The 96,864-nt window shown below is 66.1% G+C and carries 89 protein-coding genes, 6 tRNA genes, 1 CRISPR repeat array and 1 riboswitch; of the genes, 31 read left to right on the forward strand and 64 right to left on the reverse strand.

All coding sequences use genetic code 11. The features are described from left to right. Positions 1–28: 28 nt before the first annotated feature. Together EAH68_RS08215 and EAH68_RS08220 are read right to left on the reverse strand one after the other, a co-directional pair. Positions 29–1,213 (reverse strand): cystathionine gamma-synthase, encoded by a 1,185-nt coding sequence (locus EAH68_RS08215; protein ID WP_126120846.1) that lies wholly within the window; start codon positions 1,211–1,213, stop codon positions 29–31. A 49-nt stretch (positions 1,214–1,262) separates the two neighbouring features. Continuing rightward, positions 1,263–2,042: an ABC transporter ATP-binding protein gene (locus EAH68_RS08220; RefSeq protein ID WP_126120847.1), complete on the reverse strand. Its 780-nt coding sequence runs from the start codon at positions 2,040–2,042 to the stop codon at positions 1,263–1,265. Between the two features lie 24 nt (positions 2,043–2,066). Between EAH68_RS08220 and EAH68_RS08225 the strand changes: the two genes are divergently transcribed. Continuing rightward, complete coding sequence (locus EAH68_RS08225; RefSeq protein ID WP_126120848.1) at positions 2,067–2,486, forward strand: globin domain-containing protein; 420 nt, start codon at positions 2,067–2,069, stop codon at positions 2,484–2,486. Here the strand turns inward: EAH68_RS08225 and ald are convergent. After that, positions 2,443–3,537: an alanine dehydrogenase gene (gene ald / locus EAH68_RS08230; RefSeq protein WP_126120849.1), complete on the reverse strand. Its 1,095-nt coding sequence runs from the start codon at positions 3,535–3,537 to the stop codon at positions 2,443–2,445. The two genes, EAH68_RS08225 and ald, sit on opposite strands and share 44 nt — an antisense overlap. A 151-nt stretch (positions 3,538–3,688) precedes the next feature. Here ald and chrA point away from each other — a divergent pair, with 151 nt between their 5' ends. Beyond that, positions 3,689–4,882, forward strand: coding sequence for a chromate efflux transporter (gene chrA / locus EAH68_RS08235; RefSeq protein ID WP_241228366.1), 1,194 nt, complete (start codon positions 3,689–3,691; stop codon positions 4,880–4,882). Positions 4,883–5,054: 172 nt separating this feature from the next. Here the strand turns inward: chrA and EAH68_RS08240 are convergent, their stop codons facing one another. From EAH68_RS08240 to arsB, 4 genes are all read right to left on the reverse strand, one after another. Continuing rightward, positions 5,055–5,678 (reverse strand): DUF8185 domain-containing protein, encoded by a 624-nt coding sequence (locus EAH68_RS08240; RefSeq protein ID WP_126120851.1) that lies wholly within the window; start codon positions 5,676–5,678, stop codon positions 5,055–5,057. Continuing rightward, positions 5,675–6,124, reverse strand: coding sequence for an acyl-CoA thioesterase (locus EAH68_RS08245; RefSeq protein ID WP_126120852.1), 450 nt, complete (start codon positions 6,122–6,124; stop codon positions 5,675–5,677). Before EAH68_RS08245 ends, EAH68_RS08240 begins: the two co-directional genes overlap by 4 nt. Positions 6,125–6,261: 137 nt before the next feature. Continuing rightward, a complete protein-coding gene (locus EAH68_RS08250) occupies positions 6,262–6,681 on the reverse strand; it encodes an arsenate-mycothiol transferase ArsC (protein ID WP_126120853.1) in 420 nt (139 codons plus the stop codon). Beyond that, complete coding sequence (arsB, locus tag EAH68_RS08255) at positions 6,678–7,802, reverse strand: ACR3 family arsenite efflux transporter (protein ID WP_164546440.1); 1,125 nt, start codon at positions 7,800–7,802, stop codon at positions 6,678–6,680. Before arsB ends, EAH68_RS08250 begins: the two co-directional genes overlap by 4 nt. Positions 7,803–7,882: 80 nt before the next feature. Here arsB and EAH68_RS08260 point away from each other — a divergent pair, with 80 nt between their 5' ends. Next, positions 7,883–8,230, forward strand: coding sequence for an ArsR/SmtB family transcription factor (locus EAH68_RS08260; protein ID WP_126120855.1), 348 nt, complete (start codon positions 7,883–7,885; stop codon positions 8,228–8,230). Between the two features lie 41 nt (positions 8,231–8,271). After that, complete coding sequence (locus EAH68_RS08265) at positions 8,272–9,261, forward strand: ArsO family NAD(P)H-dependent flavin-containing monooxygenase (protein WP_126120856.1); 990 nt, start codon at positions 8,272–8,274, stop codon at positions 9,259–9,261. A gap of 162 nt (positions 9,262–9,423) precedes the next feature. Here EAH68_RS08265 and EAH68_RS08270 read toward each other — a convergent pair whose 3' ends face one another. Continuing rightward, a complete protein-coding gene (locus EAH68_RS08270; protein ID WP_126120857.1) occupies positions 9,424–10,041 on the reverse strand; it encodes a TetR/AcrR family transcriptional regulator in 618 nt (205 codons plus the stop codon). A gap of 98 nt (positions 10,042–10,139) precedes the next feature. On the opposite strand from EAH68_RS08270, the gene EAH68_RS08275 reads away from it, so the two are divergent. Beyond that, positions 10,140–11,240 (forward strand): YhgE/Pip domain-containing protein, encoded by a 1,101-nt coding sequence (locus tag EAH68_RS08275; RefSeq protein WP_164546441.1) that lies wholly within the window; start codon positions 10,140–10,142, stop codon positions 11,238–11,240. A gap of 58 nt (positions 11,241–11,298) precedes the next feature. Next, complete coding sequence (locus EAH68_RS08280; RefSeq protein WP_277600469.1) at positions 11,299–11,580, forward strand: cytochrome P450; 282 nt, start codon at positions 11,299–11,301, stop codon at positions 11,578–11,580. Between the two features lie 66 nt (positions 11,581–11,646). Here EAH68_RS08280 and ettA read toward each other — a convergent pair whose 3' ends face one another. The 5 genes from ettA to EAH68_RS08305 all read right to left on the reverse strand — a co-directional run bounded on the left by ettA (position 11,647) and on the right by EAH68_RS08305 (position 18,268). Further along, positions 11,647–13,317 carry an energy-dependent translational throttle protein EttA gene (gene ettA, locus EAH68_RS08285; RefSeq protein WP_126120859.1) on the reverse strand — a complete coding sequence of 557 codons (1,671 nt, stop codon included), beginning with the start codon at positions 13,315–13,317 and terminating at the stop codon, positions 11,647–11,649. 74 nt (positions 13,318–13,391) lie between these two features. Further along, positions 13,392–13,931, reverse strand: coding sequence for a single-stranded DNA-binding protein (locus EAH68_RS08290; protein ID WP_164546442.1), 540 nt, complete (start codon positions 13,929–13,931; stop codon positions 13,392–13,394). A gap of 135 nt (positions 13,932–14,066) precedes the next feature. After that, on the reverse strand, positions 14,067–16,163 hold the full coding sequence (locus EAH68_RS08295; protein ID WP_126120861.1) for a bifunctional copper resistance protein CopD/cytochrome c oxidase assembly protein: 2,097 nt from the start codon (positions 16,161–16,163) through the stop codon (positions 14,067–14,069). Between the two features lie 33 nt (positions 16,164–16,196). After that, on the reverse strand, positions 16,197–17,504 hold the full coding sequence (locus EAH68_RS08300; RefSeq protein ID WP_126120862.1) for an MFS transporter: 1,308 nt from the start codon (positions 17,502–17,504) through the stop codon (positions 16,197–16,199). A gap of 2 nt (positions 17,505–17,506) precedes the next feature. After that, positions 17,507–18,268 (reverse strand): SDR family oxidoreductase, encoded by a 762-nt coding sequence (locus EAH68_RS08305; RefSeq protein ID WP_126120863.1) that lies wholly within the window; start codon positions 18,266–18,268, stop codon positions 17,507–17,509. Positions 18,269–18,485: 217 nt separating this feature from the next. Here EAH68_RS08305 and EAH68_RS08310 point away from each other — a divergent pair. Then, positions 18,486–18,559: transfer RNA gene (locus tag EAH68_RS08310), tRNA-Arg, on the forward strand. Positions 18,560–18,775: 216 nt separating this feature from the next. On the opposite strand, the gene EAH68_RS08315 is transcribed toward EAH68_RS08310, so the two are convergent. Genes EAH68_RS08315 through EAH68_RS08325 form a run of 3 tightly spaced genes read right to left on the reverse strand, consistent with a single transcriptional unit; the run spans position 18,776 to position 22,355 of the window. Further along, on the reverse strand, positions 18,776–20,227 hold the full coding sequence (locus EAH68_RS08315) for a 2-hydroxycarboxylate transporter family protein (RefSeq protein WP_126120864.1): 1,452 nt from the start codon (positions 20,225–20,227) through the stop codon (positions 18,776–18,778). Positions 20,228–20,241: 14 nt separating this feature from the next. Continuing rightward, complete coding sequence (locus EAH68_RS08320; RefSeq protein ID WP_126120865.1) at positions 20,242–21,102, reverse strand: hydroxymethylglutaryl-CoA lyase; 861 nt, start codon at positions 21,100–21,102, stop codon at positions 20,242–20,244. 5 nt (positions 21,103–21,107) lie between these two features. After that, complete coding sequence (locus EAH68_RS08325; RefSeq protein ID WP_126120866.1) at positions 21,108–22,355, reverse strand: CaiB/BaiF CoA transferase family protein; 1,248 nt, start codon at positions 22,353–22,355, stop codon at positions 21,108–21,110. 327 nt (positions 22,356–22,682) lie between these two features. Between EAH68_RS08325 and EAH68_RS08330 the strand changes: the two genes are divergently transcribed. After that, on the forward strand, positions 22,683–24,314 hold the full coding sequence (locus EAH68_RS08330; protein WP_126120867.1) for a thiamine pyrophosphate-binding protein: 1,632 nt from the start codon (positions 22,683–22,685) through the stop codon (positions 24,312–24,314). A 101-nt stretch (positions 24,315–24,415) separates the two neighbouring features. Beyond that, positions 24,416–25,054, forward strand: a complete 639-nt coding sequence (locus EAH68_RS08335) for an IclR family transcriptional regulator (RefSeq protein WP_126120868.1) — start codon at positions 24,416–24,418, stop codon at positions 25,052–25,054. 60 nt (positions 25,055–25,114) lie between these two features. Beyond that, positions 25,115–28,315: a CRISPR direct-repeat array (repeat unit 28 nt; unit sequence GGACCATCCCCGCCTGCGCGGGGAGAAC). 44 nt (positions 28,316–28,359) lie between these two features. Here EAH68_RS08335 and cas2e read toward each other — a convergent pair. Genes cas2e through cas3 form a run of 8 tightly spaced genes read right to left on the reverse strand, consistent with a single transcriptional unit; the run spans position 28,360 to position 37,307 of the window. Further along, positions 28,360–28,713: a type I-E CRISPR-associated endoribonuclease Cas2e gene (gene cas2e, locus EAH68_RS08340; protein WP_126120869.1), complete on the reverse strand. Its 354-nt coding sequence runs from the start codon at positions 28,711–28,713 to the stop codon at positions 28,360–28,362. Next, positions 28,710–29,693: a type I-E CRISPR-associated endonuclease Cas1e gene (gene cas1e, locus EAH68_RS08345; protein WP_206436385.1), complete on the reverse strand. Its 984-nt coding sequence runs from the start codon at positions 29,691–29,693 to the stop codon at positions 28,710–28,712. Before cas1e ends, cas2e begins: the two co-directional genes overlap by 4 nt. After that, the gene (gene cas6e / locus EAH68_RS08350) at positions 29,690–30,349 is read right to left on the reverse strand and encodes a type I-E CRISPR-associated protein Cas6/Cse3/CasE (RefSeq protein ID WP_126120871.1); all 660 of its coding nucleotides are present in this window, start codon (positions 30,347–30,349) and stop codon (positions 29,690–29,692) included. Before cas6e ends, cas1e begins: the two co-directional genes overlap by 4 nt. Beyond that, positions 30,350–31,048: a type I-E CRISPR-associated protein Cas5/CasD gene (gene cas5e / locus EAH68_RS08355; RefSeq protein ID WP_126120872.1), complete on the reverse strand. Its 699-nt coding sequence runs from the start codon at positions 31,046–31,048 to the stop codon at positions 30,350–30,352. After that, a complete protein-coding gene (gene cas7e, locus EAH68_RS08360) occupies positions 31,048–32,169 on the reverse strand; it encodes a type I-E CRISPR-associated protein Cas7/Cse4/CasC (RefSeq protein ID WP_126120873.1) in 1,122 nt (373 codons plus the stop codon). The genes cas5e and cas7e overlap by 1 nt, the downstream gene beginning before the upstream one ends. Before the next feature lie 22 nt (positions 32,170–32,191). Then, entirely contained in the window at positions 32,192–32,851 is a 660-nt protein-coding gene (casB, locus tag EAH68_RS08365) for a type I-E CRISPR-associated protein Cse2/CasB (RefSeq protein ID WP_126120874.1), read from the reverse strand. Then, on the reverse strand, positions 32,826–34,505 hold the full coding sequence (gene casA, locus EAH68_RS08370; RefSeq protein WP_126120875.1) for a type I-E CRISPR-associated protein Cse1/CasA: 1,680 nt from the start codon (positions 34,503–34,505) through the stop codon (positions 32,826–32,828). Before casA ends, casB begins: the two co-directional genes overlap by 26 nt. Positions 34,506–34,538: 33 nt before the next feature. Next, positions 34,539–37,307, reverse strand: coding sequence for a CRISPR-associated helicase Cas3' (gene cas3, locus EAH68_RS08375; RefSeq protein ID WP_126120876.1), 2,769 nt, complete (start codon positions 37,305–37,307; stop codon positions 34,539–34,541). Between the two features lie 372 nt (positions 37,308–37,679). On the opposite strand from cas3, the gene cmrA reads away from it, so the two are divergent. The 5 genes from cmrA (at position 37,680) to EAH68_RS08400 (ending at position 40,249) form a co-directional block, all read left to right on the forward strand. Then, the gene (cmrA, locus tag EAH68_RS08380) at positions 37,680–38,483 is read left to right on the forward strand and encodes a mycolate reductase (RefSeq protein WP_126120877.1); all 804 of its coding nucleotides are present in this window, start codon (positions 37,680–37,682) and stop codon (positions 38,481–38,483) included. Positions 38,484–38,486: 3 nt separating this feature from the next. Further along, on the forward strand, positions 38,487–39,125 hold the full coding sequence (gene orn, locus EAH68_RS08385) for an oligoribonuclease (protein ID WP_277600467.1): 639 nt from the start codon (positions 38,487–38,489) through the stop codon (positions 39,123–39,125). Positions 39,126–39,174: 49 nt separating this feature from the next. Continuing rightward, positions 39,175–39,247 (forward strand) — tRNA-His (locus EAH68_RS08390). 114 nt (positions 39,248–39,361) lie between these two features. Further along, positions 39,362–39,733, forward strand: coding sequence for a carboxymuconolactone decarboxylase family protein (locus tag EAH68_RS08395; RefSeq protein ID WP_126120878.1), 372 nt, complete (start codon positions 39,362–39,364; stop codon positions 39,731–39,733). Positions 39,734–39,772: 39 nt separating this feature from the next. Then, positions 39,773–40,249 carry a hypothetical protein gene (locus tag EAH68_RS08400; RefSeq protein ID WP_126120879.1) on the forward strand — a complete coding sequence of 159 codons (477 nt, stop codon included), beginning with the start codon at positions 39,773–39,775 and terminating at the stop codon, positions 40,247–40,249. Positions 40,250–40,258: 9 nt separating this feature from the next. On the opposite strand, the gene EAH68_RS08405 is transcribed toward EAH68_RS08400, so the two are convergent. Both EAH68_RS08405 and EAH68_RS08410 read right to left on the reverse strand, forming a co-directional pair. Next, the gene (locus EAH68_RS08405) at positions 40,259–41,536 is read right to left on the reverse strand and encodes an LLM class flavin-dependent oxidoreductase (RefSeq protein WP_126120880.1); all 1,278 of its coding nucleotides are present in this window, start codon (positions 41,534–41,536) and stop codon (positions 40,259–40,261) included. Positions 41,537–41,540: 4 nt separating this feature from the next. Further along, entirely contained in the window at positions 41,541–42,317 is a 777-nt protein-coding gene (locus EAH68_RS08410) for a 3-oxoacyl-ACP reductase (RefSeq protein ID WP_126120881.1), read from the reverse strand. Between the two features lie 49 nt (positions 42,318–42,366). Beyond that, a riboswitch (TPP riboswitch) is annotated at positions 42,367–42,463 on the reverse strand. A gap of 94 nt (positions 42,464–42,557) precedes the next feature. On the opposite strand from EAH68_RS08410, the gene EAH68_RS08415 reads away from it, so the two are divergent. Beyond that, complete coding sequence (locus tag EAH68_RS08415; protein ID WP_126120934.1) at positions 42,558–43,433, forward strand: SDR family oxidoreductase; 876 nt, start codon at positions 42,558–42,560, stop codon at positions 43,431–43,433. Between the two features lies 1 nt (position 43,434). Here the strand turns inward: EAH68_RS08415 and EAH68_RS08420 are convergent, their stop codons facing one another. Then, positions 43,435–44,394 (reverse strand): MsnO8 family LLM class oxidoreductase, encoded by a 960-nt coding sequence (locus tag EAH68_RS08420; protein ID WP_126120882.1) that lies wholly within the window; start codon positions 44,392–44,394, stop codon positions 43,435–43,437. Between the two features lie 22 nt (positions 44,395–44,416). Next, on the reverse strand, positions 44,417–45,565 hold the full coding sequence (locus EAH68_RS08425) for a L,D-transpeptidase (RefSeq protein WP_241228368.1): 1,149 nt from the start codon (positions 45,563–45,565) through the stop codon (positions 44,417–44,419). 254 nt (positions 45,566–45,819) lie between these two features. Here EAH68_RS08425 and EAH68_RS08430 point away from each other — a divergent pair. After that, positions 45,820–45,892 (forward strand) — tRNA-Lys (locus tag EAH68_RS08430). Positions 45,893–46,003: 111 nt separating this feature from the next. Here the strand turns inward: EAH68_RS08430 and EAH68_RS08435 are convergent. Together EAH68_RS08435 and EAH68_RS08440 are read right to left on the reverse strand one after the other, a co-directional pair. Then, positions 46,004–46,666, reverse strand: a complete 663-nt coding sequence (locus EAH68_RS08435) for a hypothetical protein (RefSeq protein WP_126120884.1) — start codon at positions 46,664–46,666, stop codon at positions 46,004–46,006. Between the two features lie 53 nt (positions 46,667–46,719). Continuing rightward, positions 46,720–47,967, reverse strand: a complete 1,248-nt coding sequence (locus tag EAH68_RS08440) for a glutaminase (RefSeq protein ID WP_126120885.1) — start codon at positions 47,965–47,967, stop codon at positions 46,720–46,722. A gap of 105 nt (positions 47,968–48,072) precedes the next feature. Between EAH68_RS08440 and EAH68_RS08445 the strand changes: the two genes are divergently transcribed. Further along, positions 48,073–48,636 (forward strand): nicotinamidase, encoded by a 564-nt coding sequence (locus EAH68_RS08445; RefSeq protein WP_126120886.1) that lies wholly within the window; start codon positions 48,073–48,075, stop codon positions 48,634–48,636. A 60-nt stretch (positions 48,637–48,696) separates the two neighbouring features. Beyond that, positions 48,697–49,209 carry a SixA phosphatase family protein gene (locus tag EAH68_RS08450; RefSeq protein WP_126120887.1) on the forward strand — a complete coding sequence of 171 codons (513 nt, stop codon included), beginning with the start codon at positions 48,697–48,699 and terminating at the stop codon, positions 49,207–49,209. Positions 49,210–49,279: 70 nt separating this feature from the next. On the opposite strand, the gene EAH68_RS08455 is transcribed toward EAH68_RS08450, so the two are convergent. Further along, positions 49,280–49,558: a DUF3618 domain-containing protein gene (locus tag EAH68_RS08455; RefSeq protein WP_126120888.1), complete on the reverse strand. Its 279-nt coding sequence runs from the start codon at positions 49,556–49,558 to the stop codon at positions 49,280–49,282. A gap of 89 nt (positions 49,559–49,647) precedes the next feature. Here EAH68_RS08455 and bcp point away from each other — a divergent pair, with 89 nt between their 5' ends. The 3 genes from bcp to EAH68_RS14740 are packed head-to-tail and all read left to right on the forward strand — an operon-like array spanning position 49,648 to position 50,977. Beyond that, a complete protein-coding gene (gene bcp / locus EAH68_RS08460; RefSeq protein ID WP_126120889.1) occupies positions 49,648–50,124 on the forward strand; it encodes a thioredoxin-dependent thiol peroxidase in 477 nt (158 codons plus the stop codon). Further along, the gene (locus EAH68_RS08465) at positions 50,124–50,780 is read left to right on the forward strand and encodes a TetR/AcrR family transcriptional regulator (protein ID WP_126120890.1); all 657 of its coding nucleotides are present in this window, start codon (positions 50,124–50,126) and stop codon (positions 50,778–50,780) included. The genes bcp and EAH68_RS08465 overlap by 1 nt, the downstream gene beginning before the upstream one ends. A 23-nt stretch (positions 50,781–50,803) precedes the next feature. Next, a complete protein-coding gene (locus tag EAH68_RS14740) occupies positions 50,804–50,977 on the forward strand; it encodes a hypothetical protein (protein WP_164546444.1) in 174 nt (57 codons plus the stop codon). 1 nt (position 50,978) lies between these two features. On the opposite strand, the gene EAH68_RS08470 is transcribed toward EAH68_RS14740, so the two are convergent. The 6 genes from EAH68_RS08470 to EAH68_RS08495 all read right to left on the reverse strand — a co-directional run bounded on the left by EAH68_RS08470 (position 50,979) and on the right by EAH68_RS08495 (position 63,909). Continuing rightward, positions 50,979–52,316, reverse strand: a complete 1,338-nt coding sequence (locus EAH68_RS08470) for an AI-2E family transporter (protein WP_126120891.1) — start codon at positions 52,314–52,316, stop codon at positions 50,979–50,981. Then, a complete protein-coding gene (locus tag EAH68_RS08475; RefSeq protein WP_126120892.1) occupies positions 52,313–52,537 on the reverse strand; it encodes a ferredoxin in 225 nt (74 codons plus the stop codon). Before EAH68_RS08475 ends, EAH68_RS08470 begins: the two co-directional genes overlap by 4 nt. A 23-nt stretch (positions 52,538–52,560) precedes the next feature. Next, the gene (locus EAH68_RS08480; RefSeq protein ID WP_241228369.1) at positions 52,561–53,634 is read right to left on the reverse strand and encodes a fatty acid desaturase family protein; all 1,074 of its coding nucleotides are present in this window, start codon (positions 53,632–53,634) and stop codon (positions 52,561–52,563) included. 59 nt (positions 53,635–53,693) lie between these two features. Further along, positions 53,694–54,104 carry a holo-ACP synthase AcpS gene (gene acpS / locus EAH68_RS08485; protein WP_126120893.1) on the reverse strand — a complete coding sequence of 137 codons (411 nt, stop codon included), beginning with the start codon at positions 54,102–54,104 and terminating at the stop codon, positions 53,694–53,696. A gap of 88 nt (positions 54,105–54,192) precedes the next feature. Then, a complete protein-coding gene (locus EAH68_RS08490) occupies positions 54,193–63,300 on the reverse strand; it encodes a type I polyketide synthase (protein ID WP_126120894.1) in 9,108 nt (3,035 codons plus the stop codon). A gap of 527 nt (positions 63,301–63,827) precedes the next feature. Further along, positions 63,828–63,909 (reverse strand) — tRNA-Leu (locus tag EAH68_RS08495). Between the two features lie 87 nt (positions 63,910–63,996). Here EAH68_RS08495 and EAH68_RS08500 point away from each other — a divergent pair. Next, positions 63,997–64,431, forward strand: coding sequence for a hypothetical protein (locus tag EAH68_RS08500; RefSeq protein WP_241228370.1), 435 nt, complete (start codon positions 63,997–63,999; stop codon positions 64,429–64,431). Then, complete coding sequence (locus tag EAH68_RS08505; protein WP_126120896.1) at positions 64,428–64,790, forward strand: DUF3817 domain-containing protein; 363 nt, start codon at positions 64,428–64,430, stop codon at positions 64,788–64,790. The genes EAH68_RS08500 and EAH68_RS08505 overlap by 4 nt, the downstream gene beginning before the upstream one ends. A 63-nt stretch (positions 64,791–64,853) precedes the next feature. On the opposite strand, the gene purU is transcribed toward EAH68_RS08505, so the two are convergent. Then, positions 64,854–65,771 (reverse strand): formyltetrahydrofolate deformylase, encoded by a 918-nt coding sequence (gene purU / locus EAH68_RS08510; protein WP_126120897.1) that lies wholly within the window; start codon positions 65,769–65,771, stop codon positions 64,854–64,856. 176 nt (positions 65,772–65,947) lie between these two features. Here purU and EAH68_RS15070 point away from each other — a divergent pair, with 176 nt between their 5' ends. After that, positions 65,948–67,411 (forward strand): HNH endonuclease signature motif containing protein, encoded by a 1,464-nt coding sequence (locus EAH68_RS15070; protein ID WP_126120898.1) that lies wholly within the window; start codon positions 65,948–65,950, stop codon positions 67,409–67,411. On the opposite strand, the gene rdgB is transcribed toward EAH68_RS15070, so the two are convergent. The 9 genes from rdgB to clpS form a co-directional block, all read right to left on the reverse strand. Beyond that, a complete protein-coding gene (gene rdgB / locus EAH68_RS08520; protein WP_126120899.1) occupies positions 67,386–68,000 on the reverse strand; it encodes an RdgB/HAM1 family non-canonical purine NTP pyrophosphatase in 615 nt (204 codons plus the stop codon). The genes EAH68_RS15070 and rdgB overlap by 26 nt on opposite strands. Beyond that, positions 68,000–68,731: a ribonuclease PH gene (gene rph / locus EAH68_RS08525; protein ID WP_126120900.1), complete on the reverse strand. Its 732-nt coding sequence runs from the start codon at positions 68,729–68,731 to the stop codon at positions 68,000–68,002. Before rph ends, rdgB begins: the two co-directional genes overlap by 1 nt. A 24-nt stretch (positions 68,732–68,755) precedes the next feature. Continuing rightward, complete coding sequence (locus EAH68_RS08530; RefSeq protein ID WP_126120901.1) at positions 68,756–69,520, reverse strand: MBL fold metallo-hydrolase; 765 nt, start codon at positions 69,518–69,520, stop codon at positions 68,756–68,758. A gap of 80 nt (positions 69,521–69,600) precedes the next feature. After that, the gene (gene murI / locus EAH68_RS08535) at positions 69,601–70,422 is read right to left on the reverse strand and encodes a glutamate racemase (RefSeq protein ID WP_126120902.1); all 822 of its coding nucleotides are present in this window, start codon (positions 70,420–70,422) and stop codon (positions 69,601–69,603) included. A gap of 1 nt (position 70,423) precedes the next feature. Then, entirely contained in the window at positions 70,424–70,909 is a 486-nt protein-coding gene (locus tag EAH68_RS08540) for a MarR family winged helix-turn-helix transcriptional regulator (RefSeq protein ID WP_126120903.1), read from the reverse strand. 89 nt (positions 70,910–70,998) lie between these two features. Further along, a complete protein-coding gene (locus EAH68_RS08545) occupies positions 70,999–71,697 on the reverse strand; it encodes a rhomboid family intramembrane serine protease (RefSeq protein WP_126120904.1) in 699 nt (232 codons plus the stop codon). Between the two features lie 24 nt (positions 71,698–71,721). After that, the gene (locus EAH68_RS08550) at positions 71,722–72,678 is read right to left on the reverse strand and encodes a P1 family peptidase (RefSeq protein ID WP_241228372.1); all 957 of its coding nucleotides are present in this window, start codon (positions 72,676–72,678) and stop codon (positions 71,722–71,724) included. A 1-nt stretch (position 72,679) separates the two neighbouring features. After that, positions 72,680–73,216: a DUF2017 domain-containing protein gene (locus tag EAH68_RS08555; RefSeq protein ID WP_126120906.1), complete on the reverse strand. Its 537-nt coding sequence runs from the start codon at positions 73,214–73,216 to the stop codon at positions 72,680–72,682. Between the two features lie 14 nt (positions 73,217–73,230). After that, complete coding sequence (gene clpS / locus EAH68_RS08560; protein ID WP_241228382.1) at positions 73,231–73,530, reverse strand: ATP-dependent Clp protease adapter ClpS; 300 nt, start codon at positions 73,528–73,530, stop codon at positions 73,231–73,233. A 261-nt stretch (positions 73,531–73,791) separates the two neighbouring features. Here clpS and EAH68_RS08565 point away from each other — a divergent pair, with 261 nt between their 5' ends. Genes EAH68_RS08565 through EAH68_RS08575 form a run of 3 tightly spaced genes read left to right on the forward strand, consistent with a single transcriptional unit; the run spans position 73,792 to position 77,606 of the window. Then, on the forward strand, positions 73,792–74,262 hold the full coding sequence (locus EAH68_RS08565) for a CAP domain-containing protein (protein ID WP_126120907.1): 471 nt from the start codon (positions 73,792–73,794) through the stop codon (positions 74,260–74,262). Positions 74,263–74,292: 30 nt separating this feature from the next. Further along, positions 74,293–75,630 carry a nicotinate phosphoribosyltransferase gene (locus EAH68_RS08570; RefSeq protein WP_126120908.1) on the forward strand — a complete coding sequence of 446 codons (1,338 nt, stop codon included), beginning with the start codon at positions 74,293–74,295 and terminating at the stop codon, positions 75,628–75,630. Further along, entirely contained in the window at positions 75,630–77,606 is a 1,977-nt protein-coding gene (locus EAH68_RS08575; protein WP_126120909.1) for an ATP-dependent DNA helicase, read from the forward strand. Before EAH68_RS08570 ends, EAH68_RS08575 begins: the two co-directional genes overlap by 1 nt. Position 77,607: 1 nt before the next feature. On the opposite strand, the gene EAH68_RS08580 is transcribed toward EAH68_RS08575, so the two are convergent. The 3 genes from EAH68_RS08580 to ctaD form a co-directional block, all read right to left on the reverse strand. Further along, complete coding sequence (locus EAH68_RS08580; RefSeq protein ID WP_241228373.1) at positions 77,608–78,357, reverse strand: aminoacyl-tRNA hydrolase; 750 nt, start codon at positions 78,355–78,357, stop codon at positions 77,608–77,610. After that, on the reverse strand, positions 78,354–79,679 hold the full coding sequence (serB, locus tag EAH68_RS08585) for a phosphoserine phosphatase SerB (RefSeq protein ID WP_126120910.1): 1,326 nt from the start codon (positions 79,677–79,679) through the stop codon (positions 78,354–78,356). The genes EAH68_RS08580 and serB overlap by 4 nt, the downstream gene beginning before the upstream one ends. 96 nt (positions 79,680–79,775) lie before the next feature. Then, a complete protein-coding gene (gene ctaD, locus EAH68_RS08590; protein ID WP_126120911.1) occupies positions 79,776–81,518 on the reverse strand; it encodes an aa3-type cytochrome oxidase subunit I in 1,743 nt (580 codons plus the stop codon). Between the two features lie 505 nt (positions 81,519–82,023). Here ctaD and EAH68_RS08595 point away from each other — a divergent pair. Continuing rightward, entirely contained in the window at positions 82,024–82,743 is a 720-nt protein-coding gene (locus EAH68_RS08595) for a FadR/GntR family transcriptional regulator (protein WP_126120912.1), read from the forward strand. A 93-nt stretch (positions 82,744–82,836) separates the two neighbouring features. Here EAH68_RS08595 and nrdE read toward each other — a convergent pair whose 3' ends face one another. The 4 genes from nrdE to ykgO all read right to left on the reverse strand — a co-directional run bounded on the left by nrdE (position 82,837) and on the right by ykgO (position 86,414). Continuing rightward, complete coding sequence (gene nrdE / locus EAH68_RS08600; protein ID WP_126120913.1) at positions 82,837–85,020, reverse strand: class 1b ribonucleoside-diphosphate reductase subunit alpha; 2,184 nt, start codon at positions 85,018–85,020, stop codon at positions 82,837–82,839. Positions 85,021–85,064: 44 nt separating this feature from the next. Continuing rightward, entirely contained in the window at positions 85,065–85,511 is a 447-nt protein-coding gene (nrdI, locus tag EAH68_RS08605) for a class Ib ribonucleoside-diphosphate reductase assembly flavoprotein NrdI (RefSeq protein WP_126120938.1), read from the reverse strand. 124 nt (positions 85,512–85,635) lie between these two features. After that, a complete protein-coding gene (nrdH, locus tag EAH68_RS08610; protein ID WP_126120914.1) occupies positions 85,636–85,869 on the reverse strand; it encodes a glutaredoxin-like protein NrdH in 234 nt (77 codons plus the stop codon). A 422-nt stretch (positions 85,870–86,291) separates the two neighbouring features. Continuing rightward, positions 86,292–86,414, reverse strand: coding sequence for a type B 50S ribosomal protein L36 (gene ykgO / locus EAH68_RS08615; protein WP_018341343.1), 123 nt, complete (start codon positions 86,412–86,414; stop codon positions 86,292–86,294). Positions 86,415–86,553: 139 nt separating this feature from the next. Between ykgO and nadE the strand changes: the two genes are divergently transcribed. Beyond that, positions 86,554–87,369 (forward strand): NAD(+) synthase, encoded by an 816-nt coding sequence (gene nadE / locus EAH68_RS08620; protein WP_241228374.1) that lies wholly within the window; start codon positions 86,554–86,556, stop codon positions 87,367–87,369. A 4-nt stretch (positions 87,370–87,373) separates the two neighbouring features. Here the strand turns inward: nadE and EAH68_RS08625 are convergent, their stop codons facing one another. The 7 genes from EAH68_RS08625 to pgm form a co-directional block, all read right to left on the reverse strand. Further along, a complete protein-coding gene (locus EAH68_RS08625; RefSeq protein ID WP_126120916.1) occupies positions 87,374–88,138 on the reverse strand; it encodes a fructosamine kinase family protein in 765 nt (254 codons plus the stop codon). A 1-nt stretch (position 88,139) separates the two neighbouring features. After that, entirely contained in the window at positions 88,140–88,559 is a 420-nt protein-coding gene (locus tag EAH68_RS08630) for a pyridoxamine 5'-phosphate oxidase family protein (protein WP_126120917.1), read from the reverse strand. A 135-nt stretch (positions 88,560–88,694) separates the two neighbouring features. Then, positions 88,695–88,767: transfer RNA gene (locus EAH68_RS08635), tRNA-Ala, on the reverse strand. A gap of 23 nt (positions 88,768–88,790) precedes the next feature. Continuing rightward, positions 88,791–88,863: transfer RNA gene (locus tag EAH68_RS08640), tRNA-Ala, on the reverse strand. Positions 88,864–88,974: 111 nt separating this feature from the next. Next, complete coding sequence (locus EAH68_RS08645; RefSeq protein ID WP_126120918.1) at positions 88,975–89,709, reverse strand: DsbA family protein; 735 nt, start codon at positions 89,707–89,709, stop codon at positions 88,975–88,977. A gap of 40 nt (positions 89,710–89,749) precedes the next feature. Continuing rightward, positions 89,750–90,277, reverse strand: coding sequence for a MauE/DoxX family redox-associated membrane protein (locus tag EAH68_RS08650; RefSeq protein ID WP_277600468.1), 528 nt, complete (start codon positions 90,275–90,277; stop codon positions 89,750–89,752). A gap of 74 nt (positions 90,278–90,351) precedes the next feature. Beyond that, the gene (gene pgm / locus EAH68_RS08655) at positions 90,352–92,016 is read right to left on the reverse strand and encodes a phosphoglucomutase (alpha-D-glucose-1,6-bisphosphate-dependent) (protein WP_126120919.1); all 1,665 of its coding nucleotides are present in this window, start codon (positions 92,014–92,016) and stop codon (positions 90,352–90,354) included. Between the two features lie 130 nt (positions 92,017–92,146). On the opposite strand from pgm, the gene EAH68_RS08660 reads away from it, so the two are divergent. Both EAH68_RS08660 and EAH68_RS08665 read left to right on the forward strand, forming a co-directional pair. After that, the gene (locus EAH68_RS08660) at positions 92,147–92,443 is read left to right on the forward strand and encodes a fluoride efflux transporter family protein (protein ID WP_126120920.1); all 297 of its coding nucleotides are present in this window, start codon (positions 92,147–92,149) and stop codon (positions 92,441–92,443) included. Further along, positions 92,413–92,775 (forward strand): fluoride efflux transporter FluC, encoded by a 363-nt coding sequence (locus tag EAH68_RS08665; protein WP_241228376.1) that lies wholly within the window; start codon positions 92,413–92,415, stop codon positions 92,773–92,775. The genes EAH68_RS08660 and EAH68_RS08665 overlap by 31 nt, the downstream gene beginning before the upstream one ends. Here the strand turns inward: EAH68_RS08665 and EAH68_RS08670 are convergent. The 3 genes from EAH68_RS08670 to EAH68_RS08680 all read right to left on the reverse strand — a co-directional run. Then, entirely contained in the window at positions 92,772–95,318 is a 2,547-nt protein-coding gene (locus EAH68_RS08670) for an ABC transporter permease (RefSeq protein WP_241228377.1), read from the reverse strand. The genes EAH68_RS08665 and EAH68_RS08670 overlap by 4 nt on opposite strands. A 30-nt stretch (positions 95,319–95,348) precedes the next feature. Continuing rightward, positions 95,349–96,140, reverse strand: a complete 792-nt coding sequence (locus tag EAH68_RS08675; protein ID WP_126120922.1) for an ABC transporter ATP-binding protein — start codon at positions 96,138–96,140, stop codon at positions 95,349–95,351. Between the two features lie 172 nt (positions 96,141–96,312). Continuing rightward, on the reverse strand, positions 96,313–96,864 hold a 552-nt coding region (locus tag EAH68_RS08680), incomplete at its 5' end, for a glycerophosphodiester phosphodiesterase (RefSeq protein ID WP_126120923.1).

The following is a 96,864-nucleotide window of genomic DNA, read 5'->3' on the forward strand; positions in this document are numbered from 1 at the left end:
CGGGGGCTGTGCGGCAGGGCAGGAAGAGCTAGGCCTCCACGGCGGAGTCGGCGACCGCAGTGGCGGCGGCGACGGCCTCAAGAGCGACATCGATGTCGGCGAGTAGGTCGTCGAGGTCCTCGATGCCGATGGAGATGCGCACCAGATCGCGCGGGACCTCCAGCTGGGAGCCGGCGGCGGACTGGTGGGTCATGGTCGCCGGGTGCTCGACGAGCGACTCCACACCACCGAGGGACTCGGCCAGGCAGATCAGGCGGGTGTTCAGGCAGAACACGCGGGCAGCCTCCTCGGAATGGAAGCGCACGGAGATCATGCCGCCGAAACGCCTCATCTGACGCTTGGCCACCTCATGGCCCGGATGGGACTTCAGACCCGGGTAGAGGACGGTGGAGACCAGGTCGGAGGCCTCGAGGTGCTCGGCGATGGCCTCGGCATTGTCGCAGTGGCGGTCCATGCGCACGGCCAGGGTCTTGATGCCGCGGGCGGTGAGGTAGGCGTCGAAAGGCGAGGGGATCGGGCCGACGCCGCCCTGGAACCACAGCAGCCTCTCATCGAAGGCCTCATCGTTGGTGACCACGACGCCGCCGACGACGTCCGAGTGGCCGCCGAGGTACTTGGTGGTGGAGTGCAGGACGTGGTCCGCACCCAGGGCCAGAGGCTGCTGCAGGTAGGGGGAGGCGAAGGTGTTGTCCACCACGAGAGCGGCGGAACCCTTGATCTTCGCGATGGCGGCGATATCGGTGATGCTCAGCGCCGGGTTGGTGGGGGTCTCCAGCCAGATCAGCTTCGTGTTGTCCCTGAGTGCGGACTTCACGGCGTTGACGTCGGTGGTGTCGACCACGGTGTACTCCACACCCCACTCACCGAAGGCCTGGTCGATGAGGCGCCAGGTGCCGCCGTAGGCGTCGTGGCCGAGGACGAGGTGGTCGCCCGGGCGCAGGAGGATGCGCAGGACGACGTCGGTGGCGGCCATGCCGGAGGAGAAGGCGCGGCCGTACTGCGCACCCTCCAGGTTGGCGACGGTCTTCTCCAGGGCGTCGATCGTCGGGTTGCCGCAGCGGGTGTACTCGAAGCCGCCGCGCAGCTCGTTGAGGCCGTCCTGCGCGAAGGTGGTCGACGCGTAGATCGGCATGTTGATGGGGCCGTAGAGGCTGTCGGGCTCATATCCGGCGTGAATGGAACGGGAAGAAAAACCATTGAGTCCGTGAGTCATGTCGGCCACTATAGACCAAGCGGTCCATGATGACACCACTGTTTCCGAATTATATGCAGAGCGCGAACCAGCGTCCCGCCACGGTCTCCAGGGAGACCGGCAGCTCGTAGAGTGCGGAGAGGTTCTCCGAGGTCAGCGTGTTTTTCACCGGCCCGGCAGCCAGCACACGGGAGTCCTTCATGAGCAGGACATCGCTTGTCGACGCCGCGATCTCCTCCACATGGTGCGTCACCAGCACCGTGGTCAGCTCCGGACGCAGCCCCCGCAGCTCATCGAGGACACGCAGCAGCAGCTCCCGGCCCGGCAGGTCCAGGCCGGTGGTGGGTTCGTCGAGAAGCAGCAGCTCCGGTTCCGTGATCAACGCCCGCGCGATGAGCGTGCGCGCCCGTTCGCCCTGGCTCAGCTCCATCCAGCGGCGCCCACGTTTATCAGCCAGGCCGGTCAGCTCCAGCAGCTGCTCCAGACGCTCCAGCTCCGCGGCCGTCGGCGTCCAGCGCGGCAGTAGCCCGTTGGAACCGGTGACACCGCTGAGCACCAGCTCCGCCACCGGGTAATCCCCCAGCCGCTGGCGCGGATCCACCCAGCCGATACGGCGGCGCAGCTTCAGCAGCTCCACCCGGCCGAGACGCTCACCGAGGATGTCGACGGTGCCGGTCGTCGGGTACCACCAGCCGCCCGCCAGCTTCAGGGCAGTGGATTTGCCCGCCCCGTTCGGGCCGAGCACCGCCCAGTGGGAACCGGCCGGCACCCGCCAGCTCAGGTTCTCCACCAGCCGGGTGCTGCCGCGGCGGACGGTGACGTCATCGAGGAGAAGAGCATGGTCAGTCATGCGGGCCAGTCTAGGCTGGAAAACATGAGCACCCCGAAGTCCCTCTATGAGGAGGTCGGCGGCGACGCCACGTTCGCCCGGATCTCCGCCGGTTTCTACGAGCAGGTCAGAACCGATGACATCCTCGGCCCCATGTACCCCGACGATGACTGGGAGGGCGCCGAGGCACGGCTGAAATGGTTCCTCGCCCAGTACTGGGGCGGGCCGGCCACCTTCAACGAACAGCGCGGCGCACCGATGCTGCGGCGCCGCCACTTCGAGTTCCACGTGGACCGTGAAGCCGCCATCCGCTGGCTCGAACTGATGAAGGTCTCCCTCGACCAGATCGACGACGAGACCATCCCGCCCGCCTACCGCCACCAGATCTGGGAGCACATGGAACGGGTGGCGGCGATGCTGATCAACCAGCCAGATCCGGGAACGCCAGGCGCACCGGCTCACTGACCAGGCGCCCGACGCGGGTCATCACACCCGGGGCCAGCCCCGGGAAGCGGGAGGTCGCCCCGTCCACCCCGAGTTCCGCGATCGCGCGGACGAACGGTAGGGTCGCCCCCGTCAACGCCCGGGTGGAGGTGTTGGCCACTGCACCCGGCATGTTGGGCACCCCGTAGATCAGCGTGTCGTGGACCTGCAGGACCGGTTCCTCATGGCTGGTCTTGCGGGAGGACTCGATGCAGCCGCCCTGGTCGATGGCCACATCCACCAGCACCGCCCCCTTCTTCATGCGGGCGACCAGCTCGTCCGGCACCAGCGTCGGGGCCTTCGCACCGGCGACGAGGACGGCACCGATGACCAGATCGGCGTCGAGAAGCTCCTCCTCAATCGACATCGGGTCGGAGAGGATGGTGCGGACATTGCCCTGGTAGAGGTCGTCGAAACGCTCCAGCACCCGAGGATCGAGATCCATGACGGTGACCGAGGCACGCGAACCCTGCGCCATGGCCACGGCCGAGGCGCCCACCTGACCGCCGCCGAGCACTACGACCTTCGCCGGCGAGATACCGGGCACACCGGAGAGCAGCACACCGCGACCACCCTTCTGGCTCATCAGGTGGTGCGCCCCCTCCTGGACCGCGAGGCGGCCGGCGACCTGACTCATCGGGGTGAGCAGCGGCAGCCCGCCGCGCGCATCGGTGACTGTCTCATAGGCCAGCGAGGTGATGCCGGAGTCTACCAGCGCCTGCGTGCACTCCCGGGAGGCGGCCAGGTGCAGGTAGGCGAAGAGGACCAGGTCCTCCCGCAGGAACTGGTACTCCTCCGGCAGCGGCTCCTTCACCTTGAGCACCAGCTCCGCCTCGTTCCACACCTCCGCGGCGGTGGCCGCGATACGCGCCCCGCGCTCCGCGTACTCCGCATCGGCGAAGGAGGAACCCTCGCCGGCACCGGTCTCCACGATGACCTCGTGTCCCTCGGTGATCAGGGTGGCGGCACCGGCCGGGCTCAGCGCAACACGCCCCTCGTTGTTCATGATCTCTCTGGGGATACCGATGCGCATGGCGTAACTGTCCTCTCTACGGACCCTGCGGTGTGACCGTGGCTTCTTGATGGCTCCGACCATTGTGCCACGTCAGCCCCGCCGGACAGCAAAGGCTCTCCCGCGTTCTCCCACGCTGCGGCGACGACCGACCGGATCTAACATGTGGGCGGTGAGCACAGCACCGGAACCCCGCCGCCACCTCGGGGAGGTCATCCGCAGCTTCGGACTGCTCGGACTGACCGCCTTCGGCGGGCCCACCGCCCACCTCGGCTACTTCCGCACCGAATTCGTCACCCGGCGCGGTTGGCTGAGCGAACGCAGCTACGCCGACATCGTGGCCCTCGCGCAGTTCCTGCCCGGCCCCGCCTCCTCCCAGGTCGGCCTGGCCCTGGGTTACCACCGCGCCGGCTGGGCCGGGATGTTCGCCGCCTGGCTGCTGTTCACCCTGCCCTCCGCGCTGGTCCTGGCGGGTTTCGGACTGTTCATGGCGGGTGGGGTGGTAGATGCCGGACAGGGGTGGATCGCCGGACTGCTCGCGGCGGCCGTGGCCGTGGTCCTGCACGCCGTCACCGGCATGGCCCGGTCCATGGCGGACACGAGGTTCACCGCCACCGTCGCGGTCCTCGCCGGGCTGGCGGTGCTGGTGCTTCCCGGACCCTTCACACATGTGGCAGTGCTGCTGGCGGCGGGCACGGTGGGCGTGCTGCTGCTCCGCGACGGGCGGGACGACGGCGGTGGCGAGGAGCTCGAGGGGATCCGTCCCGTCCCCGCCCGGGCGGCGGTGGGCAGCATCGTCGGCCTGGTGGTCCTACTGGTGGGACTGTGGGCGGGGGCCGCGCTGCTGGGCGGGGAACTGCTCACCCGCGCGACCGCCTATCTGCAGACCGGCTCGCTCGTCTTCGGCGGCGGGCACGTGGTGCTGCCGCTGCTTGAACAGCAGACCGTGGCCACCGGCTGGGTCAGCCAGTCGCAGTTCCTCGCCGGTTACTCCGCCGCCCAGGCCGTACCCGGCCCGCTGTTCACCTTCGCCGCCTACCTCGGGGCCGTCGACGGTGGGGTGTGGGGTGCGGCGCTGGCGGTCGTGGCGATCTTCCTGCCCTCGGCACTGCTCATGACCGCGGGGCTGCACTTCTGGGGCCGGTGGCGCCACTCCCCCGTCCTGCGGGCCGCCTTCACGGCGGTCAACGCGGCGGTGGTGGGTCTGCTGGGCGCTGCCTTCTGGGATCCGGTGCTGGTACATGGCATCACGGGAACCAGTTCCCTGGTCATCGCCGCCCTGTGCTGGCTCGGTCTGGCGAAGTGGGGCCTGCCGCCCTGGTCGGTGGCGGCTTTCGCGGCGCTGGCCGGGGCGGTGCTGCTCTGAGCCGGGTGGGCGGCGGGATAATACGGGGCGTCGTCACATGTCACATCAACAACTTATTCCGCCGCTGGCGAACTGGGCTTATGCGGCAGACTGAGCTTGTTGACGTGACATGTGACGAAGGTGCGCATTTTCCGACATGACACGTCACCGACTCACCCGACCACGGGGCCGCCTAGAACAACGACAGGCGGGTGGAACGGTAGACGGTGCCGAAGGGGGCATCGAGACGCACCCAGCGCCCCAACACAGAGACCCGCAGGTGACGCGGGATGTCAATGGGGGCGGCGAAACCCGGGATAAGCCCCAGGGAGGTGCAGGCGAAGATCATCCGCATGGTGATCTCAGCGGTACCGGCCTCCTCCTCGACGGTGAGGACGACCTGGTCCAGCAGGCTGGCCGGCGGACCCAGCGGACCGGAGAACTGGCGCGCCAGGGCCTGACCCTTGTCGGCGAGTTCCCGGACCACATCAACGGGGATGTTGCCCACCAGCATGAAACCCTCGGCGGGCGGCAGTGCGCCGGGCCAGTTCGGGTCACGGGCGGGCCCGATGGTCTCGGAGCCGTCGCGGAGGGCGTCGAGAAGCTCCATCGCAGAGACCACCGCTCCGTCACGGGAGGCGGTGCCCTGGATGCGGCGTGAGGCGACAACCTGGAACGGGGTGGTGACGAACACGTCCACCCACTCGCCCAGTTGACGGAACCTCACGGAGGCGGAGGCGTCGAGATCCACCGAGCGGCCGATCAGCGACTGCAGTCCCGGCGCGCCGTCGAGGATCCGCAGCGATTCGGTGATCACTGCGCGGAGTCGCCGGCCTCGAGCTCATCCACGTCGGCGGCACGGGTGAGGATCTTGATCTCCTTCTGTGTGATCGACCGCGGGCGCTCGGTGTTCATGTCGATGGCCACCTGCACGCACTCGACGATGCAGGCGACCCGGCCCTGACGGTCCTTGATCTCCTGGCGGGTGGTGAAGGAGGTGTTGCCGATCTCCACGACCTGCGTCTCGATGAGCAGCTCAGTTGTGTCGGGCAGCACCGGACGCAGGTAATCGACGTCCAGGTGCCGGACGAAAACCGCGAAGTCGTGGCCCCGGGCGGTGAACTCGTCCTCGGCGAACTGCAGACGCGCCTCCTGGGCGACCTCCACGTAGTTCGCGTTCATGATGTGGCCGTAACGGTCAAAATCGGACCATCGGACCGGCACGCTCGTGACGTGCAGGGCGGAGTTCTGGTCGGCGTTCATACGGGGGAGGTTCCTCTTCCGGTATTGCTCTGGGTCTCGCCCGGTCTCGCACGGCGGGCGCGTGTATTCCCATCCAATCTATACCGGATCAGTCCGAAGAGGGGTCCGGGGCGGCGGAGAGTCGGTGGACGGCGTTATCAGCCCTCAAGTTCCGCGATGAGCTGCCGGACGCGGGCGTCGATGTCGTCACGCACCAGGCGCATGCGTTCGGCACCCTCGATGCCGCGCTCCGACGGCTCGTCGGTCACCCAGCGCTCCAGTGTTCCGCGCGCGTCCGCCGGCAGCTCCAGTTCGGCGTCGGCACCGAGGATGATGGTGCGGTCAACCCGGCGCAGCAGCTCGGGGTCAACGCCCTTGGGGGTTCCCCGGGACATGTCGGCGCCGACCTCCGCGATCACCTCGATGGACTGGGCGTTGAGCCTGGTGCCCGGTTTCGTGCCGGCGGAGTGGATCTCCAGGCGACCACCGGCGTGCTGCTCGGCAAGTGCGGCAGCCATCTGGGACTTGCCGCCGTTGCCGACGCAGACGAACAGGACAGACGGGGTGGTGGCGGTCATGATGCGACGGTTTCCTTTTCGGTGGCGGTGAGGGTCTGAATGGAGGCGGTCCTGCCGGCCGGCAGGGTGGGATCATTGGGGAAGAGCTTCGGACCCAACCACAGCATGACGTAGACCAGCCCCACGAGCACGGGGATCTCGATGAGCGGGCCGATGGTGCCGGCCAGCGCCTGGGCCGAGGTCGCCCCGAAGGTGCCGATGGCCACCGCGATGGCCAGCTCGAAGTTGTTGCCTGCGGCGGTGAAGGACACCGACGCTGACTGGGCGTAGCCCATGCCCGAGGCCCTGGAGGCCGCAAGGGAGATGAAGAACATGCCGACGAAGTAGATCAGCAGTGGCACGGCCAGTCGCGCCACGGTCCAGGGCTGGGAGGTGATCTGTTCGCCCTGCAGGGAAAACAGCAGGACGATCGTGTACAGCAGGCCGATCAGGGACAGCGGAGAGATGGCGGGGATGAACTTCGACTCGTACCAGGCCCGGCCCCTGATCTTTTCACCGATGATCCGGGAGAGGACACCGGCCAGCAGGGGGATGCCGAGGAAAACGAGGACGGCGGTGACGATGGCCCAGAAGGAGAAATCGGCGGAAGTGGTCTCCAGGCCCAGCCAGGAGGGCAGGACCTGCAGGTAGAACCAGCCGAGCACACCGAACATGAGCACCTGGAACACGGAGTTGACCGCCACCAGCACGGCGGTGGCCTCCCGGTCACCGCAGGACATGTCGCTCCACACCAGCACCATGGCGATGCAGCGGGCCAGGCCGACGATGATCAGGCCGGTGCGCAGTTCCGGTTCGTCCGGCAGGAAGGTCCAGGCCAGGGCGAACATGAGGGCCGGGCCGACGATCCAGTTGAGGATGAGCGAGACGCTCATCAGGCGCTTGTCCGAGGTGATCTCACGGGTCTTGTCGTAGCGGACCTTGGCCAGCGGCGGATACATCATGACCAGCAGGCCCAGCGCGATCGGCAGCGAGATGCCGCCGACCTCCATGGAGCCGAGGAAGGGGGCCAGCCCGGGGATGCCGCGGCCCAGCAGGAGTCCGAGCGCCATCGCGAGGATGATCCAGACCGGAATATATTTGTCGAGGAAGGAAATACGGGCGGGCCTGACTGGTGCGGTCATCGGCGACCTTTCGAGGTATTGACGTGTATCGATATCCAAACTACTTCCCTTATCGATGGCCGTCAATATATGCTGGCCACATGACGGTCGTCCGAATTCTTCCCCTGTCCGACCTCTCCGAATGCTGTTCCCTGGGCAGCGGCCCGCTCAGCGACGACGAGGCCACGCGCTACGCCGCCCTGTTCAAGGTGCTGGCCGAGCCTGCCCGGCTGCGGATCCTCTCGCAGCTGGCCGCCGGCGGCTGCGGGCCGGTCAGCGTCAACGAACTCACCGAGCGACTCGGACTGAGCCAGCCGACCGTCTCACACCACCTGAAGAAACTGACCGAGGCCGGCCTGCTGCACCGTTTCCGGGAGGGGCGCACGGTGATCCACTCGGTACGCCCTGAGCTGTTCGCCGAGCTGCGAACCGTCCTCCAGATGGACTGACCCTCAGCCCTTGAAACGGAACAGGAGCCAAGGACATTCTCATGAGAAATCCGCACGTCTTCGGAGCGATCATCATCGGGGGCGGACAATCGGGCCTGGCCACCGCCTACTACCTGCGCCGGGCCGGGGTGGACACCCTCATCCTCGACGACCAGGCCGCCCCCGGTGGAGCATGGCGGCATGTCTGGCCGTCCATGACGCTGTTCTCCACCGCCGACTTCTCCAACCTGCCCGGCAGGCCGATGCCCGCCTTCGACGGTTTTCCCCCGGCCCGTCATGTCGTGGACTATCTGGCCGACTACGAGAAACGCTACGACTTCACCATTCACCGCCCCGTCCGCGTCACCCGGGTGGATCATGACGAAGGGCTGTTCACCGTCCACTCCCCCGAGCAGTCCTGGCTGGCCAGAAACGTTGTCGCAGCCACGGGAACCTGGTCGGCGCCCTTCGTCCCGGCGTACCCGGGCGCCTTCACCGGGACGCAGTGGCACTCGGCGAACTACCCCGGCGCCGAGCCCTTCCAGGGGCAGTCAGTGGCTGTGGTCGGGGCAGCGAACTCCGGCGCGCAGATCGCGGCAGAACTCAGCCAGGTCGCCCGAGTCACCTGGTACACCCGGCACGAACCACGCTGGATGCCCGACGACGTCGACGGGCGCGTGCTGTTCCGGCGAAACCGGCAGCGAGCCCTGGCGATCCTGCGCGCTGAAACCGACCCCGGACCCGACTCCCAACTGGGCGATATCGTCATGCTCCCCCACGTCCGCGAGGCCCGGGATTCCGGACGACTGACACCCACCCGCATGTTCGACTCCCTCGATGAGGTGAAGTCCGACCACCTCATCTGGTGCACCGGTTTCCGACCCGCCCTCGGACCGGTCCGGGGGCTTCTCGACGGCCGCGTCCCGGCAATCCCCGGCCTGCACCTGGTCGGCTACGGCGACTGGACCGGCCCGGGATCAGCCACGATCACCGGGGTGGGCCCCTCCGCCAAGCAGGCGGCCCAGGAGATCAGTGCCGCTCTCGGCGCATAAGCCCGGATCCACCGATTGGGCTGCGGTTATTGCGGCGTGTTAAACGACGAGATGCCCCTGCGATCAGGATAAATGGGGCTTAGACAGTTCACTTTCCTACAGCTCCAGGAGCATCCCGCAGGTGCAAGAACAAGCCCTCTGCCAGGCAGAGCAGAACGGCCTTTAACTGCCATTTCCATCGCCTGGCCTGAGCAGAGGCAGGCATATATCGTCAATGATCCGGTCAATCTCGCGGTCTCTCAGCGGCGCCGTATCGGGCCTTCCGGTGAAGAAGAGTTCATTTCGCATCAGGACGATGGGCAGTTCGGCGACATGCTCGGGCAGTGGCCTGCTGCCGATCTCGCCCCGCTCACGCGCAGCGGCCAGAACCACGTGGAGTGCGTCACGGGCCCAGGAAGTCGTGGTCTCGGTGAGCTTCGGGATCTGCTCGGGCGGCAATTCGGCCAGGATGCCCCGCAATGTCTCGATGCCGATGCGGGAGAAGCGCTCGAAGACAGCTCGTGCGAGCAGCCTGAAGTCTTCGCGCAGGTCGCCCGTGCTGGTGGGTTCCGGGTCCGAAGGAGTGGGTCTGATCCAGGCGTCGACCACCATGAGCGCGCGCGATTCGTAGCGGCGGTAGATCACTGGCTTGGATGTCTGCGCGCGCCGGGCGACCCCCTCGAAGGTGAGTGCGGCGTATCCGTGCGCCTCAAGCTCGTCGCGCACGGCCTGACGGATCGCCTCATCCAGTTCCGCGCCACGGCGCCGCGTGGCTTTCGCAGGCGATTCTTGCGATGACAATGGGGCTCCTTGGTCAAGATACGTTGCGTTTCTTGTTCCTCAAGCATACGCTATCGCCATGCACGATACGCAGCGTATCTTATTCAAAGGAGTTTCCCGTGACTGATCCCACTCACCGAGCCGGATGGGGCCGCTGGTTTCGGCCCTTCATCGTCGTTCTGGTCGCCCTTGCAGCCGGGGTGCTGCTGGTCGCTCCGATGGTGACGATGGAACCGCGTGAGCTTCCGATCGCGGTCGTCGATCTCGATGCGGGCTTCGAGACCCCGCAGGGCACGCTCGCGGCCGGGGAACAGGTCGTCGGCACGGTCACTGCGAGCGGTGCCGACGGCATGCTCGCCTGGCAGAGCCTCGACTCCCAGGAGACGCTGGATGAGGCGCTGGAGAACAACGACATCTATGCGGCTCTCGTGGTCCCATCGGATTTCAGCGAGTCTCAGGTGATGGCCCGACAGGGCGCGGGAGAGGTGTCACCGTTGACGTTGATCGTCAATGAGGGCAAGCATCCGATGGTGAGCGCTCAACTGTCCGGCTCGATCGATGAGCTGACCGCCGGCATCGATGTGCCGGTCGAGGTGGAAGCGTACAACGAGATCCCGGCTTCGTTGGGGTTGTCGGCCACGGTGCTGCCGATGCTGTTCATGATCCTCGTCTACCTCGCCAGCTACGTCGGCGGCATCGTGATCCGCTCTACCTTCCCCCTCTACGCCGGCGAGACGGCACAGACTCAAACCCCATCGAAGGGTCGAGGGGCAGCCACCCAGCTCGGACTCGCTGTCCTTACCGCGACGATCGTCGGAACCGTGTCTGCCGGCGTGCTCTCGGCGTTCGCACCGGATCTGGACTTCTCCTTCACCGGCGCAGCTGTGTTCCTCGCTATCGCATCGTTTGCCCTGATGACGCTCGTGATCGGCTCGATCAACTGGCTCGGCATGGCGGGCATGATCGTGCCGGTCGCCGTCCTACTGCTGGGTCTGGGCACGGCGAACCTGCCCTACGAGTTCCTACCGAGCTTCTGGCAGGACTGGGTGTACCCGTGGAACCCGCTGCGCTTCCTCGCTGAAGGCTCTCGTGCATTGATGTTCCAGAGTGCTGGGTGGTGGAACCCCGCCACACTCGGACTGATCGTAACCGGGGTCGTGGGTGTCGCACTCGTGGGAACGTCGGTGCTGAAGCCCGCCAAGAAGGAGGTCAACCGATGACGCCCGATAGCACGCTCGTCCCGATTCCGCAGCCGAGAACCCTGCCTGTGGCGGGAACCTGCTCGAGGTGGATATTCATGGAGGCATTCTCGGGGTGATGGACAAGGTCGCCGAGTACGGCCCGATCTTCCGCTTCCGACTCCCCGGCACCGAGATGGTGATGGTCGCCTCCCAGGAACTCGTACACGAGCTGTACGACGAATCCCGCTTCGACAAGAAGGTGCACGGCGCGCTGCAAGGCGTGCGGGACTTCGCCGGCGACGGCCTGTTCACCGCGACACCGAGGAGCCGAAATCAGATCAGAAACTCGACCCAAAGCTCATCGGTGGATCGAGGATAAGCCGAAGGCCTGCACCCTGTGCAGGGTGCAGGCCTTCGGGAGTTGCGTCGTGCTGACCGATCAGGACTAGCGGGTCAGGCGGCGGTGGGTGACACGCGAAGGACGTGCGGCGTCGGCGCCGAGGCGCTCGACCTTGTTCTTCTCGTAGTCGCCGAAGTTGCCCTCGAACCAGTACCAGCGGCCCTCCTCCACGTTGCCTTCCCAGGCGAGGATGTGGGTACAGGTGCGGTCCAGGAACCAGCGGTCGTGGGAGATGACCACGGCGCAGCCCGGGAATTCGGTGAGCGCGTTCTCCAGGGAACCGAGTGTCTCCACGTCGAGGTCGTTTGTCGGCTCATCGAGCAGGATCAGGTTGCCGCCCTGCTTGAGGGTCAGCGCCAGGTTCAGCCGGTTGCGCTCACCACCCGAGAGCACCTTCGACGGCTTCTGCTGGTCCGCGCCCTTGAAACCGAAGGCGGACAGGTAGGCGCGCGAAGGCATCTCGTTCTGGCCGACGTGGATGTAGTCCAGGCCGTCGGAGACGACCTGCCACACGGTCTGCTCCGGGTCGATGTTCTCGCGGCCCTGGTCCACGTAGGACAGCTTGACGGTGTCGCCGACCTCGACGCTGCCGGCGTCCGGCTGCTCAAGGCCGACAATGGTCTTGAACAGGGTGGTCTTGCCCACGCCGTTCGGACCGATGACGCCGACGATGCCGTTGCGCGGCAGGGTGAAGGAGAGGTCCTTGATCAGGGTGCGGCCGTCGAAGCCCTTCTCCAGGTCCTTGACCTCCACGACCTTGTTGCCCAGGCGCGGCGGGGTCGGGATCTGGATCTCCTCGAAGTCCAGCTTCCTGTACTTCTCGGCCTCGGCGGCCATCTCCTCGTAGCGCTCCAGACGGGCCTTGTTCTTGGCCTGACGTGCCTTCGGGGAGGAGCGCACCCAGGCGAGCTCGTCCTTCAGGCGCTTCTGCAGCTTCTGATCCTTCTTGCCGGAGACCTCGAGGCGTTCGGCCTTCTTCTCCAGGTAGGTGGAGTAGTTGCCCTCGTAGGGGTGCAGCTGGCCGCGGTCGACCTCACAGATCCACTCCGCGACGTGGTCGAGGAAGTAACGGTCGTGGGTGACGGCCAGGACAGCGCCCTTGTAGTCGGCGAGGTGCTTCTCCAGCCACAGGACGGACTCGGCGTCCAGGTGGTTGGTGGGCTCATCGAGCAGCAGCAGGTCCGGCTCGGACAGCAGCAGCTTGGCAAGGGCAACGCGGCGGCGCTCACCACCGGAGAGGTGGGTGACCGGGGAATCCGACGGCGGGCAGCGCAGTGCCTCCATGGCCTGTTCGATCTTGGAGTCGACCTCCCACGCGTCTGCGGCGTCGAGGGCCTCCTGCAGGACGCCCATCTCCTCCATCAGCTCATCGGTGTAGTTGGTCGCCATCTCCTCGGCGATCGCCTCGAAGCGCTGCTTCTTCTCGAAGATCTCGCCGAGACCCTCCTCCACGTTCTCGCGGACGGTCTTCTCCTCGTTCAGCGGCGGCTCCTGCAGCAGGATGCCGACGGTGGCACCCGGCTGGAGGAAGGCCTCGCCGTTGGAGGGCTGGTCAATACCTGCCATGACCTTGAGGACGGAGGACTTGCCGGCACCGTTGGGTCCGACGACGCCGATCTTGGCGCCCGGGTAAAAGGCCATCGTGACGTTGTCAAGGATGACCTTGTCGCCGACGACCCTTCGCACATTCTTCATCGTGTAGATGAACTCGGCCATTTCTCCCCTTGTGTGTGATGCGTTAAAGACACTCCACAGGGTACATGACCGGCGTGTATATACCCGAACGGCCGCTAGAAGGGCGCATCCGGCTGTCCGGCCGCCCCCACCGGCTGCCCCAGGGGTGACTCCGGCAGGTGCGAGACATCGGTGAAGGAGTCGGCGGGCTGTTGTTTGATCTCGAGCTTCTGGTCGTAGATGTCGGCCATGTCCTGCTCGGGAATCTGGATGCCCTCGATGCGGCGTTCGCTGGCGTCCATCTTCCGGGAGGCGGCGATGTAGTAGGTCAGGTCAAGGCCGATGCTGCTGGCCTTGAGGACGAGCTGGGTGCGCGGCTTCTCCTCCCCGGTCACCTGCCATTCGGTGGTGACCAGGTGGCCGGTCGCGATGACCGGCATGCCCTTGTCCAGCGAGACCCTGCAGTGCCGGGCCAGCGAGCCCCAGGCCTCGACGGTGATGTAGGCCGCGTCGCCGTCGATCCACTTGTCGTCCTTGAGTACGCGGCGGTTCACGGCCACCCGCATGCTGACCAGGTCAGATTTGGACGGTTCGAACTGTTTGAGGACGGGTGTCCGGGTCAGGTTGCCGGTGATGGTGGTGGTTGATGTTGCCACGGTAGTTCCCCCTGGTGTCTGTGAATGATGGTGACACCCCGCACCCTGCCACTGCGGTGGGGCGGTGACAACGAGGCGTCGATAAGCCTGTGGACAGACCCCCGCCATCCACAGGCACGGGTGCACCGTGCGGGATCAGGGCTTGCGGGGGAACTCATCCCCGTAGTAGTCAGGGCGCGTGGAACCACCCTCGGCCATGCGGGCGAGCATCTCGTTGTAGACCTCGTACTCGTCGCTCTCCCCTGCCTCGACCTTCTTGTCGTACTCCACCTCGGTGGCGCGGTCATCCCGGCGCCAGCCCAGGAACAGCAGGATGAACACCAGACCCAGCGGGAAGGAACCCGAGGCCCAGCCGATGCCGCCACCGACCTTCTGATCCTCCAGCAGATTCAGCTCCCAGGGCAGACCCAGGCTGGTGTAGAAGTCCTCGCCCATCACCGTGGTCAGCTGCATGAGGTAGATGCCGGCGAAGAGGTGGAAGGGCATGGAACCGACCAGCCACGCCAGGCGGATCGCCGTGGGACGCTGCACCGGCAACGGGTCCGGGCCAACCAGCTCCCAGAAATACAGGTAACCGGAGAGCAGGAAGACCCAGTTCATGGACAGGTGCCCGGCGTGCTCGGAGATCATCAGCTCGTAGAAGGGGATGAAGATGTAGAGCACGTAGAAGAAGAACAGAAACTGGGCGGTGTTCACCGCCGGATGGCTAATGATCTTCAGCAGCGGCGCCTTCGTGATCGCCACGACCCAGTCATGCGCCGAGGGCTGCCCCGGCGCGCCCGGCTCGTAGGCCGCCATGATCAGGGAGAGTGGCCCGCCGAGCACGAGGAAGAGCGGCACCACCATCGACAGGATCATGTGCACGATCATGTGCATCGAGTAGGTGGCCGGCATGTTCATGCCCAGGCCTGAGCTGGTGGTGACGAACAAGGAGACCGTGCCGGTCAGCCACATCGCCGTGCGCAGCCACGGCCAGGTCCCACCCCTGCGGTGGACGCGCCACACGCCGTAGAGGTAGCCGGCGGTCATGAGGATGGCGATGGTGCCGAACATGACGTCAAACCGCCACATGGTGAACACGTTGGTCAGCGTCGGCTTCTCCACCAGGTCATAGCCCATCTGGATGGCCATCTGCGAGAGGTTCGGGTCCCGCGGCGGGGGCGGCGGGGTGCGGCCCATGGTGATGGCCACGCCCGTCACGGCGGCCATGACGACGGCCTCACCGACCGCGAAACGCAGGAAGAGCCGCGGCCGGGTGTTGATCTGCGGGATGGTGATGCTGCGGTGGATCCAGCCGAGGAATCCCAGCACCAGCAGGCCCACGGTCTTGGTCACCAGGATGTAGCCGTAGGTGGTGGTGAACCAGTCGGACCACTCCACGCGGACCGCGGCGTTGACCAGGCCGGAGATGATCATCACCAGGATGGCGAACAGCGCGATCCGTGAATAACGGCGCAGCCCCAGCTCCATGTCCGGGCCCAGGCGGCGGCCGTGCGCGATCAGCGCCATGAGGCCACCGACCCAGAAGACCATGCCCAGCAGGTGCCACAGGTAGGAGTTGGTGCCGTAGTCGTGCGCGCCGCCTGCCGCGGCGTGACCCTCCATGCCCAGCGGCACGACCGTGAGAACAGCGCCGACCAGCAGCAGCGGCTGCGCGATCCACTTCCGGAAGATCAACCCCGCGATGCCGACGACCGCGGCGAAGGCGGCCACCACGGCCCAGGCCTGCGCCGTGGCGACCTGGCCGATGGCCACCGCCCACATGTCCGGGGCGAGGGTGTCCCGGAAGGGCGTGCCCGAGACATCGGAGAGCACCAGCGGGATCATCAGCAGCGCGACGAGCGCGAAGCTCAGCGCCGAGAACGCACCGGTCCGCGCGGCGATGTCCCCGTCGACGGTGAGCGGGGCCTCCACCAGGCGCGAGTTGTCATTGTCCGGCACCTTCGGCGAGATGTAGAAGGCCGAGAACATGAAGGAACCCACCGACAGTGCGGCGAGCATCCAACCCACCGCCCGGAAGAAGGGCAGGCCCCAGGTGGTCACCGGCCCCGGGTCCGGGATGCCCAGCGCGATGAGTGAATCCGTGAGCAGCCCGAAGGAGATCGTCGCGCCCACGAGCCCCGCGACGCCGAGGAAGAGCAGGTAGAGCGGCCAGGTAGGCCGCACCCTGCTCGTCCTGCTTATCGACGCCCTCTTCGTCCCGGCCTGCTCTTCTACCTGCGGTGCTGACATGGCACCTACCCTAATGCCCGGCCGGTTTCCGACCTAGCCGGTGGCGGGAGCCACCGTCCTCACCTCATCCTCGAGGAATTTCTTCCGCGTCATGAGGTAGGCACCACCGAGCATCAGCACTCCGGAAGCGGCGTAGAGGATCATCGCGGCCTCCCAGCCGCCGGTGGCGGAGAACAACCAGCCACCGGCCAGCGGGCCGAGGGTACCGACGAGATAACCCACACCCATGGCGAAACCGGAGATCACGGCGGAACCGGCTTCGGTCCGGGTGCGGCGGTTGAACATCGCGATGGCGAAGGGGAAGGCACCGCCGCCGAGACCCATGATGGTCACCCACAGGGCCGGGATCCCCGGCGCCAGCAGCAGGCCGGTGAAGCCGATCGCGTGCACGACACTGAGTGCCGCCGCCAGGGGGAAGGGCTGCTCCATCTTTGCCGCGATGAGCGGCACGATCAGCGCCATCGGCAGCGTCATGAAGGTGTAGATGCTGAACACACCGGCGGCCGCGCCCAGATCCAGTCCCCGGTCACCGAGGATGGTCGGCATCCACGCCAGCACCGCGTAGGTGTTGAACGATGCGGTGGCGTAGAACAGGGCCGTACCCACCGCCGTCGGGCTGCGCAGCAGGGAGCCGATCCCGAACGAAACGCCCGCCGACTCCTGTGCCCCGGCGGTCTCGCCCTGGGCCGTAGCGGGTGCGGAGTCCTTCCGGAACAGCTGGATGGCCCACGGGATGATCGCCAGGAAGGAGATCAGCGCCCAGGACGCCAGCGACCAGCGCCAGCCGGCGGCATTCGAGATCGGCACCGCCGTGAAGGCGGGCAGGGTGGCGCCGGCCTGCATCAGCAGTGCGAAGGTGGTCAGCATGATCGCCTGCCGGTCGGGGAAGTACTTCTTCACCAGCGGTGCGCCCGCCACGTTGCCGAAGCCCATGCCCAGCAGCGAGACCGCCGACAGGACGATGAACAGGGTGGCATCGGTGGCCATCGCGCGGGCCACGGCACCGATGGTGGCCAACGTCATGCCGACGACCGCGACCAGCTCGGTCGAGGTCCGCCGCGCCAGCATCGGCGCCAGCAGGCCACCCGCACCGAACATGAGCGTGGGCAGCATGCCGATGATGCTGGCACCGGTGACCCCGATGCCGAGCCCCTCCCGGACCACCGGGAGAAGCGGGGAGAGGCCCGTGACGGCATAACGCAGGGAGATACCCAGCAGAATGATGCCGGCGATCAGCAGAATCCGGCCGCGCCACAGGCTCTGGCGCGGGGCTTCCGGGTCGGCGTCCGGGTCAGGTCCGGCCCCGCCGAGGGGCGCCGAACCCGTGGCAGGCTCCGTCATGGCTACACCGCCGCCTTCGAATCACCGTCGATGTTGAGCATCTGACCGGAGATGGAGCGCGCGTGCGGGCCGGCGAGGAACAGCACCAGCTCGGCGATGTCCGCTGCGTCGACGAACTGCTGGACCGCCTGGTTGGCCAGGGCACTCTCCCGCTCCTCCTCCAGGGTGCGGCCGGAGATGTCGGCGCGGCCCTGCAGGACGTTCTCCATGCGCGGGCCGGCCACGGCACCCGGGTGGATGGTGTTGGAGGTGATGCCGAACTCCCCCAACTCCCGGGCCAGGGTCTTGGCGAAACCAACCAGGGCGAATTTCGTGGTGGAGTAACCGATGCGGTTCGGGTAGCCGAAACGCCCCGCCAGCGAGGACATGGTGATGATGGAGGGGGCGTCGGATTCCTTCAGCAGCGGCACCGCCCGCTTGGTGACGTTGAACGTACCCCGCAGGTTCACGTTGATCACCGCGTCGAAATCATCCTCGCCGTATTCGGTGATCGGCTTGGTCGGCCCGGCGATACCGGCGTTGTTGACCAGCACATCCAGACCCCCGAGGTGGCTGCGCACGTCCTCGAGGATCTGGTCCGCCGCCGCTGGGTCGGCGATGTCGCCCACCGTGCCGGTGACGTTCTCCAGCTCGCTGGTCACCTTCTCTACGGCCTCGGCATTGATGTCGGCGACATGTACCTTGGCCCCCTCACGGACGAAGGCCCGGGCGATCTCCAGGCCGATGCCGCCAGCTCCGGCGGTGATGAGAACTCGCTGTGCCATGGTGGTGCTCCTTATTCGTCGCCCCGGACAATCCACCGGGGTCTGGTTGACTGATCGATCGCAACTAAGCGTGGTCCTGACACATCCGGCATCCAGGTGACGCCGGACACAACCCCGATGCTACATACCGCCCCCGGTTCATGGATTTTCACTGATAAGGGCCATTCAGCGAACTTTTCCGCTTCTGTCACGCGGTGCGCTACTATTTAGCGCGCATGCCTCCGTAGCTCAGTGGATTAGAGCAGTCGGCTTCTACCCGATTGGTCGCGGGTTCGAATCCTGCCGGGGGCGCGATGTGACGCCTCCCCGCCGCCCTTATCCAGGCGGCGGGGAGGCGTCTTTTGAGCCGGGGGCAAGAAAAGTGGTGAACTTCGCCAATTCCAAGCGGCGATCCTCTGCGGAGGTCACCGGAAATCCCCGGTCACCCGATAGAAACTCCTCACCCGACAAAAGGAGAAGGACACCCGCGGGAGTCGGTGCGGGTGTCCTTCTCAGCTTGAGGGGCTTCTACAGGAAGCCGGCCAGGACGGAGGTGACGAAGAGGACGAGGACGCCTCCGACACGGTTGGTCAGCGCCGCGAAGGCCATGAGGTGGAGGCGGTTGGCCGCGGTGAGCACGGCGACGTCACCACTGCCACCGGTGTCGGCCATGACCAGGCCCGGGGTGATGGAGGACTCGATGAAGTTCATCTTCACCAGCCAACCGACGATGCCGGAAGAGACGGTGGCGATGATGACGGTGATGACGATCAGGGGTATGAAGGTCGGGTTGGCCAGGGAGTCCAGGACCTCACCGATGTCGATGTAGGTGATGGACACGCCGACCAGCAGGGCCGGGACCAGGTAGGACTGGATGTAGTCACCCCAGGAGGAGGCGGCCTCGGTCAGGTCCTTCGGGAAGAGGTTGGACAGGTTGAGCGCCAATGCGAGGAGGATGACCCAGGCGTAGGCGTGGAGGCCGGGGAACATCTCGCCGAGGACGGTGCCGGCGACGTAGAGGACAGCGGTGATGGCCAGGCCCTTGCCGAGTGCGACGAGGTTGCCGGATTCCTTCTTCTTGGGCATCGACAGGTCGCGGCCCTGCTTCTTCACACGCAGCAGGTCGCCGTAGCCGTTGAAACCGGGGAAGGGCTGCTTCTTCAGCTTGCCCATTGCGTTGTAGGCGCCGGCGATGAGGATGCAGACGATGTTGGCCAGGACCACGGCGGACATGAGGTCACCCATGAAGTCGCCGGACTCGCCGCCGAGGCGGGTGGCGTACATCTCGGACATCGGGACCGCGCCGACGCCCAGGCCACCGGCCATGATCGGGGCGGCGATGAACAGCACGGCCTCGAGACCGCCGAAGCCGGTGACGGTACCGAGGAGGAACAGGCCGCCGAAGGTGGCGGTCAGGGCGCCGATGAGCGGGACGACGAAGCGGGGGCCGGCCTGGATGAGCAGGTCACGGGGCATGCCGATGACACTGCCGACGATGACGGCGATGACGAAGAAGTCCAGGAAACCCTGCGCCGTCATGAAGTTGGTGACGACGTCGATGCCGTTCTGGGGGAAGACCGCGAAGTGGATGAGAATCGCCGGCATGAAGGTGCACAGCATCGTGGGCAGTCCGACCTCGCGGACATACGGGACGAGGTTGCCGATCCAGATGAGCAGGCCGCCGATGATGATGGTGATGGCGAAGCCGCCGAGCATGTTGTCAGGGACCACGCCCATGTTCATGGCTGCGATGACGATCGCGAAGAGGATGCCGAACCACAGGGGCGGGAAGCCTGCGATGCGGCGCCACGGGGGTTCCTTGCTCACGGTGGTGCTGCCGACGGAGCCTTCCGGTGGGGTGAAGGTCTCGACGAGAACCTTGCGGGTCGGGTTGTCCCGATCGCCGATGCGGGGGAATTTGACGTCCTCGGGCCTGACGGGTGCTGGTTCGGTCATGGTGCGGGGGGTGTTCTCGGACATGGGAGGGTCTCCTGTCAGGCGAGTGCGGGGGCGGCAGCCACGAAGTCGGCTGCGTCTGCTGAGAGCTGGGTCAGTGCCGCAACATCAATGCCGGTGTCGACGCCGAGTGCATGCAGATGTTCAACGAGTTCGAGGGTGCTGAGATTTCCGGCCGCCCCAGGGGCGAAGGGGCAGCCGCCGAATCCACCGAGGGCGGAGTCGAAACGGGTAATGCCGAGTTCGAGAGCCGCGGTGACGGTCTCAAGTGCCCGGCCGTGGGCGTTGTGGAGGTGGAGGGACAGCGTCACCCCGGGGAAGGCCGCCTGGACGGCCTGGATGGAGTCGATGACCTGGGCGGGTTCGGCGTTACCCAGGGTGTCGGCCAGGCCGATGGTGGTGATGCCGAGTTCGGTGAAGGGGCGGACCACCTCGACGAGCCTGGCGGCTAGGATCTCGCCCTCGAAGGGGCAGGTGAAGGCCGTGGAGATGCCGCCGATCACGGGGGTGCCCGCCTTCTGGGCCGCCTGGATGGCAGGGGCCTGGTTGGCCAGCATCTCGCGGGTGGTGCCGCCGGCGTTGGCGGAGCTGTGGGCGTCGGAGGCGGAGGCGACGACAGAGATCTCGCTGGCGCCGGCAGCCTCGGCCCGGGTGACGCCGCGGGCATTGAGTGCCAGGGCGATCCAGCTCACCGCATCCACGGGCCGGGCGGCGAAGAGGTCGTCGGCGTCGGCCATCTGGGGCACGCGCTTCGGGTTGACGAAGGAGGCTACCTCGATGCGGGGGACGCCGACCTCCTGGAGACGGCGGGCGATCTCGAGCTTGCGTTCGGTGGGGACGATGACGGACTCGTCCTGGAGACCGTCACGGAGGAAGACGTCGGTGATTTCCACGTACATGCCGGTCATCCCTTCACCAGTGCGTCAGTGGTGGAGTCGGCCAGAGCGCGGGCCGCGTCCTCGTCCAGACCGGCAACGTCACGCAGGACCTCGAGGGTGTGCTCGCCGAGCTCGGGGCCGAGCCAGCGGGTGGAGCCCTCCGCGCCCGGGATCTTGGGGACGACGCCGGGGAAGCGGACCGGGCGCGGCTCCGCGTCGGTCTCGACCTGGACGAGGTGCTCCTCGACCATGCCGCGGGCCTGGTAGTGCTCATCCTCGGCGATGCCGGGGGCGTCGTAGACGGGGCCGGCGGGGACGCCGGCGGCGTCGAGAAGCTTCTGTGCTTCCTTGAGCGGGACTGACCGGGTCCAGGCGGTGATGAGGTCATTGAGTTCCTCCTCCCGGGCCTGGCGGCCTTCCGCGGTGACCAGGGACTCATCCTCGGCGAGGTCTGGGCGACCGATGACGTTCATGAGGCGCTTGAACACGCTGGAGGCGTTACCGCCGATGACGATCTCAAGATCGTCGGAGCAGGGGTAGGCGCCCATGGGGACCACGCCGGGGAGTTTTCCGCCGGAGCGCTGGCGGACCATGCCGTAGGCATCGTATTCCGGCACGAGGGATTCCAGGAGGCTGAATACGCCCTCGTAGAGTCCGACGTCGACGACGCGGGCGTCGCTGTGGCGGCCGCGGGCGCGCTGCAGCATGAGCATGAGTGCGCCGAGTGCGCCGTAGAGTCCGGCAACGGTGTCGGCCATGCTGGCTGCGGCGCGGGCGGCCGGACGGTCAGCCTCGCCGGTGACGTAGCGCAGGCCACCGAAGGACTCGGCGGCGCTGCCGAAACCGGCGCGGTTGCGGTAGGGGCCGGTCTGTCCGTAACCGGAGATGCGGACGAGGACGGCGTCAGAGTTGAGTCCGGCGATGACGTCCGGGCCGATGCCCCACTTCTCGATGGTGCCGGGACGGAAGTTCTCGATGATCACATCGGAGGCGGCGATGAGACGCTTGACAGCGTCGATGCCGGCGCCGGTGCGCAGATCAAGGACGACAGAGCGCTTGTTGCGTCCCACGGTGCGGAAGAGCATGGAGATGTCACCGACGGGGCGTCGCCAGTCACGCAGCTCATCGCCGCCGGGCTTCTCAATTTTGATGACGTCCGCCCCGAAGTCGCCGAAGATGCGGGAGGCGAAGGGGGCTGCGATGTAGTTGCCGAGTTCCAGAACCCGGATTCCGTCGAGCGGCATATTACTGGTGTCCTGCTGATTCTGCGTCATGACTAGTTCCCATTCAGTGGTAGTTCACGTTCTACTGAGTGAGAGCCTAGGCATGTGATCCATTCTGCGCAAGAGCCAACTTGAGTCATGTCTCACACTTTTTGCAAATCCCCAGCACAGTCGAGGTGCAGATGTCAGAAAATTTATCCCACTGAATGAGACCTAATCTCCCACCTATTGAGCAAAGGGGAATGACGGTGCTAACTTGAACGTGTCAGAGGTCACTGGAGATCTCGGTGCCCGAAAAATGGGTACTACACCCTCCGGAGCGCAGCGTCCGGGTCAGACACATATGGACAAGCCACTCATTCATCACTGGAGGATCTGATGTACACCGTCTCCGAGGCCGTCGCCCGCACGCTGGCGTCCAACACTGACACTTTCTTCGGGCTCATGGGCAACGGCAACGCCTGGCTCGTCGACGCGCTCGAACGTCTCGGCACCCCCATGGTCCCCGTCCGCCACGAGGTCGCCGCCGTGGCCTCCGCCGACTCGTACCACCGCGTGACCCGGAAGCTTGCCGTCGCGACCACCACCTACGGCCCTGGCTTCACCAACGTCATCACCGCGCTGACCGACGCCGCACTTTCCCACACTCCGCTGGTCTACGTCGTGGGGTCCGCCCCGGCCGCCGCACCGCGGGACTTCGACATCGACCAGGACGCAATGTCCACCGCCGCAGGTGCCCACGTCCTCACCGTCGGCCCCGACAACACCGCAGCCATCACCCAGCAGGCGGTGGACCTGGCACTGGAGACCCTGCGGCCGGTGGTCCTGTCCATCCCCTATGATCTGGCCGACCAGCCGGTCACCGAGGCCGGCGCGCAGGCACCTGCCCCCGCGCAGCCCGCGGTCCGCGCGGTACCGGTGGTGGACGCAGCCTTGGAGAAGCTCGTCGGCGCCACCCATCCACTCATCGTCGCCGGCCGCGGGGCCCGCGCCGCCGCTGCCGACCTGATCGCGTTGGCCGAGCTGCTGCGCGCTGACGTCGCCACCACCGCCCCCGCCCGCGGCACCTTCCCTACCGGTGAGCACCGTTACCGCGACCTTGGTATCAGCGGTGGCTTCGCCGCCGAGGGTGCTGCGCGAGAGATGCAGCGCGCGGACGTCGTGCTCGTCGTCGGCGCCGGACTCAACCAGTTCACCACCTCCTTCGGCAATGCCTACGGCGAGCACGCCACCATCATCCAGATCGACATCGCCGAAACCGCAACCAACCCGCGGGTGGATCTCTTCCTCTCCGGCAACGCCACCGACGTCATCCCCGCCCTTCTCGACGGCCTGCGTTCCCGCGAATACATCGCAGGAAAGCGGCAGCGACTGGAAACAGACCCCACCGCCCGCGCACTCGGCGAGGAACTCGCCCCCGACGGGCGCCTCGACCCACGCAGCCTCATGGTCCGCCTCAACCGGACCATCCCCGCCGACCGCCTCATCGTCTCCGACGGCGGACACTTCATCGGCTGGGCGAACATGTACTTCGACGTCCAGGGTCCTGACCACCTCATAATGGTGGGCACCGCTTTCCAGTCCATCGGCCTGGGTTTCCCTTCCGCCCCGGGCGTGGCGACGGCCGCCGGCGAGCGCACCACCGTCCTGGTCACCGGCGACGGCGGCGGACTGATGGGCATCGCGGATGCCGAGAGCTTCATCCGCACCGCCCACCGCGGCGTGGTCATCGTCGTCAACGACGCCGCCTACGGTGCTGAGATCCACCAGTACGGCGCGAACTCCAGGGGGCTAGCGGAGAAACCTATGCTGATCCCCGAGATCAACTTCGCGGGGATGCTCTCCCCCCTCGGCGCGCAGGGCACTGTTGTGCGCACCCTCGACGATCTGGCCGACTTCGAGGAGTGGATCGCCTCCGAGTCCACCGGCACCTATGTGCTGGACTGCCGGGTCTCCCGCAGCATCGTCGCCCCCTACATGAACAAGGCGCTGCAGAAGACCACCGTCTGAGCCCCGCCGGGGCACTTCATTCCGGCCGCGGCGAGGTGCTAAACAAGGGGTGACACCCCGGACCGCAGGTCCACCCCGGGGCCGGAACAAAGAGGAGAATCATGGACGGCGACAAACCCGGAAACAGGATGCTCGAGCGGGTGGCCGCCATCCTGGATGCAGTGGAGGACGAACCACGGCTGGCCGCCGACATCGCCCGGACGACGGGACTGTCGCTGTCCACCACCCACCGCCTCGCCCTGTCGATGGCGGAACTGGATTTTCTCACCCGTTATCCAGACGGCACCTTCGGGCCGGGCACCCGGATCCTGCAGACCTACCGCGACGCGGTCAGCTACCAGCCCCTGTGGGAATTGGCCTCCCGGGCCCAGGAATCCGTCCAGCTGTGGGTGCGCTACCGCGATGAACGCGTGTGCCGCGTCTCCATCGACGCCCCCCACGAACTCCGTGTCACCCTGCCGCAGGGTTCCCGGCTGCCCCTGCCAGCAGGTTCCGCCGGACAGATTCTGGCTGGAACCCCGGAGGCGGAGAAGCAGCTGAGCCAGCACAGCTGGGTCGAGTCCGAGGGCAACCGGGTCCCCGGCGTCGGTTCGGTCAGCGCCCCCGTCATTGTCGACGGGAAAATCGTCGGCGTCGTGTGCCTGGCTGCCCCCCTCAGCCGCGTGGTCCGCAGCATCGGGCAGGACTACGGGGATCTGGTGGCTGAGACAGCCGCGAAGATCTCCCGCCTGCTGGTGTAGTAGCGGCCGTCCCCCGCCGCTCCGCACGCTCCCAGGTGATCGGTTCGTGGGGGAACGTCCGGCCTGTCCCCGCCTGCGCGGGGAGAACTCGATGTTTCGGTGGGTGGTGCCGATCATGTAGGGGCCATCCCCGCCTGCGCGGGGAGAACCGCGCACCCCGGGTAACTGGTTGATGATCAGCGGACCATCCCCGCCTGCGCGGGGAGAACAACGAGGACACCTTCCTCATCGACAACACCACCGGACCATCCCCGCCTGCGCGGGGAGAACAGTGAGTTCCACCGCGTCATCAGGGGTGATGTGGGACCATCCCCGCCTGCGCGGGGAGAACGAGCCGTCACCCCGAAGTCGGTGGAGAAGATCGGGACCATCCCCGCCTGCGCGGGGAGAACGCACCCCATTTGATGGAGAACTCGGTTTCCCAGGGACCATCCCCGCCTGCGCGGGGAGAATGTGCTTCGGCCACGGTCATCATGCGGTCACTCAGGACCATCCCCGCCTGCGCGGGGAGAACCCAGGAAAGTTAGGGGCCGGTCATGGGGAAGGCGGACCATCCCCGCCTGCGCGGGGAGAACTTCACGAAGCCCCCACTGTCCGCGAACCAAAGGGGACCATCCCCGCCTGCGCGGGGAGAACCACAGCTCCGTCATCGAGTCAAAGATCAGCAGGGGACCATCCCCGCCTGCGCGGGGAGAACTAGCCGCTGCACTCAAAATGCGGTGTTTGCGGGGGACCATCCCCGCCTGCGCGGGGAGAACGTGGTGCGTCGCTGATGATGACGGCGCAGGCGGGGACCATCCCCGCCTGCGCGGGGAGAACTCGATGGCGTTGATGCCCCAGTCTTCGATCTCGGGACCATCCCCGCCTGCGCGGGGAGAACTTTTAGGAGTCATAGCTACCATTCCAGCTTTCAGGACCATCCCCGCCTGCGCGGGGAGAACGTGGTGACAGCACCGAACCCAGCGGATGCCTGGGGACCATCCCCGCCTGCGCGGGGAGAACCGTGGAAGGTGCTGGCAGATCACCCCGGAGAAGGGACCATCCCCGCCTGCGCGGGGAGAACGATCTTCGTCGGGGTGAGCCACAAGTTCTTTGCGGACCATCCCCGCCTGCGCGGGGAGAACATTGTCCGCAGAAGATCCGCCACGGAGAAGTCGGGACCATCCCCGCCTGCGCGGGGAGAACGTTCCCCGGTTCATGGGGACGGTCATGCACACGGGACCATCCCCGCCTGCGCGGGGAGAACGCTGATGGCTCGTTCTACTACGGCTACAAGACCGGACCATCCCCGCCTGCGCGGGGAGAACCTCCTCTCCTAGAACTGCAGGGCTGCAACACGAGGACCATCCCCGCCTGCGCGGGGAGAACCGTGTCGTCACACTCCGCGGCCGACTCCAACAGGGACCATCCCCGCCTGCGCGGGGAGAACTCGCCTGGGTAATTCCCGGCGCGATCTTGGAAGGGACCATCCCCGCCTGCGCGGGGAGAACCGATGACGATGACGACGACCCCAGCGCCCCCGGTGGACCATCCCCGCCTGCGCGGGGAGAACACCTCGTCAACATTCTCAGGCTGTCCGTTCTCGGGACCATCCCCGCCTGCGCGGGGAGAACGTCAGGCCGAAGGAGAAGCACTTCTGCGAGTTGGGACCATCCCCGCCTGCGCGGGGAGAACGGGACAGTCCAGGCCCTTAGAGGTCAGGGACCGGGACCATCCCCGCCTGCGCGGGGAGAACACCTTCACACCGGTGCCGACAAGGGTCACGCCGGGACCATCCCCGCCTGCGCGGGGAGAACTGCCCTACAATGGCTAACATCACTGACGAGCAGGGACCATCCCCGCCTGCGCGGGGAGAACGAGGCCCGTGCACGGCAGCAGTTGGAAGATGAGGGACCATCCCCGCCTGCGCGGGGAGAACATCGGGGTTGACAAAACCGAGCCGTACGCCAAGGGACCATCCCCGCCTGCGCGGGGAGAACTCAACGAGAACTACGACCTCCTGGCTGAAGCCGGGACCATCCCCGCCTGCGCGGGGAGAACAAGTAGTGGACCCCCTCGGAGTAGACGGTTCCGGGACCATCCCCGCCTGCGCGGGGAGAACTTGATGATGACCTTCGCGACGTGCGTCTTACCGGGACCATCCCCGCCTGCGCGGGGAGAACTCGGTCGACTTCGGAGGCTGCAGGGGGAAGGTGGGACCATCCCCGCCTGCGCGGGGAGAACCGGGTGTAGGAGGTGTTGTAGCAGGAGGTGCAGGGACCATCCCCGCCTGCGCGGGGAGAACGCCTGGCCAGTAGAGGAGTATGCCTCGGAGAAGGGACCATCCCCGCCTGCGCGGGGAGAACTGGTGATCGTGGCCGATACAGCAAGGCTCCGGGGGACCATCCCCGCCTGCGCGGGGAGAACAGGCCGTATCACGGAAGATTCTGGGGCGCAACCTGGACCATCCCCGCCTGCGCGGGGAGAACCGGCCTCTGGCTCGCCCTCTTCCTCGGGATGTGGGACCATCCCCGCCTGCGCGGGGAGAACGAGATTGCCCTCGCCCTGGGGGTTGACCCGAGGGGACCATCCCCGCCTGCGCGGGGAGAACTTCGATTCGAGAACGTTTTGCCACGGCTCCTCCGGACCATCCCCGCCTGCGCGGGGAGAACGCAAGGTCCGGGGCGGCGGCAGCGAGACGCACGGGACCATCCCCGCCTGCGCGGGGAGAACGAGGCCCCGCATTCAAAATGCGGTAGTTCTCGGGGACCATCCCCGCCTGCGCGGGGAGAACTTTGGAGTCAGCGGCGGGCATCGAGGACGTCACGGACCATCCCCGCCTGCGCGGGGAGAACGGTCCCCCACCCACTCGGTGGAATCAATGACCCGGACCATCCCCGCCTGCGCGGGGAGAACATCATCGCCGTCATCGGCGTCGCCATCCACCGCGGACCATCCCCGCCTGCGCGGGGAGAACCAGGCCGAGCATATCGAACGGCTACAGGCAGCGGGACCATCCCCGCCTGCGCGGGGAGAACTGGAGGACGACAACGACGCTGCCCTGGCGACCGGGACCATCCCCGCCTGCGCGGGGAGAACCTGGTCCTGCACGACCATCTGGACGGACTTGCCGGACCATCCCCGCCTGCGCGGGGAGAACCGGGAGGTCAGCGGGGAGAGCACATCCGAGACCGGACCATCCCCGCCTGCGCGGGGAGAACAAGTCCTGGTAGCGGGTGGTCTTCTGCCACTCGGGACCATCCCCGCCTGCGCGGGGAGAACACTAATTAACCAGGGAAAATAGTTGGTCCATGCGGAATTTTACATCACTTTGTTCGGCGTCGACGTGTGACTCGCTGTCGGGACGCCTGTGACCAGCCGGCTTTCATGGAACCCTTGGCGGTGGTGATCGGATGGCGCATGAGAGTAATCCCTTCGAAGTCGGTTGGCTCCCATTGGCTGCGATGAACCCGGACTTCGAAACCCTGCTCGTTGGAGCGGGTAGGGTAGGTCATGATCGCCCGCCCGTTGGTGAGTGTGCTGATTATCAGAGTCCATAGCTCATCACGTACTCGAGCACTGGGTTTGCCCACGTAGACCCCGGGGTTTATCTCCATTAACCATCTGGTCAGATGGCCACTCAGCTTGGCGGGCGGAGAGGAGAGCACGATGGTGATCATTCCGAAGTGAACTCTCCTTGCTCATCAGATTGCTCGTAGTTGGTGCCGCCAGCGACTTGGCGATCACCGCCGTCCCACAATTGGATGATGTCAGCCCAGAAATCCTCGGTGGGGGAAGCGTCATCATCGATAAGCAGCGTCTTCAGGTCTTCTGCAACACGCTCTACTAGCCGGAGCTGCCTAAATTCGTCGCGCATTGCACGGCGGGTAATCGAAGCGACATCGGAAATCTCAGCGCGACCGGTTTTGTTGAGATCAGCTACGACCTGGAAAGCCAGGGGAATGGATGTTTCGGCTTTGTAGAGGTCGGCAATATCGTAAACGAAGGCGCGATCGTGACCGGTATGGATGAAACCCAACCCTGGGCTGCAGCCGAGAGCTGCGATCACGGAGTGGCATAGTCCATAGAGGCAGGTGTGAGCAGCAGATAATGCCTGATTGATGGGGTCGCTGGCAAAAAAGTCATTTGGATCATAAATCCGTCGATGCCAATCGACTTTGTATTTTTCAGAGCTCTCACGATAAATCCGTCTGACTCTCGCGCCTTCTTTACCGCGGAGCTGCTGCATGTTCAGGCCAGCAGTATCTTCCCCTGGAAAACGCATGGCATACATCGCTCGCGCAACCGACATACGAGATTTCCTGTTACTTACCTTTTCAGCCTGTTTAACCAGGAGTTTGTCAGAGCGGGCGATGGAGCGGCCGTGGGCATAATAGCGAACCCCCTCTTCCCCGACCCACACCAGCGAACAGCCAGAATCGGCGACGACGGAGACCGCCTGGTGGGTGAGTCGGGTGCCGGGACCCAGAAACAGCACGCTCAGTGCGGCAACCGGCACATGGACAACGCCTTGTTCATCTGTCGCGGTAAGCGCACCCCCGTCTCTGCCCAGAGTGCAGTGTTCCAGGTAGAGGAAGCTGACCCGGTTGTCGGCACGGTGCAGTTGTTGGGGTTTCGACGGGGGCATTCCTGTGTTCATGATGTTATTTTCAATGGTGCGAGGGTCAGCAGGCCACAGCCGTATCCACGAGCTTTTCCGAGCCCAGAAGTGAGAACCAAGCGAAGGGAATCAGCGGCGGTGACTTCAAGTACTCCATCGAAGGTCACCTGCTGGATAGTGACGCGTCGGCCGTTCCGGTTGAACACCATCCGAGTTGAGCGGTTCACGGAAGCTGTTGGTTCCCCCGCATCATCTGCAATCCGAGCTCCCAGCTGCTCCTGCCGCTCAATCAGCCAGCGGAGCTGGTGTTCCGCGGTGATATGAGCGACGCGTCGCTTCTTTCCTTCTTCTGTCACGGTGTGCACCGGGTTTGCGGTCAGCCGGAAGGCATAGCGCTGCCCCTTGGTGATGCGGTTGAGCATCTGTGAGTAATCACTGGTCTGCCACGAAGGTTCCTGTGCCCACCCGGATTGTTCCTGCAGATGCTCAAAGGACGGGATAGAAGGACTGACCACATAAAGAGCGGTCTCTTCACGGGTCCGGTCGATTCTCCACAGCACTCGTCCTTCCTCGGTCTGCGCAGAAGAATCCGGAGGAAATGACGATAGCACCGCAGCATGCATCATCTGCGGGTTTGCCAACAGTGCACGGGTCTGTCTCCGTTGATTGTTCAGATACATTCTTGACAGATACATCTACACACCTCCCAGCAGTTCAAAAGGATCATGTTCCTGGGGCTTCCTACCGAGCGAATTCTCGATGGTCACCCAATCGTGTCTGACTGCCCTCAATCCGTAACTACGCTCCTTCGGATCAAAGCTCTGTGGCTGGTCTCGCAGAAGCTCATCGGCCAATTCCCCATCCAGGAGGTCACGACTGATCGGGAGATGAACCTGGGTAGAGATTTTCTTTCGGTACCAGTCGGCTGCGATCCATCCCTGAGAATGCAAAGTAGCCTCCAGATCGGTGTCCACGATGCCCAGTGAGATTCTTTCACCGGGAGGACAGCTTCGTCGCCCGAGGTAGAGCGGGAAGACAGGTGTGTGGAGTGCCTGCTCCAGTCCTTCAAGCACGTCAAGCGCTCCCTCTATACCTACGATGAATCGATAATCCTGCAGGTAGTAGCGGTTGGTCAGTGGCTTGGCCTTGCCTGTTCGCCAGTCGATCTCCGTCTGGAAATCCCTCAGTACACTACCCACCTGATCAGTACGTACACCGAAGCGAAGCTGAACCAGGTCAGCCACGGATTCCTCGCGGGGACGCCCCTGGGCCGCGGCGAGAAGGCCGATCACACCGCTCTTAGTCGGCGATGAAGCTGTTGATCGGTTGACGAATCTGCTGTCAACACCCCACGATTGCAAAGGGCCTGACAATCTCATGACCAGAGTAGGCATTAGTCCTCCTGTGAGGATGCGCGGACGGCTTCTCCGGCACGGGTGATGATCTCTTCGAAACCGAGCTTCTCAGTGCGCTCGACGAGTACCGCCTGCAGGGCCTCAGAGTCAGCGGCCTGGGTGAACATACCGAAGGAGGCCACCGGCTTGGTTCCATACTGTGCATCGCCGTCGACGGCGTACCTCGCTAGTTCCACCGCTGCAAGTGGCACCGCGTTGCCTTCGTTGCGGACCGGTTCCTCAAATGCATTGACCAGGCTCACCGGCTGATCTTCACGGACCTCGACCAGGAGGAAATCGGGGCGGGTACGGTTGGCAAAAGTATTCTGCTTTCCGGTGGGCATCGAGGTGACGAAGGCACGCGTGAATGCTTCCACGGCGCGTGCCGCAGCTTCTGCATCCCCGACGTTGGAGACGAGCTTATCGACGTTGATGGTCGCATACCGGTAGAGCGCCGAGGATACGAATTCCTGGGTGCCGATCATTCCGGCACCGGCGTTGTCCTCGGAAGCATTGTCATCGACGGCAGTGTAGTAGTCGAACTCTCGGGTGGCCTTGTGCACGGACAGCGCGTGCTCGACCTGGCAGGAAGCGTCCACATTGGCTTCTGGGGCGTCAGCAAGCATGCGACCGAACAGGGCGACGTCAATGGCGGCGTTGCCTTGCAGGGCTGCGCGCGCCTGCTTCTTGGTCGGCTTTGCACCGTCAAGCTGATCAAGTGCCAGCTGCGCCAGCTGATCAATTTCTGCACGGGAAAGGAAGAGCAGGTAGCCGGTTTTAGCCGGATCCTCCTCATTCTTCTTCTTTTTTTCCATGGTGATACCGGCGACCTTGAGGATGTCCTCAGCGGCGGCTTCGGAGGCCGGAACATCAAGGTCTTCGCGGAGCTCGCGGATCTTTTCTCCGACGCGTTTGACCGCCTGGAGAGTACGCTCACCGAGCTCAGAGACGTCGAGAAGCTCCTTGAAATCATTGCGGACGGCGCGCTTCCAGGCTTGGCTGGACACACGGTGGCGCTCGACGCCGCCGAAGAGCGCGGACTTGGGGGAACCGGTGTCGTCACGGTTGATGCAGGACGGCGGAACGAGCTGGATGAGGTGGAGATCGATGAAGGTAGACATGGTGATGGGATCCTTTCAGATTTTAGGAGAGTGGGACTTCATCGGATTCGGTCTTGCGGGGTGCCGTGTAGAGCTGGCGGCCCCAGTTCAGCCGAACCTTGTCGCGGGAGTCGTAGTAGTGGAAGTCATGGATGTTGGCAGCCAGTTCCATGAAGTCCAGGTGAACCGATTCACCGCGAAGCTGGGTGATCAGGCCGCGCAGATGCCAGAGCAGCTCATCGACGGAATCCGAGGTGGACAGCGCATTGAAGCGTCGAAGGATCGGGGATTCTTCATCGAATCCCTTCTGGGGATCCTTGCTCATGATGTACTGCCTGACCGCGGATCCGAGTCCTCGGCCCTGTCGGTGCATGAGTTCGCTCTTACCCTGCTGCTGGATGGCGAAGAGCGCGAGTGCGTTGTGCACTGCGGTCTCGCCTGCACTCGGGGCATCGGACTTGCCGATGAGGCGGGAGGGAAGATCTCCCAGGGTGATCCCCCAGACCTCCGGAACGGAGCCTGGAAATTCGTTCACCGCACGACGCAGACGCGCGAGGTGGGCCTTTGACGTGGATGTTCCTGATGCGACGCCGGCCCCGAGTACATGGAGTTTGGAAGCCACATGCGCTTTGACCGCCTGACGGTCAGTCTTGGGCTCAGGCGAACCACTGAGCAACTCAGTCATTATCAGTCCTTTCTTCATTGGTGTTCATGGAAGAGTCAGCCGGCCCGAGGATCTTGTGGAGCGCACCTCGCAGGCGGTTAATCGCCACCGGCCCGGTGATACGGGAGGAGTCCTTGATTCGTCCAGCCCACACGCTCGGCGGTTGGCTGGACAGGATCTGATCCGCGATCTCCAAGGTGCTTGAGCGCAGCTGCTGGTTCCAATCCTGAAGCAGTGCGTCAGGATCAGGAGATTGTGAAAGCGCTGCAAGCCACTCGCGGAAGGGAAGGTCAACCGCGAAGTAGAAACGACTCTGGATCTCGTCTGAGTCCTTCGCGGCATCGCCGGAAACTGCGTAAGCGATGTTGCTGTTGAAGGTCCGCAGAGCGTAATCCACGTCCTCTGTGCGCCTGATGGCCATCCGTGCAATGGATCGCAGTACTTCCCCGTCCTCAGACATCAGCAGCGCCGAAACCTGCAGGGAATCGCTGATGATGTCGGCATAGCTAGAGCTCTGGGACCCGTAGAGCATGGAGACCATCCGCATCTTGATCGGATGTTGTGGATCCAGATACCCGAGTGCTGTCAGGTAACCGATCCAATCCACAGTCAGTGCAGGCTTGGAGGTTGGCGCTCCGTCTGCATACTTGGACTTCGCTTTGACTGAATCTGCGTTGGGTAGCAGATTCGGCAGAGACCTCCACACCGCTCGGCCGGGTTGCGCCGACGACGGCATGTAGCGGATGCTCTTAGCCTTTGTCGTCTGCGGATCACTGAAACGCCAGGGGGTCATGGTTTCGGTGTCATCCTGGATGGTGTACCCGAGCGCATCGCCGTTGGTGACCAGCACGCCGGTAACCACGTCGTCCTCCCAGCGCAGGCGGAGCCGACGCTGGGGCCAGGTGAGCAGTTCCACCGGACCGGCAGCACCGTTTTCAGCATTCACCTCATATCCGGCTCGAGGCGCTGCCATCAGAGGTTCCTCCAGCTCCCACACTGGTACGTCGAACTCCGAACCAGCCTGTTCCCGCCACGGGCGGTAGTTGAGAAGCAGGGTCTCCTGGAGGTTGGCACCCTCCAACACGGTACCCCCTAGCCAGCCGGCCCATCCGATGCCGAGCGGGTAGCCCTTTCCACCCTTAACCCGCGGGTCCCTGACATCTCCGGATTTGATCCCGGAGAAGTCATAGGCATTGGCATGGATGAGGTAATTGGCGGCGGCACCCGGTGATAACGAGTCAATTTCTGTGCGCATGGTGAAAAGATCTCCGACGCCACCAGCATCCGGGATGAGAATGTCCAGGGCCTTCCACTCATTTTTTGAGGTGTGAAGATCAGCCACCTGCAGGAATGGTCGCTCTGGATGACGGAGATCAAAACGGTCATGCATCCGGTTCAGATAGTCCTGAACCTCGTCGTCATAGACACTCCCGGCATCCCACTTCTTCTGCCAGTGCTTGGATGCACGAGTCTGTCGCTGCCACTGCGGGGAGTCCCAGGAACGGTAAAGGATGGCCAGCAGCACGCGGAGAATCGCGAAATTCGTTGTCTCCAGGGGCGCAGCGATGCGCTGATAGTTCTGTGCATTGCTGAGTAGCTCGGTGATTGAGACCAGCTCGGGCAAGCCGTCGGCTGTAAGTATCTCGATCCAGGGTTGATCAAGCAGATTGAATCCCTGCGTTGGTTCACTCATGGTCGCCTCCTGTCTGTGTCATAGTTCTTTGGTTCACTCCTTCTCCTTCCTTTCCACCAGCAGGCCCAACTGTTCGTCATAGCGGAATACATAACGCTCCACCTCCCTCGATAAGGTTTCGTCCAGGACCAGCGGCAGCATGCCTTTGAGCCAACGGGATTGCTGCCAGGACTCCTGCCCGTCGGACTCAAGATCCCCGAGGTCATCGTCGCTGAGCGTCCAGCCCGGGAGCCGGACGGTACAGCGCGCGAGGTTTCTGGCAACGGAATAGTCGAGTTCCATGGTGCCGTCGACGGGCATACCGTCGAGTTCCCGCACGTGAGGTAGTGCGTAGAGTCTGCCGTTGACATTGCGTACCACGATGACCTCGAAGGACTCATCGGCGTCGCGGACCTGTCCGGCAGCTGCCTGCTCATCGGCAATCGACGGCTGTCTGCTCCACCCCGCCAGATCCTCTGATTCCGGTTTCGGGATGCGGGCAAGCTCAGCGCGTTTGATCTGACTCTTTTCAAAGTCCATTTCATTTCTGTGCGCCTGCGCCCACTGCTCCACCCACCCGGCTGGCGCAGCGCGTTCAGTGTCGTAGCTGACAGAAACGAGCTTCTCGACGTCCACCGGTGTGGTTATCCGCCCATAGGATTCCTGGAGATGGTCTGCCAGAACACTCAGGGACCGCAGGAGAGGTGCGCTGCGGTAGACCCTGACACTGCCTTTCTGCATCGATGGTGCCGGCCCTGTGGTGTCCGGGATCCCGGCACCGAAGATCGACAAGGTCGGCTTCTTCAAGGTTTCAGGACGGAGTTCATTTAGCACTGGGTGACGGTGGAGCCGCCCGATGCGCTGAATAATCAGGTCAGTGGGGGCGATGTCACTGATCATGGCGTCGAAATCCAGATCCAGGCCCTGCTCGATAATCTGGGTTGAGACCACGATCAGCTTTTTTGGGCGTGCATCGCCAGCCTGGCGTCCAAGCTGGTGGACCAACGACCCTTCGAGATCAACCCGGTCCGAGGTGAGGAACCGCGCATGAAGTAGCACCGTCGCATCCTCCTGTGCAGAGATGAGACAGTACAGCTCCTGGGCCCGGCTGACGGTGGAGCAGATGATTCCGATACAACCACCGTCAGTAGACAGATCGAGGGCTTTGGCCGCCATCTCTGGCAGGTCGCCTTCTGAGAATATGACGTGGGTGGTGCGGTTGAGACCGTCGTGTTCCGGCGCGATGGTTTCGGTGGTGTGTCCGTCAGTCCAGGTGATACGAGGATAGACGGGGGAATCATCCAGTTTCGAGCCGGTTCCGTCATAGCCGGAAGCGCCACTGTAGTAGGCGTCGAGAAGCTCTTTGCGCATAGCTGGCGGCAGCGTCGCAGACAATGCGATCACCGGTACCCCGTACAGCCCCAACCACTCAAGCAGGCAAGTGGTGTAGACACGCATATAGGAATCGGCAGCATGGATCTCATCAATGATGACGACCTTTCCCGCCAACCCCAGGTGACGCAGGACGTTGTGACGGGATTGGAGCGTAGCGAAGAGGATCTGATCGATGGTGCCTACCACCACAGAGGCCAGCAGTCCCGTCTTCCGACCCTGAAACCACTGGGTGGCCTCCAGTTGCGTCTGATCGGCTGGCACGTCGTCATCGTGGATGGACGAGAAACCCGATGACGTCACTTCCCGGAACTCATCATTGAACTCGGACTTGCCGTGGGCGAGCACCGTGGACACAGATTCCGGCGAACCGGACTGCGACAGCCACTGCGCCACTCTGCTGAAGATGGCATCCGATGTCACGCGGGTAGGCTGGGCGAAAAACAGACCGTTGAAACCGAACTTCGATGCGGTGATATCAGCCAGCGCCAGGGCCGCTTCTGTCTTCCCCGAACCGGTCTCATTCTCAATGATGGTGAACGACGGTCTGGTCTGCGCATTGCCCACCTCGATGACCGCCTGCTGCACATTACGCAACGCCGCCGATTTCGGCAGGGCAAAACGGGAGATGAACTCAGCACTGTCCACCGGAGACGGTTGCCACCGCCCACCGAGGTTGATTCGAACCCTGGCATTGTCGAGTCGCTCCCCAGGATCCTGATACTGTCCGCTGATGAGAGGGAAATTCTCCGTCGAAGAGGCCACCCAGTCCGCAGCGATCAGGACACCAGTGGTCAGCGCCGCGACGGCATTCGGAATGATCTTGTCGTCGGCATCATTGAAGAGCGTGGCACAGCGTTGAATATCTTCCTCGCTGAGACCGGCATCCCCGATCAGAACATCCAGCAGCTCAAATCGAGCCTCCTGCCACTGGGACGAGCGGCGCATCTCCTGGGCAAGATCATCCGAGGGCGACTTGAAAGGATTGAAGGTTCCATGGTGGCCAGCGATGACAGCGAACCAGAACTCCTTGGTTATCGGATCCAGTCGGTTCCCGGTGCGCTGCCCCAACCATGCAATCAGGGTGTGGGCGCTGATGATGGAATGCGGGTTGGCGGACATCTGGTTCGGCGTGACCGCACCGTCGAATCCGGCTGCGGCGACCCGCATGGAAAGCGTCGGATTCTTCTGCTGGAAGAACGGACTCGCCTTTCCGATGTCGTGAGCGCAAGCCGCAAGCTTCAGCACCACGTCCATCGGTACTTCCCCCATCATGTCAGAGAGAAACTTCCTGGTGGCTGGAGCGAGAAGGGAATCAGAGACATTCGTGATGATCCCGCTGATATCAAGGCTGTGTTGCAGCAGTGATAGATACTCCGAGGCACTGTAGTCAGAGGTTTTCGCCCAGAAGAGATTGAGATGCTTCGTCATGTTCCGCTCTTATTTATAACAATAAACGTCTTAAGCACAACCTGATGGTAGCTGACATTCTTTCCTTGTGTAGGAAATCTTCCCAGCGGGGGTACACACGGTCGACACCCGTGCCAGATTGTCGAATGCGAAGATCCCTATAGGAAGAGCACAGAACCCCTGCCCAACCGAAAATAAATTCGATTAAACAAGGGTACTGGATAGCCCCGCTGACTGCGGGGAGCAGGATCATCTCAGACGATTATTCGGATCATCCCCACGAGGATGGGGAGCCAGAAATGATCGACTCACAGTCTACGGAGGGCCTGGCCGATTTTCACCAGCCCCTGCCCGCGCGACACAAAAAGAGCGACGTCGATTAGCCTTGACCCCATGACTCTTCCCTCCCCCAGCCCGCAGGCTCATGCGCTCGTCACGGGCGCCAGCCAGGGCATCGGCATGGCCATGGCGCGTGATCTCGCGTCGATGGGCCACAATCTCATCATCGTCGCCCGGCGCGAGAATGTTCTCCGGGATTTCGCCGCGGAGCTTGAGTCCGCGCATGGTGTGGACGTCGAGGTCTTCGCGGCTGATCTGAGCAGGCACGAGGACGTCGACCGCCTCATCGCGCACATGGCGGATCGTGAGATCTCCATCCTGATCAACTCGGCTGGCATCGCCACGTTCGGGCCGCTGGTCAGGCAGGACTGGGACCATGAGATGGCCCAGTTCAACCTCAATGCCACTGCCGTCTTCCGGCTCACGCGCGCGGTGCTGGACGGGATGCTGGAGCGGAAGTCGGGGGCGATCTGCAACGTGGGTTCCGCAGCGGGCAACGTGCCGATCCCGAACAACGCCACCTACGTGTTCACCAAGGCGGGGGTCAACGCCTTCACCGAGGCCCTGCACTACGAGCTGAAGGGCACCGGTGTGACCTGCACGCTGCTGGCGCCGGGTCCGGTGCGTGATGCGGTGGTTCCGGATGCGGAGAAGTCGATCGTCGATAAGGTCGTCCCTGATTTCCTGTGGACCACCTACGAGTCCTGCTCCCGCGAGACGCTTGAGGCGATGGCGAAGAACCAGCGTCGCGTGGTGCCGGGTCCGCTGAGCAAGGCGATGAATGCCGTGTCCAAGATTGCACCGACGGGGCTGCTCGCGCCGGTGATCGGTAAGTTCTATTCGAAGATGGGTGACTAGCAAGTGATCGAGAACAACGTCGCACGGAAGAATGACCGCCTGGTGTGGGTTGACCTGGAGATGACCGGGCTGGACTACGAACGCCACGTCATCGTGGAGATCGCCGCGCTGGTCACCGACGCAAACCTCCATATCCTCGGTGAGGGCGTGGATCTGGTCGTCCACGCCACCGAGGAGGAACTGGCGGAGATGGATGACTTCGTCACCAACATGCACGAGTCCTCCGGGTTGACCGAGCAGATCCGCCAGTCGACCGTGACCATGGCGGAGGCGGAGGACGCTGTCCTCGCGCTCATCGCCGAGCACTGCTCGCCTGAGCATCCCGCTCCCCTGGCCGGCAACTCGATCGCCACGGACCGGGCGTTCATCCACAAGCAGATGCCGCGTCTCGACGCCGCGCTGCACTACCGCATGGTCGACGTCTCCTCCATCAAGGAGCTCGCCCGCCGCTGGTTCCCCAAGGCCTATTTCAACCAGCCGGAGAAGGGCCTGGCCCACCGCGCGCTGGCCGACATCATCGAGTCCATCCGCGAGCTCGACTACTACCGACGCACCGTCTTCGTCCCCACCCCGGGTCCGGAATCACCTGCAGCAGCCGAACAGTCGACCGCAGTTCAGGCCCACTACCAGCAGTTTTTGTAAATTGCGCCGGATGGGTTAATCTGTAGTCCGCTGCGATCAAGCAGCGATGGTGGCTGTAGTTCAGTTGGTAGAGCACCAGGTTGTGATCCTGGGTGTCGCGGGTTCGAGCCCCGTCAGCCACCCCCACGAGGCAGGCCCCGGACTTTCATGGTCCGGGGCCTGCTGTTTTTCTTCCTATACTGGGATTTTGTGCCCGGGCCACACGGGCCGGCACGGATCAGTCAAGGAGAATCACGATGACTTTCAGCATGGACAAGGGCAATGAGTTCGTCGAGGAGACGCAGAGCCCCGAGGGTGCGGCCACCTGGAAGCAGCAGCTGGATGAATTCGCCCCGGGTGCATCCGACTGGGTGGTCGGCGCCGTCTTCGGCGGGACCTACCAGCGCAAGGGCATCGACCTGAAGACGCGCCAGCTGCTCAACATCGCCGCACTGGCGGCCATGGGTGGGGTGGAGCCGCAGCTGACCGGCCACATCAGGACCGCGATTGAGGTCGCAGGGATGAGCCGGGAGGAGGTCGGCGAGAGCATCGTCCACCTCATGCCCTACATCGGTGTGCCGAAGACGTTGGCCGCCATGCGCTGCATGAAGGCCGCAGTCGACGGGTAGCTCTTGACCGCCCCACCACCGGGGTGTTTCGTGGTGGTCATGGCGATCAACAGCAGTCTGCGCGAGGCAATGAACCGGCTGGTGGGTACGTGGCGGACCGAGGGACGCATGCTCGACGGGGATGGCGACACCTGGTCCGGCCACGACATCTACGAATGGTTCCCCGGCGGGCAGCACATGGTGCACCGGGTGGACGTGGAAATCTTCGGTGCCCGCAAGGAGTCCATGGAGTTTCTCACGCCCCGTGAGGGTTCAGTGGACACGATCGACCAGGTCTCCTTCGATGCCGCCGGCACCGTGGAGACCTCCGTCGGTCACTTCGACATGGAGGGCCGCTACCTTATCGACGCCGGCGGGGCCCGGGCGGTACTGAGCTTCGACGGACCCGATGCGATGGGTGCGCACTGGCAGTACCGCGCAGCCGACGGCACCTGGATCGACTGGATGCGGGTCAGCTTCACGCGGATCGCGGCCCCGCACATCGAGGTCCGGTCGAAACCGGGCCACGCAGACTGACCCCCGCCCCTATTCCGCCAGGTGCCCCCGCAGCGTGGTCGCCGTGTATTCCGTGCGGAACAGGCCACGTTCCTGGAGCACGGGGATGACCAGGTCCACGAAGTCCTCGATACCCGCGGGCAGGGAGGGCGGCATGAGATTGAATCCGTCCGCTCCCCCACCGTCGACCCAGCGGGCCATCTCGTCGGCGATCTGTTCCGGGGTACCCACGAAGGTGGCGTGCCCACCACCCGCGGCGAGGTAGCCGAGCAGTTCCCGCACGGTGGGCTGTTTCGATTCGATGATGCGCAGGATCGTGGCGTAGCGGCCCTTCGGCCCGGTGAACTCCTCAAGGGTGGGCAGCTGCGGCACCGGCGCATCGAGTTCCCAGCCGGAGGTGTCCTGGGCGATGAAATAGGACAGTCCCTTCAGCGCGTCCGCGACGGGCAGCAGCTCGTTGAGGGCACGCTGCTTCTCCCGGGCCTCTTCCTCGGTGCGTCCGACGTAGGTGACCAGGCCGGGCATGACGATGAGCTCATCAGGGTCGCGGCCGGCCAGTTCAGCCCGGCGGCGCACGTCGAGGCGGTACTCGCGGGCCATCTGAAGGTCCCAGGCGACGGCGTAGACGCCTTCGGCGTATCTGGCCGCCAGGTCGCGGCCGGGTTCAGAGGCCCCCGCCTGGAAGAGGACCGGTCTCCCCTGCGGCGGGGCCGGGATGTTCAGCGGCCCGGCGACCACGAAATACTCACCGGAGTGCTCCAGCGACCGGAGGAGCGAAGCGTCGCCCCAGCCGAACGCGGGGTCGTTGCGCACCGCTTCGGCGGGGAAGGAATCCCAGAGGCGGTTGAGCACGGAGATGAACTCCTCGGCACGCGCGTAGCGTTCCGCGTGCGGCGGGAGGGCGGGCAGGCCGTGGTTGCGGGCCTCGGTGTCGTTCATCGAGGTCACCACGTTGATCCCGGCGCGCCCGCCAGAGATGTGGTCGAGGCTGGCGAGCTGGCGGGCGGCGTGGAAGGGGGACCAGAATGTCGATGAGATGGTGGTGACCAGGCCGATGTGTTCGGTGGCGCGCGCCAGGGCGGTCAGGGTGGTCACCGGTTCGAGGAACCACAGCGGCCCGGAGCCGACGCCGTCGAGGTCGGCGGACTGACCGTCGGCCAGGAACACCGCATCCAAGCGTCCCCGCTCGGCGATCTGCGCAAGCTCCTCCCAGTAGCTGATGTCGCCGAGTCGTCCGGCGGCGGAGTCCGGGGCGCGCCAGGCGGAGGTGTGGTGGCCGGCGGCGAAGGCGAAGAGGTTGAGGTGCATGTTTCTAGTCCTTGACCAGGCCGCCGTCGACGACGAGGTTCTGGCCGGTGACCGCGCGTGCCCAGGGGGAGGCGAAGAAGAGGATGGCGTCGGCGAATTCCTCCGGGGTGGTCACCGACTGCAGCGGGGTGGACGCTGCGATGAGGTCGAAGACCTCGTTCGGGGTGGCGGAGCTGGCGTCGGTGGTGCGCAGCAGTCCGCCGGAGAGCATGTTCACGGTGACCTTCTTGGGCCCGAGGTCCGCAGCCAGGGTGCGGGTGAGTGAGAGCAGCGCGGCCTTGGCGGCGGTGTAGTCGTGGTACGGGACCACCGGGTACTGGAAGAGGTTGGTCCCGATGGTGATCACGCGTCCCGAACCGGCCTCCTCGAAACCGGGGAGGGCGGCCTGCACAGTGTTCAGGGTGCCCTGGACCGCTCCGGAGAACTGGGTCTCGAAGCGCTCGTAGGTGATCTCGTCGGCCTTGGGGCGGGCGTCACCGTCGAAGGAGAAGTCGATGAGCGCGTTGTTGACCACGGTGGTGACGGGAGCGTCGAAGGCTGCGCGGGCGGTATCGACAAGCGCGTCCATCTGGGCGCGGTCGCGGACATCCGCCTGGATCGCGAGAGCCCGGCCGGGGTGCTTATCGACGATCGCGGCCGCCGCCGCAGCACTCGAGTGGTAGTTGATCACGACGCGGGCCCCCTCCCTGAGGAAAGCCTCCGTGATGGCCCGGCCGAGGCCGCGGGCCCCGCCGGTGACGAGCACGATCTGCTCGGGGATGGTTGGTGCAGTGGTGGTCATGTGGACGCCTTTCCGGGAAAAGGCGAAGGTACCCCAGACGCCCCGGATGCACCGGAGCTGTGGACATTCCCTTCGCCAGTGCTAACTGGATCAGGTTCGACGGGTGTCATCTCAGCCGCTCGGTGGCGGCACCCCGTGTCACGTGCCCATCACTGTAGCAAGGGGGCGGCGCGCACCCACCCCGGTAGGTAACCTGGGCCACACATATTCCACGACTTATAGGAGTCCCCCGTGAGTGCCATGAACGATCCCCGCACCCTCCACCCGAAGATCGATCCCCCGAAGCAGACGCAGCCCCACCCGGGACTGGATGCCAAGCTCGAGCCGCAGGCCGACCTGGGTATGGACAGCTACGAAGGGCACGGCCGTCTCCGGGGCCGCCGCGCCCTGATCACCGGCGGCGACTCCGGTATCGGTGCCGCCGTCGCCATCGCCTACGCCCGTGAAGGCGCGGATGTGGCCATCGCCTACCTTCCTGAGGAGGAACCCGACGCCGAGAAGATCATCGCCGCGATCGAGGCCGCCGGCCAGAAGGCACTGGCCCTGCCCGGTGACCTCTGCGAACTCGCCCATTGCGAGGAGATCGTGGCGAAGACCGTCGAGGCCTTCGGCGGTCTGGACATCCTTGTCAACAACGCCTCCCGCCAGATCTGGCACGACGGTATCGAGAACATTCCGGACGAGGATTTCGACGCCACCATGAAATCCAACATCTACAGCTCCTTCCGGGTGACCAAGGCCGCCCTGCCGCACCTGGAGCCCGGCTCGGCGATCATCTTCACTTCCTCGATCCAGGCCTACCAGCCCTCCTCCACCCTGCTGGACTACGCCATGACCAAGGCCGCCATGAACAACCTGGCCAAGGGCCTGGCCCAGCAGCTGGCCGGCGAGGGGATCCGCGTCAACGCCGTCGCCCCCGGCCCGATCTGGACGCCCCTGCAGCCCAGCCACGGCCAGCCCCAGGACAAGATCGAGGGCTTCGGCCAGCACTCCCCGCTGGGCCGGGCGGGCCAGCCGGCGGAGCTGGCCGGCGCCTTCGTGTTCCTGGCCTCCGACGAGGCCTCCTACGTCATGGGCGAGACCCTCGGAGTCACCGGCGGCACCCCGACCCCGTGATCTAGGCAGACATCTCCGCGAGCAGCTCCTCGGAACGGGCGCGACCCGCCAGATCACTCATCCCGCTGGTGATGAGGATCTCCTCCGCCCCCGCGGCCCGCAGGAGCTCCCCGGCCCGCTCCGCCACCTGGGCAGGCGTGCCATAGAGGTCGGTCTGCAGGGTTTCCTCGATGCGGCGACGTTCCTGGGACCGCAGCGCCGACTCGTTCAAATCCGCCAACGGCTCCAGCCCCTCGAAGGAACCGGTGGTACGGGCCTTCGCCTGCGCCCAGGCCTCGGGGACGAGCAGGTCACGCGCCGCCGCCTCCGTGTCAGCGACGGCGACGTTGCAGGAGAGGATGGCGTGCGGGGCATCGATAAGCCCGGGGCGGAAATTCTTCCGGTAGAGCTGCGCGGCATCAACCTGGTTGGGGCCACCGAGAATGACCCCGAGGCCCAGTTCGGCGGCCAGCAGCGCGGAACGGAAACCCGCCAGCACGAAGACAGGGGTGGCGGAATCATTGAAGGGACGCGCCGTGACAGCAGCGCTGCCGTTCAGGAAACCGAGCAGTTCCCGCAGGTCATCGGGATAACGCTTCTTCAACTCCGCGACATCCCTCTGCCGCAGAGCCGCCCGCACCGGGGCGGTGAAACCCACGGAAGAACCGATTCCGGCGTCGATCCGCCCCGGATACAGGGCTTCCAGGGTGGCGATCTGCTCCGCCACGATCAACGGCTGATGAACCGGCAACATGATGCCCGCCGTGCCGACGCGGATCGAGTCTGTCGCGGCCCCCACCGCCGTGGCCAGCATCCCCGGCTGCGAACCGGGCAGACCTGGCACCGCATGGTGCTCGGCAACGAAAAAACGCCGGAAACCGAGCGCTTCCGCCTGCCGGGCATGGTCTATCACACCCAGCAGAACCTCAGATTCACTCAGTCCGGCGATCCGGTTGGCACGGTCAAGTACGGAGAAGCGCATACCCCCACCATGCCAGGGCCAGCTACCAGGCGGAGGTCTCGTTGACGTTGCCCTTGCCCCAGGTCTCCCACGGGATGTTCCAGTCGCCCAGGCCGTCATAACCGGACAGCGTCGTGCCGACGGTATTCTGCACCACCACCGGATCACCCCGCTTGACCGTGTTCTGGAACCACTGGGCCGCCTCGGTGGTGACATTGATGCAGCCGTGCGAGACATTGCGGTAGCCCTGATCCCCCGCCGACCACGGGGCCGCGTGGACGTAGATCCCGGAATAGGACATCTGCGTCGCGTAATCCACCTCAGTGCGGTATCCACCCTGGTCATAACCCAGACCGAAGGTGGCGGAATCCATCAGCAGGGAAGCGTGCTCATCACCGATGATGTAGGTGCCGTTCGGGGTGGCCCACTCCGCAGTGTCCCGGCCCAGGGATACCGGGATGGAACGCAGCACCTCACCGTTGCGGTAGACGGTCATGGTCTTGGTGGCGTCGTCGACGACAGTGCGCACGTCATCACCGATGGTGAAGCTCGCCGCGTTGTCCTTCGAGCCGTAGACTCCCCCGCCCAGATCAACACCGTAGAGGGCCACGTCGACGGAGACCTCCGTGCCGGGCGTCCAGTACTCCGCCGGACGCCAGCGCAGCTCCGAGTTGTTCAACCAGTAGAAACCACCATCGACCTCCGGGGAGGTGGTGATGGTGATGGCGTCCTGCGCCGCATGACGGTCCTCCACCGCGGTGCCGAAACGGAAGGCGATGGTCTGCGCAACCCCCACCGTCGAACCATCCAGCGGAGACAGGGCCACACCGGTCGTCGAGGCCGGGTTCGCAGTGCTGAAGCTCAGGGTCTTCGCCTGGCCTGCCCGGTCCTCGGCCTGCACCGTGTAGGTGCGGCCGTAACCCAGCACCTCAGCCGTCGACCACTGCCGTCCATCCGTGGACAGCTCCGATTCGACGATATTACCGTCCTCGTTGGTCATGGTGACCTGCTTCAGGCCCTCCGCGGAGGTCACGGTCACCGGCTCGGCGGGGTTGATGTCGTCGGCGGCCTGGGCCACCGAGAACTCCAGCGGGGCAGGTGCGGTGCTCTCGACCGCCTGGGCCCGGCTCTCACTCACCGACGTCCTGTCGATCGTGCACCCGGCCAGCGTTACCGCTGTCAGGGCCGCCACAACCACCACTGCACTGCCCCGCCTGAATAACGGGATGCTGACCTTCACGAAAAACCTCTTGATCCGACCTGCGTCGTCATACGAAAACTGCCATGAACAGCCCTCAGAGTAGTGCCCATGCAACATAGGGTCCAACAGATAGCGAAAAAACATGCTCTGACCAGCCGATTTTACTACCTGCAACTAAACCTGTTATATTTTTGTTCGTCGCCGAGACAGACCGGGAAACAACGGGTGGAACGGTAAAAATATCAGCGCCATTAGCTCAATTGGTAGAGCATCTGACTCTTAATCAGAGGGTTCGGGGTTCGATTCCCTGATGGCGCACAATAACCCCAGGTGGGAAGAGGTTTTACACTTCTTCCCACCTGGGGATTTTTCGTTGAGTGGCAAAATAAAGGCTGAAATCAGCAGCGCTCACCCGAAATCCCCACCGTCTCACCTGGTGGCGGAATGCTCCTGCCACAGATCCCGGTTGAGACCGTCCTCAAGTTTGGCGATCTGGGCCGCGACGATCTGCTCCACCGCCTCCCCTGACATGCGTTGGGCGCCGGCGAGCACCCAGTGGTTGCCCACCTCCGCCTGGATGACGATTGACTCGTGGATGCGGCCGTCACCGTCGTGGATGAGCACGCGCATGCCGGGGTACTCCGAGTCGAGGGGGTGGACGGAGTAGGTGACGTCATAGGTCGGGTCGTGGACGGGTTCCGCGCATTCGGTGAGAATGTCCCCGTAGATGGCTCGGACGTCGAGGTCCTCGGCCACGGAGAAGAGACCGAGTTCGAGGTGAACCTGGCCGACGGTGTAGCCGGCACTGGAGGAGGCGTGGGGCAGGAAACGGGCATCCAGGCCGGCGTGCACGGCGTCCTCGCAGGGTCGGCCGATGTCGAGGGAGGGGATGGCCAGCGGGAGTTGGGTGGGCACGTTCTCGCCCTCATTCAGGGTGCGGGTGACGGTGCCGGGGATGCCGGTCTCCTCCGCGGTGAGAAGCAGTGGGGTGAGGTCGGCGGCGTCGAGAAGCGACGGGTCCCCGGTGCAGGAGACGAGGCCGCCGAGGGCGAGGCCCGCGATGAGGACTGCCGTTGCACGGTGTGAGAGCATTCTGTGCGCCTCCCTGAGAAACTGTCTTATTCTCTCACCATAGTGCCAGGCACCTATAACTCATTGACGGTATCGGCATAAGTGCCGTCGGCGAATTCCAGATCGCCCACCACATCCTCCGGGTCGTAGATGGCGCAGATGAAGCCGCTCTCCCGGAGCCTGCGCAACCCCTCCTTGACCATGCGGCGGCCCATGCGGTTGAAGGAGGTGACGCGGGAGACATCGAGGACCAGTTCCTCCCCACCCAGGTTATGGCTGGCCAGTTCGTGGAGGATGCTCTCAGCGGCGGTGAAGTTGATGGTGCCCTGCAGGCGGATGACGGTGGAGTCGCCGTCGCGGGTGACGGAGCGGACGCCGGGGACGGCGTGGTGGTCGGCGGACATGAGGTGCAGCCCCATGTCCCGGGAGAGTTTCCCGAAGATGCGGACGCCGCGGTAGGAGTTGCCCTGGGTGTCCAGACGCGGGGAGAGGGTGGCGATGCCCAGCTGGCCGGGCAGGGCGCCGATCAGCCCGCCGGAGACCCCGGATTTGGCGGGAATTCCCACGTCGGCCATCCACCGGCCCGCGCCGTCGTACATGCCGGCGGAACTCATCACCGCCATGGTCAGCCGGCAGACCTCGGGGTGGAGGATCTTTTCACCGGTCAGGGGCTGCACCCCGCCGCTGGCGAGCGTGGCGGACATGACCGCCAGGTCGCGGGTGGTCACCAGGATGGAGCACTGCCGCGTGTAACTGAGGACGGCCGAGTGGGCGTCATCGCGGATGATGCCGTGGCTGCGCAGCAGGTGCGCGATGGCGAGGTTGCGGTCGGCTCCGGCCAGCTCGGACCGGCACAGCTGTTCGTCGATGACCAGCTCGCGTCCGGCGAGGCGGGAGAAGAGATCCCGGATCTTCTCCACCCGCTCGTCCACGTCGGAGCCCGCGCCGTTGATGAGCTGGTTCACCACGATGGCCCCGGCGTTGATCATGGGGTTGACCGGGCGGTTGTTGTTCTCGTCGAGGGAGAGTTCGTTGAAGGCCTCGCCGGAGGGTTCCACCCCCACGACGTCGGCGACGGCGTCCGGACCCAGTTCCTGGAGTGCCAAGGCATAGACGAAGGGTTTGGAGATGGACTGGATGGTGTATTCCTCGCCTGCGTCACCGGCGTCGTAGATGTGGCCGTCGGCGGTGCACAGGGCGAGGGCGAGGCGTTCCGGCGGGGCGTCGCGGAGTTCGTCGACGGTGTCGGCCATCCGGCCCCCGTCCTGGTCGCGCACCTGGTCGAGGATGGTGGCGAGATAGTCGGGGATGGGGGTCTTCATGCCGTCGAGCCTACCGAGGCCCGTCCCCCGCGACCGTTGAGTTTCTGACGCAATCATTCCCACCGCGCGTGACGACGACCGCAGGCCCCCGCTAGGCTGGCGGACATGAGCACCCCGAAGACCGCACTCGTCATCGTCGATGTCCAGAACGACTTCTGCCCCGGCGGCTCTCTGGCCACCGAACGCGGCCACGAGGTAGCGAAGTTGATCGGTGAGTACCAGGACAGCCACGGTGGACGCTACGCGCACATCATCGCCACCCAGGACTGGCACGTCGACCCGGGCGGGCACTTCTCGGACACACCTGATTTCGTCGATTCCTGGCCCGTCCACTGCGTCGCCGGCACCGAGGGCGCGGACATGCACCCGCAGGTGCGCACCGATCTCATCGACGCCTACTTCCGCAAAGGCGAGCACACCGCCGCCTACTCCGGTTTCGAGGGGGCGGCGGAGGGCGTGGGCATGGCGGAGTGGCTGAAGGAGCGCGGCGTGGAGAAACTTGACGTCGTCGGGATCGCCACCGACCACTGCGTGCGGGCCACCGCCCTCGACGCACTGGAGGAGGGTTTCGAGGTGCGCGTGCTCACCGACATGTGTTCCCCCGTGGACGAGGTGCGCGGCGAGGCTGCGCTGCAGGAGCTGGTGGGATCGGGTGCGCAGCTGAGCTGATCCCCCGGTAGTCAGCCGCATTCACCAGCGGAGGCCCGGGGCGCTGGATAGGGTGGGGCCATGCCTACCCACCATCGGCTTCTTGTCATGCGGCACTCCAAATCCTCCTGGTCCACCCCCTCCCCCGACCACCGACGTCCTCTGAACAAACGGGGCCAGCGCGACGGCCTGGCCGCCGGCGAATGGCTGGCGAAGAACATCGGCACCATCGACCACGTCCTCTGCTCCACCGCCACCCGCACCCGATTGAGCTGGGAACGGGCCAAGGCCGGCGGGGCGACCGCCCGTGGCATCAGCTTCCACGACGAGATGTACGAATCAGAGGTGGCCTCCTTCTGGCCGCTGCTGGCACAGCTGCCGGAGTCCATCGGAACCGCACTCTTCCTCGGCCACTGGCCCGGAGTCGAGGACCTCAGCCGCCGACTGGCCGAGCCTGATGACCACCCCGGCTGGGAGAGCATGGACGTGAAATTCCCCACCAGCGCCATCGCCGTGCTGGAGATCCCCGCGGCCTGGAAGGAACTCTCCCCGGGCGCAGCGCGCCTGAGCGACTACGTCATCCCGCGGGGCTGAGCAGCCGGGGAACGGGGACGTCGAAAAGCGGGGTGGGGGCATTGCCCCCACCCCGCTGTCCGGTGACAGATCAGGCGCGGCCGGCCAGCAGCTGCTTGATCTCCTTCAGCTCGTTGCTGCGCTTGCGGTTACGCAGGACAGCGAAGGCGATGATGCCGACCACGGCGACACCGACCCCGGCGAGCACCTTCTGCACCTGCGGGTCGCGGACCTTGGCGGTGGCCTCGCGCTTCGCGTCGTCCACCAGGTTCTTCGGCTTGGTGCGGGTGGCCAGCTCGTCGAGGGTGCTGGCCAGCTGGCGACGGGTGCGCTCGATGTCTCGCTGGATATCGTTGATGTCTCGTGCCACGTGGGTCTCCCGGTTCAAGAAGTGAAGGTCTTTTCCTACTCAGAGTAGTGTAACGCGACCTGAGGGGGCAGGGCGGTATGGTGGAGGACATGACTGTTTCCTCACGTCTTGCCGAAGGCGATACCGCACCTGATTTCACCCTGTCCGACGACACCGGGCAGTCCGTGTCCCTCAAGGACTTCGCCGGCGAACGTGTACTTATCTACTTCTATCCGCGCGCGAACACCCCCGGCTGCACGAAGCAGGCCTGCGATTTCCGCGATTCCCTCGCCGAGCTCAATGACCTGGACGTCAAGGTCATCGGCATCTCCCCGGACACCCCGGAGAAGCTGGCCAAATTCCGGGCGGACCACGACCTCAACTTCACCCTCCTGTCCGACCCGGACAAGGAGGTCATGACGCGGTGGGGGGCTTTCGGGGAGAAGAAGAACTACGGCAAGATCGTCCAGGGCGTCATCCGGTCCACCCTGCTCGTCGAACCGGACGGCACCATCGGTCTCGCCCGCTACAACGTCCGCGCAACCGGCCACGTCGCCCGTATTCTGCGTGAGCTGACCGACGCCTGATGACCACGGAAACCCCCGCGTCAGAGCTTGACGACGGCATCCTCCTCCCCCGTCGCCGGCCCGCTCAGGCACGCAGTCGCGAGCGCTTCGACCGCATCCTCGCGGCCGCCCGCAGCGTGCTTGTCGACGTCGGATTCGAGTCATTCACCTTCGACGAGGTCGCCCGCCGCGCGGGGGTGCCCATCGGCACGCTCTACCAGTTCTTCGCCAACAAATACGTCCTCATCTGCGAACTCGACCGTGTGGACACCGCCGAGACAGTCGCCGAGCTGCAGAAGTTCTCCGGCCGGGTGCCCACCCCGCAGTGGCCCGACATCCTCGATGAGTTCATCGACCACCTGGCACGCCTGTGGCGTGAGGACCCCTCCCGGCGCGCCGTATGGCACGCCGTCCAGTCCACCCCCGCGACCCGTGCGACCGCCGCGGCGACGGAGAAGCAGATGCTCGACATCATCTCCGCGGTCGTCGCGCCCCTGTCCCCGGATTCGGGTCCCGGGGAGCGTCTGCAGTTGGCGGGTCTGCTCATCCACACGGTCTCCTCCCTGCTCAACTACGCGATCCGTGACCTCGAGCGGGACGACGAGACCTTCGAGTCCATCGTCACCGAGATCAAGCGCATGCTCGTCGCATATCTCTTCGCAGTGGCGACCTCGTGACTCAAGTCACTAGACTCGGGGGCATGAACACTGATCCGAGAAACCCAGACCAGCAGCCCGAACCGATCGCCGATTCCGACGGCCGGCCGGCCCAGCAGCCGACCGACGAGCCCCAGCCGGAGGATCAGCGTGACCGGGACACCTTCGACCACAAACGGCCGGTGAACCCGCCGCGGGACGGGGAGAACCCCGCCTGATTCACTCCTCCGCTCGGGGCTGGGCCTTCCTCCCGGCTTTCCCCTCCTTCGCCGCGGTTTCACCGCCGCGTGCGATGTGCAGGGTGCGGCTGAGGCGTTCCTGGTAGCGCATCTGCTGGTACTTCCAGCGCTCTGCCATGGTCGATTTCGCCGCCACCCAGTCCTTCGGGTTGACCGGGTCCTCGCCGAGCACCGGGTCGTGTCCGACCTGGTAGGTGTCGGTCCACACCTGGATGACCGACCAGGCCACCGCTGTCAGCGGCACGGCGAGGATCGCGCCGAAGATGCCGCCGACGATGGTGCCCACCGACAGGGCGAGCAGCACGACGATGGCATGCAGGCTCAGCGTCCGCCCCATGACCACCGGCTGCAGCAGGTCCCCCTCCATCTGGTTGACCACCACAACCACGGCGATGACGATCAGGGCCACCACCAGGCCGTTGGTCACCAACGCCACCAGTGCGGCCAGGATGCCCGCGATGGTGGCACCGATGATCGGCAGGAAGGCGCCGACGAAGACGATGACTGCCAGCGGCAGGGCCAGGGGCACCCCGAGCAGGGCGAGAGCCAGACCGATGAACACCGCGTCAACCGCGGCGATGATGGCTGTGCCGCGGACGTAGCCGCCGAGGATCTGGATGGTGCGGTCCCCCGATTCCGCGAGACGCGCCCGGGTCTCGCCGTGGAACCACCGCAGCGCGAAGTTCCACATCTTCGGCCCGTCCTTGAGGAAGAAGAACAGAATGACGATCATGAGAACCACGCCGGCGATGAACTCCGTGGCCGCGGTGATGCCGGTCAGGGCGCTCCCGACAAAGGCCCCGCTGGTGGCCACCTCAGTGACCTGCTGAATCGCATTGTTGATTGCCGCCGTATCGAAAGGCAGCGGGCTGGCCCGGAAGAAGTTCTCCAGTTCTCGCCAGCCCTCCACCGCGGAGGACGAGAGGGAGTCCCATTCGTTGCGGACCGCGAAGACGATGCCGGTGATGATCCCGCCCAACAGAGCGAGGATGCCGATGAAGGCCGCAGCCGTGGCCAGCAGACTGGTCCAGCCCTTGCTTTTGAGCCACCGGACAACCGGGTATACGGCGGCCGCGAGGATGAGGGCCACCAGTGCCGCTATGACCACGACGGAGACCTTCACCAGGAGCCAGACAGTACCGGCGAAGACCGCGGCCATCAGCAGAATCTGGGCGGAGCGGGTGGCGGCCCACCCCACGGTGTCGGACCAGAGGGTGGCGGGTTTCGGCGGGTCAGCCCCGGGGACCCGCCCCCCGCCGATGATGATGTCGTCATCGGAGAGATGCGGATCCGGCAACGGGCCGGGATGCTCGGTCATCGCGGTTCCCCTTCCGCCCGGGTGGTTTCGTCGAGGAAGATCGTGCCGGAGGGGCACAACTGCTGCGCCTGCCGGACCGCCGGCCACTCCGCTGCCGGGGGATGGTCGGTGACCAGGCTGACGAATCCCTCGTGTTCCGCCAGGTTCCGAAAGACAGCCGGGGCAATGCGGCCGCAGTTTCCGGAGGCGACGCAGGTGTCGTAGTTGGCAAAAACCCTCATGTTCCTCTCATCCCCTCCTGAGTTCAGCCCCGGTACTGGAGTACCAGCGGGCAGGCGAACGGGTCACGGTTGCGCAGGCCGACCTGGTTGAGGTAGCCGATGATCACCTTGTAGGCCTCCCCCAGGGTCATCTCCGTGTAACGGATCCCCAGGGTTGAGCAGTGTTCGCGGACCAGTTTCTGCAGGGCCGGGAGGTTCGGGCGTGGGACCCTGGGAAACAGGTGGTGTTCGATCTGGTACTGCAGCCCGCCCATGAGGTAGCGCACCAGCAGGTTCCCGCGGATGTTGCGGGACATGTACACCTGGCGGCGCAGGAAATCGAGCTTCGCATCATGGGGCACCACCGGCATGCCGATGTGGCTGGCGGCAAAGGCACCACCGAGGAGCAGGCCGAACACGAGGGTCTGCACCACCAGAAAAGCCAGCGCCAGCCAGAAGGGCAGGGCGAGGAAGAGCAGGATCGGGATGCCCAGCAGCCGGAGGCCGACGAAGAGGATCTCCACCCACCGGAGTTTGACGTGACCGGGGCCGAGAATGTTCTTCACGGAGGTGACGTGCAGGGCGAATCCTTCGAAGGGCAGCAGGGGCAGGAAATACCACCCCTGGTAGCGGGCCAGTCTCGCGGACAGTCCGGTGCGGACGGCAGCACGTTCCGGGGTCAGGGACAGCACCCGAAGATCCAGGTCAGGGTCCGAGCCCTCCTTGTTGGGGTGGGCGTGATGCCGACTGTGTTTGTTCATCCACCACCCGTAGCTCAGCCCGATGAACAGGCCGGCCAGGACCCGGGCGGTCCATTCGTTCCACCGGCGGTCCTCGAAGATCTCCTGGTGGGCCGCCTCGTGGCTGAGGAAACCCAGGCGGGACATCGCCACCCCCAGCAGGGCGGCAAAGATGAGCTGGTACCAGCCGTCACCGGCCAGGACCACCGCGACGAGGAGGAGTACCATGCCGATCGTCCAGAACAGGATGCGCGGCCAGTAGAGACCGGGCCGGCGCCGCAGCAGACCCGCATCATGCACCCTGGCGGACAAGTCCAGGAATGATTCGACGTAGGGATTGGCGATCACCGGCACTCCCATCTCTGTGACCTGCAACACATTCTTTCCCTTAATTCAATCACGTGTCACGGACGCGCGGCAACAGGTTCCAGCCCCGTCTAAACCCCCGCGATCAGACAGGTCGCCACCGCGGTGCCGCCGTCATGGCTGATCGACAGGCTGGTGGTCACCTCCCCCAGGCTGGCCCGCAGGGCCTTCTTGATCTCCCCGCGGACGACCACCGCGACCCGCCCCCACCGGTCCGGCTGGATCTCGATCTCCCGGAAGTCCACCAGGTCCGGGGAGATGAGCGGGGGCCGGCCGTAGATCGCCTGCGACCACGCCTTGATGAAGGCCTCCTTCGCCGCCCAACGGCCCGCCAGGTGCAGGGCCCGGTCGGGCCGCTGCCCCGCCACCCGCAGCTCCAGGACGGTGAAGACCTCCTCGAAACGGGAGCCGGGCCGTTCCAGCTGCTCCCGGAAGCCGGGCACGTGGACGATGTCGACGCCGATGTGATGCATGCCTGTCATTGTGCCCCAACCGGCGGCAACCTCCGGAAACGACGAGGGCCCGCACTCCCCCGGTCAGGGCAGTGCGGGCCTTCAGGCATCCAGCGGGTTAGGCGCGGATCTCCGCACCCGTGCGCAGGACACCGTCGACGAGACGGGCGTCGTGGTCGAGCAGGACCGCTGCCTCGCGGGCCTTGACCACGTCGCCGGTGCCGCCGAGGTTACGGTCGGCGGGGCGCTCGTAGAGCGGGGCGCCGCCGTACATGGCGTCGACGATACGGCGCAGGCCGGCCTCCTCACGGGCGGTGGCGGCCTTGGCCCAGGCTGCTGCGGCGTCCTGGCCGCGCTCCTGGCGCAGGGCCTCGAGGAACGCGCCCGGGTGGACGACGGCGACCAGGGCGGACACGTGGCCGAAGCCGAGCGAGGTGACCAGGCCGGCCTTCGGGGCCTTCGCGGACAGGTCGAGCGGCTTGCGCAGCCACACCAGGTGCTGGTGCTGGGCCAGGACCGGGTCGACGCAGTCGAGCGAGTTGTTGGCCGGCAGGAGGCCGGAACGCAGGACCTGGGTCAGACCGATCATCTGGAAGGCTGCGGCACCGCCCTTGGCGTGGCCGGTCAGCGACTTCTGGGAGATGACGTACAGCGGGTTGCCGTCGGCACGTCCCAGCGAGGCGGCGATGCGCTCGTGCAGGTCGGACTCGTTCGGGTCGTTGGCGTTGGTGGAGGTGTCGTGCTTGGAGATGATCGAGATCTCGTCGGCGGACACACCCACCTCGGCCAGCTGGTACGCCAGACGGGAGTCAGCGCCACCGCGGGCCGCGCCCAGGGCACCCAGTCCCGGGGCCGGGATGGAGGTGTGTGCACCGTCGGCGAAGGACTCGGCGAAGGCGACGACACCCAGGACCGGCAGGCCGAGGTCGGCGGCGACGGAACCGCGGGCCAGCAGCACGGTGCCGCCACCCTCGGATTCGATGAAGCCGCCGCGGCGACGGTCGTTGGCGCGGGAGAAGAAGCGGTGCTCGATGCCCTTGTTCTCCATCTCGGTGGAGTCGGCGGTGGCGGCCATGTCGCCGAAGCCGGTGATGCCCTCGATGGAGAGGTCATCCAGACCGCCGGCGACGACGAAGTCGGCCTTGCCCAGGGCGATCTTGTCGTAGCCCTCCTCGACGGAGACGGCGGCGGTGGCGCAGGCGGCGACCGGGTGGATCATCTGGCCGTAGCCACCGACGTAGGACTGCATGACGTGGGCGGCGACGACGTTGGGCAGGGCCTCCTGCAGGATGTCGTTCGCGCGCGGCTCGGCGAGCAGGCCGTCGAGGTAGAGGGAGCGCATGGACTCGACGCCGCCCATGCCGGTGCCCTGGGTGGAGGACACGCGTGCCGGGTGGACGTCGCGCAGCAGTTCCGCCGGGGTGAAGCCGGAGGAGAGGAACGCGTCGACGGTGCAGACGAGGTTCCACAGTGCCAGGCGGTCGAGGTTGTCGATCATGTCGGCGGGGATGCCGTACACGGCGGGGTCGAAGCCCTCCGGGATCTGGCCGCCGACGAAGCGCGACATGGTGGTGCGGCGCGGGACGCGGACGGCGGAGCCGGTGTGGCGGACGACGGTCCACTCACCGGATTCCTCGTCGAAGAAGGCGGAGGTGTGGTCCGGCTCGGAGTCAACGAAGGTCTTGGCCTCCTCGCGGGAGGCGACGGAGAAGGAGAGGTCCTTGTCCAGGTAGACGGTGGTCAGTTCCGGCGCCAGGTTGTCGACCATGAAGAAGTCGTCGTGGTAGCGGCGGACACCGACCTTGCCCAGGACCTCGTCATGGAAGCGGCCGTAGATGTCCTCCTCGGCGATCTCCTGGTCCTCGGCGTCGTACCAGGCGTCACCGTCACGGTGGATCAGACCCATGGTCCAGGCCAGCTCGATGACACCGGCGGCGGTGAGGTCGCCGGTGAGCTCGGCGTCGAAACGCGTACGGGCGGAGCCGTAGGGGCTCAGCTCGCCGGCGCCGACGATGACGATCATGTCGTCGAGCTTGCGGGTCACACCGGTGAACTCCGGTGCGGTCCACTCGAAGCGGCGGTACGGGGTGGGCAGCGCGGTCAGGGTGCGCGGCTCCTCGATGTCCTGCTTCTCCGCGCCGGTCTGCTCCGCCTCTGCTGCCGCCTCGGCGGCCAGCTGGGAGATGTTGACGTCGGATTCGCCCAGCCCACCGGTGAAGTCCACGGTGACCGGGGTCTTGGCGGCCTCGGCGCGGACATCTGCGGTGATCTGGGAGACGAGCAGCTCGGCCATCTCCTCGTTGGAGAAGGTCTGCACGCCCTTGGACTCGATGGTCTCGACGAGCGGATCATTGCCGCCCATGAGTCCGGTGCCGCGGACCCAGCCGATGAAGGCGTGGACGAGGCTGGTGCGCTCGCCCCAGACCTGCTCGGCGTTCCAGCGGGTGACCAGGGCGTCGAGGGAGGCCTTGGCCTCGCCGTAGGCGCCGTCACCACCGAAGCGGCCACGGTTCGGGGAGCCCGGCAGGACGACGTGGAGTCGCTTGCCCACCTGGGTGTCCACGCCGATGGCGGACAGGCCGGCGATGAGACGCTCGACGGCCCACAGCAGCAGGCGCATCTGGGACTCGGCGGCCGGGCCGGCGTCGAGAAGCGAGCCCATGACACGCGGTGCCGCGAACGGGAACAGCAGCGTCGGGACGAGGGCCTTCTTCAGGACCTTCTTCTGGCCGTTGACGGTGGCGGTCTGCTCGTTGCCGATCCAGTCGATGACGGCGTCGAGGTCCGCGTAGGAGCTCAGGTTCGCCGGGACGATCCACATGGCGGCGGTGCCGCGGGCGGAACGTGCGTAGAGCTCCTTGTAGTAGCCGAGGCGGGAGTGCGAGAGGCTGGAGGTGGTGACCACGACGGTGGCACCACCCTCGAGCAGCTCGGCGACGACGCCGGCGGCGATCGAGTTCGGGGAGGCACCGGTGACCACGGCGACGTCCGCGGCGAAGCGCAGGGTCTCCTCGTTGCGGGCCTGGGCGGCCAGCTCCGTCAGACCCAGGTACTCGGCCTGCTTCGCGACGTTCTCGCCGGCACCCGTCAGATCCAGCTCAGCGGCGTCGAGCTCGCCGAGGGCGACGCGGGTGAGGTCCTCGCGAGCGGAGGCCCAGCGGTCGTCGAGAAGCACGGCCTCGTCGGCGGAGAAACGCGGCGCGACCTGGCGGGGCCAGTCGGAGCCGAGCTCGCGGGAGACGAGGTCGAACAGGGCGGCATTCTCGTCGCTCTCCTCCTCGACACTCTGGGACTCGACCTCGCTGATGCCCAGCTGGGCGAGGATGGTGCGGGCGGTCTCCGCCAGGACGCCTTCCCTGCCGGTGACCTGCTCGGCGAATGCACCGAGGGCTGCGGAGTCCACGACCCCGCCGGAGGCACCACCGGCCGACGGCAGGCCGACGGCCACACCACGGCGGGCGGCGACGGCCTGGACGGCGGCGTCGATGAGCTGATCGAGTTCACCGGCGTTGGACGGGGCGGCCGGGGACAGGGTCGCCAGGTCACCGCCGCGCAGGGAGGCACCCTCGCGGGCACCGATGACCACCTCAGCGACAACGTGGTCGGCCCAGCCCTGGCCCAGCTGCCAGGTGCCGGTGACGCGCTCGGAGATGTAGTTCGGCTTCTTGCCGGTCGGTCCGGTGATGCGGCGCAGGGCGTCGGCGACGGAGTCACCGAGGACCGGGCCGAAGGCCTTGTACCCCTTGGCCATCTTGGTCACGGTGGCCTTGAGTGCGTCGAGCTCGGCGTCAGCGGCGCCGTCGATGGCACCCAGGCCGAACTCCACACCCAGGTCCAGCAGCAGCTGGTTACGGCGGGAGGAGACACCCTCGACGAGGGTCTCGATGGAGTCCGCCGAACCCATCTGATCCGGGCGGACCTTGGTCCACACGGCGACGAGCATCCCCGTGGCGTCAGCCGGGGTGAACTCGATGTCGTCCGGGGTGCCTGCGCCGGCGGCGGCGACCGGGGCCGGGGTGGCAGCCGGGACGGTGGCACCGGTCGGGGCGTTGGCGCTGACCGGTGCGGGGCCCGCGGTGGCGGACTTCGCCGCCGGTGCGGTCTCCTCCGCCGGGGTCTCGGTGACGTCCTCGGTGACCTCGCGGGTGATCTCGTCGGAGGAGAACACGACCGGGCGGTCGCGCTCGACGTTGAGGACCTCGATCGGGGTGCCGGCGTACTGCGGCAGACGCAGGGTCTGACCCATCATGTTGGCCAGGGTCGGTGCGGAACCGACGCCGACCTCTACGAAACGCTCGATGCCCAGACCACCGTTGTCCTGGGAGCGCAGGATGAGGTCCTGCGTCTCGATCCAGCGGACCGGGGAGGCGAACTGCCAGGCCAGCAGCTCGATGAGCAGGGTGCGGCCGAGCTTCTGCGGGTCAGCGGCGGCGGTGTCGAAATCGGCGAGGATCTCATCGATGTACGGGGAGGAGACGACCTCGGTGATGGACTCGACGAACTCGCGGCTCAGCTCGAAGGGGCGGGCCACGAGGTTCGGGATGTAGCGGTCAACCAGGATGTCCAGGTTGATGGCCTCCGGGATGAGCGAGCTGAGGTGCTCACGGAAATCGCCCACACCGTCGCGCAGGTGGCTGGAGTGGAAGGGCACGTCAATGCCCGGGATCATGATGAACGCGCGCTGGCCCGGTGCCTTCTCCTCGGCGTCGGCCTTGAGCGCGGCCAGCCCGGCGCGGGTGCCGGCGACGGCGTACTGGACGCCGGCGATGTTGTAGTTCACGATCTCGAGGAACTCGCCGGTGCGCTCCGCCAGGTCCTGGACGTAGTCGAAGACGTTGGCGGCGGACAGGCCCATCTTGTTGGGGCGCAGGGCGGCGAGGCCGTAGTTGGAGTTGCCCTCCGCGTCGCGCTCGACCAGGCGGTGCATGGTCAGGCCACGGCGGTAGACGATCTCCACGACGGATTCGAGGGAGAGGACGCCGGAGTAGGCGGCCAGGGCGTTGTATTCACCGACGGAGTGGCCGGCGAACCAGGCGCGCTTGTTCAGGGCGCCTGCCTCACGCATCTCGGCGATCTGTGCGCAGCCGAGGGTGGCCATGGCCACCTGGGTGAACTGGGTGAGGAAGAGCACGCCGTCCGGGTGGTGGAAACGCTCGCCGGAGACGACGACCTCGGTCGGGTTGTTCTGGACGATCTCCAGGACGGAGAAGCCCAGCCTGGTGCGGGTGTGGCGGTCAGCGCGGTCCCAGACCTCACGCGCGGCGGCGGAGGAGGTACGCGAATCCATGCCCATGCCCTGGGACTGGATGCCCTGTCCCGGGAAGCCGTAGAAGGTGCTCGGCGCGGACGTGACGGCGGTGGCGGTGAGCACCATGTTGCCGTTGACGGTCGCGGTGACGGAGCGGACCTCCCCGTGGCCGGGGCGGTTGTCCACGCCGGAGCGTTCGACGGTGAACTCGATGGTCTGGCCCGGCAGGACCGGGGCCAGCATGGTGGCGGTGTACTCGACGACGCGGGCCGGGGCGGTGGTGACACCGTCCTCGGTGAAGCCGGCGCCGGCGACGAGCTCACCGATGGCAGAGGTCCACATGCCGTGGACGATCACGCCCGGCAGGCCGGCGAGACCGGCGGCGGTGTCGGAGACGTGGATCGGGTTGCGGTCACCGGAGACGACGGCGAAGGGGTGCATGGACTCCGGTGCGACGACACGTGCGAAGGCACGGAAGGAACGCGGGGTGTCCACCACGGACGGCAGGGCCGAGGTGTTGGTGCGGGCGGTGGTCTTGCCGTTGCGGCCGCGGATGGCGAAACGCTCGGAGAGCTTGGCCAGCGGGGTGCCGTCGACGCTCAGCTCGGCGCGCACGACCACGAGGCGGCCGAGGTCGGTGTCGGCGACCTCGTCGGCGGTGGCGGTGACCCTGAGGTTGGCCGGGCCGGCGGAGACGTCCGGCAGCTCGGCGAGCATGGTCAGGTGGTGCTCGAGGTGGACCAGGGAGAGCATGCCCTCGACCACGGAGGCGGAGTCGGTGCCCGGGATGACGGCGGAACGCACGGCGGCGAAGACGGCCGGCCAGGCGCGGCCGACGAGGAGGTCGGGTGCGGTGTTCTCGACGGTCAGGTTGTTCGGCAGGTAGCCGGCGGTGACGTTGTCGTAGTCGGCCAGGTGGCCGGCGTCGAGGGTAGTGGTCCACTCGGCGACACCTGCGGCGGAGACCTCGGCGAGTTCGCCGCCGGCTGCCACGCGGGTCAGCTCGGCCATGGCGGCCTCGGCGTCGGCCGCGGTGACCTGCGGGACGGCGGACAGCGGGGCCTCTGCCGGCAGGGTGAAACGGATGTTCAGGTCGGTGGTGGTGCCGGCAGCGGTGGAACCGGCCAGCGGGACGGTGAGCACGGCGTGCTCGGCGTCCTCGGCAGCCAGGCGGGCGCCGGTGGCGGCGTGTGCTGCAGAGGCACCGTCCTCGGCGATGGTCCACTGGTCGGTGTCACCGAGACGCTCGATGTAGGAGGCCTGGTGGCGGCCGGCCCAGTAGGTGCCGGAGGCGGTCAGGACGCGCTCGACGACGGACTTCTCCACCTCGACCGGCTGCTCGCCGGCGGCGGTCAGGGTGTCGATGGAGGCCTGGTTGAAGCGGTCGAGGAGATCGGCGACCGGCTCGTTGGCGCGGGTGATGCCGGCGACGGCGGCGGTACCCGGGATGATGCAGACCTGGTCGGCGTCGTAACGCTCGTCGTGGGCCTGCCACAGGGAGTCGGAACGCCACCAGCGGCGCACGTCACCGTCGATGACGGGGACGAAGTTGGCCGGCTTGCCCGGGTTGAGCAGCAGCTTGGAGAACCAGGCCTGGTCGGCCGGGTGGATCAGGTCGCGGTCCGCGTAGGGGTAGAGCTCAGCGAGCTTCTCGACGGCCGCGCCCGGGTTGTCCACGTCCACGTCGACGCGGGCCTCGAACTGGCCGTGGTCGACGTCGGTGAGGCGGGCCTCGGTGCGCCCGACCATCTCGACGAAGCGGTTGAACCAGGAGACGTCGACCCACTCGCCCTTGTAGGGGCCGGAGATCTCGAGGTAGCGGTTCAGCCACTCGATGTAGGTCATGGTCTCGACGTCGCCGAAGTAGGGCTTGGCGGTCTTGTTGATGGCCGCGATGATCTCCTCGCGGCGGGCGACCGCTGCGTCATCGTCGCCGGCGACCTCGTCGAGGAGGCGGCCGGCCTTGGCGAAGGAGTTCTCGATCTCGTAGAGGTCGGCGCCGAGCTGGGAGCGGCCGGAGGCCACACCACCCTGGGCGCGGCCGGCGCCTGCCCATTCGTCGGAACCGGGGGCGTCGACAAGCGCCTGCTTGACGGCCTCGGAGGCGGTGGACTCGAGGGTCGCCATGGTGGCGGTGCCGAGGAGGATGCCGTCGGTGGGCATGGCCGGCAGGTCGTACTTCTGGGACCAGGAACCGGTGATGTACTCGGCGGCCCGTTCCGGGGTGCCGATGCCGCCGCCGACCAGGAGGATGACATTGTCGTGCTCGCGGAGCTCACCGTAGGTGGCGATCAGCAGCTCGTCGAGATCCTCCCAGGAGTGGTGTCCACCGGCCTTGCCGCCCTCGACCTGGACGATGACCGGGATCTCCGGCACGTCGGCGGCGATCTTGAGTACCTGGCGGATGTGCTTGACGGCACCCGGCTTGAACACGACCCACGGGAAGTGGGCGTCGCGCAGCTCGCGCACGAGGGCGACGGCCTCATCGTGCGGGGGCAGGCCGGCGGTGATGATGATGCCGTCGATCGGGGCGCCGTTGGCGCGGGCGCGCGGCACGAGACGCTTGCCCTCGACCTGCATGCGCCACAGGTAGGGGTTGAGGAACATGGAGTTGAACTGGGCGTTGACCCCCGGCTTCAGCAGGGAGTGCAGGCGCGCGATGTTCTCCTCGAGCATGGTCTCGGTGACCTGGCCGCCGCCGGCGAGCTCGGCCCAGTGGCCGGCGTTCGCGGCCGCCGCGACGATGGCGGGGTCGACGGTGGTGGGGGTCATGCCCGGCAGGGTCATCGGGGTGTAGCCGGTGACCTCGGTAAACTTCGTGACCAGGCGGACCTGGCCGTTGACCTTCTCCAGGCGCGGGGCGAACTCGGACCAGTCGCGCGGCAGCTCGGGGGCCAGGCCGGCGTCGAAGAGCTCGGCCTGGCCGTCGGTGCCGGAGACGTCGAGGGTACCGACGCCGCGGCCGGCGAGGATGCGGCGGGTCAGCGGCAGCATGCCACCGTCCGGGCCGACCTCGAGGATCCAGCGGGCACCGGCCTCGACGGCGGCGTTGAGCTCCGCCGGGAAGTCGACCGGGGCGGTCAGGACCAGCTCGGCGGCCTCACGGGCGATGTCCGTGTCCAGGCCGGCCTTGGCTGCCCAGGTGACGGTCTGCTCGACAGCGGAGGCCATGGCCGGGTGATGGAAGGCGGACTGGATGGACAGGGCGTCGAAACGCGGGTCGAAGGGGGCTCCGCCACGCTCCTTGTTCTCGATGGCCCGGGTATCCCTGGCCGCGAACTTGCCCAGCAGCTCCTGGACGACGGCGAGGTCCTGCGGACGGCCGACCAGGACGTAGGTGTCACGGGTGTTGCGCAGACCGATGGCCGGACGCAGCTCCTCCGGTACCTCGGCGCAGGCCTTGTCGATGGCCAGCTGCAGCTGCTCACGGGTGATGCCGCGGACGGAGACCATCGGGGACAGCTCGCCCTGGCGGATGAGGCCGGTGATGCGGGCTGTGCGGGTCATGGCGGCGCCGATCAGCTGCGCGATGGCGAGCAGATCGTCGGACTCGGCGCGGCCTGCCATGAGCAGGGAGGCGAGCTTGCCCTGGGAGTGGCCGACGGCGGTGACGGCCTTGTCGAGCTCGAGGCCCTGACGGTCCAGGGACTCCAGGACGGCCAGCTGGGAGGTGAAGATACCCGGGACGCTGATGGCGGCCGTGGCGACGTCGAAGGCCGGGCCTTCCTCATCACGCGCCCAGGTGACGGGGTCGAAACCGTGCGGGCGGGTGCCCGCCAGCTCGTCCGCGACCGGCGCGAGCTTTGCGGATGCGCCGTCGACCAGGGAGGTGACGGCGGTGCCGACACCGGCGGCGACGGCCGCGCGCAGGGTCTTCAACCAGTCGAATCCCTGGCCGGAGAAGGCCAGGGCGTACGGCTCGCGGTCGAAGCGGTTGATCAGTCGATCCGTCCCGAAGGAGGTGCTGTATTCGGTCACGTGAGAACTCGCTCCTGTGTTTCCTACTTTGTGCATGGCGAAACTGAGGACACAGGTGTGCCCACAAGTTTTGAAAGCCAAATATGCCATAGAAACCTGAGGAAAGCGTCATCTTTGAGGCGGGTGTCGGAACGGGACGCCCTCCTGCGGGACCAGAATGGGCTACGCTCGGGTAGGTTGCTAAACCTCGTCTCCCCCGCAAAACCATGTCTGGTCTGCGAGGGGGCGGTTTCACTCCCCACCTCCCACCGTCATAAAAGTGGGCGCTTATGTGATTCTCACTACAGGACGCGTTTGTCGAGATGATGGACACAGCCCCGGGGACGACAGTGCGGCGCTGGGGCTGCACGGCTGGGATGGGCCACCGATTTCGCATCCTCGACCAACGGCTGCGCCCTATCCTCCACCGCGGAGGCCGCCTGCTGGCCGGCGGCGGATGGTACCCGGCGCCTCACGGACCGCCTCCCCCACCCCAGAAAAGGCGGGAAGGGCCTCCCACCGCCAGCGATGGAAAGCCCTGAAAAGTGTGCGCCCGGGGGGAATCGAACCCCCACGTCCTAGGACACTGGAACCTAAATCCAGCGCGTCTGCCAGTTCCGCCACGGGCGCCTGCCGGACAATGATACCCACACGTGCAGCCTGGGCAGAAATGACCGAACTCCACCTTTTGGTGGATGCGGGGTAATCTAGATGGCTGTGAGCGACAACAATGGACAACGACGACAGCAGAAGAAGGTGCGCGCGTCGCACATCATCTTCCTCGCGATCGCCGTGGCCGGGACCCTGGCGCTGGCCTGGTGGCAGTGGACCCGCTTCCAGGCCGGGTCGGGTACGTTCCAGAACCTCGGCTACGCCCTGCAGTGGCCCCTGTTCGGCCTCTTCTTCATCTTCGCCTACCGCAAGTACATGCAGTACGAGAACGAGATGATCGAGGCCGCCAACAACGCCGAGGACCCCGACTTCCTGTACGAGGCCGACGCGAAACTGTTCGAGGACCAGGTGACCGAGATCAACGAGGACTTCCTGCCCGAACGCCCGACCATCGACGTCGACACCTTCAACGAGCTGAACACGCCCCGGCGGGGGCGTCGACAAGCAGACACTGACCTGACTGGAGACAGCGACACATGACCACCACCTCGACCGCCCCGAAGATCCACCCCGAACGCCAGAAGCGGGTGCAGTCCGCGCTGAGCATCTTCTCGGTCTCAGCGTGGATCACCGGCGTGTTCCTCATCCTGCTGGTCATCCGCATGGTGATGGAGTACGTGCTCAACATGGCGATGCCCACCTGGTCCACCTGGGTGGCAATCCTCCACGGCTGGGCCTACATGATCTACCTGCTGGCCACCCTCAACCTCGGCCTGAAGGCCCGCTGGAAGCCCGCCGTGTGGTTCACCACCGCCATCTCCGGCGTCGTACCCTTCCTCTCCTTCATCGTCGAGGCGAACCGACGCCGCGAGGTGAAGGAGAAGTTCCGCCTGGTCTGACGGGTTGACGCAGAAAGGGGCGCAGTTCAGTGCTTGGAACTGCGCCCCTTTTTTCTGTGCAGGTCAGTCGAAGACCACCGTGCGGTTGCCGTAGACCAGCACCCGGTCCTCCAGGTGCCAGCGCAGACCGCGGGCGAGGACGTTCTTCTCCGCGTCCCGACCCAGGCGCTGCATCTCCTCCGGAGTGTCCTTGTGCGTCACCCGGATGACATCCTGCTCGATGATGGGGCCGTCATCCAGGTCCGAGGTGGCAAAATGACACGTCGCACCGATGAGCTTCACGCCACGCTGATGCGCCTGATGGTAGGGGCGCGCCCCCATGAAAGACGGCAGGAAGCTGTGGTGGATGTTGAGCACCTTTCCGGACCACATCTCGCAGAAATCCGGCGGCAGGATCTGCATGAACCGGGCCAGGACGATGGCGTCGGGAGTGTAGGAGTTCACGATCTCCCCGACCTCCTCGAAGGCCCTCCGCTTGCCGACGGCGTCCTTCGGGAACGGCACATGATAGAACGGCACCCCGTGGTTGTCCGCAATATAGGAGAGGTTGTCGTGGTTACCCACCACGGCCACGACCTCCATCGGATAGTCATTCTCCGCCACCCGTCCGAGCAGGTCATGCAGGCAGTGCCCCTCCCGGGAGACCAGGATGACGACCTTCTTCAGCTCCGCGGTGTCCCACAGGCGCCACTGCGCCTTCGGACCGAATTCCTCCGCCACGGGGGCGAATGCCTCCCGCAGCTCCTCAATGTCCATGTCCACCGAATCCGCACGGATGGCCTGCCGGGTGAAAAACCAGTTGTTCTCCGGATCCGTGAAATAGGCGGCTTCCGTGATCCAACCACCCTTCTCCGCGAGGAAGGTGGACAGGCGGGCCACGATGCCGGTGCCGTCAGGGCAGCCGAGAGTGAGAACGTACTGGCGCTCCGTGGTCAGCCCACTCGGGCGATTCCGGGGATCGTCGATGTTGTGCGGGGTCATTTCTGGAAGCCTAGCCGACGCGGGTGGGGGCCTCAGAGCCGAGGTTAGGGCCTGTCGGCCGACAGGTGTTCCTACTGTTCGGGGGTGATCGAACGGGCGTTTGCCAGTTGGGCCTTGACGCCTGCAGTGAGAGCACTACTGTCGAATATGAAAGCGAACAGACTGGGGGGATAAACGTGGACGTGGACCACCTCGCCACACTCATCAGACGAATCAACAGCAGCTACCTGGAACTCTCCGCCCTCATGACCGACCCTGCCGGAATGGATTTCGACCGGATCCGGCCCGAATTTGAACGCCTCGAGGAGGCGGCTGCCCACAGGGGCTATATTGATGCTGCCTTCGCCTACGCCGCCGACCGTGCCGGGGCGGGGAAGTATGTCGGTGCGGTGCATTCTCTTGAGTATCTGATGCGCGCGCTGGGACTGTCGCGTTCGGAGGCCCGCTCCCGCCTCCAACGCGGGGAGGCGTTGTTCGCCCCACCCAAGCCCCCACCGCCGGAGCCGGAGGGACCGGCCCGGGATGAGGCCGAGGAACAGCGTCGGCGCGAGGCCGAGGCTGAGCGTCTGCGCCGCCAGGAGGAGGCCCAGCGCCAGGCCCGTGACGCCGCCCGCGAGGCGGCCTCCGCAGAGAAACAGGCGATGATCTCCCGCGAGCTGGAGCACCTCAACGCCCACTCCGAACCCAGCTACCAGCAGCTGCTCGCCCTGGCCCTGGCCGAGGCGCAGCACCGTGGGCTGGAGGATCTGCGCATCTGGCTGCGCGGGCGCATCCGGGAGGCCAACCGGCGCGGGCGGACCCCGCAGAGCAGGAAGGATCCTTTCGCCGCGGCCCGCAAACGCCGGCTGAGTATCGGGGCGCAGGATGCGGATGGTGGTGCGCAGGTGTCGATGTACCTCGATGCCGCCGGCCTGGCCATGCTCCAGGCCGCTCTGACCCCGGGGCGGCGTCCCGGGGTCAATGCCTCGGTGCCGGCGGAGGAGGATGCCCGTCCCATGGCCGTACGTCTGGTGGATCAGCTCATGGCTGTCGTGGCGGCCTACCTGGCCGCAGACTCGGCCCACACCCGCCAGGGGGTGGGTTCGGTGGCGGTGTCGATGACGGCGGCTGAACTGGAGGGGGTGGCGGGTGGGGACCGGTTCCCGAGCAGTACCGGTCATCTGCTCGGCCCGGCCGATATCCTGCGCCTGGGGGCGGCGCGGTATGACCTGGGGGTGCTCCACGATGACCGGGGTGCGGTGCTGGACCTGGGGCGCACGCAGCGGTCAGCGAGTCTGGCTCAGCGGTTGGCGTTGTTCGCCCGGGAGTTGTGCTGCACCCGACCCGGGTGCACGGTGGGGGTGGGGGAGGCGGATATCCATCACATCCGGTCGTGGTTGGCCGGGGGTGGCACCGACATCGAGAATCTGACCGTTCTGTGCCGCAGTCATCACAGTGCCAACCGTGATCAGCGTGATGGTGCCGGGGGGTTGGGTCATATGGACACAGATCCCGGGTCCGGGCGGGTGGGGTGGTGCCCACCCGACGGTGGGCTACTGCAGTTCAATGACACTGAATTCCAGCAGCACTCCGCCGGAGCGAAGATACGGCGCCAAAGCGGAAAGGAGGATCCGGTCAGCGGGCGGCCAGGTGGCGGATGACCTCCACCAGCTGCGCCAGCGCCTTGCCGCGGTGTGACAGGGAGTTCTTCTCCTCCGGTGTCAGCTGTGCGGAGGAACGCCCCGCTGCGATCTCATCGGCGGGCAGGAAGAGGGGGTCATAGCCGAAGCCGTTCTCCCCCACCGGCTCGCGCAGCAGGGTGCCCTCCCACCGGCCCTCGGCGACATGTTCCTCCCCCTCCGGGGTGACCAGTGCGCACACCGAGACGAAAGCGCAGGCACGCCGCCCGTCGGGAACATGTGCCATCTGCCCGAGCAGAAGGGCGTTGTTAGCCTCGTCATCACCGTGGCGGCCCGACCACCGGGCAGAGAGGACGCCGGGCATGCCGTTGAGTTCCTCCACCGACAGACCCGAGTCATCGGCGATGCACACCAGGCCGGTGGCCCGTGCACCCGCGCGGGCCTTGATCAGCGCGTTGTCGGCGAAGGTACGGCCGTCCTCGACAGGTTCCCCGTAGGCCGGGGCCTGGCTGAGGGGGAGCAGCTCGATACCGGCGACATCGGCCCCGGCAAGGATGCGCTCCAGCTCGCCGAGTTTCTTGGCGTTGTTCGAGGCGACGAGGATCTGCATCAGATCCCCAGGGCGGCGCGCTGGGCGGCGATGAGCTCATGGCAGCCCTTCTCCGCGGAGTCCAGCATGAGGCCGAGCTGTTCCCTGCTGAAGTCACCGTTCTCACCGGTGCCCTGGATCTCCACGAAGTTGCCCCTCTCCGTCATGACGACGTTGAGGTCGACCTCTGCGCGGGAGTCCTCCTCGTAGGGCAGGTCTAGGCAGACGTTGCCGTCGACCAGGCCGACGGAGACGGCGGCGACTGGCGGGAGGAGCGGCTCGCCGGGGACCACGCCCTCCGCCTTCAGGACGGCGATGGCGTCGGCCAGGGCGACGTAGGCGCCGGTGATGGAGGCGGTACGGGTGCCGCCGTCGGCCTGCAGGACGTCGCAGTCGATGTTGATGGTGTTCTCGCCGAGCTGGCTGAGGTCGACGGCGGCGCGCAGGGAGCGGCCGATGAGGCGGGAGATCTCGTGGGTGCGGCCCTTGACCTTGCCGCGCATGGATTCGCGCGGCATACGGTCGTGGGTGGCTGCGGGCAGCATGGCGTATTCGGCGGTGAGCCAACCTTCGCCGGAGTCGCGCTTGAAGCGGGGGACGCCGTGTTCGACGCTGGCAGTGCACATGACCCGGGTGTTGCCGAACTCCACGAGGACGGAGCCGGCGGGGTTGGAGGTGAAACCGCGGGTGATGCGGACGGTACGCAGCTGGTCGAGGGCGCGGCCGTCGGCACGCTGGAAGTCAGAAGTCATGTCCTACAGGCTACCTGCGGACCCTCAGACCTCCAGGACGAGTCCCTGGCTGCCGATCTCGATGGGGCCGTCGAACTCGGAGCGGGCGGCTTCGAGGGTGGCGTCGACATCACCCCACGGCGGGATGTGCACGAGGACGAGCTTCTTCACCCCGGCCAGGCGGGCCGCTCGGCCGGCCTGGTGGCCGGTGAGGTGCATGCTGGGCGGGAAGTCCTCGCCGCCGCACCAGGTGGCCTCGCAGAGGAAGAGGTCGGCACCGCGGGCGCATTCGATGAGCTCGTCGGTCCAGCCGGTGTCCCCGGAGTAGGCGAGGGTCCTGCCGGAGGTGTGTTCGGTGAGCCGCAGGCTGTATGACTCGACGGGGTGCACCGCTTCAAAGGGTTCGATGGAGATTCGGTCGAGGATGTGTTGCTCGCCGATCTGCCAGGGGGCGAAGGCGAAGGTGTCGGACATGTCGTCGATCTCACCGGGGCCGTCGGCGGAGAGCCGGCCCAGGTGGGTGAGCGTCTTGGAGGGTCCGAAGCACAGGTTGCGGCCCCTGGCGGGGGCGGTGGGGTGGAAGCGGCGCCACACCAGGAGTGAGGGGAAGTCGAGGCAGTGGTCGGCGTGCAGGTGAGAGAGGACGACGTGGGCATCGCACGGATCCTGGATCTCCTGGAGTTTGCCCAGCACCCCGGGCCCGATGTCCATGAGGACCGCCGGGGAGTTGTCGGTGGTCACGAGGTATCCGGAAGCCGGGTTCGTGGGTCCGCCGAGGCTGCCGGAACTGCCGAGGATGGTCACCTTCATGACGCTACTGTGCCACGGGATTCCAGTTTTCTCGAACGCAACGCACAGAATACCGCCGGATTGTGAAGGTCCCGTCGCCGCTACAGTCCTGTGGCCTGGTGCACCTGGCCGAGACGGGGACCGAGGAAACGTTCGGAGAGCAGGGCGAATTTCTCCGGGTCACCGGTCGACTCGAATTCCCGGGCCGGCAGGGGGTCAGTCTCCGGGTCGGCGAGGAGGTCCTCGCGGGTGAGCACCCGCAGCACGTCCTTCGCGGTTTCCTCGGCGGAGGAGACGAGGGTGACGTGGTCGCCGATGGCCAGCTGGATCACGCCGGAGAGCAGGGGGTAATGGGTGCAGCCGAGCACGAGGGTGTCGACGCCCGCCGCCTGCAGCGGCTCCACGTAAGCTTCAGCCACCCCGAGGATCTGTCTGCCCGAGGTGATGCCACGTTCCACGAAGTCGACGAAGCTGGGGCAGGCCTGGGCATGGGCCTGGACATCCGGGGTGATGGCGAAGAGGTCCTGGTACACACCTGAGTTGATGGTGCCCGTCGTGCCGATCACCCCGACGTGGCCGTTGCGGGTGGTGGCCAGGGCGCGGCGGACAGCGGGCTGGATGACCTCGACGACGGGGACGTCGTAACGCTCGCGCGCGTCGTGGAGGAAGGCGGCCGATGCGGTGTTGCAGGCGATGACGAGCATCTTGCAGCCCCGCTCCACAAGTTCATCAGCGATGCGGGTCGCGTGTTCGCGGACCTGGGCGATGGGCAGCGGGCCGTAGGGGCCGTGGGCGGTGTCGCCGATGTAGATGAGTGATTCGTGGGGCAGCTGATCAATGATGGTGCGGGCGACCGTCAGGCCGCCGACGCCGGAGTCGAAGATGCCGATGGGGGCTGTCCGGGGAGTGGTCACGGCGACCATGCTAGCTGGCGGCGTCCCGCTTCCCCGCGGCAACCAGGCCGCGGACGATCTTGCTCAGGGCCCCGCTGAACTGCTCCCGTTCCTCCGGGTCGAGGTTGTCGAAGATGAGTCGGCGCACCTCGGACACATGCCCAGGGGTCGTCTCGCGGAGCAGACCCAGGCCCTCTTCGGTGAGCTGGGCCAGAGTGGAGCGGCCGTCCTCCGGGTCGGGCAGCCGGCGGACGGTGCCCTGTTTCTCCAGTCGGGTGATCACCCGGGAGAGGTGGGACAGTGTCATGTCCGCGGCGGCGGCCAGTTCGCTCATCCGCAGCGTGTTCCCCTCCGCGACCCACAGGCGGGAAAGTGCAAAATAGTCATAGTGGCTGATGCCGGCGTCGCGCTTGAGCTGCGACTCAAGCCGGGCCGGCAGCCATACCTGGAATGACCAGATGTTCAGCCAGGTCTCCGATTCCTGGTCAGACAGCCATTCCTCAGGCTGGTTATTCATTCTTCCTCATCCCAGAAGGCGTTCTCGTAACTCAGACCCAACATAGTTGAGTGCATAAGAATCAATTAAGTCATAGTGCATCAGTTATGCTACCGCAGCCCACGCGGTGTTCGCCCACCGCCCTGTTCAAGAGCTTTTCGACGCCGCGCCGCCTGCAACGCCGGCGGGTCGTCGGAGGTGATGAACATGCCCGCGGCGACGCCACCGACCGCACCGAACAGGTGCGCCTGCCAGGACACCCCCGGCACCCCCGGAAGCAGGCCCCAGACCAGCCCTGAGTAGGCAATTCCCAGACCGATGCCGACGACCACCTGGAGCATGTTCCGGTTGAAGAAGCCGCGCACGAGGAGGTAGGCCAGCCAGCCGTAGACGAGCCCCGAGGCACCGATGTGGTTGGTCCCCACCCCGCCCAACAACCACACGCCGACGCCGTCAATGAGAACCACCAGGAGAGTGACCTCCCACCACACGCGGGCACGCGACATTCCTATGAGGAAGCTGAAAATTGCCCCCGGAATGGTGTTAGAGATGAGGTGCTCGAAGTTCGCGTGCAGCAGCGGAGCGGTGAAAATATGCCATATAGCGGAAAGATCGAGCGGGTGGACCCCGAAAAACACCAGGTTTCCCCGAAATACGAGAACGTTGATGAGGTGGACCGCCCAGATGACGATCACGTATCCGGCGGCGAAGATCAGGCCGGAACGGATCGCCGACCGGCCTTTCCTGGCGGTGTTCCGCGCGACCTCTGAAGGCCCCGGAACAGAGGGAGGGACAGGTGGCTGGCTCATGGCCCCCCACTTTAATGATTCAGCTCAGCCGACGACGATCTCCGACCAGATCCCCAGGCCGTGGCCGGGCACAGCTGCTGTCACGGCATCGACGAGCGCCGCCTGCACGACATCAGCGGCCACCGCCGAGAGTTCGTGGAGCACCTCCACCGGGACCCCGCCCGCCGCGGCGGCCGTGGAGACGGCGAAGAGGGTGTCGCCGTCGAGGGGGGAATGTGCCGGCCGAACCGCCCGGGCGATGCCGTCGTGGCCGGTCAGGGCGAGGCGGGTGGCCTGGGCGACCGTGACCGGCGCGTCGGTGGCCACCACCCCGATGGTGGTGTTCAGCCTGGCGGCGGGATGTTCGAGCTGCGCGAAGCGCACCAGATCCACCGCCGGGCGGGACGGGTCGCCCCACAGCAGCCCGGTGGCGGGGTCGATGACCTCCCCGACCGGGTTCGCCACCAGCAGGGCGGAGACCGTGTACTCCCCCACCACCTGGGAGGCCTGCCCGATTCCGCCACGCAGCGCCCCGGCGGTGGCTCCGCAGCCGGCCCCCACGTTGCCCCGTGCCTGCGGATCCATTCCCCCGGCCAGGGCCGCCCGCACCGCCGCTGCCCCGTCCGCCGCGGTCGGCCGGTGGGTGGGGTCGCCGACGAAAAGATCGAAGATGACGGCCGCCGGGACGATCGGGACGCGGGGGCCGGGCCGACCCTCCCCCAGCACGGGGAAACCCCGCCCGGCGCGCTCGAGCTCCCCCATCGCCCCGTCCGCCGCGGCGAGGCCGAAGGCCGAACCACCGGCCAGAATGATCGCATGGACCCGTTCCACCGTGTTGTGCGGCGCCAGCAGGTCGGTTTCCCGGGTGCCGGGGCCCCCGCCACGGACATCGACGCCTGCGGTCATGCCTGCCGGGGAGGCGGCGACGACGGCGGTGACCCCGGTGTCGTCGAGGGAGCTGTGGCCGAGGAGGAGGCCGGGGACGTCGAGAAGCGAGGACACGTCAGCCTGCGAGCACGGAGAGGAGGCTGTCCTGGTTGTAGCCGAGCCACTCAACCAGGTTGTTCCGCTCGGCGCGGGCCTCTTCCCCACCGCTGTCATCCGCGGCGAGGTAGAGGCGCAGGTCGTTGAGGCCGGTGAGGAAGGCGTGCGCCTCCTCTTCGCTGAGGCTGATCTCGACTCCCCCGTCGGGGCCGACCTTCTCCGCGACCACCTGCAGGTTGGACAGTTTCGCGCGGCAGATGTCGTTCTCATGCAGGCTGCGCAGGAGAGAATTGTCGCCGTCATACTCCTCGTCGCCGTCGCGCTCGAAATCCGGCAGTAGACGCGCCAGACCGGGGTTCTGCGGGGCATTCTTGTGGCCCGAGGGGATGCCGGTCAGCTCCGAGAGTTCATCCTTCGGTGCCGACTGTGCCCGGGCGATGATCGCCTCACTCACTGCGGCAGCAAGGTTGCCGAGCACCTCCCGCTCCAACGGCTCCAGGACCGTGTGGTACCGCGGGGCCCGCATGAGCCCCTTCTTCCGACGCCATTCCTGCAAATTCGTTCCCTCTCCTAGCCAGCCTGCTGCATCGTGGCCCACAGGCCCGCGGTATGCAGCTTCTTCACGTCGCCCTCAACCTTGTCCTTCTCACCGGTGGAGACGACGGCCTTACCTTCTGTGTGGACCTGCATCATCAGCTCCGTCGCCCGTTTGCGGCCGTAGCCGAGGACCGTCTGGAAGACATAGGTCACGTAGCTCATGAGGTTGACCGGGTCATCCCAGACGATGCACATCCACGGCAGGTTCTCGGCCGTGGCGACATCCACCTCGACAGCCTCGTCGAGCTCCGGGGTCGCCATCGGGGACCCCATTCTGGGCGAGCTCATCACATGTGGACCTTTCATGCACCTCAGCCTAGTCAAGTGTCCGCCGGGAGTGCAGGGCGGCAGGCCCACAGGTGCGGCGCGGGCCCGGCGGAGGATCAGGCGGCCGGAAGGTATGTTCTTTGACTGTCCCATCAACCGCGCAGCCGCACCGCACCCGAACACTGAGAAAGGGGTCTTCCGTGATCCGCAGGCAGTCCGCATTCTGGAACTCACCCCTCGATCTCCAGGGGGCTCTCCCAGCTGGGCATGTTCCTGTCCGTGGCCGGGCTGATCATGACCCTGGTCGCCGGGCTCGGCGGGGGTTTCTCCACCCCGGGCACCTCTTCCGGTGACAGCGGCTACAAGGCGCCGGGGCTGGAGAAACAGGCCGAGCTCGACCAGATCCGCAACGACATCAACCTGGAGATCAAGCACCTGCGCCACAACGAACAGGTGCCGCCGGTGCTCATGGACCCCTTTGAGCTGCAGCGTGAGGCCCAGGATCACGCCGAGAAGGTGGCGGTGGCCGGGCAGCTGCAGAACTCGGAGCAGAACGTCACGATGCTCCAGCACCACCTTCCGGAGTCCGGGACCTCGGGCCACGCTTTCCTGGAGGCCTGGCTGCACTCCCAGGCCCACACTGACGTCGTGCTCGATCCCCGGTACGTCTTCTACGGTATCGGTGTCGCCGTCGGCCACGGCGAGGTGTGGGTGGCGGTGCAGTTCTCGGAATCCTGATCCGCACCGGGCTCCGTTAGAGTGGTCGGTGTGAACCTGAATCAGCCGTCCTCCATTCCGCCGAATCGCTCGACGTCCCTGCTGACGGACATGTACGAGCTGACGATGCTGCAGGCAGCCCTGCGCGACGGAACGGCACACCGGCAGTGCGCTTTCGAGGTCTTCTCGCGCCGGCTGCCCAACGAGCGCCGTTACGGCGTCGTCGCCGGCACGGCACGTGTGCTGCGCGCGGTGCAGGACTTCATCTTCACCGAGGAGCAGCTCAAACACCTGTCCTTCCTCGACCAGCGGACCCTGGATTATCTGCGCGACTACCGTTTCACGGGCCAGATCGACGGCTACCGGGAGGGTGACCTCTATTTCCCCCACTCCCCCATCCTCACGGTGCGGGGCACGTTCGCGGAGTGCGTCATCCTGGAGACGGTGATCCTGTCGATCATGAACGCCGATTCGGCCATCGCCTCGGCTGCGGCCCGCATGGTCACGGCCGCGGACGGGCGGCCGATCATCGAGATGGGTTCGCGCCGCACCCATGAGTACGCTGCGGTGACCGCCTCCCGCGCGGCTTATCTGGCAGGCTTCACGGCCACCTCGAATCTGGAGGCCTCGCACCGCTACGGCATCCCGGCCTCGGGTACGGCGGCGCACGCGTGGACGCTGCTGCACGTCAACGATGACGGCACCCCGAATGAGGCGGCTGCCTTCCAGTCCCAGATCGAGTCACTGGGTGTGGACACGACGCTGCTGGTGGACACCTACGACATCACCAGGGGCGTCGAGACGGCCATTGAGGTCGCCGGCCCCGATCTCGGCGGAGTGCGCATCGACTCCGGTGACCTCGGTGCCGTGACGCGCCGAGTGCGCCGCCAGCTCGATGAACTGGGGGCACACAACACCCGTATCGTCGTCTCCTCGGATCTGGATGAGTTCGCCATCGCGGGTCTGCGCGGCGACCCGGTGGACGTGTACGGGGTGGGTACCTCGGTGGTCACCGGTTCCGGTGCCCCCACCGCGGCGATGGTGTACAAGCTCGTCGAGGTGGACGGGCATTCGGTGGCGAAACGTTCCCGCGGCAAGGCCATGACGGGTTGCGCGAAGCAGGCGGTCCGCACCCACCGTTCCACCGGTGTGGCGGTGGAGGAGATCGTGCACCCCTTCGGTTCCCCCACCCCGGATGTGGGACGCCTGTCGGCCACCTGCCTGACCGTTCCCCTGGTGCGTGACGGGGTCACCGTGGAGGGTCTGCCCACCCTCGAGGAGTCCCGCGCCTACCTCGCGGAGCAGTTGCTCACCCTGCCGTGGGAGGGGCTGGCCCTGTCCCGGGACGAGCCCGCGATCAGTACCCGTTTCGTCGGATTCCCCGCGTAGTGTCCGCAGAACCTCTGAACAATTCCACCGGGGAGCTTCTCGACGCCGCCGTCACCGCCCTCGGCGGTTCCCGCCGCGACGGGCAGGTCGCCATGGCTGAGTCCGTCACCCGCGCCCTGGAGACGGAGCGACATCTGGCGGTGCAGGCCGGCACGGGTACCGGCAAGTCCCTGGCCTACCTCGTCCCGGCGATCCGGCACGCCCAGGCGACGGATTCGACGGTGATCGTCTCCACTGCGACGATCGCACTGCAGCGCCAGCTCGTCGACCGTGATCTGCCGCGCCTGGTGGAGGCGCTGGAACCGGTGATGGAACGCCGCCCCACCTTCGCCATCATGAAGGGCCGTTCCAACTACGTCTGCCTCAACCGGATCGGGGCGGCGGAGGAGCCGGAGGACACGCTTCTCGACGAGGCCGATGTCTCCTGGCTCGGACGTCATGTCGCCCGCGTCCACGAGTGGGCCCAGGAGACGGAGACCGGTGACCGGGACGACCTGGAACCCGGCGTGCCGGATCTGGCATGGCGCCAGGTCTCCGTCACCGCCCGGGAGTGCCTGGGGGCCTCCCGCTGCCCGCACGGGGCGGAGTGTTTCGCGGAACTGGCCAAACGCAAGGCCCAGGATGTGGACGTCGTGGTGACCAACCACGCGCTGCTGGCCATCGACGCCCTCGCGGACATCAACATCCTGCCCGAGCACGATGTGGTGATCATCGACGAGGCCCATGAGCTCGACGGGCGGATCACCTCGGTGGCCACCAACGAACTCTCCCGTACCGCCCTGACCCTGGCAGCCAAGCGCGCCGGAAAGCTCGGCGCGGTGGGGGCCGATGACCGGCTCGTGGAGCTGACGGATGACTGGCAGGCGGCCGCCGCCCTGCTGCCCGACGGCCGCTGGACCGACCTGGACGAGGCCGCCCGTGGTTCCCTCGTCGGCCTGCGCGACGGCCTGTGGTCCCTGCGGGAGACCATCGGGCGTGCCCCGGAGGGCGAGTCCGCCAATGATCCGGAGAAGGCCGCCGAGCGGCAGAACCTGGCCAACCACCTGCAGGAGCTGCATGACGCGATCGTGCGGATCCTCACCGTCTTCGATGAATCCGACCCGGCCGCCCAGCGCGATGTGGTGTGGCTGGAGCGCGATGACCGCCGCGGGGATGTCCTCACTGTCGCTCCCCTGTCGGTGGCGGGTCTGCTGCACGAGAAGCTCTTCTCCGAGCAGACGGTGGTGCTCGCCTCCGCGACCCTGACCATCGGCGGGCGTTTCGACACCATGGCCGCGTCCTGGGGGCTGCCGAAGGGCAGCTGGGACAGTCTCGACGCCGGCACGCCCTTCGACCCGCGGAAATCGGGCATCCTCTACACTGCCCGCCACCTGCCGGATCCGGGCCGTGACGGTCTGCCGCAGGAGACCCTCGATGAGATCCATGACCTGATCATGGCCGCCGGGGGCCGCACCCTCGGGCTGTTCTCCTCCAGGCGGGCCGCGGAGCAGGCGGCTGCGGCGATGAAGGAACGCCTGCCCTTCGACGTCTACTGCCAGGGCGAGGACACCACCGGCGCACTGGTGGAGAAATTCGCGAAGAACGAGAACGCCTGTCTCTTCGGCACGCTGACCCTGTGGCAGGGTGTGGATGTGCCCGGTTCCGCCTGTTCCCTCGTTCTCATCGACCGGATACCCTTCCCCCGCCCGGATGATCCGCTGCTGCAGGCCCGCAAGGAGGCCGCCACCGCGGAGGGGCGCAACGGTTTCATGGAGGTCGCTGCCTCGCATGCCGCCCTGCTCATGGCGCAGGGGGCGGGGCGGCTGCTGCGTTCCGTCACCGACCGGGGCGTGGTGGCGGTGCTGGACAACCGGCTGGCCACCAAACGCTACGGTTCCTTCCTCCGGGCGTCGATGCCCGCCTTCTGGGAGACGACCGACCCGACTGTGGTGCGTGGGGCTCTGAAACGGCTGGTCAAGGCCGGTCAGCAGGGCTGACTCAGCCCACGCCGGGGAAGGCCAGCACCGTCAGTGCATCGGGGGCGACCTCGGTGAAACCGGCGTCCCGGACGGTGACCACACCCGGTCTGCGCACGTGGTCGGCGAAGACCCGGCTGTCCACCTCCCGCACATTCAGCCCGAAACCGCTGGCCGCCCAGCCCCGGACCCACTCCAGGTCCTGCCGGGCGGCCAGCAGCATGCTGGCGTGGCCCACCTGGGCGGCAGCCTTGCCGGTGGTCATCGCCAGGCCGTGGTCGATGAGGATCGTCGGCGCCCCCGGGTCGATCTCGCCCGGCGCATCCTGGGGCAGTTCCGTGCCCCGGATCTGGAGCTTGCGTACCAGGGCCGGGGTGTCCCCCAAGGCGGAGGGCACGAAGGCGCGGGCCTGGGCGCCGGCGGCGTCGACAGTCACGCCGGGGACCGCCTGCACATCCTCCCAGGCCTTGTTGCGGGCCCGCCGGGCGACCTTTCGGATGAGGTGGCTGTACCAGCCCTCCAGCCCCGCCCGCCACGCCGGGTCGGTGGCCACCCGGTCATCCAGGCAGACGGCGACGACCGCCCGGGCCGCGGCCGTCAGCAGATCGGTGCGGCGCGGTGGATCAGCCTTCGGGACGTGGAGGGCGATCTGCATGGCCTGCACCGTCTCCGGACGATCGGGGTCCTCGGAGCGGTCGTGTCGGTTGTCGCTCACCCGCGCGCACAGGAGGGCGTGCGCCAGGGCGAGCGGGTCGGTGGCGCCGGAGGTCACTCGGCGGCGAAGTTCGCGCCGACGAACTCCAGCGGGACGCGGCGGTAGGTGCCGTCCTCGAGGTCGGACTCGTCGATCTCCTCACGCGGGATGCCCAGGATGTGCAGCACCTCGTCGAGGAAGGGGTGGTTGACGGAGGTATCGGCGATCTCCTTCAGCGCCGGCTTGGCGTTGAAGGCGATGCCCAGGCCGGCGGCGGAGAGCATGTCGATGTCATTGGCGCCGTCGCCGACGGCCACGGTCTGGTACATCTGCAGGCCGGAGTCCTCGGCGAACTCGCGCAGCAGTTCAGCCTTCTTGGCGCGGTCGACGACCTCGCCGGTGACGCGGCCGGTGAGCTTGCCGTCGACGATCTCCAGGGTGTTCGCGCGGACGTAATCCAGCTCGAGTTCCTCGGCGAGGTCCTCGAGCACCTGGATGAAGCCGCCGGAGACCACGGCGGTGCGGTAGCCCATCTTCTTCAGGGTGCGGATGGTGGTCCGGGCACCCGGGGTCAGGACGAGATCCTTCGCCACGGCGTCGATGACGGCGGCGTCGAGACCCTTGAGGGTGGCCACGCGCTCGCGCAGGGACTCCTCGAAGTCGAGCTCACCGCGCATGGCGCGTTCGGTGACCTCGGCGACCTCCGCCTCCTTGCCGGCGTGGGCGGCGAGCATCTCGATGACCTCACCGGTGATGAGGGTGGAGTCGCAGTCGAACATGACCAGGCGCTTGGAGCGGCGCAACAGGCCGGCGCGCTCGATGGCGATGTCCACACCCAGTTCGTGGGTGAGTTCGGCGAGTGCCTTGCGCAGGGCCTTGCCGCCACCCGGCTCCGGGTTGGCCACGGTGATCATGAGTTCCAGGCCCGTGATCGGGTAGTCGGCGATACCCCGGATGCGGTCGATGTTCGCACCGTAGTTGGCCAGGGTCTGGCCGATTGCGGAGACGTCGGCGGCGGTGACCGGGTTGCCCAGCACCACGGCGACGTGGGTGGAACGTGGGCTGGAGTGCTGCTCTGCGGAGTGCATCTCCACCGTCACGCGCTGGCCGTGGACCTTGAGGGTCTCACTGAGCCCCTCCCGGAGGCGTTCCTCGCGGGCCGGGTCGAGCCCGACGAAGGCGGCGAGGGAGAGGCGGCCACGGAACTGGGACTGCTCGACGTCGAGAAGCTGGACGTTGTATGAGGACAGCACGCGGAAGAAGGCGGCGGTCACACCGGGCCGATCATGGCCGGAGAGGGTGATGACGGCGGATTCCAGACCTGGCTGCAGGCTGACCTGCAGTCCTTCGGAGCTGTCGGGGACGGCAGGGGATGCATCAATGTCTACCACGGAGATCATTCTTTCATGAGAGGTCGTTTTAAACACGCCGGAACCCCCGGCAGAGAATTCTACCGGGGGTTGGAGAGTCAGTCGGAGGAGACTACGTCCAGACCTTTAACGGACTTCGGCCGGGGACGGGGACTGGGTGATCTCCGCGCGCTCGTCGGTGGAGGTGACATGGGCCTCATGGCGCATGCGCTCAACCATGTGCGGGTAGTGCAGCTCGAACGCGGGGCGCTCGGAGCGGATACGCGGCAGGGAGACGAAGTTGTGGCGCGGCGGCGGGCAGGAGGTGGCCCACTCGAGGGAGTTGCCGTAGCCCCACGGGTCATCGACGGTGACGATCTCACCGTAACGCCAGGACTTGAACACGTTCCAGACGAACGGGATGACGGAGGCGCCGAGCAGGAAGGAGAAGATCGTGGAGATCTGGTTGAACAGCGTGAAGCCGTCGGAGTCCAGGTAGTCGGCGTAGCGGCGCGGCATGCCCATGTTGCCCAGCCAGTGCTGGATGAGGAAGGTGCCGTGGAAGCCGATGTAGGTCAGCCAGAAGTGGATCTTGCCCAGACGCTCGTCCAGCATGCGGCCGGTCATCTTCGGGAACCAGAAGTACACGCCGGCGAAGGATGCGAACACCACGGTGCCGAACAGGGTGTAGTGGAAGTGGGCGATCAGGAAGTAACCGTCAGCCAGGTGGAAGTCCAGCGGCGGGGAGGCCAGCATGATGCCGGTCAGACCACCGAAGAGGAAGGTCGACATGAAGCCGACCGCGAAGATCATCGGGGTTTCCCAGGTGATGTGGCCCTTCCACATGGTGCCGACCCAGTTGAAGAACTTGACGCCGGTCGGGACCGAGATCAGGAAGGTCATGAAGGAGAAGAAGGGCAGCAGGACTGCACCGGTGACGAACATGTGGTGTGCCCACACGGCCATGGACAGGGCGCCGATGGCCAGGGTCGCGAAGACCAGGCCGATGTAGCCGAACATCGGCTTACGGGAGAAGACCGGGATGACCTCGGAGATGACACCGAAGAACGGCAGGGCGAGGACGTAGACCTCGGGGTGGCCGAAGAACCAGAACAGGTGCTGCCAGAGGATGGCGCCACCGTTGGCGGTGTCGTAGATGTGTGCGCCGAGCTTGCGGTCGTACAGGACGCCGAGGGCTGCGGCGAGCAGCAGCGGGAAGATCATCAGGGCGATGACGGAGGTGACGAAGATGTTCCAGGTGAAGATCGGCATGCGGAACATGGTCATGCCCGGGGCACGCATCGTCAGGATGGTGGTGAGCATGTTGATGGCGGAGACGACGGTACCGATACCGGCGGCACCGACACCGACAATCCACAGGTCAGCGCCGACACCCGGGGTGTGGGTGGCGTCGGACAGCGGGGAGTACATGGTCCAGCCGAAGTCGGCGGCACCACCCGGGGTGAGGAAGCCCGCCAGCATGGCGACACCACCGACGGTGGTGATCCAGAAGCCGAAGGCGTTCAGACGGGGGAAAGCGACATCCGGGGCGCCGATCTGCAGCGGCAGAGCGTAGTTGGCGAAACCCCAGACGATCGGCGTACCGAACAGCAGCAGCATCACGGTGCCGTGCATGGTGAACAGCTGGTTGAACTGCTCGTTCGACAGGAACTGCAGACCCGGGGTGAAGAGCTCGGCACGGATCAGCAGGGCCATCAGGCCGCCGAGGAAGAAGAAGCCGAAGGACATGATGATGTACATGATGCCCAGCTGCTTGTGGTCGGTGGTGATCAGCATGTCCCAGGCACGGGAACCCTTACGGTCCGTACCTGTCGGCTGAGGACGAGTCGGCTCGACGTAGTCGTCAAGCCTTGGCGCCACTGCGGTCATAGTTCCTCCTGACTACGAAACAGCCCGTAGAAGAACGGACTGCCAAGCTTTTACTGCGCCTCATCTTAAAGGACGCGTAAGAGTATTATCCAGCCCAACGGGACCGGAGACGTACATCAGTGTAGCCCCACCTTCACCGCAAAACACAAGGCTAACGGCAATTCCGGAGCTTTCCCGGACGATTCGCCGGACACCCCCCTGGGTTTGTGACCGCCAACACATCCGCGAACAGGGAGATTCCCACCATTCACCCGGGACGGGAACTCCCCTCCACCCCCGGTCGTTGTCAACCTTTCGATTGAGGGGCGGGTCGGGGCCATGTCACCCACCGCGGTGCGTGCGGCAGACGCTGAAGAACAGCGCGGATGAGTCCTTATATATAAGGTCTCTTTCGGGTGCCACCGCATCAAAACCCTCTGCCACTTGCCACGTTCAGTTTAGAATGACTATTGAACAGTAGTTTTGCGCCCGAAGGGCCCGAAGGACATTAAGGACACTGAGAGCGATGAGCGAGTCACCCCGCACCCCGGCTGCACCCCTGCTGGACAACGTCCTCGACGAACTCGGGAGGGATATCATCGCGGGGGTCCTGCCCGAGGGAAAGACCTTCACCCTCCAGGACCTGTCGAACCGTTTCGACATCTCCCGGACCGTCGCCCGCGAGGCGATGCGCGCCCTGGAGCAGCTGGGTCTGGTCTCCTCCTCCCGCCGTGTCGGCATCACGGTCCGTCCCCGCTCCTCCTGGGCGGCCTTCGATCAGGCGGTCATCGACTGGCGCCTGGCCAGCCCGTCCGAACGGCGTTCCCAGCTGCGTTCCCTCAGCCAGCTGCGTAGCGGTGTGGAGCCGCAGGCCGCCCGGCTCGCAGCCGCCCACGGCACCGACGAACAGCGTGAGGAGCTGGTCACGCTGGCCCGGCGGATGCGGGAGCTGGGTGAGTCCGGGGAGGGTTCCTCCCTGGAGTTCCTGGAGGCCGACGTCCGCTTCCATGCGCTGCTGCTCGAGGCCTCGGGCAACGAGATGTTCGCCGCGCTGGCCCCCTCCATGCTCAGCATGCTCCACGGCCGGACCCGTTACGGACTGCAGCCGGATGAGCCGGCGGCCGTGGCGCTGTCCGCCCATGAACAGCTCGCCCGCGCTATCGCGGAGGGCGATGAGGAGGGGGCGGAGCAGCAGTCGCGGGCCCTGCTGACCGAGGCATCGCAGATCTTCATCAGCGACTTCTGAGCCCGCGTATCGACGCCGCGCAGGCCCCGGAAACGCCCGAAGGCGTGGACCCCACCCCTCGTGGGTCCACGCCTTCGCCGTTTGTCCTGGAGCCTAGAGCATGCAGGAGACGCAGCCCTCGATCTCGGTCCCCTCCAGTGCAACCTGACGGAGACGGATGTAGTACAGCGTCTTGATGCCCTTGCGCCAGGCGTAGATCTGGGCCCGGTTGATGTCACGGGTGGTGGCGGTGTCCTTGAAGAACAGCGTCAGCGACAGGCCCTGGTCGACGTATTTCGTCGCCACCGCGTAGGTGTCGATGATCTTCTCGAAGCCGATCTCGTAGGAGTCCTGGAAGTAGTCCAGGTTGTCGTTGTCCATGTGCGGCGCCGGGTAGTAGACGCGGCCGATCTTGCCTTCCTTGCGGATCTCGATCTTCGAGGCGATCGGATGGATCGAGGAGGTCGAGTTGTTGATGTAGGAGATCGAGCCGGTCGGCGGCACAGCCTGCAGGTTGCGGTTGTACAGGCCGTGCGCCATGACGTCGGACTTGAGCTGCGCCCAGTCCTCGGCGGAGGGGATGTGCGCGGTGGACTTCTCGAAGAGGCCCTTCACCTTATCGGTCTTGGGGGCGAAATCCGCCGGGTTGAAGCCGTCGAAGTAGGTGCCGTCGGCGTACTTGGACTTCTCGAAGCCGGAGAACTTCTCGCCCCGCTCACGCGCCAGCCGGTTGGAGGCCCGCAGCGCCTGGTAGAGGACGGCGGCAAAATAGGCGTTGGTGAAGTCCAGCCCCTCCTCCGAGCCGTAGTAGATGTGCTCACGGCCGAGGTAGCCGTGCAGATTCATCTGGCCGAGGCCGATGGCATGGGAGGCGTTGTTGCCCTCCCGGATCGACGGGACAGAGTCGATGCTGGTGAACTCGGCAACGGAGGTCAGGCCGCGGATGGCGGTCTCGACGGTCTTGCCGAAGTCCGGGGAATCCATCGCCATGGCGATGTTCATGGAGCCGAGGTTGCAGGAGATGTCCTCGCCGATGGTCTCGTAGGAGAGGTCCTCATGATAGGTCGAGGGGGTGTTGACCTGCAGGATCTCCGAGCACAGGTTGGACATGTTGATGCGGCCGTCGATCGGGTTCGCGGCGTTGACCGTGTCCTCGAACATGATGTACGGGTAGCCGGACTCGAACTGGATCTCCGCCAGGGTCTGGAAGAAGTGGCGGGCGTTGATCTTGGTCTTGCGGATCCGCGGATCCTCGACCATCTCCTGGTAGTGCTCGGTGACGGAGATGTCGCCGAAGGGCCTGCCGTAGATGCGCTCGACATCGTACGGGGAGAACAGGTACATGTCCTCGTTGCGCTTGGCCAGGTCGAAGGTGATGTCCGGGATGACCACGCCGAGGGAGAGGGTCTTGATGCGGATCTTCTCGTCGGCGTTCTCCCGTTTGGTGTCCAGGAAGGACATGATGTCCGGGTGGTGGGCGTTGAGGTAGACCGCGCCTGCACCCTGGCGGGCGCCGAGCTGGTTGGCGTAGGAGAAGGAGTCCTCGAGGAGTTTCATCACGGGGATGACGCCGGAGGACTGGTTCTCGATGTGCTTGATGGGCGCGCCGGCCTCACGCAGGTTGCTCAGTAGCAGGGCGACGCCGCCGCCGCGCTTGGACAGCTGCAGGGCGGAGTTGATGGCGCGACCGATGGACTCCATGTTGTCCTCGATGCGCAGCAGGAAGCAGGAGACCAGCTCGCCGCGCTGGGCCTTGCCGGCGTTGAGGAAGGTCGGGGTGGCCGGCTGGAAGCGGCCGGACATGATCTCGTCGACAAGGTTCTCGGCGAGCTCCTCGTTGCCGCTGGCCAGGAACAGCGCGGTCATGGTGACGCGGTCCTCGAAACGCTCGAGGTAGCGGCGACCGTCGAAGGTCTTGAGGGTGTAGGAGGTGTAGTACTTGTAGGCGCCCAGGAACGTGGGGAAGCGGAACTTGAACCTGTAGGCCCGCTGGAACAGCGACTTGATGAACTCAAAATCGTAGGCTTCGAGGACCTCGGGCTCGTAGTACTTGTTCTCGATGAGGTAGTTGAGCTTCTCGTCCAGGTCATGGAAGTAGACGGTGTTCTGGTTGACGTGCTGGAGGAAGAACTGGTTCGCGGCCTCACGGTCCTTGTCGAACTGGATCTTCCCGTTCCCGTCGTAGAGGTTCAGCAGCGCGTTGAGCGCGTGGTAGTCCAGCTGTTCACCCGGGGCGGCGGCCTCAGCGACGGCGGTCCCCTTGTTCGGGGCGGTCTGCTGTGTGGTCTGCGTGGTCAACGTTTTTTCTGGCCTTTCAGTTCGGTGGGCGGGACGTTATTCAGTTATTCACCGTTGGTGGCGGGCACCGGATCGAGCCCGAGCGCCCCGGCGTTGCCGAGGAGCCCCTCCCGAAGAATACGCACATCCTCCGAGTTGCCCATCAACTCGAAGCGGTAGACGTACGGTACGCGGCATTTCTTCGAGATCACCTCTCCGGCGAGACCGTAGTCGGAGCCGAAGTTGGTGTTTCCGCCGGCGACGACCGCGCGGATGAGGCTGCGGTTGTGTTCGTTGTTGAGGAAACGGATCACCTGCACGGGCACCGGGCGGGAGTTCTGCCCGGTCATGCCCGCCCCGCCCCCGTAGGTGGGGCAGACGAGCACGTAGGGCTCGTTGACGATGAGTGGTTCATCCGCCTTGTACAGGGGGATCCGCACATTTGGCAGACCCAGTTTCTGGACGAAGCGGTGGGTGTTGTCTGTGGCGGAGGAGAAGTACACCACGAGCATCTTTGCGTTCACCTCCTTTCGGGACAGTCTTCCGTTGCCGCATTACATGGCAAACGCCGCCCAGCGACTCTGTTGGGCGGCGTGAGGCATGGACTCCCGGCAGGGTTGGTCGGGGTGACGCCGGTCAGGCAACGACGGCGGTGAGGCTGCTGATGCGCTCCGGACGGAAACCGGACCAGTGCTCACCGTTGGCCACGACGACCGGGGCCTGGAGGTAGCCGAGGGCCAGGACGTAGTCCCGGGCCTCGTCGTCGAGGCTGATGTCCACGATCTCGTAGTCCAGTCCGGCGCGGTCGAAGGCCTTCTGGGTGGCCTTGCACTGGACGCAGGCGGGCTTGGTGTAGAGGGTGATGGACATGGGAGTGAACCTCATTCTCTGCCGGAAATTTTTGGGTTACGGGCATCTGGTGCCACGGTCGGCTGCTGTCGCCGACTTAGGAAAAATGGCCCTGGACGTGTTCTTGGCCTGTCCTGTGGCGTTATCAATAGACACTATACTTTGTGGTTAACGCTTGCAAGTGACACTACATATAGTAGTTACATCGATGAAAGTCCAGCAAGACAAGCCTTCCCGGCCCACATGTTGACCCACCGTCCACGCCGCCATCACAGGCGTGAAACAACACCGTTGTCATTTACCCAGCTCGCCCCCGCACCGCCACGGATCCGCCATCAACCCGCCACGGAATCGTTACCCCGGCCGGCCACCCCCACACAGAGAAACCGCCCGCCCCCACGGTCCGCGAGGACGTGGGAACGGGCGGTTCAAAGCTGCGAAGCCTAGCCCTGACGGGCCTTGAAACGCGGCTCCTTCTTGTTGATCACGAAGACCTTGCCGTGACGACGGACAACCTGGGCGCCCGGCTTGTTCTTCAGCGACCGAAGCGACTTGCGAACCTTCATCGGGCGCTCCTTTCTGTATGCGCACCCCAAATAATTGCGATGCGACTTGTTTCAACACGGCTGATTATCCAGCCATGACACGAGTGACCATGTTACCGCACCCACCACTCAACCTCCAAAACCGCCTACGATGGCGGTCATGCAGCAAGAGATCATCGACGCCGTCCACGCCCGGCCGCACATCAACACCGCCGGGGAAATCACCACCCGGGTCGACTTCCTCGCCGACTACCTGCGCAGAACCGGCATGAAGGGATTCGTCCTGGGCATCTCCGGTGGGCAGGACTCCACCCTGGCCGGCCGGCTTGCACAGCTCGCCGTGGAGAAGATCCGCGCCGAGGGGCGCCAGGCAGAGTTCTGGGCCGTCCGCCTCCCCCACGGGGTGCAGGCCGACGAGGATGACGCCCAGATGGCCCTCGACTTCATCAACCCCGACCACCGCGTGACCGTCAACATCGCCGACGCCACCACCGCGATCGCCGATGCTGTTACCGATGCCCTCGGCCAAGCCGATCTCGGCGACTTCAACAAGGGCAACATCAAGGCCCGCCAGCGGATGATCGCCCAGTACGCGATCGCCGGGGAGAAATCCCTCCTCGTCCTGGGTACCGACCACGCCGCGGAGCAGGTCACCGGCTTCTTCACAAAACACGGCGACGGCGCGGCCGACCTCATGCCACTGTCCGGCCTGAACAAGCGTCAGGGCGCCCGACTTCTGCAGCACCTGGGTGCACCCGCCGCCACCTGGGAGAAGGTACCCACCGCCGACCTGGAGGAGGACCGTCCGGCGCTGCCCGACGAGGTCGCCCTCGGCGTCACATACCCCCATATCGACGACTACCTCGAGGGCCGGGAGATCCCGGAAAAGGCCGCGGAACGCATCGAACACCTGTGGCGCATCGGCGCCCACAAGCGACACCTGGCACCGGGCCCCCAAGACACGTGGTGGCGCTGACCGCTCACCCCTCCCGCAGCAGCCGGACCGTGGCCTCCGCCGCCGCCACGAGGGGGCGGGCGTAGCCAGGGCCGTGGGTCCAGGCGTGCACGGCCAGGGGGTGGAGCTGGTGCAGCGGGACCCGCTCCCGCCAACCGGGCCGCAGGAAGGATACCTCCCCGTAACCGGCGATGATGTCCTCCAGGTGGGGTGCACCGAACAGCGCCAGCATGGCCAGGTCGGTCTCCGGATGACCACCGTGGGCCGCCGGATCGATGAAGACGGGGCCCTCGGGGCCGAAGAGCAGGTTGCCGGCCCACAGATCACCGTGGATGCGGGCGGGCTCTCCTTCCCATTCCCGGGCGGCGATCAGGTCCGCAGCCTGCTCCACCAACCCCAGCCCTGCCGCATCGAGGTGGCCGACGTCGTGGGCACGGCGGGCGAAGGGACGCACGCGCTGCTCCGCGTAGAAGCTCCCCCACTGCGCCGTCGGAGTGCATTCCTGTTCCCGGGTGCCGATGTAGTTGGGCCCCTCCCAGCCCGGAGGTGGGGCACCGAAGGCCGGTGCCCCGGCGAGGTGGATCCGCGCGAGTTCCCGGCCCGCCTGGCGTGCCGCCCCGCGGTTGGGCGCCGACTCCCGGATGCGGACGGTGCTCAGGGTGTTGGCCACCGGATCCACGGCGACCACCTCGACGACGGCTGGGGAAGCCTCCCGCAGCCAGCACAGCCCCGCGGCCTCCGCCTCAGCGGATCGGGGCTCACGGGGCTGTTTGGTGAACACGGGCGCCATGTCAGTAGCGCTCCGGCTCCTCACCGATCTCGAATTCGCGGCCGGTGATCTCCCGGGCGTTGACGCGCACCCAGTTGTACTTCAGGGTGGGTGCCCAGGGGCGGAGGTTCAGGGTCTCGGCGTGCGCGATGTCGTCGTGCTTCTCCAGCAGCTCGGCGGTGCCGCGGACGACCACGGACCAGGCGGTCTGCCCGTCACGACCGTCCGCCTCGAAGAGGACCTCATTGCCCAGGTTGACGGTGAACAGCTTGGTGCCCTCGGCGGTACGGAAGTAGACGGCCTCGCTGTCCACGACGAAGTTCACGGGGAAGATCTCCAGGGCATCCTTGCGCTGCAGCACGATGCGGCCGGGCTGGACATCCGCCAGGCGGGCAAGGGACTGCTCTACGCTCAGCTTGCGGAAGATGTCTTCGTTGAACATGTGGAAATGCTCCTCACACGGTAGGGCGCGGCACGCGCGGGGTCTGTACCTCCCAGGATACGTGTCCCCTCCCCTGCTGGAGCCCGGATACATGAGAGGCCGGTCACCATGGATGGTGACCGGCCTCTACTTCGGTGGAGCTAAGGGGATTCGAACCCCTGACCCCCACACTGCCAGTGTGGTGCGCTACCAGCTGCGCCATAGCCCCTTGCGGTGTATTCAATTTTCAAGTGGAGCTAAGGGGATTCGAACCCCTGACCCCCACACTGCCAGTGTGGTGCGCTACCAGCTGCGCCATAGCCCCTTGGAACTCCTGTTAATGTACACGTCCGCATGCTACGGCACCAAATCGCCAGGTGGATGCTTGACGACGCCCGCGTGGGGCGGGCGTCATCAAGCGGGGCTCAGGCGGGGTTTAAGCGCCCAGGACAGCATCCAGCCACTGGTTGATGTCCTCGACCTCGACGTCCTTGCCATCCTGGACCACACGCGGCGAGGACACCGAACCGGTCTCGGCCTCGAGCTTGTCGGCGTTGGCGGCGGCCAGGGTGTTGGCGTCACTGATGAACTCACCGCTGCGGATCGTCTCGACGACGCCGTCGGAGGCGCCGAGCGCCTGTGCGGCGTCGGCGAAGTCGTCGTTGCTCCACTTGTTGTAGATGTCCTCCTGGTCCTCCATGAGGACGGTGCGGAAGTTCCAGAACACGTCGGTCTCCCCAGCCTCGGCGACCGCGAGGGCGGCAGCGGCCGCGCGGGTGGAGTGTCCGTCGATGTTGCCGCGGTCCAGGAAGTTGAGGGTGCGGATGTTGACAATCAGTTCGCCGGCCTCCACCGCCTCCTGCATCTGCTCATCGGTGTTCTGCGCCAGGGTGGAGCAGTAGGGGCAGGAGTAGTCCTCGTAGAGGTCCACCTCAGGGGCATCGGCCGCCGGGCTGGCGGCTGCGATGGTCACCGCGCTGTCGCTGAAATCGGATTCGAAGGCAACGTCGATGTTTGCGCGGTCGGCGAGGTGCTCGGTCTTCTTACCCTGTCCGGACATGACGATGTAGCCGATGACCACGGCCGCCACGACGACGACGGCGACGATGGCCCAGATGAATGCGCTACCGCCCTTGGCGTTCGGGTCGGTGACCCGGGTGGACTTGCTCACTGTGTTGTTCTCACCTTCGGAAATCTGATGGTCTTGCGGTCTAGGGGTAGAGGGCGAACCTCTTGAACGGACGATAGATGGTCCACACGGTCAATGCGAGGTAGAAGACATCGCGGAGGATGGTGATGAAATAGTCCATCGCCACGGCGTCGTAGTTCGGCTCGATATTGAAGCAACCGCAGTCGATGGCCAGCCCCCGGGCCCAGGCCTGCGCGATGCCGATGATGAACAGCACCAGTACGCCCGTGGCCACCTTGCTGGACTGCCGGAGGAAGATCCCCAGCAGCAGGAAGAGCCCGCCGGCGATCTCCAGCGGCCCGATGAGCCGGGCCAGCAGATCCGACCACTGAGGGGTGAAGATCTCGTAGGCCATGATGGCCTGCGTCATGTTCATATGGTCGTTGAGCTTGGCCCAGCCGGCGGTCAGCCAGGTGTAGGCCATGAAGAATCGGGCGAAGAGGCTGATGCCGTCGAGGATCCGTCGTCCGTTCGTGCTCGACCAGAAAGAACCCGCAGCCACCGGCTCCGGGTTCGTCGAGGGGGTCATTGCCTGCTCTGTGGTGGACACGTCTTCACACCTTAGTCGACCACGGGGCCGGTCCGGCACATGAATTATCCCTGACCGGCCCGAATCACAGGAGATTAACCCCCGAGTACCTGGCTCACCACAGCCTGGGCCTCCTCCTGCACCAGACGGAGGTGATCCTCCCCACGGAAAGACTCGGCGTAGATCTTGTACTTGTCCTCCGTACCGGAGGGACGCGCCGCGAACCAGGCGTTCTCGGTGGTGACCTTCAGCCCGCCGATGGCCGCGCCGTTGCCCGGTGCCTCGGTCAGCTTGGCGGTGATGGGCTCGCCGGCCAGCTCGGTGGCGGTGACCTGCTCGGGGGAGAGTGCCTTGAGGGCGGCCTTCTGCTCGCGGTTGGCCTCGGCGTCGAGACGCGCATAGGCGGGGGCACCGAACTCGGCGGCCAGTTCCGCGTAGCGCTGCGAGGGGGTCTTGCCGGTCACGGCGATGATCTCGGCGGCGAGGAGGTTGAGGATGAGGCCGTCCTTGTCAGTGGACCAGGTGGTGCCGTCCATGCGCAGGAAGGACGCACCCGCGGACTCCTCACCGCCGAAACCAATCGTCCCGGACATCAGGCCGTCGACGAACCACTTGAAGCCCACCGGGACCTCGACCAGCCTGCGGCCCAGGCGGGACACGACCCGGTCGATCATGGAGGAGCTGACCAGGGTCTTGCCCACTGCGGTGCCCTCGTCCCAGCCGGGCCGGTTGGCGAAGAGGTACTCGATGGCCACAGCAAGATAGTGGTTCGGGTTCATCAGACCGGCGTCCGGGGTGACGATGCCATGGCGGTCGGCGTCGGCGTCATTGCCGGTGGCGACGTCGTACTTGTCGCGGTTCTGGATCAGCGAGGCCATGGCGTGCGGGGAGGAACAGTCCATGCGGATCTTGCCGTCGGTGTCCAGGGTCATGAACCGGAAGGTCGCGTCCACCGTGGGGTTGACCACCGTGAGATCGAGGCCATGGGTCTCCGCGATCGCCGCCCAGTAGTCAACGGAGGCACCACCCATCGGGTCCGCCCCGATGCGCACACCGGCCTCCCGGATGGCGTCGATGTTGACCACGCTGGGCAGGTCGGCGACATAGCGGCCCTTGAAGTCGTAGCGCTCGGCCCGCTCGTCGAGGACCCCCGTGACTGGGACGCGCTTGACGCCCTCCAGTCCGGCGCGCAGCAGCTCATTGGCCCGGTTGGCGATCCAGTCCGTGGCATCCGTGTCTGCGGGGCCGCCGTTGGCAGGGTTGTACTTGAAACCGCCGTCCCGCGGCGGGTTGTGCGAGGGGGTGATCACGATGCCGTCGGCCGGCGGGTACGAGGGCCCGGCGGCACCCCAGCGGATGTCCCTGTTGTGGCTGAGGATCGCATGCGAGACCGCCGGGGTCGGGGTGTAGCGGCCCTCGGCGTCGACAAGCACCTCGACCTCGTTGGCGATGAGCACCTCAAGCGCGGAGACCATCGCCGGCTCAGACAGGGCGTGGGTGTCGCGGCCGATGAAGATCGGACCGTTGTCCATGTTGGTGCCCTGGCTGCGGAAGTCCACGATGGCCTGGGTGGTGGCCCAGATGTGCTGCTCGTTGAAGGAATTGTCGAGCGAGGAGCCGCGGTGACCGGAGGTGCCGAAGACCACCTGCTGGTCCGGGTCCTCGACGTCGATCTCCCGGGTGTAATACGCGGTGACCACCTCAGCGATGTCAATGAGGTCCTCGGGACGTGCCGGCTGGCCTGCGCGTTCGTGTGCCATGTCTGTGGTTCTCCTTGTTCGTGCCTGGGCAGGGGTTACTCCATTGTTGTCGCGTGAACGCACACCCGCAGTGGTCCCGCCTCTGTCCACCCGCCGGTCACCCCCGCGAGGGGGCAGGTACCGTGAACCCATGCTGCTTGTCGACGCCACCGTCGTCGGCGCCGGCGCCCTCCTCGGTGCGCTGGCCCGTTTCGCCGTGGAGGAGCTCCTCGGCGCCGGCCCCCTGCCCCTGCTCGGCATCAACATCCTGGGTTCCTTCCTCATGGGACTCCTGCGCCCCGGTGCTTTCTGGGGCCGTGGTGTGCTGGGCGGTTTCACCAGTTTCTCCACCTTCGCCCACCTCAGCGCCGCCGCGCCGGGCTATCTGGTGGCCACCGTCATGGGTTGTGTCGGGGCGTGGCTGCTCGGGGACCGGTGGGCGCGGTGATCGGGGCCGTGTTGGCCGTCGGTCTCGGCGGTTTCCTCGGCGGCATGCTGCGCGGTCTCCTGGCCCGGTGGCCGGGTGGCCTGCGCGGCACCTTCACCGCCAACCTCCTGGCCACCGTCGTTCTCGGCGCGGTGATCGGGGCCGGGGATCTGGTCTACCTCGCCCTGGGCACCGGCTTCGCAGGTGCGCTGTCCACGTGGTCGACCCTGGCCCGGGAGCTCGGTGAGCTGCTGAAGGAACGGCAGTGGCGGCTGTTGACCGGATACATATCAGCCACGCTCACCGCCGGGTGGGCGGTGGCGTGGCTGACGAGGTGGCTGGTGTCCGCTTAACCGGAGATGGCGTCCAGCGGTGGGGTCTTGGCGGCCCGGCGGGCCGGCCAGACCGCGGCGAGCACGCCCACCACCGCGGAGCCGAGGAGCATCCACAGCAGCATGGGCCAGGGCACCGAGATGGTGTCCAGGCCCTCGCCGCTGAGGACCTCGAGGAAGGCCCAGCCCAGCCCCAGGCCGATGATGATGCCCATGACCGCGCCGAAGACGGCGATCTGGACGGCCTCGAGGGTGATCATGGTGCGGATCTGGCGGCGCTGGGAGCCGACGGCCCGCAGCATGCCGATCTCCTGCCTGCGCTCGATGACCCCCAGCGTGAGGGTGTTCACGATGCCGAGGATCGCGATGATCACCGCGAGCGCCAGTAGCGCGTAGAGGATATTGAGCATCTGGTCGATGGCCTGGCCGGCCTGGCCGGCCATCTCGTCGGTGCTCATCACCTGGACGACGATGAAGCCCTTCACCGCCTCCTCGAGATTGGCACGCAGCTGGTCCCGGTCGACCGAGCCGTCGGCGACGACCCCGACCATGTTCACCTCAAGTGCGCCCGGCGGCAGCAGTCCGTCCACCGATTCCTGGGAGAGGACCATGTTGTTGAGGAGGTTGTTCGGCTCGAAGATGCCGATGACCTCGACCTCACGGACCTCCTCGCTCAGTCCCGGGGCGGTCAGCGGCAGGACGTCACCGACCTCCCAGCCGTTGTCCTCCGCGAAGCCGGCTGCGGCCAACACACCCGGTCCGGAACCCAGGTCGGCGGTACCTTCGCGCATCTCGATCGCGATCATATCGGTAACATTGCCGTCGAGGAGCGTGGTCTGGGCGAAGTCGCCGAACTGGTTGGTGGCGCGGTCGTCGACAAGCACGGGTGCCATGGACATGGTGAGCACCTGGTCCACGCCCTCGACGTCGCGGACGGCGTCTGGGGTGCCGGCAGGCGTCGGGAAGCTGCCCGCCGTCGGACCGGAGAGGATGAAGTCGGCGGAGACATTATTCTCCACCACGTCGGAGATGGATGCCTTCATCGTGTCACCCAGCATGCCGATCGCCGTCACCAGTGCCACACCCAGGGTCAGGGCGAAGGCGGTGGTGGCGGTACGGCGCGGGTTGCGACGGGAGTTCGTCGCCGCGAGCCTGCCGATGGCCCCGAAGGGCGCACCGATGACCCGCCCCAGAGTGGGCACGATCGGCAGGGACATCGCGGGGCCGGCGAAGAAGAAGCCGACGATCACGCCGAAAGCACCGATGCCGACGAGGATCGCGCGTGTCGACGTCGCCGAATCCGCCATGAGGGCACCTGCCAGCGCCGCCGCGACACCGACCACCATCAGCAGCACGCCGAGTATGGTGCGGACCCCCAACGGCTGGTCGGTGGAGGCCTCCGTGGAACGCATCGCCTCCACCGGGCGGACCTCACCAGCCCGACGGGCCGGCAGCCAGGCGGAGATGATGGTGACGAGGGTGCCCAGGATGACGGGGACGACGACTGCGGACGTCGAGAGGCCGAGGCCGGAATCCGGCAGGGACATGCCCTGGGCGGACATGATGCCCTTGATCGCGGCGACCAGTCCCACGCCGGCGAGGACGCCCAACGCGGAACCGAGCACGCCGACGAGGAATGCCTCGAAGACCACCGAACGGGTGATCTGCATCCGGGCCGCACCCAGGGCACGCAGGAGCGCGAACTCCTTGGTGCGCTGCGCGACGATCATGGAGAAGGTGTTCGCGATGAGGAAGGTGCCCACCAGCAGGGCCACCAGGCCGAAAGCCACCAGGAAGTAGTTGACGAAGGACAGTGCCTGGGACAGCACCTCCGACATCTCCTCGGCCAACTTCGCGCCGGTCTCCACCTCGAGGCCCTCCCGGGTGTCCTCCAGGTGCGCCACCAGGTCGGTGTCGGAGGTACCCTCCACCGCGGAGACGATGAGCTGGGAAGTCGCCCCGTCGAGGGTGTAACGCTCCAGGAACGCCTCCTCCGGCATGTAGGCGCTCAGGGACTGCCCCTGGTCGAACTCCATCTCGTACAGGCCCGTCACCGTCATGGTGCGGCGTTCCTCCGGGTCGACGACGAGCAGCTCATCGCCCACCGAGACACCGAAATTCTCCGCACCCTTCTGGTTGAGGACGATGTCATCCACGGCGGCCGGCGCCTCGCCCTCGACGAGCGGGTTGGGCGCCCCGACCACGGTGTCCGGGTTATACCACGGCGCCAGACTGGCGGTGCCGCCACCTGTCTGGATGGGTTCTTCGTCGCCGGTCGCCAGGACCACGGTCTCCGAGGCCGTCACATTGACGTTGGCGACCTTCTCGTCCGCGGCGATCGCCTCACGGATGTCCCGGGAGAGGACGGACGCGCCCTCGGCAGGGGTCACCACGGCGTCGACACCGTCGTAGGTGCTGCTCACCGCTGACTGGAGGGACTGATTCAGCGAATTGGTGAACATGAACGCGCCGGAGATGAATGCGGTACCCAGAACCACCGCCAGCACCGTCAGTGCGAGACGCAGCTTGTGTGCCGCGATGTTCCGCAGGCTGATCTTGCGCATGCTCGTGTTATTAGCCACTGCTCTCCCGGCCTAGCGCTCGACGCCGGTCATGACGGTCACAATCTCATCCATCGTCGGATCGACCAGCTCATTGACCAGCTGTCCATCCGCCAGGAACACCACACGGTCCGCGTAGGAGGCCGCGCGGGCATCGTGGGTGACGATGACCACGGTCTGGTTGTCCTTGTCCACCGCGGTACGCAGGATGCTGAGTACCTCGGCCGCCGAGTTCGAGTCCAGGTTGCCGGTCGGCTCATCACCGAAGATGATCTCCGGGCGCGACACCAGCGCACGCGCGCAGGCCACACGCTGCTGCTGGCCACCCGACAGCTCCGCAGGACGGTGGGTCAGACGCTCCGCCAGTCCCAGTCGGGTGGTGATCTCCTCGAACCACTCCTGGTCCACCTTACGGCCCGCGATGTCGGAGGGCAGCGTGATGTTCTCCGCAGCTGTGAGGGTGGGCACCAGGTTGAAGGACTGGAAGATGAAACCGAGGCGGTCACGGCGCAGCGCCGTCATCTCCTTGTCCCGCAGGGTCGACAGATCGGTGTCACCGATCAGGGCCGAACCCGAGGTCGCAGAGTCCAGGCCGGCCATGCAGTGCATGAGCGTGGACTTGCCGGAGCCGGACGGACCCATGATCGCGGTGAACTGGTTCCGGGCGAAGGACACGTTGATGTGGTCCAGCGCCGTCACCGAGGTCTCACCCTCCCCGTACTGCTTGTACAGGTCGATGGCGCGGGCAGCGGCCTCCAGGGGTGCGGTGGTGTCAGCCGGGGCGCCGTCGGACTCGGCCGGCGGGGTGGACCCATGTTCTGTCATGATGAAAAGTCTTCTCCTGAATATGTCGGTTCCAAACAACCAGGTTAACCGGCGCAGCTCCAGGAAACATCAGGGAGTCCCCTGATCTTCCCGCCCGAGGCTCACCAGCGCAGGGATTCAGCCGAACACAGGCGCTTATCCACGCTCCCCGGATCTCCCACCGTGACGAAGTTCACTCCCGCCGCCACGCCCGCCCCAGATCCGTACTGTCGCGCACGATCCAGCAACCGGTCTGCGCTCCCCTACCTCGCGCCCAGCTGATGACAGTCGGATCCAGGGCGGTCACATCCGGCAGGAAAGCCGCCAGATTAGCCAACAGGATACGATCCAGCACCTGCAGATCGGTCGAGTTCCCCTTCCCCCGCAGCACCCCGAGACGATAGTCGGCGATACGGGCGGCGAGCTCAACGAGAACCAGGTCGTGGAAGCAGATCAGCAGCACCCGCTCCAGCACTCCCGGGTGCTGCTGGAAGAAGCTCTGGAGGGCCACCACCGCCCCCGCAACCTCAGCCAACGTCGGGACCCCCTCCCCGTTGCGCAGCCTGATCCTGCGGACCTGCTCCAGCCGGAGACCTGCAACCGGCTCATCAGCGAAGGGTGATCCCGCTGCGGCCACCCGCGCCGCGGTGGTGTCGTGGAGGACCACAACCTCATTATCGAAGGTCGCGTGGACATCCATCTCCACGGCTTCAGGTAGTTTCAGAATGCCTCCGGAGGTACCACA

Origin of the sequence: Corynebacterium hylobatis, assembly GCF_003955685.1 — a bacterium.
In the GTDB taxonomy this organism is placed as follows: Bacteria; Actinomycetota; Actinomycetes; order Mycobacteriales; family Mycobacteriaceae; genus Corynebacterium; species Corynebacterium hylobatis.

Bases quoted from the DNA above. Each gene is read 5' to 3' on its own strand.
- rdgB (WP_126120899.1), bottom strand. From the start codon at position 68,000: ATGCAGATCCTCGTCGCCTCGAACAACGCCAAGAAACTCGGCGAGCTG.
- EAH68_RS08415 (WP_126120934.1), top strand. From the start codon at position 42,558: ATGAACGATCCCCGCACCCTCCACCCGAAGATCGATCCCCCGAAGCAG.
- EAH68_RS08335 (WP_126120868.1), top strand. From the start codon at position 24,416: ATGGACGGCGACAAACCCGGAAACAGGATGCTCGAGCGGGTGGCCGCC.
- EAH68_RS08320 (WP_126120865.1), bottom strand. From the start codon at position 21,102: ATGTACGTGGAAATCACCGACGTCTTCCTCCGTGACGGTCTCCAGGAC.
- EAH68_RS08595 (WP_126120912.1), top strand. From the start codon at position 82,024: ATGAGCGAGTCACCCCGCACCCCGGCTGCACCCCTGCTGGACAACGTC.
- EAH68_RS08325 (WP_126120866.1), bottom strand. From the start codon at position 22,355: ATGACGCAGAATCAGCAGGACACCAGTAATATGCCGCTCGACGGAATC.
- cas1e (WP_206436385.1), bottom strand. From the start codon at position 29,693: ATGAACACAGGAATGCCCCCGTCGAAACCCCAACAACTGCACCGTGCC.
- cas3 (WP_126120876.1), bottom strand. From the start codon at position 37,307: ATGACGAAGCATCTCAATCTCTTCTGGGCGAAAACCTCTGACTACAGT.
- EAH68_RS08405 (WP_126120880.1), bottom strand. From the start codon at position 41,536: ATGCACCTCAACCTCTTCGCCTTCGCCGCCGGCCACCACACCTCCGCC.
- EAH68_RS08630 (WP_126120917.1), bottom strand. From the start codon at position 88,559: ATGTTCAACGAAGACATCTTCCGCAAGCTGAGCGTAGAGCAGTCCCTT.
- nrdI (WP_126120938.1), bottom strand. From the start codon at position 85,511: ATGCTCGTGGTGTACTTCTCCTCCGCCACAGACAACACCCACCGCTTC.
- cas2e (WP_126120869.1), bottom strand. From the start codon at position 28,713: ATGATCACCATCGTGCTCTCCTCTCCGCCCGCCAAGCTGAGTGGCCAT.
- casA (WP_126120875.1), bottom strand. From the start codon at position 34,505: ATGAGTGAACCAACGCAGGGATTCAATCTGCTTGATCAACCCTGGATC.
- EAH68_RS08420 (WP_126120882.1), bottom strand. From the start codon at position 44,394: ATGCGCTTCTCCGTACTTGACCGTGCCAACCGGATCGCCGGACTGAGT.
- EAH68_RS14740 (WP_164546444.1), top strand. From the start codon at position 50,804: ATGAACACTGATCCGAGAAACCCAGACCAGCAGCCCGAACCGATCGCC.
- cas5e (WP_126120872.1), bottom strand. From the start codon at position 31,048: ATGCCTACTCTGGTCATGAGATTGTCAGGCCCTTTGCAATCGTGGGGT.
- nadE (WP_241228374.1), top strand. From the start codon at position 86,554: ATGCAGCAAGAGATCATCGACGCCGTCCACGCCCGGCCGCACATCAAC.
- clpS (WP_241228382.1), bottom strand. From the start codon at position 73,530: ATGGGGTCCCCGATGGCGACCCCGGAGCTCGACGAGGCTGTCGAGGTG.
- EAH68_RS08410 (WP_126120881.1), bottom strand. From the start codon at position 42,317: ATGACCACCACTGCACCAACCATCCCCGAGCAGATCGTGCTCGTCACC.
- arsB (WP_164546440.1), bottom strand. From the start codon at position 7,802: ATGACCGCACCAGTCAGGCCCGCCCGTATTTCCTTCCTCGACAAATAT.
- EAH68_RS08670 (WP_241228377.1), bottom strand. From the start codon at position 95,318: ATGCGCAAGATCAGCCTGCGGAACATCGCGGCACACAAGCTGCGTCTC.
- EAH68_RS08250 (WP_126120853.1), bottom strand. From the start codon at position 6,681: ATGACCGCCACCACCCCGTCTGTCCTGTTCGTCTGCGTCGGCAACGGC.
- cas7e (WP_126120873.1), bottom strand. From the start codon at position 32,169: ATGTCTACCTTCATCGATCTCCACCTCATCCAGCTCGTTCCGCCGTCC.
- serB (WP_126120910.1), bottom strand. From the start codon at position 79,679: ATGATCTCCGTGGTAGACATTGATGCATCCCCTGCCGTCCCCGACAGC.
- EAH68_RS08395 (WP_126120878.1), top strand. From the start codon at position 39,362: ATGACTTTCAGCATGGACAAGGGCAATGAGTTCGTCGAGGAGACGCAG.
- EAH68_RS08465 (WP_126120890.1), top strand. From the start codon at position 50,124: ATGACCACGGAAACCCCCGCGTCAGAGCTTGACGACGGCATCCTCCTC.
- EAH68_RS08225 (WP_126120848.1), top strand. From the start codon at position 2,067: ATGAGCACCCCGAAGTCCCTCTATGAGGAGGTCGGCGGCGACGCCACG.
- EAH68_RS08400 (WP_126120879.1), top strand. From the start codon at position 39,773: ATGGCGATCAACAGCAGTCTGCGCGAGGCAATGAACCGGCTGGTGGGT.
- rph (WP_126120900.1), bottom strand. From the start codon at position 68,731: ATGACTTCTGACTTCCAGCGTGCCGACGGCCGCGCCCTCGACCAGCTG.
- EAH68_RS08315 (WP_126120864.1), bottom strand. From the start codon at position 20,227: ATGTCCGAGAACACCCCCCGCACCATGACCGAACCAGCACCCGTCAGG.
- casB (WP_126120874.1), bottom strand. From the start codon at position 32,851: ATGAAGAAAGGACTGATAATGACTGAGTTGCTCAGTGGTTCGCCTGAG.
- purU (WP_126120897.1), bottom strand. From the start codon at position 65,771: ATGACCCCGCACAACATCGACGATCCCCGGAATCGCCCGAGTGGGCTG.
- EAH68_RS08625 (WP_126120916.1), bottom strand. From the start codon at position 88,138: ATGGCGCCCGTGTTCACCAAACAGCCCCGTGAGCCCCGATCCGCTGAG.
- bcp (WP_126120889.1), top strand. From the start codon at position 49,648: ATGACTGTTTCCTCACGTCTTGCCGAAGGCGATACCGCACCTGATTTC.
- EAH68_RS08475 (WP_126120892.1), bottom strand. From the start codon at position 52,537: ATGAGGGTTTTTGCCAACTACGACACCTGCGTCGCCTCCGGAAACTGC.
- ettA (WP_126120859.1), bottom strand. From the start codon at position 13,317: ATGGCCGAGTTCATCTACACGATGAAGAATGTGCGAAGGGTCGTCGGC.
- EAH68_RS08260 (WP_126120855.1), top strand. From the start codon at position 7,883: ATGACGGTCGTCCGAATTCTTCCCCTGTCCGACCTCTCCGAATGCTGT.
- EAH68_RS08660 (WP_126120920.1), top strand. From the start codon at position 92,147: ATGCTGCTTGTCGACGCCACCGTCGTCGGCGCCGGCGCCCTCCTCGGT.
- ctaD (WP_126120911.1), bottom strand. From the start codon at position 81,518: ATGACCGCAGTGGCGCCAAGGCTTGACGACTACGTCGAGCCGACTCGT.
- EAH68_RS08440 (WP_126120885.1), bottom strand. From the start codon at position 47,967: ATGAAGACCCCCATCCCCGACTATCTCGCCACCATCCTCGACCAGGTG.
- EAH68_RS08540 (WP_126120903.1), bottom strand. From the start codon at position 70,909: ATGAATAACCAGCCTGAGGAATGGCTGTCTGACCAGGAATCGGAGACC.
- EAH68_RS08215 (WP_126120846.1), bottom strand. From the start codon at position 1,213: ATGACTCACGGACTCAATGGTTTTTCTTCCCGTTCCATTCACGCCGGA.
- EAH68_RS08265 (WP_126120856.1), top strand. From the start codon at position 8,272: ATGAGAAATCCGCACGTCTTCGGAGCGATCATCATCGGGGGCGGACAA.
- EAH68_RS08675 (WP_126120922.1), bottom strand. From the start codon at position 96,140: ATGACAGAACATGGGTCCACCCCGCCGGCCGAGTCCGACGGCGCCCCG.
- EAH68_RS08435 (WP_126120884.1), bottom strand. From the start codon at position 46,666: ATGCTCTCACACCGTGCAACGGCAGTCCTCATCGCGGGCCTCGCCCTC.
- EAH68_RS08245 (WP_126120852.1), bottom strand. From the start codon at position 6,124: ATGAACGCCGACCAGAACTCCGCCCTGCACGTCACGAGCGTGCCGGTC.
- EAH68_RS08300 (WP_126120862.1), bottom strand. From the start codon at position 17,504: ATGACGGAGCCTGCCACGGGTTCGGCGCCCCTCGGCGGGGCCGGACCT.
- nrdH (WP_126120914.1), bottom strand. From the start codon at position 85,869: ATGTCCATCACCCTCTACACCAAGCCCGCCTGCGTCCAGTGCAAGGCC.
- murI (WP_126120902.1), bottom strand. From the start codon at position 70,422: ATGGTCGCCGTGACCACTCCCCGGACAGCCCCCATCGGCATCTTCGAC.
- ykgO (WP_018341343.1), bottom strand. From the start codon at position 86,414: ATGAAGGTTCGCAAGTCGCTTCGGTCGCTGAAGAACAAGCCGGGCGCC.
- EAH68_RS08545 (WP_126120904.1), bottom strand. From the start codon at position 71,697: ATGAGCCAGCCACCTGTCCCTCCCTCTGTTCCGGGGCCTTCAGAGGTC.
- EAH68_RS08330 (WP_126120867.1), top strand. From the start codon at position 22,683: ATGTACACCGTCTCCGAGGCCGTCGCCCGCACGCTGGCGTCCAACACT.
- acpS (WP_126120893.1), bottom strand. From the start codon at position 54,104: ATGACAGGCATGCATCACATCGGCGTCGACATCGTCCACGTGCCCGGC.
- EAH68_RS08470 (WP_126120891.1), bottom strand. From the start codon at position 52,316: ATGACCGAGCATCCCGGCCCGTTGCCGGATCCGCATCTCTCCGATGAC.
- EAH68_RS08295 (WP_126120861.1), bottom strand. From the start codon at position 16,163: ATGTCAGCACCGCAGGTAGAAGAGCAGGCCGGGACGAAGAGGGCGTCG.
- pgm (WP_126120919.1), bottom strand. From the start codon at position 92,016: ATGGCACACGAACGCGCAGGCCAGCCGGCACGTCCCGAGGACCTCATT.
- ald (WP_126120849.1), bottom strand. From the start codon at position 3,537: ATGCGCATCGGTATCCCCAGAGAGATCATGAACAACGAGGGGCGTGTT.
- EAH68_RS08305 (WP_126120863.1), bottom strand. From the start codon at position 18,268: ATGGCACAGCGAGTTCTCATCACCGCCGGAGCTGGCGGCATCGGCCTG.
- EAH68_RS08220 (WP_126120847.1), bottom strand. From the start codon at position 2,042: ATGACTGACCATGCTCTTCTCCTCGATGACGTCACCGTCCGCCGCGGC.
- EAH68_RS08445 (WP_126120886.1), top strand. From the start codon at position 48,073: ATGAGCACCCCGAAGACCGCACTCGTCATCGTCGATGTCCAGAACGAC.
- EAH68_RS08450 (WP_126120887.1), top strand. From the start codon at position 48,697: ATGCCTACCCACCATCGGCTTCTTGTCATGCGGCACTCCAAATCCTCC.
- EAH68_RS08530 (WP_126120901.1), bottom strand. From the start codon at position 69,520: ATGAAGGTGACCATCCTCGGCAGTTCCGGCAGCCTCGGCGGACCCACG.
- cmrA (WP_126120877.1), top strand. From the start codon at position 37,680: ATGACTCTTCCCTCCCCCAGCCCGCAGGCTCATGCGCTCGTCACGGGC.
- EAH68_RS08505 (WP_126120896.1), top strand. From the start codon at position 64,428: ATGACCACCACCTCGACCGCCCCGAAGATCCACCCCGAACGCCAGAAG.
- EAH68_RS08565 (WP_126120907.1), top strand. From the start codon at position 73,792: ATGTTCCTGTCCGTGGCCGGGCTGATCATGACCCTGGTCGCCGGGCTC.
- cas6e (WP_126120871.1), bottom strand. From the start codon at position 30,349: ATGTATCTGTCAAGAATGTATCTGAACAATCAACGGAGACAGACCCGT.